The sequence below is a fragment of the Chryseobacterium sp. 14P4.3.2 genome (assembly GCF_057799275.1).
The window spans coordinates 115344-230686 of the sequence record NZ_JBYOKO010000007.1 but is presented as its reverse complement, the minus strand read 5'-3'; the positions used below and the strand labels follow the sequence as shown (position 1 = coordinate 230686).

Genomic DNA, 115343 nt, shown 5'->3' with positions numbered 1-115343 from the left:
CCAATAAACAAGATACATTGATATCCCTGACTCAATTGAACAGACAGTTTTCGAATGACAAACTGAAAGCTGTTCCGCCAATCAGGTTTACAAGCACTTCCAACGGTTACTTTACTACGGCAGGTAAAATGTCATGGATAGAAAAATCAGGAAACGGCTGGAAAGTAAAAAATTCGGCAAACGTAGATCAGGATGCTGCCAATGTAAAAATGTTCGGGGACGGACAGACGTTTGCTTTTACGGCAAAGAATAATTTATTTGTGAATAAAAATGGTAAAACCATTGCTGTAACAAATGAAGCCAATGAAAATATCATCAGCGGGCAGGCTGTTCACAGAAACGAATTTGGTATTGACACAGGAATCTTCCCTGCTCCTAATTCTGAAAGTGTAGCTTTCTATAGAATGGATCAGAGTATGGTAGCAGATTACCCGATCATTGACTGGTCTGTGACTCCTGCCGTTAATCATAATATTAAATACCCGATGGCAGGCCAGGCTTCTCATCAGGTAACTTTAGGTGTTTTCAATATTAAAACACAATCTATTACTTTCCTGAAAACTGAAGGGGAAAAAGACCAATACCTAACAGCAGTTACCTGGAGTCCGGATTCAAAATATATCTTTGTAGGAGTTTTGAACAGAGGGCAGAATCATATGAAAATGAATCAGTATGATGCAGCCACCGGAGAATTGGTGAAAACTTTATTTGAAGAAACAGACAGTAAATATGTTGAGCCTCAGCATCCGCTTACTTTCTTCCCGAATTCCAATACAGATTTTATCTGGCAGAGCCAGAGAACAGGATACAACCATTTGTTTCACTATAGCCTTGAAAAAGGGCTGATTGCACAGATTACAAAAGGAGATTGGTTGGTAACCGATATTTTAGGATTTAATGAAAAGAAAAAGGAAATCTATTTCACGTCTACAAAGGAAACTCCTTTGGAAAGGCATTTATATAGAATCAACTGGACTAATTTCAAAATGCAGAGACTGGACAGTGCTGAAGGGATGCATATCGGAACTTTAAGCAGTGACGGAAATTATCTGTATGATGCTTATAGCAATGCAAGCTCTCCAAGAGTTGGCAATATCATTAATACTGCTAATTTAAAATCTACCAATATCCTTACTTCTGAAAATCCTTTAAAGAATTATCAGAGACCGGAAATTAAAAATATAGAATTAAAAGCTGATGACGGAACGCCTTTATATGGGAAAATCATTCTTCCAACAAATTTTGATCCTAATAAAAAGTATCCTACAATTGTTTATCTGTATAACGGACCACACTTACAGCTGATTACAAACAGTTTCCCTGCTTCAGGAAATCTGTGGTATGAATACATGGCTCAAAACGGATATATCATTTTCACAATGGATGGAAGAGGTTCTTCTAACCGCGGATTAAAATTCGAGCAGGCAGTATTCAGAAATCTGGGAACTACAGAAATGAACGACCAGATGAAAGGAGTAGATTACTTAAAATCTCTTCCATATGTAGATGCTGAAAAAATGGGAATCCATGGATGGAGCTTTGGAGGATTTATGACAACAAGTTTTATGCTTCGTAAGCCAGATGTATTCAAAGTTGGAGTTGCAGGAGGACCGGTAATCGACTGGAGTATGTATGAAATCATGTATGGAGAAAGATATATGGATACTCCACAGGAAAATCCACAAGGATATGCAGCAGCCAATCTTTTGGATAAAGTTCAGAACCTGAAAGGAAAACTACTGATGATTCATGGGGCGCAGGATGACGTAGTGGTTTGGCAGCATTCTATAAAATTCATCAAATCTGCAGTTGATAATGGTGTTCAGTTGGATTACTTTACTTATCCGGGGCACCCGCATAATGTAATTGGTAAAGACAGAGTTCACTTAATGCAAAAGATTACAGATTATTTTGATCTTTATCTGAAGAAATAATAATAAAAAACCAGTCTAAAATTTTAGACTGGTTTTTTTTAATAATGCTATTGGGAAAATACAAAGGCGTAAATTTATTGAATACTTCATGTTGTAAGACAGAAAGATTTTTTCTGTGATAAAATTGTATACCTCTAATACCATATGAATGAAGTATTGCTGAAAATCTTCGGCATCTTACTGCGGTATGAAAATGAAGAATTCTTATACTTGTGCGTTTTTCCAACAAGAACCCCATTAGTTTCCGTGGGTACTTCCGTTCTTAACAAACATCAATGCTTTTGATTTTTCATAGTGGTATCTTTGTATATCTAAAATCAACAATATGGAATTAGGAATAGGAATGTTCGGAGATCTGGCTTTTGACCAGTCAACCGGTAAATATAGAGAGGCAGGAACTAAAATCCGTGAAATACTGGATCAGGTGAAGCTGATGGATGAGGTGGGAATTGATGTATTTGCGATGGGAGAACACCACCGCCCGGATTACGCAGTTTCCTCTCCGGAAATGGTTCTGGCAGCAGCAGCAAGTATTACTAAAAATATAAAACTGGCGAGCGGAGTAACTGTTTTAAGTTCTTCAGAGCCTGTAAAAGTATATGAAGACTTTTCTACACTGGACTTGATTTCAGACGGAAGAGCAGAAATATTTGTAGGGCGTGGAAGCTTCATAGAATCGTTTCCTTTATATGGTTATTCATTGAATGATTATGAAGAACTTTTTGATGAAAAGCTTGAATTATTATTAAAAATCAACTCTGAAGAAAATGTAACCTGGTCTGGAAAACTTCGCGCTCCGATGCAGAACCAAACAGTTTACCCAAGAGCAAAAAATGATGGGAAACTTTCCATCTGGAGAGCTGTGGGAGGAACTCCTCAGTCCGTTTTAAGTGCTGCCCAGTTAGGAATGCCTTTAGTAGTCGCTATTATTGGCGGAATGCCTGCCCAATTCAGAAATCTGATTGAATTTTATAAGCAGGAATATCAAAAAGCAGGGTATGATGTCTCCAAAATGCAGATTGCCGTTCATTCGCATACTTTTGTAAGTGATGATCAGAATGTTGTAGATGGGTATTTCCATAATTATAAATCACAGATGGATAGGATAGGAGCTTCCAGAGGCTGGGCTCCTTATACCAAAGCGCAGTATGAAGGCGGAAGAAGTAAAGACGGAGCTTTATTTATAGGAAGCCCCGCAGAAGTTGCTGATAAAATTGCTTACATGAAAGAACTTTTCGGGATTACAAGGTTTATCGGGCATATGGATGTAGGAGATCCTGCTCATGATGTGATGATGAAATCTATTGAGTTATTTGGAAAAGAAGTAAAACCCGTTGTCGGGAGTTTATAAAAATGAAACCGCTGTTGATATATTCAACAGCGGTTTTTTATAAGTGGTCACAAAAATTTATAGGGTCTGATAAAAGACAATCGCAATCTGAGGATGAAATGGAAACATAAAGGTCTCAAAACCATTTTCCTGATCTGTTTCATTACTCAAGAGGTATTTATTGTCAATAATATCAATAAGCAGAAGTTCCGGAGTAAAAAAAGTAAGACCCACTTTATGTTTGGAAGCATCTTCCATATGGGAAGAAACCAAATCTAATGTGAAACTGTCAACCGGAAAGAATGTATTTCCCAAAACATCCGGAAGACTTCTGATAACACCTCCTAATTGGGTAACATAATTACCTGCAGCACTGCTTAATAGAAAAGGAATTTGTTTCGCATTCGGATTATTTTGCAGTAACTCCCAATAGTTCTTCACCGGATTTTCTTTATCATCAAAAACCTGATGCTGAATTTTATATTCAAAATAGGTATCCTCAAAAATATACCGGTCCCAAGACATTTCAGAAGACTGATCAATCACAATACGAAAGGCAAGTTTTACTTTTTTCATAGCTTAAAAAGATAAAGGTGTTCTTCAACCGATCTCGGCTCTTTCCAATCAGTTTAGATTTCCATAAAAATGACAAGAGCATCTTCACTCAAAGCCTCAAATTCCAGCTCCTGAATTTGCCAGAGTAAAATGGCATCCCGGTTTTCCAGCAATCTGTTTTGAAATTCGAAAGCTCCATTCACTACAATTCCGAAAATAGATTTTTCTGAATCTTTCAAAGCATAGAATCCTTCAGCACGACCGTTGTAAAGACCAATGAAATTAGGAAATGGTAAGGTTGCTGAAATTCTGAAAAAATTGTTTTCTAAGGCAAAATCAAGCTCCTTTTTGGAAAAGGATAGAATATTTTCCTGCTTTTCAAACTCAAAGATCAAAAGATCCGTTTTGTCATGATAAACCAGGTTTTTAATAAGAAAACAACAAAAAAAGTACACTTAAGTCTTTACATTCCCTTAAGTGTACTTTATAGATGTTAATTATTAACTTTATGTTAGATAATCTCAATCAGGCTGCCTCTTTCCTCATCTTTTACAATATTGAGGGCCGTAGGAATTTTCTCTTTAAGTTCTTCTACATGAGAAATAATTCCTACAATTCTGTTTTCCTTCATCAGATTGGTCAGCGTTTCAAATACGATATTGACTGACTCTGTATCCTGAGTTCCGAAACCTTCATCAATAAAAAAGAAATTCTTATCAGCCTGTGCATTGGCCTGAACACTTTCTGCTAATGCCAGAGCAAGGCTCAGTGATACCTGGAAGGCCTGGCCGCCGGAAAGTGTTTTTACACTTCTGCTTTTACCTTCGTTGAGGTAATCAACAATCTCAAAGTCATTATTTTCATTAAGCTGGAGGCTCAGCTGGTTTCTCGTCATTCTGTGAAAGCGCACATTGGCGTGATCACAAAGCTGCCTTAAGTAAATAGAAGAAACATATTGTACAAAACCGGCTCCTTTAAAAAGATTTATCATCAGTTTTAAATTTTCCGAACGTTTCTGAAGCTTTACAAGATCTTTAAGAAGCTGTTCTTTTTTTATATATTCCTTTTCCAGCCGGTCTATTTCTGCATTTTTTGTGACCACAGAATCACTGATCTGTTTGTGTTCTGCCTGAGCTTCGCCAAACTGCTTCTCAGTCTGGGAAAACTGTTCATTATCAAATGAAAGATCTTTCAGCTTTGATTTCAGTTCTTCAATAAATTTCTTTAAAGTTTCAAATTCAATTCTGAAATTTTGAATTTCAGTTCTGGCCGTCTGAACATTGATCTCTTGGAGTAAAATGTTTTCAACTTCTTTAAAATCAGTGAAACTCTGTTCCGAAAGCGTTTTTAACAAGCTGTTTTCATTATCTGAAATTTCTTTTTCAAGAGCTGCAATTTGTTTTTCAGATTGGCTGACGATACCTTTTTGTTCTGCCAGTTGTGGAGAAAGTATTTTTTCCTGCTGTAATGCCTTTTGGTAATTTTCTTCCGTTTCTTTGTTGGATAGCAAGAGCTTTTGATAAGCTTCTTCAACCTCTGCCACCGTTTTTTGACTATATAGATTCCAGTCCAGTATTTTTAAACTGGATTTACTGATATTGATCTGCTCCTGCTTAGAAATTTCTTTTTGTCTGAAATCGTCCAGTGCTGTTTTATATTTTTCCAGGAGCTGAGTTTCTTTTTCAAGAGTTTCACGTTCCAAAGCTATATTTCGGTCAATTTCTTCTATTTTTTTCTCTAAAGCAAAAGAGTCAGAACGTTTTTTTTCAAATTCATCTTCCTCCTCGGGAGAAAACTGTTTCCAGCTAAAATGTTGAATATGATTTTCAAGATCTTTTTCAATCTGAAGTAAAGTTTTCTGCTCTGAAAGAAGCTGTTCTTCAAATATTTTTTTGCGATCCAGAATTTTTTCAATGTCAGATTCCTGTTTTTGAATCTTGACAATCTCCTGATCAATGGTGGTTATTTTCTCCTGAGTTTCCTGCAGTTCAGCATTCACATCATGAAATTCCACAATATGCGGATGTTCTCTGGAACCACAAAGAGGGCAATCCTCACCATGATGAAGTTCACTGGCAAAACGGGAGAGTTCTTTTTGAATTTTGAGATGATCCAGTTTCTGAGAAAATTCTTTTTTTCTGTTTTCTAACGTTTCTTTTTGTGTGTTGAAAGCTTCTTTAAAGTTTTCATGATAAAAATAAAGCTTTAATTCCTCAGTTATTCCTTCAATATGTTTCTGATGTTTTCCAATTTTTTCCAGCTGTTCTTCCTTCGCCTTTTTGATATTCTTTTTCTGAATAAACCAATTTCCAACCTCAGAAAGTAATGCCGAATCCAGCTTTTGTTCCTTTAAACTTTTAACGCCAGTAGAAAATTCGTCAATCTTTTTTTGAATCTCCTCTCTGTTGAGGTCCACCTCTTTTACCTTTTCAGAACCCTTTTGAGTTCTTTCATTCAGAACTTTTATTTCACCGGAAAATGTAAGAATCTGAATGATAATATGAAGATCATTTTCCTGTATTTTGCTTTGCTCAAGAGCTTTAAACTGTGGTTCAAGAACAGACAGCTTTTCTCTTACAACACTGAAGAGTCTTTCGGTTTCCTGCAGTATTTTTATCTGCTGTTCCCGCTCATTCCGTTGATCTGCAATTTCTTTTGACAGCTTATTTTTCTCAACAATTAAAGGATTGAAAAGTCTGAAGACACGATCATATAATTCAGTTTTGGCTTCCAGATCATCTATTTTAGATTTCTGCTCAGACAGCTTTCCGAATTTTTCCTTGTTCTGCTGTAAACTTTCAAAATCATTTTTTAAGCTTTTCAGGTGCTGATAGATATCGGACATTTTTTCAAGCTTTTCATGAGCTTCAGCAAGTCTTTTTTGTTCCTCTGCTGCAACTTCTTTCTGGGCCTGAATTTTTTCTTCATTGATTTCTTCAAAACCTTTTAACTGGCCTTCTAGCTGATCCAGCTCAGACCTGTTTTTTATATGGAGGGTGGAAACATTAGACTGAAGATCATAACGCTGCAGACTGAAGATTTCCTTCATCATGTTCGTTCTCTCTGCGGCACCCAATTCCAGAAACTCTTTGAACTGTCCCTGTGGAATAATAATGGTTCGTTTAAAATTGGAATAACTTAAACCTATAATAGATTCTGCATTAGAATGATCCAAAGGAATCCATTTACCCTCAATATGCTGATAAAACGTAACCGCATTAGGCTTTACCTCTTCGAATTTTTTTAAATTTCTCCTGAAATCCCTGGTAGCACGGAAGAGTTTATTTTCATAATTGATAAAATCAAACTCTATATAAGAACTGTTCGATTTTAAATTCATCATGTTGTAAGCCCTCTTATCACGCATGTTCAGACGTTCCGTTTCACCATATAAAGCAAATGAAATGGCTTCCAGAACTGATGATTTTCCAGATCCCACCGCACCGAAAATACCAAATAATCCGGCGTCCGTAAGATTTTTAAAATCAATAGTCTGACGTTCCTGGTAGGAGTATAATCCTTCGATAGTTAATTGAACAGGAATCATAACTTAAGCATTTAAAATTTCATTAAACAAACTCATCAGCTCCTCATTGGCTTCCTGGCCACTATTTTTAGATTTAAAATAATCTTTGAACAATATTTCTATATTCTGATTTAAATTAATTTCCTGGCTCTGCTGTTCTGTAATTTCCTGATTTTTGACTTTTGGGATAAGATGAACGATACCATTATGAGACTGATAAATCTCTCTTCTTTCATCAGCCGTTAGAAAAGTTTCACTTTCAAGAGTCAGCTCTATAAAAGTATATGGGTTTTCAGCCAGCCAATGAACAGTATCTGCAACGGAAGTAAATGTTTTTCGGACTAAAGCTTTTCCGCTTTTCAAAGCTCTTTTTTCGTAAGTGACAGCTTTTCCAGGTTCTGCATCAATAATAGAAACATATTTAGTCTGTCCGGCTTCACTAAAGCTGTAGCATAAAGGTGAAGAAGAATAGACCACAGGTTTTTCCTTTGTTCCGATATTCTGAAAACCATGTAAATGTCCTAACGCTGTATATTGAATCTGCTCCGGAATACTGTCTGAAAATATCAGATCTGCATTTCCGATTTTGATAGGTTTTTCCCCTTCCGGTTCCTCTAGTATTTCCGCTCCTCTTTTATTCATGTATAAATGAGCGGTCAGAAAGTTAATCCCTGAAGAGTCGCAAAATTCATCCGCAAGTTCTTTCCAGGTTTGTGAAAGTACTTTGTTGATTTCTTCTTCTTTATTTTCTCCAAAATATTCTTTTAAACGGATTTCGTTCGCAAAAGGAGTGTGCAGTATCCTTACAGGAAAATTTATGTTTTCAATAGCCAATTCTATAAAACCGGCTTTTGATTTTGTTAGTTTAAAATAATCAGTACTGAAAGGAATGATTTCAGCTTTTGGATGGCCTATGAGAATAATTCCGCATTCTCTGGCTAAAGGATCTGGAGCATTAATCAGATTCGGAGAATCATGATTTCCGGAAATAGCAATTACAGGACGTTTACCATTCTGTGATAAACGTTTTAATGTTTTATAAAAAAGTTCAACGGCTTCTACGCCCGGATTAAAATTATCAAAAAGATCTCCGGCAACCAGAACAAGATCAATGTTTTCTTTATCAGCAATTTCCGTAATCTCTTCCATCACCAGAATTTGCTCTTCCAGACGGGAAAAACGATCCAGCCGTTTTCCCAGATGCCAGTCGGCTGTGTGGAGGATTTTCATAAAAAGTTTATCATTATTTAATACCCAAAGTTAAATGAAGTTTTAATTTTAAAAATGCGGTTTACCTCAATGGATCAAGAAATATATTGAGGTAAAAATTCTCCTGTTTGAGGCCGCAAAATTTTCATAGTGTATTGTCGGCTTCTTTTGCTTTGAAATCTTCGCGAATTTGTTTTAAACGTGCTTTCCTTTCTGCTTCTGCATTTTGTATTTTACGTTTTTTCTGATCAATTTTCTTTTTATTTTTTTTCCTGTTCGCTTCGTTATTTTTGCTCATATTTTTCTGTAACGAATAATTTTTGTTGGTAAGAAATAGCTTCATCAAAAATACTAAAGATTAAGAGTTTAAACAATTTTAGTTGTTAAGTCTGATAAAATATTTTAATTTTACTGCTTTATGGAAGAGAAATCAAAAGATCCCTTACACGGAAAAAGGCTTGATGCGATTCTTGAAGAGCTGGTAGAGTACTACAAAGGCTTCGAGAAATTAGGAGAGCAGATCAATATAAAATGTTTTACAGACAATCCTAGTATCAATTCTTCACTGAAATTTTTAAGGAAAACGCCCTGGGCAAGAACAAAAGTTGAAAGTCTGTATCTTTTTGTGCTGAGACAGAAAAAGAGAGACGAATCAAAAAAAGGAAACTAGAAAGCTGGATGTTGCTTTGAAATTCTTCTTTTAGCCCTTTTCTCTAAACAATCAAAAAACAGTATATTTGTGCTGTTAATCGTGAAAGGATTCGCGAAAAAAAATAGAAAATATGACAATTGAAAACAATCATGTTGTAGCTGTAAGTTACATACTTCATACAATTGAAGAGGATGGAAGCAAGGTTCTTGTAGAAGAAACAACAACAGAAAATCCACTAACATTTTTGTACGGTGTAGGAATGATGATTCCAAAGTTTGAACAAAATATCCTTGGTTTGAAAGCTGGTGATAAAGCTGCTTTTACAATTCAGCCGGAAGAAGCTTATGGTGAGAAACAACCTGATGCTATCGCAGAATTGCCAATTGATATGTTTAAAGAATCTGGGATTCCTCCTGTAGGAGCTATTTTACCTTTATCTGATAACCAGGGAAATAATTTCCAGGCATTTGTGGTAGAAGTAACTCCGGAAGCTGTAGTGGCAGACCTTAACCACCCAATGGCTGGTAAAGTTTTAGATTTCCAGGTGGAAATTTTAAATACTCGTCCCGCAACAGAGGAAGAATTGGCACACGGTCATGCTCATGGAGTTGACGGAACAGATGCACACTAAAAAATAATATAAATGTCCGGTTTTTTCGGGCATTTTTTTTACAATACCAGTAAAGAAAAAATAAACCACAGAAGTCCTGTGGTTTATTTTTATTTATAGGCTATAACAACTATTTGCCTGTTATTGTCATAAAGTACTAAAGGGAACCATAGTTTTAGGATCATAATTGATTTTAAAACCATTCTGATCTTTCACGGAATACTGAGCCGGAAATTGATTAGCATATACAATGACTATATTGAAGCAGCTGAACCAGCAACACAAAATCAGTGAAGTCTAAATAATCTTTTTCTTCACTTCATTAATCCAAAAATTCACCTGAAACATAATACCAGCGGTTATGCATTTTCTGGAAAAAAGAGAATTCATGGTGGAGCTGTGGATGCCCGTCCTGATCTGTATAATAGGCTTTAAACTCTACCTGATTTAAAGCAGGAGTTCTTATGATTTCCAGTTTTGTCCATTGATTGATTTCTCCCCATTCCTGAAGATCTGCTTTATTGTGGTATTTTCGTTTTCCAGGAAGAGTAGTCTCCATTAAATATTCTCCATTAGGAATAGCAAAAGCTGAAAATCTTGAGCGCATCAATGCTTCAGCGGTAGGAGCTTGCTTTTCTCCCGTATGATAAGGCTTGCAGCATTCTTCGTAAGATTTTCCTGAACAGCAGGGACAATTCATATAATGTATTTAAAATTGTAAACGGCAAAAATAACAAATATCAGCAGACCCGGGCTTTGGCCCGTTAAAAAAAGTAAATAAATAGTTCCAACGGCTTTAGCCGAAACATAAAAAAAGAAGCACTCTTTTAAAGAATGCTTCTGATGTATTTATTTAATAAACCCTCTGTTTCTTAATAAAGGTTTAATATCCGGATCATGTCCTGTGAAATCTCTGAATGCTTGATTAAGGTCTACAGAATTCCCTACAGAAAGAATATATTTTCTGAAACGGTCACCATTTTCTCTCGTTAGTCCACCATTCTTACTGATCCATTCCCATGCATCATTATCCAATGTTTCAGACCATAGATAAGCATAGTATCCAGCAGAATATCCACCACCCCAAATATGGGCAAAATAAGGAGTATGGTATCTTGGCGGAACTGTTGCTAAAGTAAATCCGTGGCTTGCCAGAGATTGCTTTTCAAAATCTAGAACAGGAATAAACTGACTTTCGTTAGTTACTGTGTGCCAATCCATATCCAGTTCAGCAGCAGAAACCAATTCAGTGGTCATATACCCCTGATTGAAAGTCGCTGCCTTTTTAATTTTTTCTACTAAAGCCTGAGGAATAGGTTGTTTTGTTTCGTAATGTACCGCATAGTTTTTAAGAACTACAGGGTCTAAAGCCCAATGCTCATTAATCTGTGAAGGGAATTCCACAAAATCTCTCGGTACGTTTGTCCCAGAAAGAGAAGGGTATTTCTGGCTTGCAAACATTCCGTGAATAGAGTGGCCAAATTCATGGAAGATTGTTGAAACATCATCATAGCTTATTAATGACGGCTTTCCAGGAGCCGGTTTCTGGTAATTGTAGCAGTTTACAATGACAGGTTTTGTTCCCAATAAATAAGACTGTTCAACAAAATTACTCATCCAGGCACCTCCGTTTTTAGAATCTCTTGTGTAGAAATCCAGATAATAGATAGCAATAGATTTTCCGTCATGATCGAAAACTTCATATGTAACTACGTCAGGATGATAAACAGGAAGATCTGTTCTTTTTTTGAAGGTCAGGCCATAGAATTTTTCTGCAGCGAAGAAAACTCCTTTTTCAAGAACAGTAGTGATTTCAAAATAAGGTTTTATCTGGCTTTCATCAAGATCAAATTTAGCTTTTCTTACCTGCTCAGCATAGAAATTCCAGTCCCAGGGCTCTACCTGGAAACCTCCTTTTTGCTGGTCGATAAGATCCTGAATATCTTTTGCTTCGCGTCTTGCCGTTTCCACCGCAGGAGTAGCAATCTGATTCATCAGTTTAGTGGCAGCTTCCGGAGTTTTTGCCATCTGATCCTGAAGTTTCCATGCTGCAAAGTTTTTCTTACCCAGAGTCTGAGCTTTTTTCAGTCTCAGTTTAGCCAGTTTTTCAATCGTTTCTCTGGTATCATTAGCATCTCCTTTTTCAGCTCTTGTCCACGAAGCTTTAAACAGCTTTTCTCTGGTGGCTCTGTTTTTTAAGTTTTGTAAAAGAGGCTGCTGTGTTGTATTTTGTAGAGCCAGAAGGTATTTTCCAGGCTGTCCTGCAGTTTTGGCATCAGCTGCTGCCGCTTCAATTTCATCAGAAGAAAGTCCGTCCAGTTCTTTTGCATCAGCAAAGAATACTCCACCTTGCTTTCTTGCTTCCAACAGTTTATTGGCATATTGCGTGGAAAGAGAGGCCAGGTCCTGGTTAATCTGCTTCAGCTTTTCTTTATCTGTTTCAGAGAGATTAGCTCCTGCAATTTCAAAGTTTTGCTTATAAAATTGTACAAGTCTTTTACTTTCGGGGTCAAGACCATCTTCTTTGATGGATTTTATTCTTTTATAAAGATTTTCATTCAGGTACATTTTATCAGAATGTGCTGCAAAAATAGGGGCATATTCTTCATCTAAAGCCTGCAGAGTAGGGTTGGTATTTGCACTGGTAAGATTAGAGAATACAATTTGTGCTCTTCTTAATACTTCACCGCTTTTTTCCAGAGCAACGATTGTATTTTCAAAAGTAGGTGCAGCTGGATTGTTGGCAATTTTTACAATTTCAGCTTCGTGCTGTTTTAAACCAAAATCAAAAGCAGGTTTGAAATGCTCATTTTTGATTTTGTCAAATTCCGGAGCTTCGTATTGAAGCTTGCTCTTCTTCATGAAAGGATTTGAAGATAAAGACGGGTCAGGTGCAGGAAGCTCCTGTTGTGTATCGGTCTGTTTCATTGTAGTACAAGATTGATTGAACGCCAAGGCAGAAATTAATAATACCGATGAAATATTCTTCATAAATATAGTTGTTATTAAAGCATAAAGATATTAAAAACTTGTATCATAGAATCTATTTTGGCAGATGTATTTGCTGAAATAGCGTAATGGGTGTTTTTCAGGAGAATAAACCAAGCGTTATAAAGTTCACTATTTTTATTCTTACCATATGCATTATGGAAAATGACACTATTTTCAATTGTAATGTAATATTTTTTATAAATTAGTTGTCTTTTAAATAAGAAATTAATTAAATAATCTAAAAAATAAATAAACATGAAAAAAGGAACTCTTTTTATTTTTTCGGCCTTAGTGGTTTTAGCCTCTTGTAATGAAAAACACGAGAGAAGAAACAACGAAAAAAGCAGCTGGGTAGAGAAGGTGGTTACTACAGAAAGTGGCCCGATACAGCATAAGGAATTTACAGGAAATTTTGATGAAATTCAGGTTTCCCAGGCTATTGAAGCTGAAGTCATAAAATCAGAAACAGAGAAGGTGGAAATTTCAGCTCCACAAAGCATCATCAATGAAATTTTGGTGGAAAATGAAGGAGGGAAGCTTCATATTCATTATAAACCTGGAATCAGAGTTATGAATATCAATAAGGTGACTGCAAAGATTTATACTAAAGATTTTAGTAAAATTTTTGCTGACTCAGCAGCAAGAATTGATGTGAAAGATAAATTTACTCAGGAAAAAACAAATATTGAAGTATCTAGTGCCGGCAGCATCTCAGGAAACCTGGAAGCTAATGATATGGATATTAATATCAGCAGCAGCAGTAGTTTCAGCGGGAAGATATGGGCTGTAAATCTTGATATTGAATCATCCTCAGGTTCAAGTCTTGATATTTCCGGAAAAGCAAAACATGCAGATATCAGTGCTTCTTCAGGCAGCAGTATTTCAGCAAAAGATGTCATTGCAGAAAATGTGGAAGCTGATGCATCCAGTGGGGCAAGCATTGAAATAGGAGCCGCTTCCAGCGTGAAAGCAAGTGCATCTTCAGGAGGCAGTGTGAATATTGCTAAGAAAGGAGAGCTCAAAAATGTCAGCAAAGAAGAAAGCAGTGGAGGAAGTGTAAACATCCAGTAAATCATTCCTGAGATTCTTCTTCATCTTCTTCAGCCGATGAGGAAGAGTCCCAGTTTCTATGATCAAAATTAAGATTATCATAAGCTAATAATTCCTCCTCACGCTGGAGGATTTCTTTTGTACTGAATAAAGTAACATCCTGGTCTTCTGCCATTTTTGCCAGTTTTCTTACAGAGGCCTTATCAATAGCCATAAATCTTTGTCCAAGACGTCTGGCAGCATACTTTCTCATTCCTGTTTCATGAAGTACATCTACGGCCATATCCACGGCTGTTCCTAATGTTTCACGGTAAATATGATTGATTCCGTTATTAAGATATTCATAGGCATCAATTCTGTTTTTTGCCCTTACAAAAATTTTCACATCGGGATAATGCTCACGTACCAATTCTGCAATAAACATATTGTCATCAGGATCATCCAGGCACAACACCAGAATCTCGGCATCTTCAATTCCTGCAGCTCTTAAAATAGGAATTCTGGTAGCATCACCATAATAAACCTTAAAGCCATAGCTTCTCAGCAGCTTCACACGGTCCGAATCTCTGTCCAGAACAGTGGCCGAAATTTTATTCGCTTTTAAAAGACGTCCCACGGTACTTCCAAAATGCCCGAATCCTACGATGATGATCTTTTTTTGAGCTACATCACTGTCGAGAATATTGAAATCATGATCTTCTTCAGGTATTTCTTTAATGAATTTCGGGGTTATAAAACGTTCATTAATGATCAGAAGGATAGGAGTGATGCACATCGTAATAGCTGTAACAGCCATTAATTGTGCATTAAGTTCCGGACTTAGAAGATAGAGGTCCGAAGCATAGTTGATCAGGACAAAAGCAAATTCTCCTACCTGCGAAAGGGCAAAAGCATAGAAAAAACTCTGTGGAGTATCTATTTTGAAAAATTTTCCGATAGCATACAAAACGACGAACTTCACACTTAGTACCGCAAAAACAGTACTGAAAATAAATAAAGGATCTTTTTGAATGATATTGAAATTGATCGTTGAGCCAACACTGACAAAAAAAACAGCTAAAAGCAGTCCTTTAAACGGATTGATCTGTGCTTCCAGTTCATGCCTGAACTCACTGTTGGCAAGCATTACCCCTGCAAGGAAAGCTCCTAATGCAGGAGAAAGCCCAATAACAATCATCAGTTCAGAGACACCAATAACAAGAAATAAAGACGAAGCGGTCAACAGTTCCGTCATCCCGGATTTTGAAACATAGCGTAGAAAAGGTACGAATACATACCTGCCTAATAAAATCAATAAAACAACCCCGAAAATTACAGTGCCTGCCTGAAGCCATTCCGGAAGTCTCTGTATCAGGATCTGGATTTCGTTATCATGATGTTTTGCTTTATAATTGGCAATAATGGGAAGAATTGCCAAAATAGGAATGACAGAAATATCCTGAAATAAAAGGGTAGAGAATGAGGCTTCTCCTGCTGTGGTTTTAAGATTGTTTTTTTCCTGTAATGTCTGCAGAACAATAGCTGTAGAAGATAAGGCAAAACACATAGCAACAGCTATCGCTTTATCTACCCTCCATCCGACAGTGATAAATACTATGAAGAGTAATGAAATGGTGAGAAGCATCTGAGAGAGACCCAATCCCATTATTTTCTTCCGCATTTCCCAGAATTTCCGGGGTTCCAGTTCCAGACCTACAATAAAAAGGAGCATAATTACACCAAATTCACTGGCATGCATGATATCATTTACATTATTTCCCGTGAGTCTGAGTACATAGGGTCCTATAATGATTCCTCCTAAAATATATCCGATAACAGAACTCAATCCGAATTTTCTGGCTAATGGAACCATAATAATGGCTACACCCAGAAAAATTAATGTGTTCATCGCTAAGCTGGATTCCATATGCTATTGATTGAGTAGTTCTGTAAATTCTTTTTTGTGTAAAATAATGTCTTTTTTTGAAAGCTTATTGGCTTCGTATACGATCTTAATATGTTTGATATTAGCCTTGAAAACCTTTAGTGAAACAATCAGCCCGCTGATGAGTTCATCAATGGTATATCCATAAGTTCCGTTTTTACTGAAAGATCTTTCTTTACCGCCTGTTGTAATCAGGATATAGACCTCTTTTCCTTCTAATGGATTGTACTCGCCTTCTTTGAGCCAGTCTCTATCGAAAACCTCATCTATCCACAAGCGGAGGAGGGGAGGCATTCCAAACCATATTAATGGAAACTGGAATACGAAACGGTCATAGTTCTTAAGGCGTTTTCTTTCTCTGAAAGCGGCAATATGGAAGTCAGGATATTCTTCGTAAAGATCTCTCAAGGTATAATGCTGGTGGCGGACGTAGAAATTGATAAGCTCTACATTCGAATTGGAGTGCTCCAGATAAGGGTGTGCAAATACTACCAGCGTCTTCTTCATAATCCTGTTTTCAGTAAATATAGTGAAAAAATATTGAATAAAAGGTGGTTTTTATGTGTTTTTGTTAACTTTTTAACACATAAAGATCAATTTAACGTTAATAAAAACTAAAAAATAGACGTTATTTTAGTTTTTTAAATAAAAAAAATCAGGCCGTTAAGACCTGATGTGTTTTGTATTATAAATAAAATTATTTATTAGCTTACCATCCTCCGGAAGCACCACCGCCTCCGAAACTTCCTCCACCGCCAAAGCCTCCAAAACCGCCACCGGAACTGCCACCACCGAATCCACCGCCTCCAAAACCACCAGGGAATGGGAAAAAGCCTCCGGGATAGTTTCTGCGTCCTCTGCGGGTAATGATCACATCATCGTCGTCGTCATTATTTCCACCGCCACCACCGCCGCCTTTGTTGCCAAAGAGGATCGCAATGATGATAAAAATAACAAAAGCAATCAGGAGCACTTTCAATGCGCTTCCATTACCGGAAGGTGCTGTAGTAGCTACAGGCTTGAATTTCCCCTGAACAGCTTCCATAATGGCTGAGGTTCCGCCATTGATTCCCTCGTACCAAAGTCCCTTCTTAAAATTTGGGGTAACAATATAATCAAGGATCTGTCCTGCTACTGAAGCTGTCAGATATTGTTCTACAGCCCGTCCCTGTTGGATAGACATTGTATGGTCTTCTGTCGCAATCAGGAATACCACTCCGTTATCTATTCCTTTTTTTCCGATTTTCCATTTTTCGCCAAACATGGTTGCCAGAAAGTTGACATCTTCTCCTTTGGTGGAGCGGATGATCACTACTTCAATTTCTGTTGAGGTAGAATCGGCAAACTTGATCAGTTTATTATTCAGTTCATCTTTTTGCTGCTGAGAAAGAAGACCGGCTTCATCAAAAACAGGATAGAGTATTGCTGGTTTTTCGGGAACGGTGTACTGTGCTGATACAAATGTGTAAAAGCAAAGCAATAGAAATGAAAATACTATTTTAAGAGAACGTAATTTCATTTGGGAGTTGGTTTGGGTTTTCTCCTTTTACAGGAAAATGTTTTTTGAGTTCAATTCCTGTTTCCAGGATAGCACTTTTCAGTGCTTTGTAATAATTTCCTTTAGCAAATTCTGCAGTAATGTAATCATGCAGGTGATCCCAGTAAGATTGGTTTACCTTTTCATGAATCCCGATATCACCAATGATAGTCAGGTACTTTTTTTCAAAATTAACATGAAAAAGCACTGCGTTTCTATCGGCTGTCTTATCCATACAGAGTTCCCTGAAGACTTCAAAAGCTGTTTTTGCCATCTGGTCTTCTGTATTGGAATCAATATGCACCCTGATCTCTCCCGTAGAATGATCTTCCGCAGACTGAATCGCTTCCACAAGGGAAGCGATCTGTTGATTTGTAAGGTAATTACCCATTATTATTTGAATACTTCAGGTGCTTTCTGAGCTCCTGCATCAGCTTTGAAATAAGGTTTTTCTTTAAAATTGGTGAAATTCGCCAAAATATTATTCGGGAAAGTCTTTATAGAAGTGTTGTAATCCTGTGCAGCGTCATTGTAATAAACAGTTTCTGTTCTGATACTGTTTTCAATAGCGGTATATTCTCTTTGGAAATTGATATACTGCTGGTCTGCTTTTAAATTAGGATAAGATTCTACTACTGCCATTAATCTGCTTAATGCTCCTGATAGTTCTCCCTGAGCAGCCTGGAATTTAGCAATATCAGCATCAGTCATGTTAGTGGGATCGATGTTGATAGAAGTTGCTTTAGAACGCGCTTCAACAACCTGCGTTAAAGTTTCCTGTTCAAATTTTGAATACGATTTTACCGTTCTTTCAAGGTTGGGAATAAGGTTGGCCCTTTTCTGATATACAGTTTCTACGTTCGACCATTTTGCGTTGACAGTCTGTTCTTTATTAACAAAATTGTTATATCCGCTTTTTCCCCAGAAGAATAAAACGGCAACAATAATAAGGAGGGCGATACCAATGGTTCCTGCACCCAGACATCCTTTATTTTTCATAGTTTATTTTTTTAATTTTTTGTGCTAATCAAATATACAAATTATGTGCTAATTTTGTAAAAAATTATATTTGCATGACAACAATAGTGGTGGCAATGGGAGAGAAAAATGAAATTGGTTTTGAAAACCAGTTGCTTTGGCATCTTCCTACAGATTTAAAACATTTTAAAGATATTACTTCAGGACATCCGGTGATCATGGGGCGAAAAACCTATGAAAGTATTGGGAAAGCCCTTCCGAACCGCACCAACATTGTTGTGTCAAGAAAGAAAAACTGGTTTGAAGAAGGGATTCTTATTGTAGGCAGCATCAAGGAAGCAATGAAGTTTGCAAAAAAAATTGATGAAGAAGTCTTTATTATCGGTGGAGGTAATATCTATGAACAGACTATGGATATCGCAGATAGATTAGAGGTTACTTTAGTAAAAGCTGATCTGAAAGCAGATACTTTTTTCCCGAAAATAAATGAGAAGATCTGGAAAAAAACAAACGAAGTCTGCCATGAGAAAGATGAGAAAAACGCTTATGATTTCTGTTTCCAGACATTTGAAAAAATTAAAAGCGAGTAAGGGGATAGAAATCTAACTTTTAACTCTGGCTTCTAACCTCTAAATTTTTTATCTTTGCACTTCTAAAATTTAATAATGAATAAATACATAAAAATTGCAATAGCAGCACTTCTTATCCTTGCAGGACTTTATCTTATGATTTTCACAAGAAATCTTGGCTGGGGTATTGTTGTTTTTCTTCTTGCCGCATTTCCGATTTTACTTTTCTTTAAAAATGAATATATCCTTTTGGCATTCTGGCAACTGAGAAAACAGAATATGGAAAAAGCTGGAGAATGGTTAACGAAAATAACAGATTATCAGGGACAGCTTTATAAATCTCAATATGGTTATTTCCACTATTTGTTGGGATTGACCCAAGCTCAGGACCACCCTACAAAAGTGGAGCCTTTAATGAAGAAAGCACTGGAGTATGGTCTGAATATGAAACACGACAGAGCTATGGCTACTTTAAATCTTGCTGCAGCGGCTATTTCCAAAGGAAGAAGACAGGAAGGACAGAAGCTTTTGGAAGAAGCAAAAAGACTAGATAGCGCAGGGATGATGACGGATCAGATCAAAATGATGAAAGATCAGTTGAAAATGCCATCTATGCAAAAGCATATGCACAATCCGAATATGAGACAGAGAGGGAAATTCTAATCCATTCTGATATACAATATAAAAGTCCTGATTTTTTCAGGACTTTTTGTTTTTTACCATGCAAGGTGGGGGGGGAGTTTGAAGAGATTATCTTTTGGATTGAAGATGTTTCCTGAAGCGAGCAGGATATTCTGTTTCTGAAAGAGGTTCTGAAAACTATTTGTATAGAATTTCTGTCATCATCTTTATCACTCTACATTTCTGAATTATGGTCATAACCATAAAATTTAGGCATCTGCCAATGGTATTTTACTGCAAAAGTCCGGATAGCAACAATCAGCAAAATGGTGAAAATCTGTATGAATGTATAAGAAAGTGCAGTGTATTTGGTCATCAGGAAAAAGGCTCCTCCTCCCATAATACAAGCTGTAGCATAGATTTCCTTCCTGAAGATTAACGGAATTCTGTTGAGCAGTATATCCCTGATAATTCCTCCGAAACAGCCGGTAATTGTACCCAGTGCAATACAGATCATAGGGTGGATATCTGCATTCAGTCCTTTTTGAATTCCGATAATGGTAAATAGTCCCAAACCAAAACTGTCAAAAATAAACAGCGTTACTTTGAAGTTTTTTTCCATAGATTTAAAAATCATTGAAAAAATACTGGTAATCAGGATCAGGGAGCACATCAGAAGATCATGCATCCAGAATACGGGGATATCAAGAAGAAGATCTCTTACAGTTCCTCCTCCCACAGAGGTTACAAAGGCAATAATAAGCACTCCGAACGGATCAAGCCGTTTCTGCATCGCTGCAAAACTTCCCGACATGGAAAAGGCAATGGTCCCAAGGACTTCTATTGCGAAATTGAACTGTTCGTGCATATATTATGGGTATGAATGATAAGTAATGAGCAATCAGTAATAATAAAAATTATGCCATTTAAATTTGAGAAAGTTTAAACTTATATCGAGCCATAACTTTTACAAGTTCTTCAGATTCTGTTTTTAAATGTAAATTTTTTTTTCGGATTTAAATCTTCTAATTTATCAATAATTTCAGAACAAAACTGCGTTTGGTCAATCTTAAAATTGGGTGACAATCTATCCTGTCAGAATTGCTCATTACTTATATATTTATTTCTCTACTCTCACAGAATCCGGAACCATCAGCTCATATTCTCCGCCGTGAGTAATGATTTCTCTTACAATACTGCTGCTGATGAATGATTTTCCGGAAGAAGTAAGCAGGAAAACCGTTTCCAGTTTTTTATGGGCTAAAGTTCTGTTGGTATGGGCAATTGCTTTTTCAAACTCAAAATCTGCAGGGTTTCTTAATCCTCTGATGATGTACTGAGCGTTTTTCTCAAAGCAGTAATCTACCGTTAAGCCTTCAAAAGAGTCTACTTCTACATTGGGGAATTCGGCAACAGAATTTTGAATGAATTCCTTTCTCTTTTCGAGGGGAAACATATATTTCTTCTGAGAATTCTGCCCGATGGCAATAATTAACTTATCAAATAGCGGTGCCGCTCTTTCTATAATATCGTAATGTCCTAATGTAATGGGGTCAAATGACCCTGGAAAAACAGCAATTTTCATGTTGTATGAATTATGAATTTTAAGTGATAAATTGTCAGTTATCAGTTCATTCTTATACTCACTTCAAACTTCTAATTTTAAACTTCTGTTATCTATTGATTTTATTTAAGGCTTTTTCAACTTCATTTCCGCAAAGATCCATAAGGGAAATTCCATAATGCCTTGCCTGCTGAGGAAGGATACTTGCAGGGGAGAATCCCGGATTGGTATTCATTTCAAGCATATAAGGAATTCCATCCATTAAGATATATTCGCTTCTTGAAAAACCGCTCATTCCTAATGAATTGTATGCTCTTTTAGAGATTTCCTCCACTCTTTTTGTGGTTTCTTCATCTATTCTTGCAGGGGTAATTTCTTCAGAAGCTCCTTCATACTTGGCTTCATAATCAAAAAATTCATTGGTAGGAACAATTTCCGTGATCCCTAAAACAATAGTTTCTCCTTTGAAATCGATAACCCCTACGGAAACTTCCATGCCGTCTAAGAAACTTTCAATAAGGATTTCATCATCTTCTTTAAAGGCTATTTCTGTAGCGGCAATCAATTCAGATTTATCTTTCACCTTGGAAATTCCCAGTGAAGATCCGGATTGGTTTGGTTTTACAAAAACAGGAAGGTTTAGTTCTGCTACAATCTCATCTACATTGATGGTTTCTCCTTTTCTTAAATAGATACTTTTGGCAGAAGGGATTCCATATTTTGATAATACAGCAAGAGTGTCTTTTTTATTAAAGGTAAGCGCGCTCTGATAAAAATCACAACCGGTATATTTCTGACCTATTGCATCCCAGTAAGCCTGTAGAATGCCATTTTCGCCCGGAGTTCCATGGATGGTATTGAAACATACATCAAACTTCAATGTTTCCCCATTATCTAGAATAACAGAAAAATCACCTTTATTGATTTCATGTTTTTTATCATTTTCACCTAAAAAATACCACTCATCTTTAAGGACTACTACTTTATATACATCATAGAGATTTCTATCTAAAGAATCATAGATCAACTGCCCGCTTTTTAAGGAAACTACATATTCATCAGAATAGCCTCCCATTACTACGGCAACACTTTTTTTATTCATAACCATATAGTATCAATTAAGGCAAATTTAATCATTTTATGGAATGCAATAATGGAAATAGGTAAATTTTAAAATCAAAAATGAAATGTGTTAAATAAAAACCCCATTCTAAAATTATTAGCTATATTTGCCGTTATAATTAAAGTATTTTTAAGTATGCTTAAATCACTTTTCAATTGGAAAGTTTTACTGAATTTAGTAGTAGCCATCGGCGTTTTTGTAGCGCTGGTATGGTTCACATTTCGCTGGTTGGAGTACCATACTAACCATGGTCAGGAAATTCCTGTTCCCAATGTTGTAAATAAATCGATACATGATGCTGTTAAAATATTGGATGATACAGGATTGGAGTATGAAGTAGACAGTGCCAATTATGACCCTAAATACAGACCCTTTCAGGTTCTTCAGATCTATCCTGCACCTGGATCCCGTGTAAAAGACGGAAGAACAGTGCGTCTTAGAGTAAATCCTAGAACATGGGCACAGATTGCTGTTCCTGATGTTATCAATAAATATTCAGGTCTGGCATTCCAGAGATTGGATCAGGTAGGTCTTAAAATCGGGGATACCATCTATGAACCAAGTATTCAGAAAGATGCTCTTTTAAGAATTTTGTATAAAGGAAATGTTGTAAATCCGGGTGCCCGTTTACCTAGATTCTCTGTTATTGATGTAGTAGTGGGATCAGGACCGATGAGAAATATCTCAATTCCGAATGTGGTAGGACTTTCTGTAAAAGAAGCAAGAGCAGTTATTGCAAAAAGTATGTTTGAAGTAGGACTTGTAGAGCATGAAGACGGAAGTAAGGATGAATCTGATATTATTTATTATCAGGATCCTGCATCGGGAGATGTTCGTGATCAGGGAATGCAGATTGACCTTTGGGCAAGTAAGCGAACACCTGCGGAACTTAGAGCTAAAGTAGAACAGCTGAACTCCATCTACCGTATGAAAGTAGATACTTCTCTGCCTCCGGTACGATATGAAGAAGTTCATAATGAACCAAGCTATGAAGCGCCTGTAGTACCTGTTCCTGTACCCAGGAAAGAAACTCCAAAGCCAGAGACCCCAAAGGTAGAGACTCCTAAGCCTCAGACTACAACTCCAAAACCAGCTGTTTCAGGGACTGAAAAACCTAAAACGTCTGCAAATACCTCTGCTGCAGGAAATACAGCAAAACCAGCTGCTTCAACTGCTGCACAGCAACCTGCTCAAAAGCCGAAAGCTAAGAAAGTAGTCGTAGAATAAGATCAAATTAATATAAAAAATACTGGCTTCAACTGCAAAATGTTGAAGCCTTTTGTGTAAAAAATATAAAACAATGTCAGAAGATAACGAAGATTTTTTAGATGAAGAATTATTAGACTCCAACAGTATTGAGAATATCGATATTGATGAAGAAAATAAGGGACTGTATGAACATCTTAATATCACTGTTGATAACAAACAGGAACTATTAAGGATTGATAAATTCCTATTAATATACAGACAGAATTCTTCAAGAAATAAAATTTCACAGACCTGCAGGGCTGGAAACGTTATAGTGAACGGAATCGCGGTAAAACAGAATTATCGCGTGAAACCCGGAGATCAGATCTCAGTACTTCTTACGCACCCTCCAAGAGAGAATGTCATCGTTCCTCAGGATATTCCTATCAATATCATTTATGAAGATGATGATCTGGTGGTTGTAGACAAGGAGCCCGGAATGGTAGTACACCCCGGATTTGGAAACTGGGATGGAACCTTGGTGAATGCATTAGCTTATCATTTCGAAAAGAACGGACAAAAGTCTGATCTTGACAGAGTGGGGCTTGTTCACAGGATTGATAAAGATACTTCCGGACTGCTGGTTATTGCAAAGAATGAATATGCATTGAGCTTTCTGGCAAAGCAGTTTTTTAACAGGACTACCAAAAGACTGTATTGGGCTTTTGTATGGGGAAATCTTCAGGAAGAAGAAGGTTCCATCAGAGGACATATTGGAAGACATCCTAAAAACAGAATGCAGATGTCTGTCTATGAAGACGGAAGTCACGGGAAACACGCTGTTACGCACTATAAAGTGCTGGAAAGATTCAGATATATGACTTGGGTTGAATGTAAGCTTGAAACAGGAAGAACGCACCAGATCAGGGCTCATTTCAAACATATTGGCCATACTTTGTTTAATGATGAAAGATATGAGGGGCATACTCCTTTGAGAGGAGTGAATCTTCCCAAATATAAGCAGTTTATTAAAAATGTTTTTGAAATTTTACCAAGACATGCTCTTCATGCGCATACCCTCGGATTTATACACCCAACAACTAAAAAGGAATTGTATTTTGAGAGCCCAATGCCCAAAGATATGACGGATGCCGTAAAAAAATGGAGAAATTATTTAGAAAACTAAAAATATATTGAGAATTTTTTTATATTTGTTGAATTGAAATCAAGATTTGTTATGAGAAAACTATATGCTATCGTATGTTTAGCTCTTTTGTCAAATGCATACAAAGCACAAGAATCACTACCATACTATCAGCAATATCTTTTGGATGGTGAGTTCCTGTTCAACCCAGCTCAATACGGAAAAACAGATTACGTACAGCTCAACGCCAATTATCAACAACAATTTTCAAAATTCAGTAATTCTCCGAATGTTCAGTCTATTGGGATTAATGCGAATATCTTTGATAGAGTAGGTGCTGGTATTTCCGTGTTTAGAGACAGTAATGGTCCTATTTCTGCGGGAGGTATTACAGCTGGTGCTTCATATTTTATTCCTCTAAGTAGTGAAGGAGACAGAAAAGACCAGTTCTCTTTCGGTACAAGTGTTAACTTCTATAACATGAATTTTGATTATTCAAAAATCAATACTGAAGAAGGTGGAGACCCATTATTGAGAGGTGAAGAGAGTAACATCTTTATGGTGTATGCAAACTTTGGTTTGGCTGCTACCTATAGAGGTTTATTCGGGGGTGTTTCCGTGAATGATATTGCATTAAGTAATGATGCTTCCATCGTTAACAACTACGAGCCTTCTCCAATTAAATTCTTCTTAAATTTAGGATATAACTGGAATATCGCTGATAACATTACCTTAGCGCCATCAGCATTGATCAACCTAAATACAAACTCAACGAGAATGATTGACTGGAACCTTATGGCGACATTCTCTAATGATATCAACGCTTTCTCTTTTGGGGTAAGCTACAGAACTGTTCAAAACCGATTTGATAACCAGAACCTGAGTATCTCTCCAATTGTAAAAGTGAGATTCAACAAATTCATGATCGGAGCAACCTATAACCTTGGAATCTCTGATATCCAGAGCTATGGAGGAAACAGCTTCATGATTGGTCTGGGTTATAACTTTGACAACTTTATTAATGTTAGAGGATTTAGATATTAATCAATTTAATTTAAATAAATTTGAGCTCTGATTTTTCAGAGCTTTTTTTATGATATATATTCACATCCCGTTCTGCAAACAAAAGTGCAGCTATTGCAACTTCCATTTTTCAACATCTTTGAATTTTAAGGATGAAATGATTCGTGCAATGAAGACTGAAATAGCGCTTCGAAAAGATGAACTGCAGAACAAGACATTGAAGTCTTTATACTTTGGAGGTGGTACTCCTTCTATACTTTCCGTAGACGAAATCAATTCTTTAATTGATGAAGCACTGCGGTATTTCAGTTTTGACAAAGACATTGAGGTTACTTTGGAAGCCAACCCTGATGATCTGGACAAAAATTTCCTGAAACAACTGTCCGGAACCCCTGTTAACCGTCTGTCAATTGGTACACAAAGCTTTTTCGAAGAAGACTTAAAGCTGATGAACCGTGCTCACAGTGCCTCTGAAGCAGAAGGCTCTATCAAAAGGGCTCAGGATTTCGGATTTGAAAATCTGAGTATTGACCTGATCTACGGTTCTCCTACTTCCAATCTTGAGATCTGGAAAGAAAACTTAAATAAAACAATAGCATTAGAGGTTCCTCATATTTCGTCTTACGCGTTGACGGTAGAACCGAAAACCGCTTTGGAAAACTGGATATCAAAAGGAAAAGTAAAAAGTCCTAAGGAAGAAGAACAGAACAGGGAATTTTATTATCTGTCAGATTTCTTGAAAGATAACGGTTTTGAGCATTATGAAGTTTCGAACTTTGCAAAACCAGAGTTTTATTCCAGACACAACTCTGCCTATTGGAAATATCAGGAATACCTGGGAATAGGACCCTCTGCACATTCATATAACGGTTTTGATGTGAGAAGCTGGAATGTAGCTAATAATCAGCAGTACATTAAAAAACTTAATGATAAAACCCTTGCAAAAGAAGAAGAAATCCTTTCCAAAGAAGATCAGTTTAACGAAATGATTATGATTGGCCTGCGTACCATTTGGGGAGTAGACATTCAAAGCTTGAAAAATAAATTTGATGACCGATTCCTTGATCATTTTCAACGAGAAATAAAGCTGAAAATAGAAGATGGTATTTTAATAATTGAAAATGACCATTTAAAAATTCCTGAGAAGCATTGGTTTATGGCAGATGGTATTGCTTCAGATTTGTTTCTTGTATAATACTTGCATATATATATATGTGCCATAAAATTCACTATTTTTGTATAAAATTTCAGCTCATTTGAAAACTAAGAGACAAGATTATTCGCACCTTTCACCAAGCCAGCCTATCGGAATTTTCGACAGTGGAGTAGGAGGTCTTACCGTTGCCAAAGAAATTAAGAGACTCCTTCCGCATGAAGACCTTATTTATTTTGGGGATACCAAACACCTTCCTTATGGAGAAAAATCTAAAGAGGCGATTATTGAATATTCTACAAAGATCACCAATTTTCTGCTGCAGCAGAATTGTAAAGCAATTGTGATTGCCTGTAATACCGCTACAGCAAACGCTTTGAACGAAGTTATGCAGTCTGTGGCAGGAAGAGTTCCTGTAATAGACGTTATCAATCCTGTTGCAGAAAAAGTATCTTACGAAATTCATAATAATGTAGGGGTTATTGCTACAAAGGCAACTGTAAATTCCGGACTGTATAAGAAGAGCATCCGAAAACATAATAAATGGATCAAGGTGGATGAACTGGCAACCCCATTACTTGTTCCTGCCATTGAAGAAGGATTCAAAAACCATCCGATTACCCATGCTATTATCTATAATTATTTAAGTAATAGTAAACTAAAGAATATAGAAACGCTGATTCTGGGCTGTACTCATTATCCTCTTTTAATTGATGAGATCAAGCAGTATTATGGAAACAGGGTTCGTGTCATAGATTCCCCGAATATTGTAGCCAATCATCTGAAGATTATTCTTGATAAGTATAATCTTATGAATGATAATAATCCAAAACCGAATTATCATTTCTACCTTTCTGACCTTACCAAGAACTTTGAGAAAATCTCTAAGAAATTTTTTGGAAAGACTATTGATTTAGAATTGAAAGTATTATAAGTAAAAAGCTGTTTCATCTGAAACAGCTTTTTTTATTTTCGCAGACTTGTCCACAAGTATTTGCTTAATCAGTGGGAAGCCTTAGGCCTCTACGATCACTTTTTCAGCGTTCAGCCTTGTCTTTGGAGTGAATTTTGGCTGATTGGCATCTGTTTCGTCTCTTTTACCAATGGTTACCGCAAAAAGAGTCTCATATTTCTCATTATTCAGAATAGCATCGTATTTTTCAGGTTCTATTCCTTCCATAGGAGTAGAATCTATTCCCATGTCAGCACAGGCAGAAAGAAAGACACCTAATGATAAATAAACCTGATGCTTCAACCATGCTTTGATTCCGGCTTCCCCTTTAGGTTTTACAAAATTTTTGTAATAATTTACAGACCCTTCAGGCAGTTTTTCTTCAATTTGTTTTTCGAAATCTTCAGGATTTTTAAGGACCTGAAAAACAATCAGGTGGCTGCTTTCAATAACTTTTTCCTTATTCCAGTAAGAAGCCTCCGCCAATTGCTCTTTTACTTTAGAATGGTCATTTACAAAAACAAAATTCCATGGCTGGCTGTTGATCGAAGAGGGACTGAGATTCAAAATTTCTTTCAGTACTGCTACTTGTTCGTCACTTATTTTTCCCTGTGGGTTATACTTTTTTACCGTATACCTCGTTTTCATTTTGTCTAAAAAGTTCATAATTTTATACTATCATTTTTATAGTTACAAAATTAATTTAAGTTTAGTAACTTTGCAATAACGGTAAAAAATGATAGTATAAATGTATACAGTAGATAATAAATCCTATCCTTGCTGTACCAGCGTAACAATGAGGTTTATAGGTGGTAAATGGAAAGCAGTAATTTTACACCATTTAATTGGTGGTGCAAGAAGATACAGCGAATTGAGAAAATCAATCCCCACTATTACAGAAAGAACACTGAGCCTTCAGCTAAAGCAGTTAGAAGATGATAATATTGTCAGCAGAACAGTTTTTACAGAGAAACCTCCTTTAGTTGTTGAATATGAATTAACGGATTTTGGAAGAACTCTGCTGCCTGTTTTGGAGGCGATAACAAGATGGGGCGAGGAATCTCCGGATATGTCAAAAAAAATAATCAGGAATTAAATTTCCTGATTATCTTCTTTATTAGGTTCAAAAAAACTGAAACTCACGTTTCCGTATTTTCGGGTATCTATCAAATTAGGATGTTCCAGTTTCATACGGCTTTGGTGCTCTACAATAAGAACTCCGTTCTGCTTTAAATATTTATTTTTTAAAACCAGAGAAAGCAGTTCGTAATATTTTTTCTCTTCCATTTCAAAAGGAGCATCAGAAAAAACGATTTCGAAAGATTTTTTATTTCTGAATTTTTTAAGCCAGTCAAAAACATCACCTCTCTGTACATTGATCTGGTTTCCCATACCAAGATCTGAAGCCGTGGAATTGATAAATGCAGTATGCTTTGGGTTCATTTCTACAGACGTTACATCCTGACATCCTCTGGAAGCAAATTCGAATGTAATAGAACCGATGCCTGCAAAAAGATCAAGTACGGATATTGACTGCGTATCGTATTTGTTTTCCAGAATACTGAATAAAGCCTCTTTAGCAAAATCAGTTGTGGGCCTTACTTCAAAGTTTTTAGGAGCGGCAATTTTTTTGGCTTTCCATTTGCCTGATATTATTCTGAACATATTTTTGTTAGGGGTTTTAGGAATAGATTACAGACAGCTATTTTTTGGGTTTGGCCCTTTTGATAGATCGTAATCTGTAATCTAATTTAATATAAAATTCTTATTGGGGATATTGTCAAATACAATTTTCAGGTTTTTGACAAATTTCTGAAGTTCGGAAATAAATGTTTCATTTTCCGTAGTCTCTCCGTAAGCATAAAAGCTGGTTTCATTGATTCCAAAACCTATTTTGCTCAAAGTAAACATAATGAAATACAGGAAATCAACCTCTGAGTTGACATCCAGATTATTATAAAGAATGATCTTTTTATTATCAATCGCAAAAAACTCACATTGATTATGATAAAGGTTAATGTGAATTTCCTTACTGTTTTTATTATGAACTGAACTTAGAAACTTTTCTCCGGAGAAATTGAAATGCACCGGTATGGCAAGCTCTTTTATTTTTTTATAATAATTTTTCGGAAAAGTATAGTAAAACTGAATACCGAATTTTTTGTTGATGGAAAGCATCAGTTCCTCTTTTTCCCTGTCGCTGGGAGCATTGAAGGCAATCAGATCAAATCCGGCATCATGCTCAGAAAAACCTTCTGGCATCAGCGTAAAGTGATTAAAGGCAGAAATCACCTGAATTTCATCAAACCTTTGTCTGATAAGAATTTCATCAAGTTTTGCTTCAATAAGATTGGGTGGGGTCTCTTCAGTCACAAAATAAGATTTCTCCTCCAGAATGTTTTTGTTTTTCACAATCTGGTAAATCAATCCGTCTTTGGTAAAAAGTAAATTAAGTACGTTCATATTTCAATTCCTGCAAATTTAGTGAAATTCTACCATTACCGCACCCGATTGATGGTGAAGTATTTCCTTATTATAAAAATCAATATTGACCTGGCTTTCTAATACATCCCTAACCATCCTCTGCAATACCCCATCACCAATACCATGAACGATTTCCAGCCGTTTGAGATTATTCTTTCTGCAAAAGGCCAATACCTCAATCAGTTTTTCCTTTTGAATAAACAATCTTTCAAAACTGTCATAGTCACTTGGATTTTTTACCAAATTATGAAAATGAAGGTCTAAAACCAAATGATTTTTCTGATGTTTTTTAGAAATTACTTTTTTGGGTTCAGCTTTTTTTATTACTCTTATATTTTCATAAAGATCGGGGTCTTTAGGTACAAGCTTCTCTTTAGCGTATTGGTGGGTAAAGCCATACCCATCTTTGAAAACCACAATATTTCCCTTAACGGAAGTCACAACTCCGCTTAAATCTTCATCTACTACCGAAACTTTATCGCCAATTTTCATAATTTTTTAAACTGTTTCTCTTTTCTCAAACTCTGGAACCCAATTCAATAACTTCCAGGTCTTTGATTTCCTCACCATCCACTACAAAACGCATCATGGTTCTCACTTTGTGCCAGCCTTGTTTTCCACATGCTCCGGGATTCAGGTGCAGAAGACTATTTTTTTCATCATACATCGCCTTCAGAATATGAGAGTGTCCCGAAATAAATAATTTGGGAGCCTTTTTTTCAATTTCTGCTTTAGTTAAAGGCGTATACTTTCCAGGATAACCACCAATATGAATCATTAGAACTTCTAATTTTTCACAGAAAAACCGGCTAACTTCCGGAAATTCTGCACGTATTTTAGGATTGTCAATATTTCCATAAACACCTTTCAGAGGTTTTATTTTTTCCAGCTGTTCAATAACGTCTATGCTTCCGAAATCTCCACAGTGCCATACTTCGTCTGCCTGGGCAGCGTATTCTAAAATCCGGTCATCTATATAAGAGTGGGAGTCTGAAAGGAGAAGGATTTTTGTCATTATCTAAGGGTTCTTGCAGTAATATTTTCGTCGTATTTTTCTTTAAATACTATAACACGGTCAGGATTTAGTTCACCATTCTGATTAAGAACTCTTTCCTTTAGCAGCCATTTTATTATTTTTTCCATTCCTTTTTTGGAATTCATAAAATTGGCAACTTTTCCCAGATCTGTGGACTCTACCTTCACTTTTTCACTTAAGAAATTAAGAATGAAGTAATCATCACTTACATAACTTGGTGTTTCGTTATCCATGTATTTATAAAGTAAAATTTCTTCATCATCCTTCATAGAAAAAAATGAATACTGAGCAAGGCTGATTTTTTCAGCCTTTAGGATCTGTTTACCATCCAGAAGAACTTTATCATTTTTAATAACAACTTCCTGAGAAAAATATAAATTACTGCTTATCATCAATATGAAGAAAGCCAATAATCGGTTTGCGGTCATTTTTAGTACTATTTATACTGCAAATATAAAGAAGCTTTACTAAACTTATCAAGTAAGCGTATTCCCCGGATACATTTCATGAAGATCAGTCAGCAATATTTTTGGTTCTGCGTATAGAATCAAGTTTCTTCTCTACATCAGCGCTGAATAATCTTTTCAATTTTAATTCATTTTCTGTCAGCTTTGAAATTATGAAAGTACCGTTCATACTGAAATTAGAAGGAAATACTACAGTAAGTGTTGTATCTGATACTTTTTTCCAATCTCCGATATAACGTTCGAATTTTAAATTTTTAGGAGTAATTTCTTCTAATGTATCGTATTTGCGTTGAGAGTTTCCCAGGTTTCCTGTTATCTTTCCATTTTTCTGAAATCTGAGACCCTGTCTCTTTTTATCAAAAGCATTTTGCTTTTCATAGGTATAAATATAGGTGTCTGAGTTTCTTAAATTCCAGGTTTGTAAAAGGAGAGGATTAGAAACTTTATCCTGGCTTTTCATAAAACTGAACGCAAAAAAAGAGAGAAGAAAAATACAAATTGACTTTTTCATTGATATTAAAAACTGATTTGCCGGAAAAATAGGTAAACTTTTAACACGAACAAAATGGGGGTCATCTAATATTTGCTAAATTTGGGAAAATTAAAATAATAATGAAACAGAAATTTTCTTTTTTCATTTTTCTTTTGACCGTGGGATTAGCGAATGCGCAGGTTGAAGAGAAAAAACTGGATGAACTGGTCCAGAATACCCTGAAAACTTTCGACGTTCCCGGAATGTCAGTAGGAATTGTAAAAGATGGCAAAGTAATCTATTCTAAAGGCTTCGGAGTCCGTTCTCTTACGACTAAACAACCTATGGATGACAATACATTGGTAGGGATCGCTTCCAATTCCAAAGGGTTCACCTGTGTAGCATTAGCCATCCTGGCTGATGAAGGAAAATTGAACTGGGATGATAGTGTTTCAAAATATATTCCCGAATTTCAAATGTATGATCCATACGTTTCCAAGAATATAACCATAAAGGATCTGATTACTCACAGAGCAGGGCTGGGGTTGGGACAGGGAGATTTAATGTTTTTTCCGGAAGGAGGAAATTTAACCGTTAATGATATTGTACGCAATGTAAAATATTTGAAACCGGAAAATCCTTTCAGAACGAAATTAGATTATAATAATATCATGTTTATTGTTGCGGGAGAAGTCATCCACAGAATTTCCGGGTTAAGCTGGGCAGAATTTATTGAGCAGAGAATCATGAAACCTGTAGGGATGAATTCCAGCTTTGGAAGTTACAACAGAGCTAAAGCAGCCTCCAATAAAATTGATGCTCACGCACCTGTAGACGGGAAAGCAATTGCCGTTCCTCATGATTGGAATGAAACAGCAAATGCAGCAGGCGGAATTATGAGTAACATCAAAGATATGACGACCTGGGCAGAATGCCTCTTAAATAACTTTACCACTAAAGACGGTAAAAAATTGGTGTCTGATAAAAATGCCCAGCAGCTTTGGAGTCTGCAGATTCCTGATAGAGTGGCAGCTAAAAACCCATATGATACAAGTTTTTACGGATATGGACTAGGATGGTTCCTTAGTGATGTTAAAGGGCATAAACAAGTTCAGCATACAGGGGGACTGATCGGGACGGTAACACAGTTCACTTTAATCCCGGATTTAAAACTGGGAATCGTTGTATTAACGAATCAACAGTCAGGAGCAGCATTTAATACGATCACAAATACGGTAAAAGATTCATATCTGGGAGTAGCAGACAGAAACTGGCTGAAAACATATGGAGAGAGAATGTCTAGAGCAGAGGCTGAATATGACAAACAGAAGAAAGAATCTTTTGCGAGATCTGATGCCTTTAAAAAGGAAAAAGCTCTTCAGCCAAAAGCAGAACAGTTTATCGGGATGTATAATGATGTGTGGTTTGGTGATGTTGAAATTGCCCGGCAGGGAAGTACTTACAGAATTTCATGTAAAAATTCTCCAAGGTTAAAAGGAGAATTACTCCCTTATTCTAATAATTCTTTCATCATCAAATGGGATGACAGAAGCTATGATGCAGATGCCTATATTATTTTCAACTATGATGAGAATGGCAAAGCAGAATCAGCAAGGCTAAAAGCTATTTCTGATGTAACGGATTTCAGTTTTGATTTTGATGATCTCGATCTGAAGAAGAAGTAAGCTGCGAAAAATAAGAAAGGCAAAATCGCGAAATATATTCAATAGGGACGGGCTTTAGCCCGTCTTTTTTATATGCAGTCGATAATGGCTTTATCCAAAAAATAACCAGTCTGGTAATTTTTTTGCATTCCTCCAGAAGGGGAAATATGTTACGTATAAAAGAAATATTGGGCTAATGAAGCCGATTCAGATCCTGTTGTGCAAAGGATAATTCTGTATTAAGATGCTGCCTTTCAAAGAATTTTTTTAATTCCAGAAGCCTTTTTTGATTGTCAAAATGTAAACTTGAATTTAATTTTCTCTGGCAAAGTGAACAGGCTCTTGCAAGATGATAATCCGTTTCTGTGAGGGAATTGGTTCCATTCATAACGCAGTTGGCATTCAGGCAATGGTTGATTCCAAACATATGTCCGATCTCATGAGAACTGATTTTGATTAGCCGCAGAAAGCTTCTATTGAAATTGGATGCTGTAAGATTACCGTTGGCAAATCTATACATAGAAGTTACTCCCACACCGTCATCATAAGATGCAAGTCCGAAAACATAATTCCATTCTGGTGTCGGAAAAAGATCTTTTTCTGTAATTCCCATCAGGATAACAGCATCTTTAGGTTTTCTTTTTATTAGAATACTGTCCAGTACATATCCTGCCAATATCTGTTCCTGTCCTTCTTTAGATATTCTCTTTACTTTTTTTTGGAAAATGCTATTAGGTAAAGCGGGAAGCACTTTAGTTTCCAGCTGGAAATATATTTTCAGATATGCTTTTGTAAGTTCTATTTCTTTTTTCTGAAGCTCATTAAATATTCCGATAGGTTGAAGATAAATTATATTTCTTCCGGGTTCAGGTTTAATTTTTCTTGTTTTCTGAAAATCCTCAAACTGCTGGAATTTTTCATCATGGTTATATCTCCAGGTTCCAGGCTTAGGTTTTGGAAGCGGTATATCATTGATGGCTATTGTTTCGAAATAGGTCTTTTCTTTTTTCTGGCATGAAAAAAGAATCATCAATAGTACGGAACAAAAAAATGTAGAGATAAAGCTATATCTTCCCGGGTTCATAAAAGAACAGAAGTTTCTTTTTGGCACCATCAAATTCCGACCACGAGCTGCAGTCTACTTCAAAGCCGGCTACACCACACGTCGGAAAGTGAAAAATATCTTCGGAAATAGAATTTGCAAAATTAGAAATTCCATTATTATGGGAAAAAAGAGCTACCGAGCTTAAGTTATCATCCAGATCATAGATTACAGATTCAAAATTTGTTTCCGAAGGGTTATATAATTTTTGATCAGTAGAAAAGCCCAACTGATAAGTTTGATTGAAAATTTTGCAGGTATTCAGCGCACGTACTGCCGGGCTGGATACAAAATAATCGATAGAAATATTATTATGTTTTAAGAATCGGGACATGTTCATAGCATCCTCCAAACCTTTGTCTGCCAAGGGTCTGTCAAAGTCCTCCGTTTCTTCCGGCCAGTCGCTTTTTGCATGTCTTACGAGGATGAGTCTCTTCATATATATGTTTTTGGAAGATTAAAATTATAAAAAAAATAATGGAATAAAACATGATTTATATAAAAAAACTGCGTTATGAATAAAATCAGTAAATTTTACTAAATTTGCAAACTTATGGGACAAATCCTTGCAATAGACTATGGAAAGGCCCGTTGTGGCATTGCTGTGACGGATGATATGCAGATTATAGCCAGTGGGCTGGAGACTGTAGAGAACCGCTCATTACTGGATTTTTTGAGAAAATATTTCAAAGAAAATAAGGTAGATGGTTTAGTAATTGGGCTTCCCACAGATTTGAAAGGAAATATTTCAGAAGTCGAAACAGATATTTTAAAATTCATTGAAGAATTTAAAAAAGAATTTTCGGATATTGCGGTTCACCGTTTGGATGAAAGATTTACTTCCAAAATGGCTTCTTTTTTTATTTCCCAAAGTGGAAAGAGTAAGAAGAAAAGACAGGAAAAAGGATTAATAGATAAAGTAAGTGCAACGATCATATTGCAGAATTTTTTAGAACAAAGATTAAGATGATACTACCGATAAGAGCTTTTGGGGATCCTGTTTTGAGAAAAGTAGGAAAAGATATAGAAAAAGACTACCCCGGATTACAGGAACTGATAGATAATATGTTCGAAACGATGTACAGTGCAAACGGAATTGGTCTTGCTGCACCTCAGATCGGTTTGGATATACGTGTATTTATAATAGATGTAACGCCTCTTGCAGAAGATGAAGATTACGAGGATATTAAAGATGAGCTGGCAGACTTCAAGAAAGTATTTATCAATGCTACAATTCTTGAAGAATCCGGTGAAGAATGGAAGTTCAATGAAGGCTGCCTGTCTATTCCGGATGTGCGTGAAGACGTGAAAAGAAAAGGTACAATCGTTATTGAATATTATGACGAAAATTTTGTGAAACATACAGAAACTTTTTCCGATATTAGAGCCCGCGTAATTCAGCATGAATATGACCATATTGAAGGGATTCTGTTTACCGACCATCTAAGTGCTTTGAAAAAGAAGCTGGTAAAAGGAAAACTGTCAAAAATCTCTCAGGGTGATGTAAGCATCGGTTATAAAATGAGATTTCCAAAATAATTAAAACAAGGATAAAAAAATAATAAAAAGCAAAAGGCTTAGTGCTGATTGCAGAATTTACAAAAAATAAAATTATGCTGTTAGAAAAAATAATTTCAATTTCTGGAAAGCCAGGACTTTACAAATTAGTTTCTCAATTAAGAAACGGATTCATCATTGAAGATGTTACCAACAAGAAAAAAGTTAGCATTGGAAATTCAAGCCAGGTAAGTTTATTGGATAATATTGCAATGTTTACATTTGATAAAGAAGTTCCTTTGTTCGAAGTTTTTGAAAATGTTGCAAAAAACAACGACTATAAGGAGACTATTTCTCACAAATCTTCTGATTCGGAATTGAAGGACTTTATGTTGAGCTCTCTTCCTAACTATGATACAGAAAGAGTATATGCTTCTGATATTAAGAAATTGGCGCAATGGTACAACATTCTTCACAAAGCTGGATATATTACTCCGGATAGCTTTGTAAAAGCAGAACCTGAAACTCTGGAAGGTGAACCTGCCGAAGAAATAAGCATTGAAAAAGAAACAAAAAAAGCGGCTCCAAAAGCTGAAAAGGCTGCTGCTCCAAAAGTAAAAGCTACTTCAGCAGCAAAATCAGCTCCTAAAAGTACACATACTAAAAAAGGATAATTCATTTATTGAATTTTATAAATAAAGCCTTGTTAAGAATTTTCTTAACAAGGCTTTTTGTTTAGAAGATAGTAGTCGGAGGTCTATTTCTCTTCATTACCAATTTTTGTTCCCAACATTCATTCTTAAACCTCGGAAAACTAAAAAAAACGCTAACTCTACACTCTCAATTTCTCATTCTTAACTTTCAATTTCCAATTTTTTACTTTTCCCAAAATAACCCTTACATTTGTATAAGATTGAATGGCCAATTACTTATGAATACGAAACAGGAAAAATTAGAAGCTTTCGGAAGGCTTCTTGATATTATGGATGATTTGCGTGAAAAATGTCCATGGGATCAGAAGCAGACGTTAGAGTCCCTTCGCCACCTTACTCTTGAAGAAACCTATGAGCTTTCAGATGCTATTTTACAGGACGATTTACAGGAAATAAAGAAAGAACTGGGTGATGTTCTGCTTCATTTGGTTTTTTACTCTAAAATAGGCTCTGAAAAGGGAAGTTTTGATATTGCTGATGTTATTAACTCACTTAATGAAAAGCTGATCTTCCGTCATCCTCATATTTATGGTGATACCAAGGTGAAAGATGAAGAAGAAGTGAAACAGAACTGGGAAAAACTAAAATTGAAAGAAGGCAATACATCTATTTTAGGAGGGGTTCCGAAAAGTCTGCCTAGTTTGGTAAAAGCTTTTAGAATCCAGGATAAAGTAAAAGGTATTGGTTTTGAATTTCATGATGCAGAAGATGCCTGGAAAAAAGTGGATGAAGAGATTCGGGAGTTTCATGAAGAAACAGATCCTGATAAGAAAGAACTGGAGCTGGGAGACGTTTTTTTCTCATTGATTAACTATGCAAGAATTTCGGGAATCAATCCGGATTCAGCATTGGAAAGAACCAATCTGAAGTTTATTTCAAGATTCCAGCAAATGGAAAAACTTGCCAGTGAGAAGAATTTGAATCTTGCAGATATGTCTCTGGAAGAAATGGATGTTTTTTGGGAAAAAGCCAAACAGCTTTCATAAATCTTACTTGGAATGATTAATGCTTTTTATTCTCAGTTTAAAAAAATAAAATATGTTACGTTTTCTTATTTTACCCGCTTTGTTTTTGTTGAGTTGTAATCCAAAAGCCCAAAAGTCATCCGCTGAAAACGATGAACTTAAAGTACAGTATTCTTTGCCTAAAAAGCTAAAGGAAGTTTCCGGAATGACTTTATCCAAAGATAAAAAGACAACCTGGGTAATTGAAGACAGAGGGAATAAAAATGCGGTATACGGGCTTAATGAGAAAGGAGAAATGATTGCTAAAGTACCCGTTATAAACGCTGAAAATACAGATTGGGAAGATATTATATCAGATACCGAGGGAAATATTTATATTGGAGATTTTGGGAATAATGATAATGACAGACAAGACCTTGCTATTTTAAAAACAGATCTTAAAAATAGTGACCAGACAAGTACAAAAGTGGTTCAGACTACAAAATTTCATTATCAGGGGCAGACAGAGTTTCCGCCAAAGAAATCTAATTTATTATATGACTGTGAAGCCTTTGTAGAAATGAACGGAAATTTCTATCTCTTTACCAAAAACAGGAGTAAAGGATTTGACGGAACTTTTCTGGTATTCAAAGTTCCCAATAAAGAAGGAAATTTTGAAGCTAAATTAATAGGAAGGTTAAAACTTCAGGGTGGCTATAATGATGCAGCTATTACATCAGCAACAATCAACAGTACAAAAGATAAAATAGTATTGCTGACGCACAAAAATGTACATGTTCTTACCGGATTTACGGTTGATAATTTCAGTGCTGCAAAGATTCAGAAAATTCCATTACATCATAATTCTCAGAAGGAAGCTATTGTTTTTTTTGATGATAAAACATTAATGATTGCTGATGAGAAAGGTAAAAATGAAGGTGGGAATGTATATACATTTCCTTTTTAACAGAGATATCACTATTTTTGTAGTCAATTAAATGACTATGAAAAAAATATTTTACATTTTATTTGCACTAAGCTTATTCTCTTGCAGTACTAATGAGGATACAACAAGTGAAGATCAATCAGGAGATATACAACCAGATAAAGCATATGTTTTTCTAATGGATTATCCGACAAGTATGCCTAGTCATGAAAGATATTACCAATTTACTTATGAGAATGGTCGTTTAAAAAATATGATAGGTAAATTTTATCCTTTCTCAACTCCAATTAGTTACTTCAATCCTAATGTACTTACACAGTTCATCTATAGTAATAATAAAGTACACATAAACTATTTTGAAGCACCACAAAATGTAGTTGGATATAAATCCGTGTCCTACACCATGGAAAATGGCAGACCAACTAAGGCTGAACACTATTATAATTATAATAATAGCGCATATCCTGCAGAGTTAGAATTTACTATGACCTATACCTATAGTCAGAATACAATAAAAATATATAGAAAATCAGGGGCTTGGGAATTTTTCACAACCTACTATTTTGATGCACAAAATAACCTTACTAAAAGTGAAATCTTAGAAAGAGCGGGTAATATTGATAATAAAATAACCACCACTACTTATTCTGATTTTGATAATGCGAAAAACGCATTTAAAAAGTTTTATCTTGTTAATGATGAGCTTTTTGAAAAAAGTTTATCTACTAATAATTTCAGAGCAAAAGAATCTGTTAGTCAATATTTTCCAACTGAAGCCAACGGCGGGATAGTAGTAGCTCCGGGGCATTCAAGCAGTCAATGGACTTATAACTATGATAGCAACGGGCAGGTATTACTATACTTTCCTCTTCAAAAAATACAATAAAGCAAAATCCACAGAGAACTTTCTGTGGATTTTTTAATATAGTATATAATTAAAGTGATTAAAGTTAAAGTTTTAAGGCGTAAGATATGATATGTGAATATTACCACTTGATAACCTAAAGTTTTGGGTATACCGGCAGCGTATTCTGAAAGTTTCACCAGTATTAAAGAAATTGATAGAGGATAGATTATGATTTAGTCCTGTAGTACGCTCCCCATGTCCTGTAGATATACCTGCAAGGGTTGTTACTGCCGGAGCCACTTTTTGTATATAGGAATTGGCAGTTCCCGCTGTCTGTCCGTTTCCATTCAGGTTGAGGTCATAGGTATCATAAGGGACAATATTATAAAACCCTGGCTTTACTACTGTGAAAAGTCCTGTGCTTGAATTATAAGTAAGATAAGCTGTGTCAATCTTATTGGTTACATTAAAGATATAAGTTTGTGAGTAATTTTCATGGGTATTAACCGGGGTGTTGTGTGTACCGGTGTAGCTTCCGTTAGCAGGGCTTATATTTGTTTTATTTCCTACATAAACCACCTTTAAGAAGTTCTCAGACTCAATAGTTTTCCATACAGGTGTATTTCCGGTTCCGTTTGACATTAAAAATTCTCCTTTATTCCCGGAATTTCCTGCTGTTCTGGCATCGCCGCCTACATTCAGGTCTTTCACTATCTGAAGCGAGCCGTTAACGTGTAAAGTGTTTTGGGGAGTAGGAGTTTTTATCCCTACTTGGGCGTTCGAATTTACAAACATAACAAATAATGCCATGTATAATAGCTTGTTTTTCATTCAATTGTTGGTTTTTTGTTTTGTGGGAACAAATATAAACTGTTTTTAAAATGTGCTTTTTTTAAAGAATTGATAAGAATATTAAGCTATGGGTAGATTTGGGCTATATTGCTGAAAATATGGCCTTTAAATAAAAGCCATATTTATATTATTGATAAGAAATGTGAGTTGAAAATTAGAATTATTAAATTTTATTTATATTGACTTTTTTTATAAAAATCAATTTTTATTGTTTTAATAATTTGATTTACAGTTGTTTATTTTTCGTTTTATGTAATAAATCTGATTGAAAAAGTTAGAGTTAATTTCATTTGTGTTGCATCAGCAAATTTTAGAACTTCATTCCTACTCCTGCAGAGATTCTTCCTCCATCTGAACCATAGAAATAATTCAGCCTTGCCGATATCATTTCTACAATACTTAGCCAGAATCCTCCTCCTACAGACTGATGCCATTTTCTGGAATCTTCGCCATCATCCCAAACTCTGCCGACATCATAGCCTATAAGGATTCCCATATTCGCAGGAGCAATATTGTTCCTGATTCTTCCAAAATCCCATCGGACCTCAGAATTATTGATAAAATAGGACCTTCCGGAGAATCTCTCATTTCTGAATGCTCTCATTCCGTTATTGCCACCAATAGCGGCAGCCTGATAGAATTCAAAGTTGTTATTATTGATCCACATGACATTGCTGGAATTGGCGAATACAAAAATTCCTTTTTTGTCAATTCTGTGATCAATTGCTAATTTCCCTTTCAATGTCAGAAAGTTCTTGTTAAAGTCGGAAAGGGTAGCTTTCCAGTCAGCATTCAGCATGAATTCCATTCCCAGCGTAGGGAAGGCTGTGTTATCTGCATTTTTATAACCGAATGTATAATTGGCTCCTGCAAATTGCTGGCTGTTGAATACCTCAGGTCTTACATCGGGAGACTGATTGATGAAGCGTCCGTCTTTTCTCTGTACTTTATTGTCTTCAAAAGTAAGCTGAATCTGATGACTAAGATTCATCCAGCTTTTTTTCGTGATCGAAGGTGAAAAATTGAACTTGGAAATTCTTGCTCTGTTGTATTCTCTTTCCGTATTTTCTTTATCATACTCGCTCTCATTGGAAAGACCGAAGAAATTTTGTGAAAATCTTGGAGTGGTATAAAAGGCATCCAGATTGATATCCCAACCTGAAATTGCTTTTTTGAAAACACCTTTATAGGTAAGACTGAATCCTGCAGTAGCGGTATAAAAATTAGCTTTTAAGCTGTGTTTTTGGGTATAAGGATCACGAATGAAATTATTGACTGTATAATTGGCCAGAACCCCTACGATAACGCCATCATCCGGGTTGTAATCCAGATTTGGATAGCCTGCCACAGAATTATACTTTGGATGTTTGTAATTGTAGCTGTTGATATCATAGTCATTGGTAATATTTTTGGTGGCATTGCCCGATTTATAGGTGTTTTTCTGAGATTCAAAATCGTAAATTTTTACTTTTCTTCCATCTGCAACATTGTATACATCGTGATTGTATCCGCCAATCAGTCTGATGTTCATTTTAGGTCTTCCGGTTCCTATGACTTCGTAAATATCATCATCTTCCAAGCCGTAGATCCATAATTCTTTTGTTTTTGAATCATGATAGGTTTTTTCAAAGACAAGTTCATTTTTATCTTTATTCTTTCCCAGATTATATTGCTGTACCAATACAGAATGACCATTTTTAGTGATGACAAATCTATCAGGATTTACCGTTCCTGCCAGAGGAACTTTTTTCTGAAGAACATCATAATATTGAGAGGCATACCCTTGTAGTTTGGTTTTTCGTATTTTAAGCTTTCTCTGGATATCTGCAATGGTTTCATCCTGTACTTCTTTCGGAAGATTATGAAAAGCATCATCAATATCCATATCTGTAAGATGTTCCTGAATATATTTAGCCTGTGCTTCCCATTCTTCCTGAGTAGAATTTTTCAGAAAAACAAGGTCCATAGGATAAGGTTCCATAGCCAGCCATTTGACACTGCTGATATCTTCGGTAAAGGTTTTCATATGACGGATTGCCGGAACATTCATAATGAGTTTAAAGGCAGCACCGTCATACTTACTGAAAGCCTGATCCCTGTCTTTCGGGATAGGTTTATAGACGATCTTATCCCCAACTTCATATTCTGCCCATTTCCACTGATCAGAATGTCTGTCCCAATCACCAATAAGCATATCAAATAAGCGGGCCCTGATGTAAGATTCTTTATCTACAGAATATTTATAGTTTTTGGTAAGGTTTTTTAAAACGTCATCAGTTGAAACAATATCTTTAGCATTGTCAAGTGAAGCCAATGTTGTAGGATCTGATGAAAAACGTTCTTCAATCATGTACATTTCATCACCATAGTTTTCATTATACCTGCCTAAGGCCTGTTGCCTCGGGATATAATAGAGTTTCGGATTACTGTGGAAAATATTCAGCTTTTCTGCCATATTTCCAATGGTAAAAGGTGTAAACGGATGATTGGTGGTATAGAAGTCCAATAAAAATTTTTCAGGGAAAGTATCCGAAAGTTCTTCTCCTAAGGTACTTTTTGTAAAAGCCATATTATTGAGAAAACGGATTGCACTTTTCTTTACCCCGCGCATTACAAACTCTTGTCCGTTGGTTGCTTTTAATCTTAAACTGTTGGATTGATTTCCCCCTCCTTCTCTGAATGGTTTATAACCACCGTTCAGCTCAGAGAGATTGGCCGTAGGTGCTTCTATAGGGATCCCGTAGTATTTTCTGTAATGTTCACCCCAAAGCCATCTGTAAAACCCTCTCTTTTCAGTAAGAGCCACAGGATAAATGGTTGAAGAGAATGTTGGCGGAAAAGTATTGGGAAAGTTATTCACAAATACATCCGGTTTTGAAATTACAGAAATTTGGGTGAGTTTTTGTGCATGAGCATTTTTTGTAGAAAAATATTCAATATCCGTACTCTGGTCTTTTCTGATATTTAAAATGGCAAAACCACTGCCTCCGTAAGAAAAGTCTGTGTTTTCCACAATAGTAGAGGGATCAACTTTAGAGCCGGCTCCGCTGATGATCTGTCTGATATTTCCATCTTCGTGGTACTGAAGATTATGATCATGCCCGGAAACGAAAATAATATTGTCCTTATCCTGAACAATACTTTTCAGTCTGTTAGCCAGATCTGCATAGTGCTGATTGTTGAGATCTGCAGGGCTTGCTCCCGAAGAACTTCTTAAGATATTGATCAGACTAGCAACACCGGGAACAGGGATTTTACTGTTGAGTGGATAAAGATGTGATTTTGCAGAGGTGAATCCCGCATGGGTTCCGCTGCTGATAACAGGATGGTGTAATGCTACAATAATTCTCTTCCCCTGGTTTTTAATGATGAGATCTTTAAACTCAGTGAAAAAATCTTCACGGGTTTTGATATTACAGTTCTTATTGATTCCGGGATAATTATCCCAGTTGGCAATAACCCATTCTGTATCAATGGCAATTAATTTTATATCTTTAGTGATGTTAATATCATCAATGGGGCATCCGTTTTTAGGAAGAAAAGCTTTCTTATCGTCGAAATATTTTTTGACAATACCTTCCTGAGTATTGAGTCCTTCCAGTCCATTATACCAGTCATGATTTCCTGGGATCACTAATGTTTTCCCTTTGAAATTTTTGGTTATATCAAGCTGATTTTCCAGTTTCTGTTTTGCAGAGGCATAGTCTTTATCACCTTTTTCAGGCATTCCGTTAGGGTAAATATTATCACCCAGAAAGATCAGCATAGAATTACTGTCGGCGGAATCCAGTTTGTTTTTTAATAAATTTAAAGTCTTCTGTGCCTGAGGTTCATCTGCATTACCGGCATCTCCGATCAGAAAAAGTTTAAAATCAGTTTCAGATTTTATGTCGGAATCTTTTACTTCATATAAGTTTTTGCCCTTTTGTACGTTATATGTAGCGCAGGAGTAAAGTGCTCCGGCAGATAATACTGTTCTAAGAACAATAGAAGTATTTTTTAGATGAGTTTTAAAGGATAAATTCATAAATTTACATTAACAAAAATTCAGGAATGAGCATTCTACACAAAGCTAAAAATTATGTTGAAATCTTATTCAAAGATAAGTTATCTTCGGTATATTTTTATCATAATTTTATCCATACTGCCTATACTGTTAATAAGGCAGAGGAAATCATGAAAAATACTCCTGTTTCGGAAGAGGATCAGGAGAAGGTACTTGTAGCATTATGGTTTCATGATACAGGTTATATAGAATGTGCTCAGAATCACGAAGAGAGGAGTGTAGAGGTGATGAGGGACTTTTTGCAGAGTGAAAACTATCCTGAAAGCTATATTGCAGATGTTGAAAAGCTGATTCTGGCAACAAAAATTACGTATGTACCTCAGACTTTACTTGAAAAAATTGTAAAGGATGCAGATTTCAGTCATTTTGCCGGACACGATTATAATGATATTTCCGATGCTTTAAGAAAAGAGTGGGAATTGACCAATTTCCGATGCTTTTCTAATGATGAGTGGAATGCCGGTAATCTTGATATGCTGAAAAATAAGCATACCTTTTATACCGACTATGCCAAGGAAAACTGGGAGCCTTTAAAAAAGAAAAATATCAAGAAGATTGAAAAGAAACTTGGTAAAGAAAAGGAAGAAGAGAAAAAAGATAATTCTGAAGGAAAAAAAGATAAAGAAAAATCAGATAGAAGTGTAGATACGCTTTTCAGAGTAACCCTTAATAATCATACAAGGCTTAGTGATATTGCGGACAGCAAAGCAAATATCCTGTTATCAGTAAATGCGATTATTATTTCGGTTTGTCTTTCTGTACTGGTTCCCAAATTAGATGCCCCGAAAAACTCACATCTTATCCTCCCAAGTTTTATACTTTTACTTTCAAGTGTACTTACAATTATATTTGCAATCCTGTCTACAAAGCCGAATGTGACTAAAACAACGTTTACCGCACAGGATATTGTGAACAGAAAAGTAAACTTATTATTCTTTGGAAATTTTCAGCAGATGCTGTTTGAAGATTATCACAATGCCATGAAGGATCTGATCAAAGACAGAGATTATATTTACGATTCTATGGTGAAGGACTTATACTATCTTGGAAAGGTTCTTGAGAGAAAATACAAGCTTTTATCAATTACGTATAAGATCTTTATGGCAGGAATTATTATTTCTGTACTGTCTTTCGGGGTTGCGTTTCTGAGTCTTTAAATAGACAGGCTCAGATTAATTAGCCATGGTATTTTGGCTGATTGAAACTCTCAGTGCCAGCAATCCTGTAATTCCCTGTAGGTCTTCGACCTTTAAGAACTCAACATTATGCTGCAGAATATCTTTTTTCTGCAGTTTGGAAATATAATCCAGGTATTCTTTCTGGTTCTCCATTCCGAAATAGACAATGGTAATTTTTCCAGGAGCGGTGATCCGTTCTGAGGAATCCTTGATATGTGCTTTGTCGAGACGTTTTTTTATGATTTCATAATAAGAATTATAAGCGCCGTCTACATCGAAGCGCTTTTCATCCATTCTGAAGCGGATATCTATTTTTTCATTGTATACAAAGATCAGCGAGGCAATCTCCATCTGAACCGGCAGATCAAGTTTGAAAGACTGAAATTCCTGTTCCATTTTGCAGATGGTTTTCAGCTGCCAGTATCTCAATTTGTGCACTACTTTTGAAGTGTAATGCATATCCGGAGCAATGGACTGCCCAATGTAAAGGTTATGCTCAACACCATCAGACTTAAACCGTTCGTAATAATGAGGAAAAATCTCCTGGGCCTTGATCTGGCTTTCATCAAGCATATCAGCAAACTTCCTGTTAAGAAGGGTGATAGAATCGTCCAGATTTTTTCTGTGGCTGTAAAACAGAGCAGTCTGAGGCAGAATCTGTGAGAAATAGTCTTTAATTTTTGCTTTTATTTCTCTGGAGGTTCTTACTTCCAGTTTTCCCTGTAAGAAGGGATGAACTTCCTCCCGCAGTAATCTTTGAAAACGCTGTTCTGTATCAGCCTTAATCTCATTGTTCAGCTCATTTTGAAAAATATCCAGTGCCAGCTGAAATTTTTCAGAATCAGAGTTGGTAAGCTTTAAAATAGCACTAAGTGAATCAATCTGCTGATTGAGATCTTTAAGCATAAGATTAAAACGCTTCTCTGATGAGGAACGGATATCTGAAACTCCAAATAACGGAGTAAGGTTTTTAAAGGTTATCTGCTTTAAAGTATGTATTTTTCTTGCAAGAGATGCTGTGAAATATTTCTCAGCTTCATTTCTGAATTTCCATACAACACTGTCATGGATGGTGGTATATTCCCGCTGTATAATGGCTTCAATCTGGTAATTTTTCTCAAAGTAAAATCTACTGAGAGAGAAAAGAATCATATCGGTGAAGAACTCCATTTTTTTGAGTTTTAACCCATTGAAACTGCCTACAATAGGAGATGTAAACTCCATAATGGCAAGCAGCTCATTATCCTTCATGATGGGAATCACCATAAAGCTATTGATGTTGTTATCCTTTAAAATACTGAAGGAAGGAAGATTTCTTACATTCTCATCCAGATTATTGACATTGGAAACGACAATTGATTTTGAATTGTGGCTTAAATTATTGAAAGTCGTTTTACGGGTCTCTTCATCAAAAGTATTGATCCAGAAATCAAGAATATGATTGGTAAGAAGGCTTTCATAAATTGGAAGTTTGTCAAGTTTCTGCTCTTTCTTATTGAAAGTCATAAGCCCAAAGTTGAGCTGCGAAACATCAAAGTAAGATTTGAAAATTTCGGTCAGGTCTTCATTGGGATTTAAATTTTCAGGATCGATCTCTATCATACTTGATTTAAGATCAGACAATGCCACTTCAGAAGTACAGTCTACCAGTGAAATAATTGTAAACCCTTTCAGAATCCAGGATTGAGAAGGAAAATATTTTTTCCAGAGTTTAAAATCATCCAGATTTTCCAAAAGCATATCCAGAATTTCATCTGATGGAATTTTTGCATCTTCGGTGGGGAAAATTTCAGTAAAATCTGAGTTTACCGTAATTTTATAATGCTTCATGATCCCCAGTTTATTTGGGATATCATAATAAAAGGGTATCGTACTTTTGATATCTTTCTTGAAGTAGCTCTGAAGAATCAGACAGCAGCAGAAAACATAAAATTCATTGTCTGTAATATTTCTAAGCTCTATTTCAAAGTCTTTTCCTGCATCTTTAAGAATATCTTTAAATCTTTCGGTATAGTTGAACGTAATATTGGAAAGGGGAATACTTGCCGCTTTTATTTCATTTTTGGTGAGTCCTGTAGGAAATAGATCAGCAAGAAGTACTCTGATGAGGTCTTCATTTTTTTCCAGAAGCTTGATATCCTGAAATCCTTCTTTAAGCTCTTTGAAGTTTCGGGTACTGTCAATCAGAGACTCGGCGTAGTTCACCCTATATTCCAGGCGGTCATTATATCGGATATGCTCCAGCACATCCAAATATTTGTTGAACGATATATAAACCTGAAAAGGAGAGTCTTTTTTATAAAGATTGGCCAAGAGCTGAAATTTATAGTAAAGTTATGAAAAAAGGAGAATATTGATAAGGCGGAAATTTGATTTTATTGTATATTATTTAGATATCTCTTGAATTATAATATGGCTTATATTGAAATTTGTTGTTGTTTTTCGGAAAGAGTGATGCCAGTATTAGCGATTAATAAATTCTATGGCTTTTTGGATAAGAGGATCTTCTCCATTTCTTATGGATTGTAGAGTCTGTTTAGCTTGAAGATCAATAGCAATACCCGTTCTTTGGGTTCCTTTTCCATTAGGATAATAGACTCCCAATCCACTTATATAAGTACCCATGCCACCCGGAAGTTGTATATATGACAAATCTCCGTCCGCACCTGCTGTCTGAGAGCCGATAACTGCAGATTTCGGAGCGGTACGCAATGCCATAACGATAAATTCTGATGCACTTTGTGTAGTTTCATCCACTAAAATAGCCAACTTACCTTTGTAATAATTGCTATTTCTTTTGCCAATTTTTGAGTTTTCGCTTATCTGAAATTTTCCCGGATGCTGTAAGGATGTGGCCTTAAACTGTGCAAATTCTTTGGAATCGGGAAAGAAATAATCAGAAATAATAAAGGTCGAAAATTCTTTGGGGTAACATCGTAGATCTATAATAATTCCTTTTTTATTCATAAATTTTTTCATGACAGTATGAATTTCGTCTTTCCTGATAACTTCAGGGTAAATATAGCCGATATTATGATCTATCTCTTTGTGAGCAGGGATGTTCTTTCTTACAGTAAATGTTTCATATGGAACTGTTTCTACAGTGGTGGTTTCAACTTTCCCGTTAGTTTTTTTAATCGTAAGAGTAATCTTGTTGTCGTTGGTGCGTACTATTTTGGCGCTCATATTCCGGAGCAGGGCAGGTCTGTTGGATGCCGCTTCATATTTGGATTTTTCTGTCAGAAGGTCGCCGACTTTTTTGTGATCAACTTCTGTAATGATATCTCCAACCATAAGAGCAGAAGTCTTTTTTGGGTTATCAATGTAAGTGACAACAAGCTGGTCATCAATGAATCTAGCCCCCAAAGGTGCCGTATTGGTTCCATAAAATTCCTCAAGAGTACTCCTGAAATCGGAATTAAAAGCGTGCGAATCATTAATCTCTTTTATAAGTTGTAATAAGGCCAGTTTATAGGTTAGTTCATCTTTGGTCTGAACCAATTTTGGGATATATTCTTTTAAAACACTGTCCCAATCTTTTCCTATAATGTCCTTATATGGAAAAAAATAATTGATACTGTTCCAGTAACGGAAAAGAGCAAGCAGCTTCATCCCATCATCATCCCATTGCATACGGTTGTAAGATTCTTCATTTTTAAAGATCGGGTTCCCTGCATCTGGAACAAAATCTATATAATAATTTTCTTTACTGCCTGCATTGACACCTCCGCTGAAGGATCTGCTCCAACTATATAAAAGGCTGTCAAAATTTTTTGAATGGATATTGGGAAGAAAACGGAATAGCTCATAATCCCAGTTAATATTTCCTTTTGCAGCTTCCGGACTGTGATATTTCAGATAGCCCCAGATTTTCCCTAACTGATAAAGATTATCAATCTGCCGGTTATTCAGACGATCTATCCTGAATCGGGAATCAAGGAAAAATTCATCAGGAGATTGATAAAGTTCCTGAGCGGTTTGAAAGATCTTTTCAATGTTTTTTCCGTCAATGTAAATTTTAAAAGTATCAAGCAATACTTTTCCTTTTCCCTTGAGGAAGCCTCCAATCAAAATTTTACCTGATTTTTTTGTTAGTGGCAGGGTGATGGTGTATTTTTTCCAGTCTGTAGTTCCGCGGATATATTCAGTTTTTACATCTTTCGATTCAAGGTGAACTTCTTCATTTTCTTGAAGGCTGATAAAAAGTCCTGCGTTATTTTTTACTCCTTCTGTTTTAACATATCCTTCCAGAGTTACATTTTCTCCCTGAAATGTATTAATCATAATATAAGCAATACCACCCAAGTGATCTGCTGTATCAGATTCAATCACCGCAGATTTTTCCCCGGAATGAAATAGTCGCGAATCTGTTTTTACAATATTATTTCCCCAGGCAAACCATCCGTCTGGCAATTTATGATTATTTGTTTTTGATTCAAATCCTAAGTTATAATCTTTACTGTGCTGAGAATTGCAGCTGACCGATATTAAAGCAAATGTAATGATGAGAAAAAGCTTTTTCATGGTAATATAAAAAAGAGGATGGATGTATAAATTTAACATCAATTAGAATGTCCAATTTATACAGGGGTTATTTGGTTTGTTTTTTTCAAATATAGGTTTTTGTTTTTTTATATTATCCAGAGGTACATGAATACATCAATTTTATAATAAAAAAGACACAACTGGAAAGTTGTGTCTTTTTATATATTGGAATTCAGATTTTATAGTCCGAACATTCTTGCAAACAGATCCGGGAAGATCCCCAGGATGATAATCAAAGCAATTACAATTACTGCAACGATATTGTAAGTAAGAGTAACTTTCTCTGATGATTTGAATGTTGATTCTTTAAAGAAGAACATTGCAATAATTAATCTTAAATAGTAAGCTATTGATAAGGCAGAACCTAAAACGGCTACCAATACTAAGAAAGCTGCACCGTTCATGGCTTGGGAGAATAAAGCAAATTTCCCCATGAAACCAGCTGTCAGCGGAACTCCTGCCATTGAAAGCATAGAGATTGCTGCTACTGTTGCCAATAAAGGTTCAGTTTTTGCCAATCCTTTGAAAGCTCCAAAAGAAGTTTCTCTCTTTAATTTTTCTACCCAGATAAGGCACATGAAAACTCCTACTGTAGATAAAGAATAAGCAAATAAATAAAATGCTAAGTTATAAGTAGAAAGGCTTGTCATTCCGAAGAATACCAATCCGATATATCCAGCGTGAGAAACTGAAGAGTAAGCCAACATTCTTTTTGCATTGGTCTGAGCAAGTCCCATAACGTTTGCCAAAAGCAATGTAATGATTAAGAATACTCCTAAAACATTAATCCATTCATGAGTAACTCCTGCAAAACCAATTGTCATTAATCTGAACAGTGCAAAGAATCCGGAGATTTTTACTACACTCGCCATAAAAGCAGTGATCAATGAAGGAGAACCTGCATATACATCAGGGCTCCACATATGGAACGGTGCTAAAGCTACCTTGAAAGCTAATGCACAAAGGATCAATAATACTCCTAAGATAAACATTACATTAGAAGCATTTGCAACTCCAAAGTCATGAATTTTATAGAGATCAAAGCTTCCGGTACTTCCATAGATGAACGCAATACCAAACAATAAGAAACCTGTTGCGAATGCACCCATTAAGAAATATTTGATCGAAGCTTCGTTTGATCTTAAATCAGTTTTGTTGGCACCTGCCATTACATATAATGGGATAGAAAGGATTTCAACTCCCAGGAATAATGTTACCAGGTTCTGATATCCGAAAAGGGTGATCCCACCACATAATGCAAATAGCATCAATGCATATAATTCTGACTGGTGGCTTCTGTGATTGCTGAATGCGAAACCTCCCAGAAAGAATAACAATAATGTTGTTACAATTGATATTTTAGTGAATAATGCAGCATTGGCACTGTATTCATACATATGCTTGTAATGATCAAAGAATGAACACTCAGGCATAAAACTTACGTACAATGCGATGATTAATCCTAAAATTCCAATGTATCTTGCGAATTTTCCCTGTTCAAAAACTCCTGAAAATAACGCAATAACTGCCGTTAGGAAAACAATAATTAAAACACTCATAATATAGATTTGAGATGTGAGATTTTAAAATTGAAAGTTTTAAAGTTGAAAACTGAAAGCTTGCGATGATGGTAAACCATTTCCTTAAAGTCTTTGTTTTTTCTCTTTATTCTTTTTCTCTTCTAATCTCTTAAATTTTTAATTTTTAAATCTTTTAATTCTTAATTAGCCATTGCTGTGTAGATAAACTTCACTGAACTACCCACCATGTCGATTACCGGTTGTGGGTAAATACCCAATAAGATCACAAATACCGCTAAACTTGCCAATACAGAAAATTCTACACCCGATAAGTCTTTTGCTGTACTTAGAACGGCTGCATCTCCTTCTCCAAACATTGCTTTTCCGTAGAATCTCAGTAAGTACACTGCACAAAGAATTACCGTAAGACCAGCAATTACTGCTGCTGTTCCGTTAAAATCATACACTGATTTCAATAGAATGAATTCTCCGATGAATCCATTGGTTAATGGAACTCCCATTGAACCTAATATGATGATCAAGAAAAATACTGCAAATTTAGGGGCCACCTTTGCTAACCCACCCATTTGTCTGATATCTCTTGATTTAAATCTCTTGTATAAAATATCACAACAGTAGAATAATCCCACTACGTTGATACCGTGAGCGAAAGTCTGTACTAATGCTCCTTCAGCACCTTCCACATTGAATGTTCCTCTTAGAGTAACTACTGCTGAAGCAAAGATCCCTGCCACCATCAATCCTACGTGAGAGAATGAAGAATAAGCAATAATTCTTTTCATATCCGTCTGGATGATCGCAATCAGTGCTCCGTGGACAATTCCAACAATAGCAAGGATGATCACAATCTGTCCGGAAATTCCTGCAATAGGAAGTGGAGTGATTGGAAGTAAGTAACGCATTACACCATATACAGCCATCTTAAGCATGATCCCTGATAACAACATCGATCCCTGAGTAGGAGAGTAGGTATAGGTATCAGGCTGCCAGGTATGGAAAGGGAATACCGGTAATTTCACTGCAAATGCAAAGAAAATAAACCAAAATACCACAGTCTGCTGTACTTCATTCAGTTGTGCATTATATAGATCTGTTAAAGCGAATGATGCAGAGTGGTTGTACACATAGATCAATCCGGCTAACATAAATAAAGATCCAACGAATGTATATACGAAGAATTTCGTAGTGAATTCAAACCTTTTATTTTCTTGTCCCCAAAGTCCGGCGATAAACCAAATTGGAATCAATGTTACTTCCCAGAAAATGTAGAACAACAATCCGTCTAAAGACGTGAATACTCCTACAAGACCGAACTGCATGAGCAGAATCAAACCGTAGAATGTATTTCTGTAGTTTACACTTTCATTGAAAGAAGATAAAATGATGATTGGCACCAAAATGTTGGTCAGCAATAAAAGAAGCATACTCATCCCATCGATACCGAAGTGAAGAGAGCTCTTCATAAATTGTGACCAGGGATAATTGATTTCATGCTGCAATACACTATCTACGGTCGGAGTAAAATCGAAATCCGAAAGTATATAAAATGTAAGAAGCATTTGGACCAATGCAATTCCCAGTGCCAAATATTTGCTGGAATTACTCTTCCATGCAAAAACTAATCCCGAACCTACTAGAGGTAAAAGTAATAATGTTAATAATAAACAAGACATTATTATTGTAATAAAAAGTTAACAATTAATATAATTCCCACAGCTAAAGACATGATAAGAATATACGTCTCTACATTTCCGTTTTGAACACGCTTCATAGCTTTTCCGCTGTCTTCAGCACCATCCCCTACAAAGGTTACAAAACGGTCTAAGATTCCCTTATCAAACATCTTTCCTCCGCGTCCTAATCCTTCAACAGTTTTTACAATCAATGCGTTGTAAAGTTCGTCAACGTATAATTTCTTAGCAGAAAGCTTTTCCCATCCGGTATAGTTTTCTTCTGCAACAGCCATCTTTTTCTTTTTCACATAGGTATTTCTAACGATAAACCATACGGAGAAGAACATAAGTACTGTAGCTGCTAATAAGATCATTTCAGTATTGAAAGGCACTCCTGAAAGTGTCGCTTCCATCTGGCTGTAGCTTTGTTCCGTAAGAACAGGCTTTAACCATTCCATCAGCTTAGCATAGTGCCCGTGCCCGATGAAGTGCGGCAGGTTGATAAAACCTCCGATTACAGAAAGGACAGCCAATACGATCAATGGTATTGTCATATTTGACGGACTTTCATGTAAATGATGTTTTTGTTCTTCTGTACCTCTGAATTCCCCGTGGAAAGTCAGATAGTATAGTCTGAACATATACGTAGCAGTGATTGCTGCTAATACGAATAAGATAACCCAGTAAATAGGATTCTTAGCGAAAGCTGCCACTAAAATTTCGTCTTTAGAAATCATCCCTGATAGCAAAGGGAAACCTGATATTGCTAATGTTCCGATAAGGAATGTCGCATGGGTAAGAGGAATATATTTTTTTAGACCTCCCATGAAACGCATATCCTGCTCGTTGCTCATGGCATGGATTACAGAACCTGCACCTAAGAATAATAAAGCCTTAAAGAATGCATGTGTCATTACGTGGAACATTGCTGTTGTATACGCTCCAAGACCTAAAGCGATAAACATAAATCCAAGTTGTGAAACGGTAGAGTAGGCCAACACTTTTTTGATATCGTTCTGACGTAGCGCATAGAATCCTGCTAAAGCTGCCGTTAGGAATCCGATAAATAAAATCCCTCCCTGTACTGTAGGGGCCAAAGTAAATAAGAAATTTGATCTTACTACCAAATAGATCCCTGCAGTTACCATGGTTGCTGCGTGGATCAATGCTGATACCGGAGTTGGCCCCGCCATCGCATCAGGTAACCATGTATATAGTGGAACCTGAGCAGATTTACCGGTAGCACCGATGAATAAACTCGCTGTGATAAAGATGATCACTGTTCCGTCTAATTCAAATTTTGAAGCATTTTCTGCTACTGAAAGGTAATCTACAGCATTTGTCTGAGAGGCGATCATAAAGATACCAATCAACAATGCAAGGTCACCAATTCTGTTCATAATGAAAGCTTTTCTTGCTGCTTTACCGTATTCTTCGTTGGTATACCAGAATCCGATCAACAGGTAAGAACAAAGACCTACACCTTCCCATCCAATGAATAAGATAAGGTAGTTGCTTCCCATCACTAAAAGTAACATCGAGAAGATGAAAAGATTCAGGTAAGTAAAAAACTTATAGAATCCTTTGTCATGACTCATATATCCGATAGAGTATAGGTGGATCAATGATCCAATACCCGTGATGATCATTACCATCATTAATGAAAGCTGATCAATCTGGAATCCAAAATTAATTTGTACTCCATTTACTCTAAACCATTCAAAAGCTTTTACGATTACAGGCTGGCTTTCAGAATTGAAATTCATGAAAAGACTTACAGCGATACAGAAAGATCCGAATACTGCTGCAGTGGCCAAAGAACCAACCAGTATTTTTGGAAGATTTTTTCCAAATAAACCGTTAATAAGAAACCCTAAAAGTGGTAAAAGTACTATTGCATATACTAGATTCTCCATTCTTATCCTCTTAATTTATTAAATATACTTACATCTACAGAACGGGTATTTCTATATAGCATAGCAATAATTGCCAGACCTACTGCTACTTCAGCAGCAGCCACCACCATAATGAAGAAAACTAAAAGTTGTCCGTCGCCGTTGCCTTTATATGCTGAGAAAGCTGCCAACAAAAGGTTTACAGAATTCAGCATAAGCTCTACACAGCCCAGAATCACAATAGCATTTTTTCTAAGCAATACTCCCATCACTCCCAAACAGAACAAAACTGATGAAAGAATGATGAAGTAGTCCAAAGGGATGCTTTGTATAAATGTATTTACTTCTCCCATAATTTTATAAATCTTTTTTACCGATTAATACCGCGCCTACGATACCTGCCAAAATTAGGATGGAAGCAAGCTCAAACGGTAAAACATATTCATTGAATAAAAGTCTACCCAGATTTTTAGTAAGACCAACCCCTCTGTCTACATTTTCAACAACAATGTGGTTGTCTCTTACGCCTCTGAATACACCTAGCACACCTACTAGAAGAATACCTGCTGTAAAAACCCCAACAAACTTTAAAGTATTGTTCTTCTTACTTTCGTCTCCTTTATTAAGGTTAAGCATCATTAAGATGTAAAGGAAAAGTACCATAATGGCACCTGCGTACACTATAATCTGGATAATTGCTAAGAACTGTGCATTCAGAAGGATGTACATTCCGGCAATTGAAAACATCGTAACAATCAATGACAAAATAGCATATAAGGGATTTTTTGCAAATACAAAATAAACAGCACTTGCAACTGCTAAAAACGCCACCAAGAAAAATAAAAACTGATCCATTATTTTACCGCATTTTTTTGTTTCTCGGATTGTCTTGTCGTAATGTCAATCCTTTCATTTATTTTTTCAACTAATTTATCTTTTCCATAGATAAAAGAACCTCTGTTGGTTTCTACATCCACCAATCTGTCTGTAAGATAGATGGCAGATTTAGGACAAGCTTCCTCACACATTCCACAGAAGATACATCTCAGCATATTAATTTCATATACTGAAGCATATTTTTCTTCTCTGTAAAGACCTTTTTCCTCTTTGGTTCTTTCAGCAGCAGTCATCGTGATGGCTTCTGCAGGACAAGCTACCGCACAAAGTCCACAAGCTGTACATCTTTCTCTGCCTTCTTCGTCTCTTTTTAAAACGTGCTGGCCTCTCCAGATAGTAGCTCTAGGTTTCTGTACTTCCGGATACGAATATACTGCGGGAGCACCCTTTATCACGGTTCTTACAGCATGCTTAAAGGTAATCCCCATCCCTGTAAAAATGGCAGGAAGGTAGATTTTTTCAGCAAGGGTCATCTCTTTATTGGAAACAACTTTTGATCTGTTTGTAAGTTTCATTTAATTATAGATATTAGATGTTAGACATTAGATCTTAGACTAATCTTGTCTGTTATCTTAATTATTTAATATTGATGATTGAATATGATACGCTAAAGATAAAGCTTTGATTTCATTATCAAATTTTCAAATCAGCTCATTTTCAAATTTTCCTAGTTTGCAAATGCTAAAATTACAGCTCCTGTAACTAATAGATTTACTAATGCCATTGGAATCAACGTTTTCCATCCCAAATGCATTAATTGATCATATCTGAATCTGGGAAGTGTCCATCGGATCCACATGAAGATCAAAATTCCAATTACTGTCTTGGTAAGGAATGCTACAATACTCAAAATTCCTGCAGTGTTTTCACCCCAGTGCTGAGTTACCCATTCTATACCAGGATAGTTGTACCCTCCGAAGAAAAGAACCACCATGAATGCATTAGAGATAAACATGTTCACATATTCTCCGAACATATATAATCCTAACTTCATAGAAGAGTATTCTGTAGAATATCCTGTTACCAATTCAGATTCACATTCAGGTAAATCGAAAGGGTGTCTGTTGGTTTCTGCTAAGGCTGCTACAAAGAAAACAAGGAAGGCGATTGGCTGGTAGAAAATGTTCCAGTTCATACCATCAATGTGAATTAATCCCCAAAGTTTTCCTGAAGTCTGACTTTCAGTAATTACTTTTAGATCCAGACTTCCCGACATCATGATGATTGAAAGAAGTGCCAATCCCATTGCCAGTTCGTAAGAAATCATCTGAGAAGAAGCACGGATAGCACCTAATAATGAATATTTGTTGTTGGAAGCCCAACCTCCGATCATGATTCCGTAAACACCAATTGAAGCCATTCCGATGATGAAAAGTACTCCAACGTCAATGTTGGCAACCTGAAGATCAAAAGAAGTACCTGCAATATTTAAACTTTTACCCCAAGGAATAACCGCCCCTGTGATTAATGAAATAAACATTACTAAAGCTGGTCCCAATACGAAAAGGAATTTTTCAGCATTGGCAGGGGTAAAGTCTTCTTTAAAGAAAAACTTTCCACCATCAGCAAGAGGTTGCAATAATCCGAAAGGTCCGGCTCTGTTAGGACCAATTCTATCCTGCATGATTGAGGCAACTTTTCTTTCTGCCCAGGTAGAGTAGGCTGCGATCGTTAACGATAGCAAGAAAAGTGCTAATACAAGTATAAGTTTAAATGTAAGTAAATCCATTTTTTATTGTAAAGATTTTTAGATGTGAGATGTCAGAGACTAGAGAGAAGATAAGGTCTGTTGTCTAGTGTCTGAAATCTAATTGTCTTTAATTAAAATTATTTTTCGTCTTTTTCACTGATTTCCTTAGCCATTGGGTTGTCTAAAACTCTTAGCTCATCCTTAGGCTTTTCGTAGTGATTCAATGAAATTACAGAGTGTCTGTCGATATGTCTAGGACCTTCAATATTCCAGTCTGATAATGCTTTTCTTTCGAAACGGCAGGTATCACAGATGAATTCTTCTACTTCACCCCATTGATCTTTTCTTGCTGTTACTCTTACAATTTCATCACCTTTCATCCAAACAACCGCTTTTCCGGAACACTTATCACACTTACAAGAAGCGTTCATTGGTTTTGTAAACCAAACTCTGCTTGCAAAACGAGCTGTTCTGTCTGTTAATGCTCCTACAGGACACACATCGATAATATTTCCGATGTAATCATTGTCTAAAGCTTTATTTAAATAGGTTGAAATTTCAGCATGATCTCCTCTGAAAAGAATACCGTGTTCTCTTGTTTCTGTAAGCTGATTAGCTGTAAGCACACATCTTGCACAAAGAATACAACGGTTCATGTTTAATTTGATGTTCGGTCCAAGATCATCAGCTTCGTAAGTATTTCTTTCGAATTCTGTTCTTGTACTTTCCACCCCATGCTCATAGCCTAAGTCCTGAAGGTGGCATTCTCCTGCCTGATCACAGATAGGGCAGTCTAGCGGGTGATTGACCAATAAGAATTCAGTAACCGCTTTTCTTCCATCCTGAGCTTTCTCAGACGTAAGGTTTTTTACCTCCATGCCATCCATTACATTAGTTCTGCAGCTTGCTACTAATTTTGGCATAGGACGTGGATCAGCTTCAGATCCTTTAGAAACTTCAACTAAACAAGTTCTACATCTCCCTCCACTGGTCTCTAATTTGCTGTAGTAGCACATAGCGGGAGGTACAGATTTACCCCCGATCTGTCTTGCAGCTTCCAAAATAGAAGTACCAGGCAAAACTTCAGTAGTCTGTCCGTCTATAGTTATTTTGAATTTTTTAACTTCTTCGCTCATATTGTATGCTTTAAGCTTTATGCGTTCAGCAATAGGCTTTGTTATTTATATTTCTTTGTATTAAATGTATATCCAATTCCTGCTAGAACTTGTCCGAAGACAAAATCCTGACGTGCTTTATCAGGTTTGTTATTTAATGTGGTTTTAATATCCCACATATTGATATACCCGGCTTTTCCTTCTACTCTAAGCATCCAGTTTTTCCAGAAAACTAAGTTAAGACTGGATCTGATATCGGTTCCCATACCCGCAACGTGAAAACGGTCACTTCTTTCATTACCAAAAAGTTTTACATTACTTTTCGGAAACATAAATCCGATCCCGGCTCCGTAAGACCATACTAAATCTATATTTTTCTTATGAATAAGGTTTTTGTATTTTTCAAGACCTAAATTTTCATAATTCAATCCGTCTGTATGTTCAAAAGTAAGGAACTTCTCGTCTGCCAGGTTTACCTGTCCGTTTTGTACCATTGCTGCGTATTCAGGATCTGAGATATGTCCTTTAAAGTTAACGGTCTGGTTCTGATCCATCACATATTTCATGTGGTCAATCCCTAAAACAAGTGCTAAATTATCTTTAATAAAATATCCTATTCTGAAATTATACTGCGTTACAGTAAACCAACTTGGATCAAAATAAACGATTCCAAATTTTGTAGGTCTGTCTTGTGCTGTTACATTATTCAATTGAAAGTCATATCCGTTTCCACTAAAATGGATGTCAGAATTACTATAAGCAGCTCTGTTCCAGCCATAAAAAACGAACATCTGACCTTTCTTGCTTAACGGTGCTGGCTTCTGTTTACGAACAGGGCCAGTAGAACCATCAAACTCTCTTACTACTAATGTATCTTTAGCCTTTTGGGCAAATACAAAATTCGACATCATTAAGCCGACAACCAATAACTTTTTCATCTATGCATTGTTTTCAACAGCAGGAATAGGATCAGCATAATGTGCCAGTCCATAATTTTGTGTCTGAGATAACTCAGGGTTTTTTATATGCCACTCAAACTCATCTCTGAAGTGACGAATGGCTGCTGCAACAGGCCAGGCTGCTGCATCACCTAATGGACAGATCGTATTTCCTTCGATTTTTCTCTGGATATCCCAAAGTAGATCGATATCTTCCATTTTACCTTCTCCTTTATCAATTTTCTTTAAAATCTTGTACATCCATCCTGTACCTTCACGGCAAGGCGTACACTGCCCACAGCTTTCGTGATTATAGAATCTTGCTAAAGTCATTGTATGTTCTACAATGCACTGGTCTTCATCTAAAACGATGAATCCTCCTGAACCCATCATTGTTCCGGTAGCAAAACCACCATCTGCCAATGATTCATAGTTCATATATCTTGGCTCTCCGTTTACCGTTCTCAGCAATAAGTTAGCAGGAACAATAGGAACAGAACTTCCTCCAGGAATACAAGCCTTTAATTTTTTTCCGTCTTTAATACCACCGCAATATTCATCAGAATAAATAAATTCTTCTACAGTGATGGTCATATCTATTTCATATACACCTGGTTTATTGATATTTCCACAAGCAGAAATTAATTTCGTTCCTGTAGATCTTCCAACGCCAATTTTAGCATATTCAGCACCTGTAATATCAATGATTGGGACAATGGCTGCAATAGACTCAACATTGTTTACCACCGTTGGTCTCTCCCAAAGACCTTTTACAGCCGGGAATGGTGGTTTTAATCTTGGGTTACCTCTTTTTCCTTCAAGAGATTCAAGCAATGCGGTTTCTTCACCACAGATATAGGCTCCACCTCCTCTTTGAACATAAATTTCGCAATCGAAACCTGTTCCCATGATGTTTTTACCTAAAAATCCTGCAGCTTTTGCTTCTTCAATAGCTTCTTCCAAGATATCAGGAATCCATGAATATTCTCCACGAATGTAGATGTAAGAAACATTTGAACCTAAGCAGTAAGATGAGATCAGCATTCCTTCAATCAGTACATGAGGAAGAAACTCCATCAAATATCTGTCTTTGAATGTTCCAGGCTCAGATTCATCGGCATTCACAACAAGGTGTCTTGGAACGCCTTCAGGTTTTGCCAAAAAGCTCCATTTCATTCCGGTTGGGAATCCAGCTCCACCACGTCCTCTTAATCCTGAAGCTTTTACTTCTTCAAGAATTTCGTCGGGGGTCATCTTCAAGGCTTTCTCAGCTGCAGTGTAACCTCCCTGTTTACGGTAAGTTTCAAAGTAACGGATACCTTCTATATGTGCGTCTTTAAGTAAAAGTTTTTTACTCATTGTTTATTATGCTTTTAGCTATTGGCTTATCGCTTTTAGCTTTTTTGTATTTATTTTAAAAATTAACTGATTTGAAATCCAAAAATCCAGGATTCTAAACCATTATTAGTCTAAAGCAAGTTGTCCCTGTCTGCAAAGTTCAAGGATTTCGTCTACTTTTTCTATCGTTAAATTTTCATGGAAGAATTTACCTAGCTGCAACATTGGTGCATATCCACACGCTCCAAGACACTCAGCCGGCTTTAATGTGAACATCCCGTCTTCAGTAGTTTCTCCATCCTTAATGTTCAGTTTGGTTCTGATATGGTCTAGGATTTTTTCGCTTCCACAAACCATACAAGGTCCTGTTCTGCAAACTTCCAAAACATATTTACCCACCGGCTTCATATTAAACATCGTATAGAAAGTAGCCACTTCATATACCTCAATCGGTTGGATACTTAATAGTTCTGCAACATAATCCATTACAGGAACATCTAACCATCCTCCGAATTCTTTCTGTGCTAAGTGAAGTACAGGAAGAAGGGCAGACTTTTGTCTTCCTTCAGGGTATCTTGCGATAATTTTGTGTACCTGTGCTAAACTTTCCGGTTTAAAAGCTATTGTTTCGCTCATTTTATTTTGTTGTAAAATGTACATTGTACAAAGTACAAAGTATTTATTAACTATTTATATTTTCAAGTACATTGTACATCCTACATTGTACTTTTTACAATTGTTATGCGTCTAATTCTCCCGCAATAATATTCATACTACACATCGTTACAATGGCATCTGAAATTACAGAACCTGTAATCATTTCAGGGTATGCCTGATAGTAGATGAAACATGGTCTTCTGAAGTGAAGTCTGTAAGGGCTTCTTCCTCCGTCACTGACAAGATAGAAACCTAATTCTCCGTTTCCACCTTCTACAGCGTGGTACACTTCTCCTTTCGGTACATCAGTTTCTCCCATTACAATTTTGAAATGGTAGATTAGTGCTTCCATCTTCTGATATACATCCGCCTTTTCAGGAAGATAAAAATCAGGAACATCCGCGTGGAATGGTCCTTCAGGAAGGTTTTCGTAGGCTTGTTTGATAATTTTAAGAGATTCCCAGATTTCTTGTTGACGAACCATGAAACGGTCGTACGTATCTCCTGAAGTTCCTACAGGAATAATAAAGTCGAAATCTTCGTATGATGAATAGGGCTCTGCCACTCTTACATCGTAATCTACACCTGCTGCACGTAGGTTGGGACCTGTAAAGCCATAGCTTAGTGCTCTTTCGGCAGAAATAGCTCCTGTACCGATGGTTCTGTCCATAAAGATTCTGTTTCTTTCTAATAAAGTACCGAATTCTTTAAATCTTGCAGGGAATGTTTTTAAGAAATCTTGTAATAACTCATGGAATTTTGGAGTGAAGTCTCTTTCAAATCCTCCAATTCTTCCCATATTGGTGGTCATCCTTGCTCCGCAGATCTGCTCATACATATCATAAATACGCTCTCTTTCGATAAACATATAAGTAAGACCTGTAATTGCTCCTGAGTCCATTCCGGTTACCCCGTTACAGATCAGGTGGTCACCAATTCTTGCTAATTCCATTAGGATAACACGCATATAGTCTACACGCTTTGGAACTTTAACGCCAATCAGCTTCTCTACTGTCATATGCCAACCTAAGTTATTGATTGGTGCAGAACAGTAGTTCATACGGTCAGTAAGTGTAGTAATCTGAGAATAGTTTCTTCTTTCAGAAATTTTCTCAAATGCTCTGTGGATATATCCCACCGTTTGTTCAGCGTGAAGGATTCTTTCTCCGTCCATCGTTAAGATATTCTGGAAAATCCCGTGAGTAGCAGGGTGGGTAGGTCCTAAATTCAGGGTATATAGCTGCCCGTCAATCTGTTCCTTACTTTCGTACTGGTTTAGTATATTAGATAATGAGTTATCTTTCATAATTTAAATGCTTTAGGCTATAGGCTCTAGGCTTTAAGCTTACTGCTTACTGCTTATTGCTTATTGCATTATTTTTTATCTTCCGAACATGTTATCGTCTTTGTCGGTTCTGGTACCATCTTCAAGGCGATATTCTTTCAACATTGGGTGGTATCCAAGATCTTCCATATTCAAAATAGGTCTCAGATCCGGGTGTCCTTTAAATTTAATCCCATAGAAATCATACGTTTCTCTTTCCATCCAGTTAGCACCAGCATATAGCTCAACAAGAGAATCTACTTCAATGTTTTCTCTGGACATAAAGATTTTCAGACGTAATCTGAAATTGGTCATCATATTATGCAAGTGATAGACAATACCTATTTCCTTTTCCGGAAATTCAGGATAATGAATTCCACAGATATCAGTAAGGAAATTGATTTCCAATGATGAATCTTTAAGATAGTGAATGATTTTCTTAATATCTTCTTTTTTCACTTCAATGGTCAGCATTCCATAAGGTTCTGAGCTTGAAATAACAGATTCCGGAAATTCTCTGGTAATTGCTTCTAATACAAATTCGTTTGTCATTTCCGTTTAGTTGCTTATGTTGTAAGAATCTAGTAATTTCTGATATTCAGGCATATCTCTTCTTCTGATGCTTTCGCTTTCCGCAAGAGCCTGTACCTGCATTACCCCTTCAATAATTTGTTCTGGTCTTGGAGGACATCCTGGAACATATACATCTACAGGAATAATTTTATCTATTCCCTGAAGAACAGAGTAGGTATCAAAAATACCACCACTTGAAGCACAAGCCCCAACTGCTACTACCCATTTTGGCTCAGCCATCTGAGTGTACACTTCTTTCAGGACTGGTCCTAATTTCTTTGATATAGTTCCACAAACCATCAGCATGTCTGCTTGTCTTGGAGAGAAAGAGTTTCTTTCCATACCAAATCTTGAAGCATCATAGGTCGGGTTCAGGGTAGCCATAAACTCGATACCACAACAAGAGGTTGCAAATGGTAATGGCCAAAGTGAAAACTTTCTTGCCATCCCGATCACACTGCTCAGTTTTGTTGCGAAAAACCCTTCTCCTTCATAGCCTTCGGGAGCAGGTGCATCTGTTCTTATTACTGGTTTTTTATCTGACATTTTCTTTGATTTTAGATTTTGAATTATAAATTCTGAATTATTATCATTCAAAATCTATCATTCACAATTCATAATTTTACTTTATTTATCCCAATCTAACGCGCCACGTTTCCAAACATAGAAAAACGCTACGAAGAAGATCGCAACGAATGTAAGTACAGCCAGGAATCCCTCCATACCGAATTCTCTGAAGTTTACCGCATATGGATAAAAAAATACGATTTCAATATCGAATAGTACGAACAATACCGCAGTCAGGAAATATTTAATAGAAAATGGTGTTCTTGCATTTCCCTCACTAGGAACCCCACATTCCCAACTCTGGTTTTTCACAGAATCTCCTTTCTTCTGTTGTGGACCTAAGAAATGTGCACCAAGCAAAGAAACAGCGACAAATCCCACTGCTACCCCTGCCTGGATAAGGATTGGAATATAACTTTCAGGTAAATTCATTTTTGCATTATTATCTCAATTTGCAAATTTAGCGAATAAACAAGAAAGCATGAAATTTATCAGCTTAAAAGTCGGATGAAAATGGAGAAAACCGATAATTTAGAATCAATAAAAATAACATTTATTTCTTCATTTTCTTAAGCAGAGAATAGGCCATAAATGAGATATATCCAAAAAGAATACTGGCTAAAGCAATATTGATAATGGTATTCATTCTGTCATCCTGTAACTGAAAAAACAGGTTGTAAATAATAAACCCGGCAATTAAAACGGCAAAGATGATAAGTTGTGGTTTCATAGGGATAGGTAAGGGGATAGTTAGGTACGAGTGACCGTTAAATGGAGTAGCTGACAGTAAGGCAGCCACTGGGCTATTCATTATTGATCATCATAGAATATGTTCTTCTTCTTTTATGATTCACTGGATTATAATCTTGCCAAAGAAGCTGAACACTTTTGTTTTCTTCTAATTCAGGATTAGTTTCAGCGAAATTAATTCCCATACTTGTAAACCGTACAAAAATTTCCTTGAAAATAATGGCAGTTACACCACGTCTCTGATATTCAGGATGAATTCCGATAAGATAAAAGTTGGCACGGTCATTTTTCTTTCCGGCTTGTAAAAAGTGCCACCATCCAAATGGAAATAATTTTCCTTTCGATTTTTGTAAAGCTTTGGAATAAGAGGGCATTGTAATGGCAAAAGAAACCAATTGCTCATTTTCATCTACCACACAGATTACATAATTTTTGTCAATGAAAGGGAAGTATTTTTCTTTATATGTTTTTATCTGTTCTTCTGAGATTGGGGTGTAAGTAGAAAGATGCTTATAGGTTTCATCCAATAGTTTAAACATAGGTTCTACATAAGGAAGGATTTCTTCTTTTGACTTGAATCGGAGAACTTTAAGTTTGTATTTCTGAGCGATCAAGCCACTGAATTTTTCTACTTTTTCAGGAAGTATTTTAGGGAAGTTCATCTCATATTCTACCCATTCTTTTTCTTTGGTCATGCCAAGGTTTTCAAGATGTTTAGGATAATATGGATGGTTGTAGATTCCAATCATGGTCGCCAGTTTATCGAAGCCCATGGTAAGCATTCCTGCTTTATCAAGATTGGTGAATCCCATTGGTCCTTCTATCGTATTAATGCGGTGTTCTTTAGCGTAATCAATGGCTGTTTGTATTAATGCCTTGGAAACTTCAGTATCATCAATAAAGTCTATCCAGCCAAAGCGTACTTTTTTAATACCTAATTCTTTTTCTTCTTTATGATTAATAATCACAGCAATTCTTCCGGCCACCTTACTGTTTTTTACAGCTAGAAACTGTTTGGATTCTGAGTATTGCAGGGCAGGATTTTCTTTTGGGTCCCAAATTTTAATTTCGTCTTTTATAAAGGATGGGACATAGTACGGATTATTTTTGTATAAATCCATAGGAAATCTTACAAATTGCTTTAGCTGGCTGGGAGTTTTCACTTCAATAATTGAAACTGTAGACATGATTTTTGTGCGAATTAGAGAACAAATATAAATAATAATATCTTATACTTTGGCACAGTTTTTACATCATTATGGATAAAAAATGAACACAAAATCTATATAAAAATGGCGGTCTATTATATCATTATTGTTATTTCGATGCTGGTTAGCTGGTGGGTTTCATCCAGATTAAAATCAAAATTTGAATATTACTCTAAAGTGCATCTTCGAAATGGACTTTCGGGTAAAGAGGTAGCAGAGAAAATGTTGAGAGATAACGGGATTAATGATGTTCAGGTAATATCGGTTCCCGGACAGCTGACGGACCATTATAATCCGGCAGACAAAACAGTAAACCTGTCTGAAGGGGTTTATATGCAGAGAAATGCAGCAGCAGCAGCTGTAGCAGCACACGAATGCGGACACGCTGTACAACATGCGGTAGGATATTCTATGTTGAATTTGCGTTCAAAATTGGTTCCTATTGTTAATATAAGTTCTAATTTGATGCAGTTTGTCCTTATAGCGGGTATCGCAGTAATGGCAGCATCAAGAACGATTGAAAATCCTCACGGAAATACAACTGTTCTGGCGATTGGAGTGGCAATGTTTGCGATGACAACTCTCTTTGCATTTGTAACATTACCGGTAGAATATGATGCGAGTAACAGAGCGATGAAGTGGCTAAAGGATACAGGGACTGTAACTGCCGAAGAATTTGTTGGAGTTAAAGACAGTTTGACATGGGCTGCAAGAACTTATGTAGTCGCTGCATTGGGGTCTTTGGCACAGCTTCTTTACTGGGGCTCTTTGCTTCTAGGTGGAAGAAGAGATTAATCTATAAATTCAAATGAAACATATTGCATCTCGGAGAGTTTTTCCGAGATGTTTTCTTTTTGTGCAAGTTTCAGAGAAGCTGTAAGAATACAGTTTTCATTGGCGTCAAAGTTTAAAACTTTGGCATCCAATTTTGAAAGCAGTGTAAAGATTGTATTTTGCTGATTAAAGCTGAATTGAATCTCAATTTCTATTTCCAGTTCCCTTGTGATAATATGGGCATCTTCCAGAGTCATCTTTGCAGATTCCTTGTAGGCTTTTACCAATCCTGAAACCCCAAGTTTTGTTCCTCCATAATAGCGGACTACAATCACTAGAACGTTAGTGATTTCATGAGCTAATAGTTGATTATAAATTGGTAAACCAGCACTTCCGGATGGCTCTCCATCATCATTTGCACGATAATTTTCACCACTCATTCCTATTCTGAAGGCATAGCAGTGATGGGTAGCTTTTGGGTGTTCTTCTCTTACTTTTTCTAGCGAATTTTTTAATTCCCTTTCATTATTTACGGGGTACGCAAATCCTATGAATTTGCTGCCTTTTTCTTTTAAAAGAGTATTTTCTACTGGCTTTTCTATCGTTTTGTATTCGAACTGCATTTCTATATCCTTCTTTGAATGTTACAAAAATATTAATTGCATTGTAAATTCCAGCAATTTTAAAAAAATAAGCCATCTAAGTTGATGGCTTAATAATGTATTTTATTTTTTAATGATCTTTTGAGTCAACCATTTTCCATTGGATTCAAATTTCACAAAGTAAACTCCTTGTGGTAAATGTGATATATTGATGCTATTATTTTCTTTGGTAAATAGAACTATTTTTCCATTTGTATCATAAATCTGAACTTTATCTAAAATAACGTTTGTTTTAAAAAAAATGGACGAAGTTGTTGGGTTAGGATATAATAATAGTTTTGAGTCAGTGTTGTTTACAATATCATTTTCATTGGTTGCTAAAGATGCATTTGAAAAGTCAACTATATAGATATCCGAATAATTTCCTACCGCTATAATTTTGTTATTGAAATATTTGAAGGCATTAATATTGGCAAGGCTTAAATCATCGTGACTTATACCAGGAACAACAAGTTGTGAGGTAGCGCCTCCATCCGTAGTTCTGTAAAGATCATAATTAGAATCATAGTAATAGCCAAGATTTTCATTAATGAAATAAAATTTTGCGAGATTAGAATTTGTAGTTTCTACCCATGTTGCTCCAGAATTATCAGTCGTATATGTTTTTCCATAATTTGCTGATATACTAATTTTAGCAGCGCTAATTACATTTACATTATCTAAATAACCTGTTGCTTCGAAAATAGAATTCCAGGTGATTCCTCCGTCCGTAGTCTTATACAATTTTTTCGAGCCACCTGCATATCCAATCATATCGTTATAGAACTGAATGGTTTCTATTTTTCCTAGTTCAGTAAATTGAGAAGCTGTAGAAGTTGGTGATATAAAATGTATTCCATTGGGAGGGCTTACATACGGTGATGCAGTACCTAATAAAATATCTCCATTATCTTTAATCCAAAATGCAGAAGGATATATTGTTGGATTGGTCGAACCGGAACTACTCCATGTTTGACCAAAATTTGACGTTAAAGAATAACTTCCATTTCCAACAAGAATACCTTTTCCATTTTCTTTTAATTGTACACCTTTAAAAGCATTTAATGTAAATGTTGCTGCTTGATTGATCCAATTGTGACCACCGTCAGTTGTGCGGTAAACAACACTGTAGAATCCGGTAGATCCGCTTCCTATGACAGTTCCCTGATTGTCATTGGCAAAAGAAATGCTTTTTAATTCGGAAGGATAAACTCCGGGAACTAAAAAGCTCCAGTTCGTTGTATCAGTGGATTTATAAATATTTGATTCTCCTCCAACGATCATATTACCATTTAAAATACCAATCGAATTAAGACCGGAGTAAGGATAAGTATTAATTAATCTCTGATTCGTCCAGTTTTGTCCCAAATCTGAAGACTTATAAATTCTATTGTCGCCCCCCACAATATAAAGTTGGCTGGAGTAAAATTTTATATCATTTAAATTATAAGTTGCTTCGATGCTTACAGGAGACCAGTTTGCACCTTGATCATTTGTTTTAAAGAGTTTACCGTTATTTCCGACAATAAAAGCATCAGTATTATTAATAAAAAGAATTTTATTGATGCTGGTTGAACTTAGATTTGTCGCCGTCCAGTTTGCTCCCTGGTTTGTTGTTTTATAGATCTTTCCATTGGCAGCACACACAAACCCGATATTTTCATCTATAAAAAAGATATCATTGATGTTACTTTGTTCCGGTAATGAAACAAAAGAGAATGAATTTCCTGAATTTAATGTTTTGTATATGACACCTGAATTACCTCCAAGGAAACCTATAGATTCATTTACAAAATAAAAACTTCTTAAAAAAGCAGCATTTGCTGATTTGTAAACAGAAGTATTAAATCCATCTGTGGTTTTATAAATTCCGGTTTGGGTTAATACAAATCCGACATTATTATTGAGCATTTGAATATCTCTGTAAATTTCATTTCTAAAGAGTTTTTTCCAGGTTTTTCCACCATCCTTTGAAGAGGCTACAACTCCATTTTCAGACTGATCGAGCATGTACAATGTCTGATCAGGTGTAATCTCCAAATTAGTGATGGTGGAAAAAGATTTTACCGGCGTTAAAAATTTCCATTGCTGAGCTTCTAAAACTGATATAAATCCCAGTAGTAAAAGTGTAAAGTATTTATTCATATAAGGGTTAATAGTTTTTACAAATATATGAATAAGGGAAAATTGTTATGCTTTCTAAATGTTAAAAATAATTGCTGAAAAATTTAATGTCATTATTTCTAAAACTTTCAATTTTGTAAGGATTAAAATCAAACTTGGGTGCTTTTGTTCCATTTTCCAATTTTAAATTTTCATTTTTAATAACAATAGTTTCATCCCAAAGACTGCTATCTATGAATTGCTTCAACGTAAACCTACCTCCTTCAATAATAACAGACTGTATCTGTTCTTTGTATAGTACCTGCATTAATGCCGGTAGAAAATTTTCTTTTTCGATTTTAATGAATTGAATGTTTCCTTCATGTCCTTCTTTAATTGAATTTAAAACGAATGTCCGTGCTTCATTATTGTAAATATTGAAATTTTTAGGAACTTTTAAATCAAAATCAATTAAAATTCTGACAGGGTTGATACCCTCTAAATTTCTAACTGTTAAGCTTGGGTTGTCATTTAAGGCTGTTTGAGTTCCTACAAGGATTGCGTGCTCATCTGCTCTCAATTGATGCACAAATTGATTGGCCAATGTGTTAGAAATGGCTGTAGGTTTAAAATTTTTATCTAGAAACCCGTCTCCTGACTCTGCCCATTTTAAAATAATATAAGGCCTTTTCTTTTCATGATAGGTGAAAAACCGCTTATTCAGCCTGATGGATTCATCTTCTAAAATACCTGAAATAACTTCAATTCCCGCATCCTGGATAATCTTTTTTCCTTTACCATTCACCTTGTCATGAGAGTCCATTGCCCCAATTACCACTTTTTTGAATCCCAATTCTTTAATTTTTAAAGCGCATGGAGGTGTTTTTCCGTAATGGGCACATGGCTCCAGCGATACATAAATAGTAGATTCCGGGATGAGTTCTTTATTTTTAACAGAGTTGATGGCATTGATTTCTGCATGGTTTTCTCCTGCTTTGTGGTGATAACCTTCCCCAATGATCTCTCCATTGTGAACGATTACACTTCCAACAAGAGGGTTGGGGTAGGTGTTGCCCAATGCTTTCTGAGCCAGTTCAATACATCTTTTGATATATAATTCGTCGTTGTTCATATCTGTAAAAAGAAAAAGCGAAGACAAATTGCTTTGCTCCGCCTTTATTTATTTTGTTAAGATTTATTCTCCGGCAATAATGTTGTGGAGATTTTGTTTTAATGTTTCCAGATGAGCTTTTTTCTCATCAATGGTGTTGTAAGTATCCTTTAATAAAGGATTTTCTCTTGACGGTTTGGTAAAGAAGGCAAGGTTGTTTTCCAGCTTTACAATTTCGCCTTCAAGATCAGAGATTTGATTTTTGATCTTTCTTGCTTTGTCAGTAAGTTGGTTTTCAGATAAACCTTCTTCTTTCAGTTCAAGCTCATTGATCTTATTGATTTTTAATTTCTCTCTTAAAGTCTTGTTGAATTCAGTATTGATAGAGATTTTATCTCTAGGAACTTTACCAATGTTGTTCCATGCTGTTTTGATCTGCTCAATTTTTTCGATGCTTCCTTCTTCATTGGAAACAGTTTTCAGTTCATCAAGAAGGACTTTTTTATTTTTATAATTCTCTTTCCAGTTGTCTGTAGAGGTGTTGCTCTTTTCTCTGTAATTATTGAAGAATGCATTACACGCATCACGAAACTCATCCCAGATTTTATTGGTCATGCTCTTTGGAACGTGGCCAATTTTTTTCCAGTCTTCCTGCAGCTTTTTGAATAATGGAACGGAAATATCCCATTCTTCATTATTTTGGTTGTCCTGTGCGGTCTGGATCAGTTGTAATTTTTCTTCCAGGTTGGCCTGCTGAGAACCTTTCAGGGATTTATAGTAATTGTTTTTTGTGGTATTAAAAGCTCTGAGTGTTATTTTAAAATCATTCCAGTTTTGGTTTGATAATTTTCTTGGTACACTTCCGGTTTTTAAGAATTCAGAACGAAGATCTTCCACTCTTTTGATGGCATTTTGCCAATAGTTGTGGTTAGGAGTTTCTGATGGCTCAGAAAGTTTCTTAATCTCCGTGATAATCTGATTTTTCTTTTCAAGATTTGTATTCTGCTCTTTTTCTATTGAAGCGGAAAGTTCAGATTTCCTTTCGTGGATTTTATTGGAAATTTCTTTGAATTCTTCCCATGTTTTTTCACGGAACTCTTCTGCTACTGGTTCTGCCTCTTCTTTCCAAAGCTTGTGAAGATACTGAAGCTCATTTAAAGCTTTTTGAATTACCGGCTCATTTTCCAGTTCCTGAGCACGAGCAATAATGTGTTGTCTCTTCTCTAAATTGTGGCTGTATTCCTGTTCCAAAAATTCTTTATTCAGATCCAGCATCTGATAAAACTGATTCAGGTGGTGGAAATAATTGTTGTTAAGAATTTTAAATTCAGATTTGGCTACCTGTCCTGCTTTTGCCCATTCTTCTTTTATCTCACGGATGGATTTGAAAAGATTAATTCCCGGTTCAGAGTTAGTATAGAGATTTTTAAGTCTTTCAATAATGTTTTGGCGGTGTTCCAGGTTTTTTTTCTGTTCTTCCTCCTGACCTTTCTGGAAATCATCATGCTTTTCTCTGAAGATGTTGACTAGAGCGGAATATTTAGTTTGCAAAGGATGTTCATAACTGAAATTTTCAGGAGTATTTCCTCCTTCAGCATATTCATGCTTTTTATCTTCCACTTCATCATGGATGTAATGATTTGCTTTTTCCTTCAATTGGCTGAATCTTTTAAAATTCTCACCAGCGTTGGGAGTGTTGATGATTTTTTCCATTTCCTTTAAAGCATCAGCCAGAGAAATTTCCACCTCTTCATGTTCTTCCACGTGTTCTGTGTCATCATCATGAGGGGCTGCATCATGAGAAACTGTGTTTTCTGATGTCTCCTGAGATACTTCGTTAGGATTTTTATTTTCTTCGTTTTCAGAAAGATTGTTTTCTGTAATCATAGCAAATCTTTTATGTGAGTGGCGTTAATATCCTTTGTATATAGCTGTAAGGCCAATTAAAGTACTAATTTATGTTATTTTTTTTGAAAATTCCAAATTTCCCAAGCTTTTTCTGCTTGCTGTTCAAGCATATAATACCCATTGACGGTTTTTGCTCCTTTTTCCGAGGCATTGATGATAAATCGGGTATAATTGGGGTTGTATATTAAATCTATAACCAGGTGTTCCGGAGACAGTGCCTCAAAAGGAAAATCCAAACAATCATTTATATTTGGAAATGTCCCTACAGGAGTGCATTGGATAATTATTTTATGTTCCTGAACGGTCTCTACATCAAGGTTGTTAAAGTTTATTTCAGAATTTCTCGATACAATCATAGAAGGAATGTTATGTTTTTCTAAAACATATTGTACTGCTTTTGCAGCACCTCCGTTTCCTAGGATTAAAGCTTTATCATGGGAAGGTTTTTTGTGCAGAAACAACGTCTTTTCAAAACCAAAAGCATCCGTATTATAGCCCGTTTTTTTACCATCCTGAATCAGTACACAGTTGACAGCTCCTATTTTTTCGGCTTCATCACTTAATTCATCGAGATAATGAATGATTTTTTCTTTGTAGGGAATGGTTACATTGAAGCCTAACAGTTCCGGAGAAGAGAAAAGGTCTTCCACTTCATTGATTTCGTTCAGGTCAAAAATATCGTAGGAGAAGTTCTTCAGCATGAGCTTTTGAAACTTATTTTCGAAGAATTTTTTAGAAAAAGAGTAGGAAATATTGCGTCCTATCAACCCTAATTTTTTATTGGAATTCATATGATCAAAAATAAAAAAAAGACCGGATAAAACCGGTCTTTGATTTGAAATATTTTTTAATAATTAATCTACGATAAATTTAGTAGAGAAATTATCTGCTTTAAGGATATAAGTTCCTTTTACCATCCCTTTAAGGTTGATCTTGTTTGAGTTTTTGAAAGGATTTACAATTGTCTCAATTAATTTTCCTGAAAGATCATAGATATCAGCTTTCGAAATTTTGTTAAGATTTTCTCCTTTTACAAAAAGTTCGTTGTTTCTTACCGGGTTAGGGTATACTGTAAAACTTGATTTGTCTTTTTTGGCTTCAGAAGTGGCTAATGTAGCACATGTCCAGGTAAGATCATCCATAGCTACTCTGTCATTGTTCGGATTTACAATTTTAATGACTGCATCACCGCTTACTCCTACATTGATTGTTTTTGTATTTACTGTAGCGCTATAAGGAATAGTTCCTACTAAGACATCGTTTACTAAGACATTTAAGTTTGCGTTGTTTCCACCAAACTTAAGTTGAGTCGTTAATGTTAAAGTCTGAACACCTCCGGAAATCACAGAGCTTGTTAAGGTGCCTTTTTGAGTACAAACTGCCTTACCGTTGATTGTTTGGTCAGTTCTGGCTAATGTAGCAGTCCATGTTATATTATTGTTGGTCCATGTTCTGGTAGAGTATGAAGTATTTTGGCCTGAACCATCCAGCATTGTGCTAAAGTCTTCCGTTCCACAACTTCCGCTTCCAGCAGGTCCGTCAAGTGTTGTTTCTGTAGCTGTTGTACTTTGTGGAGAATAGTTTCCGTAAGCATCTTTAGCAATTACATAGAATGTATATTGTGTAAGTGGTGATAATCCGGTTACAATAGTAGAAGTTCCTGTAACAGTAGCTCTTAATGTACCATTTGCATAAATATCATAACCTGCTACTCCGGTATTGTCTGTTGAAGCAGTCCAGCTCAATGCAATAGAATTTGATGTAGGATTATTGGCAATTAAATTAGTAGGAATTGTAGGTACTTCTGTATCTACAACTGGTGTTCCCCAGATTTGAGTAACATATTCCGGGTGGTCAATAAATGGATTTCTGTTTCCCTGTACAGTATAGCTGGCGTTATTTCTGGCAATTTCAGTAGGTGATACAGGGTCTTGTAAATGCCAAGCTAATAATTGGTCTTTTTCCCATATCTGTAATCCTGGAAATGTTGTGTTTCCAAGCATACCACCTGATTGAAATGTTGAAAGTTTATCCTCATATCTTGTTACAAAGTAAAAAATCATTCTGGCGATATCCCCTTTAAATTCGTCAATAGGTTCAAATACTGTAGAGGTGTAACCCGGAGATGCACTTGCTCCTAGTTTAGAACCATTAGATGAGGTATATGTTGCAGATGCTACTTTCCCGAAAGGAAAAGCTCCTCTCATACCATTTACTTTACTATCTGTAGGTCTGATGAAATGAACGTCAGAATACATAGGATTCTGTGAACCAAACAAACTTTGAGGAACAATATGTTCTCTGTTATAGCAGGTTCCTTCAGGACCATTTTGTCCACATTGATTGGTTCCCATGTTAAAAGTATAAAAGTCGGGACCATTAGGAACTTCAGTATAAATATCAAGGACGGTGTTGTCTCCTTCGTAATAAGTGTCTCTATCTGTTGTATAATAGGCAGTCCATAAGGCTGAATAGCCAATATAGACGTTAGGAGCAAGATAAATTATTTGGCTTAATTTGGTTTTTAGTGCAGGACCAGTTAAACCAGCTGTCCCGTTATAATAATTGGCAGGAGCCTGTGCTAAAGCGTTTATTAATGCCACGTTTAGCAGGAAAAAAGATAAAATTCGTTTCATTGTTTTAAATTGGGGCGTAAAGGTACAAAAAAATGAAACTGAAGTGTATTAATTTAATGTAATATAGGATCTTAATATATTAGTTTTTAGTAATATATTCTTTGCTTATTTTTGAAAAAAACCATGAGATAGTAATTCCAAATAAGCCTGCAGTAAGAGCTACGATGAAGTAATTTTTCCCGACAATTTTTACAGGGAATGGAAGTGTTTCATTTGCTCTGAAGAACTCTGTATAAAGTTGGAAATAGCATAGTGCTGTACCAAAGATTAATCCGGTAATTACTCCGGAAACCACAATAAGAATTCCGGTGTAGAAATAGGTCATTCTCAAATGGATCAAAGGGAAGCCTAGTGAAATAAGGGATTTTGCCTGTTCTTTTTTATCAAGCTGGAGGATAATAATAGCCCCGGCAAGATTAAAGGTTGTAATAAAAATTACCAATGCAAAAATCAGATAAATAAATAGCTTTTCTGTATTAATCATTTTCCAGAAAGCAGCATTTTCTTCTTCTTTGGTTTTTATTTCAATACTTTTCCCTAAAGACGACTGTAAGTTTTGCTTTACTGAATCTGCATTTTCAGGATTTTTTAATTTAATAACAATCTGATAAGCTGATTTTTTAGGTAAACTCAGTAATTCCTCGGTAAGTTCAATAGGAGAGATAATATAATTGTCAAGTTGGTCTTTTCCGGGGAAAACTCCTGTTACGAGAATGTCTCTTTTGTTATAAATATCTTCATCCTTATTGATAATCCCGGTACCTGGTTTAGGCATAAAGATCGTTGCGTAATGATTGGAAGAATCTATAGGAATGGAAAGTCTGTTGTTCAGGCTGTTTTCCATCAATACCTCATTAGAATATCTGAAACTAGGGTAGGTGCCGTAGAATACATCCTTATTGATTGGGTTGACTTTGATATAAGCTGAATCAACACCTCTCAGGTAGGCAATATCTCCTTTTCCATTGAAATTGATATAGACCTTCTCTTCAATTACCCTTGAAAAGCTGCTGATCTCTTTATTGCCGGTCAGAACTTTATTTACTGCATCCAGATTTTTAATGGTTTTCCCGGAAGCACTATTTAAAGTCAGATCAGCATGAAGGTTAGAAATAAGGTCTTTATTCAGGTCTTCAAGCCCTGAAAATACTGAAATAATAACGAACATTGCAGCCACAGCAACCGTCATGGCACCTACCGCAAGCCACGTAATGAACGTAACTGCAGTACTGCCTTTTTTAGCCAGAAGATACCTGGATGCTATGTAAAATGCAATATTCTTCAAGATCTATAAAACAGGATTGTCGCCTTCGCCTCTTAATTCTCTTTCCAGTTTTTCAACATCATCAAGAGCGGTGTCCAGGTAAAAGTTAAGTTGTGGAATAATACGTACCTGTTTTGCCATTTTCTGGCCAAGGAAGTTTCTGTACTGAGGTTTATTTTCTTCGATTTCCTTCATTACAGCGGAACGGAATTCCTGAGGAAAAATGCTTAAATAAATTTTAGCAATCCCTAAGTCAGCCGTTACTTTTACATCTGAAACGGATACCAATACACTTTGTTTGCTGTCTGCAGCCTGTTTGCGGAAAAGTTCTGCGAAGTCTTCCTGAATGATCTGTGCTACTTTTCTTTGTCTGTTACTTTCCATAATTTATGCAAATTTAGTACTTTTGTTTGAATTGGTACTTTGAAATTCAACTACAGTATCAAATTTAAGATTTAATTATATTTATTACTACTTATGAAACTAGAACATATTGGTATTGCCGTAAAGTCTTTGGGGTTCTCAGACGAACTTTTTTCTAAATTATTGGGAAAAGAATCTTACAAAAAAGAAACTGTGGAAAGAGAAGGAGTAGTTACTTCTTTCTATGAAACTGGAGAAAGCAAAATAGAACTTTTGGAAGCCAGTAACGCAGAAAGTCCGATCTCAAAATTTATAGATAAAAAGGGTGAAGGCATCCATCATTTGGCATTTGGGGTTGAAAATATAGTGGAAGAAGTAAAAAGATTAAAAAAAGAAGGGTTTCAATTTATCTCTGAAGAACCCAAAGAAGGCGCTGATAATAAATTAGTTGTATTCCTTCATCCCAAGTCTACAAATGGAGTGCTGGTAGAACTTTGCGAAGAAAAGCGATAAAAAGTTTTGTAGTGAAAGAAATTTTACTATTTTTGCAAACACAAAATTTAACCAAGTTTTGAGGTCCTATAGCTCAGTTGGTTAGAGCACCTGACTCATAATCAGGTGGTCCCTGGTTCGAGCCCAGGTGGGACCACTTTTTAAATCAAGCACTTACAGAAATGTAGGTGCTTTTGTTTTGTAATGGGTAAAGGTACTGGTCAAATTTAAGAGTAAAGTTTTTAACATGAAAGGGATCGATCACCTGAGCAGCACAAGGAAAGCATGTTTTGGCAATATACTTCATGAACCTGCCATATCCATAATAATCTCATTTACCATCATACGAAGCCTTCTGCTGATTTAAAAAAAATGGGCAATGACAAAATCACTCTGAGTCCCGGTTATAATTGCAACAATACTTCCTTTTCTCCCTTTGGCTCTTTTGGAGATAAGAATTTTTGTAATTAAATAGGATTAATTATAAGTGCCTTTCGAGCTTTCAACCGGCTATGGTTGTATCTTTTAGGAACTTTTGAAGGCTTCGGTTTTATAATACCTTCGTAAATAATCATAAATTACCATTTCAAATAAGCGTTGATCAGATATAAAAAGTCTATTGATATTCATATGGAATATGCTTTGGAAGAAGCTTTGTAAAGGTATTTCTAAAGATTGATTTTCATGATGATGGATAATATTTTGAAATGCAGTGTTGCTTGCTTCTATATTGGCAATAATAAGATTTCTTTCTTCCAAGAACTCTTCTGATCGTATAAAATTTAAATATTGTGGTTTAAACTCCCTGTATTTTTTATCCAGTTGGCTGTTAAGTCTTTTATCTACATTGAATTCTTTTTTGAAAGCATTATTTAAATTTATGATCCATTCAAGCTTTTTCTCAATGGATGTATTGATCTTATTCAAGAGCTCATCAATATAAAAAAGATTGACCGTTATTTTTTCAACATTATTGTAGTGCAGACATTGAAGCGTAAATTCACTATTTTTATGAAATAATGTTTCTGCATCTTCCATTGTATTAGATCCATATCTTTCAACTTCTTGCTTATATCTATCGATTAGAATAGTTGAAATTTCACCACTTTCTATATACTGTTGTAAGGTTTGATTAATTTCATCAAGGGCTTTAACGTAGTGTTCTGTTTTATTTGTCCTATTTAATTTAAATCGTATTCTCAAATGTGACTTCGGATCATTATAACGAATAAAAAACCATTTTAAAATATGATTATTTTCCTGCAAATATTTAACTAATGGCTCAATGGATTCCTCTAAAATAGTATCTGCTGTTTTTATTCCTGTATAAATTTTGAAATACAGCCATTCATCTGCAATAGTAGATTTTTGTTCAGCCATTATTCTTTTTTTTATTGTAAATTGAAAAAATAAACTGGTGCATGAAATCATTATTTTCGTTGTACAGAAACTCCTCAATAATAATAGATTTTGATTTTTTAACAGTATCAATAAAAACTTTCACTAAATCATAATTTTCAAGATTAATAGTAAGTTTATTATCAGACTGTACCCATTGTATCCATTGTGGAATCAGCCTTTTATTTCTCCATGTTCTTATTTCTGATAATAATTGCTCTTTATTATCCATTTCATCATTTTTAAATACTGAAAATTGAGTAAACTCTTTTTCTGTAATTTTCCACCAGGCTTTTGAAAGAATTATATTTTTATACTCAACTCTTGGTAAAAATTGATAAATTGTTTTGAGATCTCCCCAATTAAAATTAATTGCCGGTCTTATGTTCTGTCGATGAAGATCACATAAGAAGTGATAAATAGGTAGGGGATTGGCGGAATAATTATGTGAATTTGTTAAATAAGGTTTGACTTCTTTGTTTAGCTTTTTAGAACGTAAAACAATTTTATTGTTTTTCAAAGAAATATATAAATCATCAATAGAAATTTGATTTTCTTCCGGTAAAACTGACTGAGCTAAAAAAGGAATTTCATAGGATCGCAATATAGGTCTTCTTATTACATTTCCTATTCTAGCTTCCGGAAGATGGATAATTTCTGCTGAAATATAATCTGTATTCAACTCCTGTTCTTTTTTTGCTATTATCTTGGTTAAATTTCGTACCTCTGATTTCTCTGAACAAAATCTTGCTAAAACATTAGCCGCGCTGTTTCCACCCCCTCCACTCAGAGAAAGTTTTTCCAGGTTTCTATCAGAAATAATCTCTGTTACAAAAGAAATGGTATCTGGAAGATCATCCCAATCTTCCCGAAAATTCTCAAAATCTTTATCAGATACTTCAATTTTGTATTGATGGTTTAGTAAGGCTTCCTGAACTTTTTCATTCAGAATTTGCTGAAAAGGATCTACTTCAATTCGTACATTTGATTTTTCCTGACCATCAGAATATTCAAGGTTTTCAATATAGGGATGTAGTCCTTTTGTTGCAATATCTTGTCTGTAACCAATCCCAATCTCAGTATCCAAAACATAAGCTAATGGCATTTCCTGTTTTTCGAACCTATCATAGAATGCTTGTTTAAAACTATTTAAGTGAATATCCTTGGGAGGAAAGGTGATTTTATTTAAAAAAGAAATTGCCTCTTTTAATTCTTTTTTCCAGTAAGAAGGTAGAATGAACTTCTCTTTGAAATACAGATCAGTCTGAAACAGATATTTTGGATCATATTCTGCATTGAATAATTTGATTAAGTTCTCGATATCAGAATATACCGAAACAGGATTTCCAATTTTGGTGTCTATTTCATCCAGTTTAATCTTTATAGAAGTTAAAATATCTGCTTCTTTTTTTATTCCTAATCTATTGAGTGAATCGATGATAACATCTAAGAAATCTTTTCCGGAGACTGTAGGTTCGAGCTCACTTACTAATACCTGATTGTCAATGAGTTCGTTGATGAATTCAGTAGCTTCTTCTTTTGTGATTTCTTCACTGATCAGGATACCTGAAAGCTGTTCTATTGTTTTGCCCTTACGTGTAGATTCTAATACATCCTGTAGTTCATCAGAATGGAGGACTGATGAGATAATATAATCTCTTTTTCCATGAGTATATTCATATTCAAAATACCGGATTCTATTCCTTATTTTGTAAATACTATTGTTAGGATAGAATAGTAAACGACTTTTTATCTCTGGTATTTTTACAAGATGATTTGACAGACCAACCAGGAAATGCATGTCCAGTTTAGTTTCTCGAAAAAGATGATTGCTTGAGAGATGGTCTTTTCTAGTAAAGAGATTTATGGATGAGCTAAACTTTCCGAGACCGACCTCGGTAAATAAGCCAAATGGAATGGAGCGGGTACTCATCCGACTATAATACTTTAAAAAACTATTTTTAAGCTTTTGGTTTTCTTTATTGGGAAGATCCTGATCTGACCTGATCCACTCATTTAGTTTTCTATGAAGGTAAGGAGATGCAAGATAAATAGCCTCCTGAAAAACAGGATCTGCATATATTGATTTCAGTTCATCGATAGGAATTTCATCTTTACCTGTTATTTTCTGAAATTTCTTCCGCGAAAATAATGGGGTACGAAAAACATAGTCTTCAAAAAATTGATAAGGAAAATGAGACATTTATTTTTTTGTTGCTTTTAGGGGCTGATAATCCGGGTGTCCCAATTGCCAGAGAGCAAATGCAAAGATATCAGACAGATTGGAATATCTTTGGGCTACCGGAATACTTCCGCCATGACCTCCTTCATAATCAATATTTAATAGAATAGTTTTTTTTGAATCGCTATTTGCTAATAATTTAGCTGCAAATTTGGTTGATTGCCAAGGTGCTATTCTAGGATCATTAATTCCTGCAGAGAGTAAAGTAGCAGGATATTTTTTCCCTTTTTTAATATGTTCATAAGAATCCATTTCTAGCAATCCCTTGAATTCTATCGAATCATTTGGATTACCATATTCCTTAATACTGGTTGCCTGAATACCATTATTCTCGAATCTGATAGTATTCAACACTCCTGATTCTATTATTGCTGCCTTAAATAATTCGGGTCTCTCAGTCATGGCCCTACCGATGGCTATTCCTCCCGCACTGGCCCCCCAAATCGCAATTTTTTCAGATGATGTAAATTTTTGACTGATCAGATATTCAGTACAAGCAATTAAATCTTTCCAGGTATTAGGCTTTTTATTTTTCTGTCCGTCAACATGCCATTGTGCTCCTTTTTCTCCTCCTCCTCTTACATGTGGAATGGCAACTATACCTCCCTGATTCACCCACAACAGATAACTTTTTGCAAAAAAAGGTACCGAAGATTCACCAAAAGCTCCATAGCAGTCTATAAGAGTGGGATTTTTACCATTTCTCTTACTATTTTTATTATAGATTATAGACAGTGGAACTTCTGTTCCATCATAAGATTTTATGGAAAGCTCTTCAACAATAATATTTTTGAATTCCGGAAAATCTATAAGAGGAACAAGATTTTCTTGGGTAAAAGTATTGGTTGATAAATTATATTTAAAACGTTGCTCATCATTGGCCCATCCTGAACAGTTAATCCATATATCTGAAAAACTCTCTCCCTTTGACTGCAGATCTACACTGCCGGCAACGTATGGTAATTTGATGGAGATGTCTTTTCCATCCTGATACAAGTATAATTTGGCTTCAACTCCATTTTTGGTAGTAACATAATAAATGCCATCTTTTGTAATGTTGTATTGCTTTATTACTTCATCTTTTTTTTCAGGAATTAGGACCTCGGGGTTTTTAAAATCTCTTGCTGTAATACTGGTTTTGCATAATTTATAATTGGATGAATTATATCCTGATAAAAAGTAAATATCATTTCCTGATAATCTTATTGAAAATGCCTTACTGTCTTTATCATACAATGGCTTCCAGTCTTTTTTACCCTCTAATAAATCCTTTTTTTTAATAAAAAATGTTTTTCTAAAATTTTCTGCATCTACCAATATCCCTATGTAATACTGATCTTCCGGATTGAAAGACAATATAGCAGGATATTCGGTACTGCTGATTTTTAGATCAGGATTATGAGTATTTGAAAAAACATCATTAAGCTCTTTTGGGTTTTCGCCTATTTTATACAATATAGCCTGTGTGTTTTTTCTGAAGTCTTTTGACTGCAAATCGACCACGGGATAGTAGGTATAAAAAAAGCCGTTATTGTCATCCAACCATTTAATCCCTCCAACGGTGGAAGGATTTGTATTTATAATGGTTTGATGATAAATATTTTTTTTATCCACATCCATTACAATGACCTCAGACAGTTCTTTACCTCCCTGTGTTAATGAAATTGCCACTTTGCTTGCATCCCAACTGGGACTTATAAGATTGATAATAAAGTTTGCTGCTTTGGCGTTGGCTGTAGTTTTCTTTGAGGAAATGAACTCTGATGGATCATAGAGCAAGTTTTCTTTTCCATTAAAACCATTTCTGTAATAAACTTTCGCAGTCTTTTCTCCAACATTTCTTTTTAAGTAAAAATATTTATCATTTCTTGTTACTTTTAAATCGGATATAGAATATCCTTCTCTTTTATCAAATTCTAACCTTTTATTTGAATAGTAATCCCTATTAGGTATAGAGCTGAGTACAGAAGTTGTAAAATCTGATTGAGACTTCATCCAATTGGTTACTGCAGGATCTTTTAAATTTTCTAAATTCCTGTATTCATCAATTATTTTTAATCCAAAATAGCTATCTGTAGCTGGAATGGATGGAGCATGATTATTAAATTGAGCTTTTAAGGATGTTGTTAAAAGAATAGAAATGAGAAATATTTTATACTGCATGCGAAAATTATTTAGTAATAGGTATCTTAGGTCCTCCTAATCCGTCATCAAGTGAGCTTCCATCATCACCATTTGCACAACCATCAATATTTTGTACAACATGTCCAGGACCACCTCCAAATACTTTGTGAAGATTATCAATTTTTGCGATTTGTAATTTTTCTAAAGATAGTTTCTTTTTTGCTTTTTTTTCATTTTTCATTTTAAATTTTTTTTTTAATTGTTCGCAAATAAAGTTATTTTTTCCCTTTACTTGAAAAAAAAGGCTTCATAAATTCATGAATTTATATTTTTTTTTGAGTATTTAATGTTTTGATTGTTAGTGTTTTAATATTGTTTTATTTAATTTTAGTGAGACTTTCATTTTTAAATAATATTTTTGTAAAAAATGAGGAAGATGTTTAAAACAAGGTTGCTTTTGCTGCTGGGAGTTATTTGTAATTTATTTTTTGCACAAAAAAATAATACTGAAAATATTCCAAAGAGTGTTTTAAAAAATTATACATATCAGGAACTGGAAGAAAAATTCTATGAAATTCAACCGGATGATATCAATGGTAAAAGAAATATTGCGAAATCTTATCTTGAAAAAGCCAAAGATGATCATGATGAAACTCAAATTGCCGAGGCCTATGTTATGTTGCATTTTGATGAAACTTTACCAAATGCATTAAAATATCTTGATAGTTTGCAGGTTATCACTAAAAAATCCAAAGAAATTTATTATCCGGCCAGAACCTTTTTATTAAGAGGAAATTTATATTTTAAGTTTGATAACCTCCAGGCAGCATTGAACAATTATGTATTGGGACTAAAATATGCTAAAGAGAAAGGTAATAAAAGACAAATAGCAATGGCAAACATAAGCATTGCTTATTTAAAAAATTATATTGGGAAGCATGCCGAGACAGCTAAAACTCTTAGACATTATTTATACAATGCCGATTATCTCAATGAGGATGAACACAATCTTCTTAAACTAAATTTGGCAGACTCTTATATAGAAATTAATAAAATGGATTCGGCATTTATATTAATACAGGAAGGGTTGAAAACCGCAAAAAAAAATAAAAGTGTTTATAGTTATTATCAAAATTTAGGGTTGTTAGGTTACTATAATTTTACATTAAAAAAATATAATATTGCAATTGAAGATTTGCAACAGTGTAAAAAATATTTTTTTTCAACAAGCTATAAAAGCAAGAGAAATCAAAATTACACTCTTCTAAACTTAGGAAGATCTTATGCCGGGCTACAGGAAAGTACCAAAGCAATAGAAAATTTTGCCAAAATTGATTCCATGGTACTTAAAACAAACTATGTTTTTCCTGAGCTTAGAGAGGTTTATACCTATCTTATTGATTATTATAAAGAAAAGAAAGATAGAGAGAAGCAACTTTATTATGTTGAAAGATTTTTAGAAGTGGATCATGTATTAGATACTCGGTTCAGATATATCTCAAGAGAACTTCCCCGACGTTATGATACACCTAACCTGTTACAGGAAAAGGAAGCCATTATCAAAGAGCTGAAACATCGAAAAATATTCTTTTATATTGCTGTTGGTGTTTTGATAATAGTTCTTTTATTATTAATAAACTTTTACTTTAAATACAAAAATTCTGAAAGAAAGTACAAGAAAATTGCTCAGGATTTGATCCAGTCTGTGAATGAGAATAAGATTGAAAAGGAATCTAAAATAGAGAAAGAAATAATTGCAGATGATGTATTATTACCAAAAACAGAAAATGCAACAGAGAAAACATCTAAAACTGTTTCCGAAGATATAACACAGGCTATTTTAAAAGAACTTAATATTTTTGAAAGTAAAGAGCAGTTTTTAAATAAAGGAATCACCCTTGGAACTCTTGCGAAAATGATTAAAACAAATTCTAAGTACTTATCAGAGGTAATCAATACTGATAAAGGAAAAAATTTTGCGGCCTATCTAAACGATCTTCGTATTGATTATGCGATTGGCAGATTAGCAAGAGATAGAAAGTTTCGTTCATATAAAATTCCTTTTATCGCTGAAGAACTAGGGTATAATAATGAACAAGCTTTCACTTTAGCTTTTAAAAAGAGAACTGGAACTCTTCTCTCGGTTTATTTAAGAGAAATTGAAAAGTCTGTAACATCAAATAATTAAAATTCAAAAGCTTTATATAAAAGTCTTTATTACAATTATTTACGTTCCCTAGATTCATAAATCTATTTTAATAGATTTATGAATCTAGGGAACGTTGTTTTTGTTTTAAAAAAAATCTCCTATATGTTTGTCTCAAGAACATATGAGGAAATCAGCTGTATAATTTTAAGAGATTTAACTTCAAAATGAAGAGTTATCCCAATTACGAAAAGGAAATACTATCTGAGCATAATTTCAAAACAATAACTGTTAGGATTAAGTTTCAAAAATATCTCTTTTACTATTCAGCTTCTTTTTCTAACTAAAACATTTTGTAGTGATCAGTTGATTTCTGATTGTGATTTCAAAAATTAAATCCAAAAGTTAAAAGACTATTTATGTATAATATACCTGCTTTCATTATTGAGGAACACCATGAAGCTTTTTTTGTATGGAACTATGCATACAAAAAGCAAATAATAGGACTTAATAACGACTTATTGCATTTTGATGATCATTCTGATATGTCTCCACCTAGGCTGAATACAGTTCTTACTTTTGATCATTTAAAAACAATTGAGAAGGTAAAAGAATTTACCTATTCAGAACTGGGAATTGCAAGTTTTATGCTTCCTGCTGTATATCTAGAAATTGTTAATAATATATTTTGGTTTAAAATAGACAGAAAGCCAGAAGAAACTTTTGATATGTTTTTAAAATCTTATCAGGATGATGATCGATTTTTAATTACGGGAAAGAAAGAAACTTTGCTTCCTCATCAGATTTCGAAAAGCACACAATATTATCAGTATCATAAGCTATCATTGTCGGATACAGATAAAGTTTTTACCTCAAATAAGGTACTGCTTGATATTGATTTAGATTTTTTCTCATGTATTGATAATCCCTATCATGAAAAGGATGTTGTTATTGAGATTACAGAAGAGGAATACAATAGTTTTCTTTCCAATAAATATCATTATTTAAGATTTATCACAAATAATATTGAAGCTGTAGAAAATAAAGGAAGTTATTTTTATGTGATTAATAATCATAGGTTTATATATCCTAGTCCAAGAGAGGTATCCCAAGAAGAGATTCTCACCAGAATTAATTCTTTCAAAAATTACCTGATCACAAAAAATATTACTCCGGAGCTGATCACTATTTGCAGATCAAGATTTAGTGGATTCACTCCTGAAAATCAATGGGAATTTATTGAAAAATCTCTACTTGAAGCTCTTTCAGATGTTTATAATATTGAAACTATTCATATCAATGAAATATCATAAGTATATAATATTTATTTTTTTTATTGGGTGTTCCCTTTTAAAGTCACAGTATCATCTTAAATATCGTGACGATATGACACTGAATATCATTTATAGCATGAGCAACAGCTTATACTTGAAAATGAAGATGCCTTTTCCCGGCTATAATGTGTATGGCGAAAAGAAAGAGGGGTATGATTTGAAGACAATAACAGGAACAAAGACAGAAAATGATGTTGTTTACCTTCCGATTGAATTACATAATATAAATATTAAGTACCCAACGACATCTTTTATTCTTCAATATAAAACAGCTAATGTTAAAAAGTTTGATATTAATATCATTCGAAAAAGAGATACTATTAAAATTCAGAATGTTAAAAATACCGAGGATGGATATCAGTTTCCTGTGGAAAAAATTTTTTCCTCTTCAGACAATATTCTTGGTATAGAGTATAAGATTTACAAGCAAGAAGATAGTAAACCTTACGAGTTTTTTATTGGGAGAATGGATATAGCTTATTATAACGAATACGAGGATATTTCTCCTTTTAATGCATCCTATGAGAAATTGACAGCAATACCTTCTCCCTCTGCCTTTGGGTTATATACGCTTTATAGTCATTATCCTAAGGAATATTTACAAAATATGGTCTTATCTAATATATCTATAGAATACCCTGATAGTTATAAAAAGGCCTTACTTCAACTTACTGGAGATAATATTAAAAGATATTCTTTTTATGAAGAGAAAAAGATCAAGAAAAAGAATGTTGCCCAAAAATTTGAAAAATTGGCAGCTACTCTGTTAAATACTGAAATAGATGATTGTGAGCTGACCGAAAAGCTAAACAATTTTTTGTTTGAAAATTTTTACGATCCTCATTTTAAAATTAATTCCCGATGTGGGCAGGGTGAAAGAAAATTAAGCCCACTCAGGGTACAGAAGGTGAGCAAAAGGTATATTATTGTAGCCAATTTAGATTCTGGCCTTCAGCAGCAAGTTCCTTTAGGAAGTGAACTGTTATCTGTAGGAAAAAAGAAAATTTCTGATTACAAAAAAGAAAAAGATCATTATCTGAACGATAAAGTCATTGACAAGATAAATTATTTGTTGTCAGGTAAAGTAGGAGAAGAAGTGCTTGTTCAGCTTAAATCAAATGGAGTGGAGAAAACGGTTTCCTTTAAGATAAAAGACGGATATCCGATTCCTGATAATTTTAAGCCGAAACAGGGGCAGTTTAAAGTTACGGATGCCGTCAGCTATTTTAAGATCAATTTATTTTCAAGAGAAATACCAACACTTTTTGTTAATCATCTTAAAGAAATTAATGCCTCAAAAGGATTAGTTATTGATTTGAGGGGAAATGGAGGAGGAGAAGGAAATGAAGGAGCACGATTACTCTCCTACATGATCAATAAAGATTTCAAATATACAGATATCCTTAATAGAGATACTAAGAATTTGGACTCTTTAGTGGTATCAACGAATGCAGCTCTTTTTTCGGTTGATGAAAACAAAAAAATAATAGTACTGGTGGATCACAATACAGCATGTGCGGCAGAATTATTTGTACGTGCGTTAAAGGAGAATAGAAAAAGGGTGACTGTAATAGGAAGAGAACGAAGCGCTGGATCCATCACGCCTACCTATAACATTACTTTTGGTGATAAATATAAAACAACATTATTGACTGGAAGTTATGCTCCCTATAAATATGTCCTAAAAAATCCCAAAAATGTGGGTATTGAACCGGATATAATGGTTGATATAAATGATGTATATGATTTACAACCCTATAATGATAAGGTTTTCACAGAGGCAGTAAAGGTAGTTACAGTACCATGAGAAAAAAAATAAAAATTAGTATAAACTCAATACATAATGAAACAGACAAACTTTAAAAAACAACTTAAAATTTTTCATCCTTTAATTTGATGGAAGTAAGTGAAATTGCATAGTCCTATGTTCTTAGAAAATATGTAAATACAAGAAAGGCTAACGGTGATACTACTAAACGTGGTACAGATATAAAAGTAAATTAACAAAATAATAAGGAAGTAAAAATAAAAACAAAAATTATTATGAAATCAAACATTAGTAAAAAAGAAGAACTTAAAAACAGTTTAGTTAAAAAAGAGCTTGTAAAGCCTTTAAACTATAATTCAGAAAAAAGTAAAGAAGTAGAATCTTTATGTGGAGAACTTAGAAGCTGTGGAGCTTTAAGAAGACAATCCGGAGATTCTACCGGTACAGATACTGATATCTTATTTTAACATTAACCATTAAAATTCAAAAGTTATGAAAACAATTAAAAAAGTAGCACTTACCAAGTCAATCGTTGCTAAGAATCAAAATGTACAAACGTTACTTAATCCTGTAGATCCGGGGACAGGATTAGAGCCAGGATGCAGATCCACAACGTTAAGCCAATTACAACCTTAATATTAATCTTTTACTTCCTTATATAGGAGGATAGCTACATCATGATGTAGCTATCTTTTTCAAAAAAACAACACGATGTTATCACAAAAATATAAAGCCAGCCCCTACAACCTGTTAATTCCTATCGAAGAAACAGAAGAATTCTTATTGTATAATACCTTTTTAGGAGGAATTGAAATCCTAACTCAAAAAGAAGGAATATTACTTTCAGAATTGATGTCTTTACAAAAAATTTATGAAGATCGGATTCCCTCTCTTCATAAAGATTTATTTAAATATCTATTATCCAAAGATTATATTATTAAAGAACAGGATTTTATCAATTTTGCCGAAAATCTGTACCTTAAAAGAAAAAAGCTTGAAAGTGCTAATGGGATCTATTTGACAATAGGAACCACAATCACTTGCAATATGGCTTGTCCATATTGTTTTGAGTTTCACAAGCCGAAAGATATGCTGAAAGATCAAAAAACTTTTGAAAAAATTGTAAGCTATCTTCAGGAGATTTTATCCATGGAAAGAAATATTAAAAAACTTTTTGTAACATGGTATGGAGGAGAGCCTTTACTGAACATGAAAGCAATAAAAAGTTTATCGCCTATGTTTATTGAACTATGTGAAAAAAATAATATTGCTTACGAAACGGACCTTATTACAAACGGAATTTTTCTCACTCCTGAAAATGTAAAAATACTACAGGAAAATGCTGTTAATCAAGCCCAGGTTACTCTGGATGGAGCGCAGGAAACCCATGATAAATATCGGCCTTTAAAAAAGCATGGAGATGAAAACTATACTAAAATTTTAGAAAATCTATCACTTCTTCCTGATAATTTTCAGATCAACTTGAGAATGAATATAGATAAAGAAGTTGCGAAAACAATTCCTGTTTTGTTGTCTGATTTACAAAAATATAATATATGGCCGGCTAAATACCGAAGCTTTTCCTTTTCCCCAGCATGGTTGAGAACGTATGATGGAGAAATTATTTCAGAACAAGAGAAGAAGAAAAGATTAACCGTTGATGAATTTTTTGAAGTAAAACAAAATTTTAGATTTACTCAAATTAAAATTTTTAATGAATGGGCTACAAATAAGAATATTAGGACCGCAAAATTAGCCTGGGAGCTACCTCAATTTCAATCTGACTGCCCCACCTGGGTCTCTCCATACGGACTCGTAATCGATCCTTTGGGTAATATTCATAAATGTTGGGAAACAATACACGAAGCCAAAAAAGCTCCTTCAAATGTTTTTGAAGGATATAAAAAAGAACATTTTAAAGATTATACTGATTTTAACAGGTATAATGTAAATGAAATCTGTAGAAATTGCAAATTCCTTCCGGTATGTGATCAAATTTCATGCTCTCATCAGGCTTTAAAAAATACAATTCCTCAGTGTACCTACTGGAAATATAAGGCAGAAGATTTTATTAAAGAGCAATATTTAAGACTTAGATCAAATCCTGAACAAATATCATCACCAGTAAGCAATCTTGCTATAAATACCGGACACACAAATAAATAATTAACTATGAAAATTGCTATAGTAGATACAGGTGTTGATAGGTTTCATTCCCGTTTGAACAACTGTTTTATTGAAGGAATTACCATTTATGAAGATGAAACAGGAAGTATTCATCTTATCAAAAATGAATTTGACGATAATGACGGTCATGGGACAGGTATTGCTTCTATTATTCATAAACATATTCCTGAAGCTGCACTATATGTGGTTAAATTGAGCTCTTATCATGAAAACAAAAGCGAAAATCTTTTAATCAACGCGATTTCTCATATTGTTGAGCACTACCAGGTGGATATTATTAACATCAGTATGGGAATTAATTCTGATACAATTTCCAACGAATTAGAGAAGGTTTGTAAAGCAGCATTTGATAAAAATATGTTTATTTGCGCGTCTTCATTTTATTTTGCAGAAAAACCTTGTTATCCTGCTCATTTTAATACTGTTATTGGAGTAGGAACGGGGATTATTAAAGATAAAACACATTTTAGGTACCTGAAAAATAATCCGACCAATATACTCGCTAAAGGCGGGTTGCAAAGGGTTGCCAATAAAAACAATAGCTTTAAATTTGGCTCAGGAACAAGTCTTGCAACAGCTCATTTTACAGGAATATTAGCCAACGTATTGAAAAATGGAGAAGTAAATAGTGTAGAAGAATATGTTACCTGGTGTGAGGAAAATTCCAATGATTCCATATTAAGCTTTAATCGAAAAAATTCCGATACTGAAAGAGAAGTACATTCAATATCTAGTCAGCTTATCAAAGAAGACACAATCAATAGCATATTAAAAGCCTATAAGTTGCCTTCCGATGTGAAAAATATAGCCTTGTTCCCTTTTGAAGAAAAGGAAATGCGGAGTATCGTAGAATTCAGAGATATGTTGAGCTGCAACATATCTCTTATTATCGGTTATCCCAGAGCTATAAAAATGGATCATATCTTTTCTGCTTTGAAAAATATCGACATTCCTTTTACCAATAAACACTTGACATCCAATGAACTTAATAGCTTTGATACCCTGGTTATTGGATATTTTCTTGAACAATTATTAGATCATAATTTAATATTCAGTTATAATTTAATAAAATCTTGTGTTGAACTTGATAAAAACTTTATCATATGGGATGAAACGGTATACAGATTCTTAAAAAAATTGATTGAGACCAGCTATCCGGCATATCAGGGACAACTGATATTCAATAACGTAGATAAGCCTTTGGTTGGGAAATTATACAGCTTAGCACCTTTACAGGAATATTATTCACCTACAATCTGTGTTATTGGAACTGGCAGTGTACAGGGGAAATTTACAGTTCAGATGACATTGAAAAGATTGTTGGAAGAGCTTGATTATAAAGTTTCACTTATTTCAACAGAACCTCAGGGGGTTCTTTTCAATAGTGATTTTATTTTCCCATTTGGTTATAACCCCCCCATAGATATCAATATCGGGGAATGGAGTAAAATATTACAAATAGCTTTTCAGACTATTCAGAGAGAAAAAAAACCCGAAATTTTTATAACTGGAATTCAAGGAGGAGTAATTCCTAAGTATCCTGTTAATATTGGTCTTGAAGGTTCTCAACTAAAACAATTAGCTTTTATTTTGGGAGTTTATCCCGATGCAATTATTTGCACAATCAGTCCACATGACGAGATCGATTTTATCAAAAAAACTATTTCAGTAACCACTTCGTATGTAGACGGGCAGCTCCTTTTCTATTCTTTGTCACCCTATACCTATAAAAAGCTTAACAATATTATTGATAAAAGTACGATGTATAGACTTTCTGATGATGAATATGAAGAATGCAGGAAAAGAATGGAAAAAGAATTAGAGAAGCCTGTATTAAACATAAAAGATGAAAATAATTATTCATCAGTACTTGAATTAATCCAAAACAATTTTTCAAATGCAACAGTTAATTGACAAGATTACCAGAAATAATTTAACGCCTATTTCTGAAGACTTTTCTTATAGTATGGATGAAAAGTATTTTAATGAGCAGTACGGCTATCAAAAAATTCCTGTAGTTATTAGGAATGCATATCAACACTGGAAAATTAAGGAGAAATGGACATTGCCATATTTGATCTTAAAATTACCTGGTAAAGAAAGTTTTGACAGTTATGATAAAAAATTAAGCCTGGAAGAATATCTAAAAAATGACTTCATCAATAAATTATATTACAAGACTCAATGTCATTCATCTAATGAATTATCTGATGATTATGATATTCCTGATGAATTAAGATGTTGGTATAAAAACTATCGTAAACCACCCAAATTATTTTTATCGTGGCTATATGTTGGAAAACAAAATACTTTTTCAGATCTCCATCAGGATCTTTGGGATACCAGTGCATGGAATTATCTGATAAAAGGAAGGAAACTTTGGTTTTTTTTCCCAAAATCATTAAATTCCATTATAAAAGCTGATATAGATTCTTATAAAATTCAAAACATAATTGATAATATTCTTAATAATAAAGATCCAAAACTTCAGCCATTATATTGCATTCAAAATGAAGGTGATCTGGTGTATACACCCTCTGGCTATTATCATGCTGTTGTAAATTTAGACCTGACCATCTCATTAACTGAAAACTTTATTAATAAAACAAATTATGATGTAGTATATGATAATTTTAAAAAGAACTTTGATAGTAGTACAAAATCCTTATTAGAAATTATAGAATATCATTTAAAATTAGAAAAAAATGGAAAAGCTAGCCAAGATAGAAAAAACAATTGAAGTGGTAAAAGTTGATAATAAAGAAATAACAATTATTAACAACTTTCTGGATTCAGATGAAATCAATGCTTTTTACGAATATGTTTCAGATCTTTCTTTCGTAAAAAAGGAAAAAGATGATGAATATGATGAGTATCCAATCTTTAGTGTTGATTTTATTCCTGAAGAATTTATTAATGATACTTTTATCGGAATAAAAATCAAAGAATATTTACAAAGTATAAACATGTTTGATCAGTTCTTGTTATATCGTTCCTCTATTAATATGTCTCACTATGGAGATGTTGAATTTCCTCATTATGATTGTCCAATAGATCGAAAAGATATTACTGTACTGTTGTATGTAAATAATAAATGGGATTACAAATGGGGAGGTGAAACCTTATTTTACGAAAGTCATGATTCAAAAGCAGCCGTATTGCCAAAGCCTGGCAGATTAGTTATATTTCCCGGAAATATAGAACATTTGGGAGGTGTTCCCACAAGAATCTGTAAAGCTTCAAGATTTAGTTTAGCCTTAAAATTTGCATATATAAAATGATTATTAAAGAAAAAGTAATAAACGTACTAGAAGAAATTTTCAAAGAAGATAATATCTCGCATATTTTTCCTGAAGACGGAACACTGGACGATAAACTACAAATGTTGATTTCCGAATCACTTATCGCTCTTCAGATAACATGTTCGCTGGAGGATGAATTTGAAATAGAATTTGAAGATGATGAGGTAGATTATGATTTTTTCTCAAGTATTGATTCAATAGTAGAAACGGTTCAAAAGCATATTAAATAATGTATCTATCAAGAATTATATTTTTTCTGATTATTTGCAGTAGTAATATTTTACTGTCTCAAAACTTTTCTCTGGACGGAAAGGTTCTGGATTCTATATCCCGTAATCCTATGCAAAAGTCTGATATTACGTTATCTTTGGCAAAAGATTCCACCAAAATATATAAAACGACGTCCCGCGAAAATGGAAGTTTTTCTTTTGATAACATTCCACAAGGAATTTATTATTTTCAGCTTCATTCCGGAAATGTAAAATCTTTGGATCTGATTAATATCAACCAGTCTATTAAAAAAGATTTTTACATAAGTAATATACAAACAGAAAATATAAAAGAAATTTTACTGATAAAGGAAAAACCTCTTATTGATCAAAAACCTGATAAAACAGTTATTACTATTGATAAAAGTATTTATGATACAGGTAGAAATTCATACGATTTATTGAATAAGCTGCCGGAGGTCTATGCAGATCCCTTGGGAAATATAAACTTTAGAGGTGATCAGGGCGTGAGTATTTATATTGATGGTAGGAAAATTAATATCCCTTCAAGCCAGATTAAAGGATATCTGAAATCAATCCCTTCAGAAAGCATTAATTCTTACGAAATAATATCAACTCCCGGGTCAGAATACGACGCTCAGGGTACTAATGCTATTATTAATATTGTCACAAAAAAGAATATCGAATATGGATTTTCCGGAAGTCTGAATGCAAGTCTTCTGCAAACCAGATATACAACTACCAATCTGGGAGGAACTTTGAACTACAGGAAAAATAAATGGAATTTTTCTACAGTACTCAACTATGATAATAATGTATTTTACAGTAAAACCAAATCTGAAAGACAATATAAACAAGAGAATAGATTCCTGAATCAAGATTATTATTATAAGGAAAAATATGATAATTATGCATTGACAGTGGGGGCTGAATATGATATCAATAAAAACTCTAAGATTGGGGCAAAATATCAATTGAACTATACAGACTGGAATGTTAATTCTAATTCATCATTACAGATGGATTCAGTAACGCTGACTCATAATAATAAAAAAGAGTTTATTAATAATCAAAATGTTAATGTATATTATAAATTGAAATTAGACTCATCCAAATCCAGTTTAACTCTTAATTATGATTTTTTAAACTATAACAATCCCTCAAATTCTTATTATATCAATTCTACTCAGAATTCTACTCCGTTTGAAATGTATTATATTGATAATCCGATAAAAATCAATATAAATACTTTCTCAGCTGATTTTAATAAGCAGTTTGAACATTTCGTATGGCAGTCGGGAGCAAAACTGAGTTTTATAAAAACAGATAATAACAATATTTATTTTCAAAAACAAAATAATCAGGATATCATAGACAACACCAGATCTAATCATTTTAATTATCAGGAGGATATACAGGCTATTTATTCTAATATTATCTATTCTTTTGAAAAGGATTGGACTGCCAAACTTGGTTTAAGAGCAGAGAATACAATATACAAAGGAGTTTCCAATGAAGATGGGTTTAAGCGAAGCAGATTTGATGTTTTTCCTTCTTTCTTTCTTAGAAAAAAATTGAATAATAAACAGGTTTTGAATCTATCTTATGTCTTAAGGATTCAAAGACCAGCATATGAATTTTTGAATCCATTTATTGATTATCAGGATCCTTATTCAATAAAAACAGGAAATACAAACCTAAAACCAGCCTTCTCAAATCTTGTAGAACTAAAATATATCAAAAGTTCAAAATATAGCTTAACGCTCAGTTACAAGAATACAAAAAATTTGATAGGACAAATTTATACCACTCAGGATAATTTGGTGTATGCAACTACTTATGATAATATCAGTACTGAAAACATATATACACTTTCATCGAATATTCCTCTAAAATTTGCGAGCTGGTGGGAGACCAATATTTATTCTTATATCAATTATAAATCTGTAGTTTTTTCTGAGGGGGAAAATAAAGGCAGATATGCTTTAGCTTCCTTTTTTGTCAGAAATTCTAACACATTTAATTTACCCGATGACTATTCGTTGGAATTAAGTGGTTTTTATAAAGGGAACAGCCTGTTCTATATTTATAAATCTAAACCCCAGTATAGTGTAGATTTATCTTTCAAGAAAAGCTGGAAAAACATGTCACTATCAGCCGAGCTTACAGATGTCTTTAATTCATTGGATTCAAGAGTTATTACCGATAATGCTACCATCCATCAATATTCCAGAACGAAATACCCTACAAGAGTCTTTTCTGTAGGCTTCTCTTATAACTTTGCTAAAGGGAAAAAAGAGGCGACAAAATATGATGACGATGAGAAAAATTCAGATGAAAAAGACCGCATAGAACGATGATTGTTTAGCTTTAGATAAATTAATAATGACATATTTTTTCAAGTATATCATCCAGTATTGGAGACTCGGATTAATAATTATATTCCTTTTATTAACGACTAGTATTGCTTCCTTAGCGACTCCATACGCTTTGAAAATTATCATTGACGATATATTTCCTAAAGGCAATTTTTCGGATTTGGTAAAAGTACTGATGGCACTGGTTGGTGTCTATATTATTAGAATATTTTCTTCCCTTTTATCAGAAATTTTTTATACAAAATTAGGAGAAAGCATTTCAAGGGATATTCGGGTAGAAATGTTTAGAAGTTTACTTTTGAAACCAATCTCTTTTTTCAATAATCTGAAAATCGGGGACGTAGTTTTTACCTTGATTGAAGACGTTGATAATGTACAGAGGTCCCTTTCGAATTTAGTGCTGGTCTTGATGAGTAATATTTTTACCTTTATTGGTATTGTGGTAATGCTGTTTTATCTGAATACTGAATTGGCGGTATATAGCATACTTTTTATTCCCGCATTATTGCTTTTATTAAAAAAGTTTACTCCGCTTGTTAAAAAGAGTTTCAAAGAAGCAAGAGATCTGGAAAGTAGTATTCAAAATTATTTTATTGTCATCATCAAAAATATACGAGTAGTGAAGTCTTATAATACCATTCAGTATGAGATTAAAAAATTATCCGGTATTCATGAAAAATTTATTGATAAAGTAATGACCTATAGTCGGTATAAATCTATCAACAGTAACTCTTCTACGTTTATTATTGCACTAGCACCAATATTGGTTCTTATTGTGGGAGGACATAAAGTCTTTGAAAAAGAAATGACATTAGGTGTGCTTATTGCCTTTATTCAATATCTTAACAGGATTTTTGCTCCTAGTACTACAATAGTCAACAGTTATAACCAGCTTGTAAGTTCCTCAATTTCGGCTGAGAAAATTCAGGTTTTCTTTGACGATCTGAAATTAGGGTTAGGGAATATCTCTGAAAACTATCCTGTTAAGGATATAGAGATTCAACATATATACCTTAAAAATATATCATTAGTCATTAATAATAAAGTTATCCTTAAAGACCTTACTTTACAATTTGAAAACGGAAAAACCTACTCAATTCTTGGGCCGAGTGGAAGCGGTAAAAGTTCAATTATTAATCTTCTTACCAGGCTTATAGAGCCTACATCAGGAGAAATACTAGTGAACGGATTAAACTTGAATCAAATCTCAGACTGGAACTCTTACTTTGCTTTGATAGAAAGAGATAACCAGATATTTAATGAGTCTGTATCCGATAACATCAAATATGGAACAAAAGAAGAAAATAAAGATATTGATTTAGCATTATCATTATCTCATTTAAATGATATCATCACTGAAATGTCCCAAGGAAAAGATACAATATTATCACATACCGGAAACTCTCTGTCAGATGGCCAGAAGCAACGTATTTCAATAGCAAGAGCGATATATAGATCTCCCAAGATTTTTATTTTTGATGAAGCAACCTCATCCTTAGATATTGCTTTAGAAAAAAAGATAATTGATAATATTAGGAATCATCATACTGATAGTATCATCATTATTGTTTCCCACAGAAAAGAAACGACCATACTATCTGATTATATTATTCATTTATGAGTTTGAGTAATTTAATGACTTTTATGTATTATATTAAGCGTTTGTTTAAAAAAGCCATAAAAGATAATTAAACCTTAGTTAACAGTCGTCTTTTCCAGATGCCGTTGCAGAATGGAGGTTCGTAGACAATACGACTTTAGAAATTTATAGTATAATTACATAAAAAACACATACAATCTCATAGTTTTAAAGAACATATCTTATTTTCAATTTTGTACAGAGCTGCATGTAACATTGTGTTTTTTTATTATCATTTTTTCCGTATCTTGAACATATGCAAGAGGATCTTAAGAAAGAATTTTCATCAATGGTCTCTAAACCTAGCTGGGTAATCACCTGGCTTATGAATATTTTCGGAGGAGCAGTATTGTTGATTATGTTTATAACACTTGCTGTGTTCCCTTTTTTAGTCTCCGGGAGTATAAAGGTATTTGTTGTAGTTACTATATTGTATTATCCTGCTTGGGCTGTAGGTATGTATCAGTTTTTCCATTATGTAAAAAAGAATATGGCTATAGCAATAAAAAAAATTATAGTAGATGATAAAGGGATTCATTTTTATAAAAAAGATGGAGGCATAGATGAAATTCTTTACAGCCAGTTGGGACTGTCCCGCCTTTCAGATGATTATGAGGTATACATCTCACAACGACGCAAAAGCTGGATGCTTGCTGTAGGAATAGATCGTAGTGAAACTAAGGTGGCGTTTGACGGGACACACCTTGGAAGTATCTATTACATAAAAAATGCAAGAGCTCTTCGGGCCAGATTTGTTGAAGGAATTGCTCATTTCAGACCCGATTTGAGAATAGACCCATTGGTTTTTGAAGAATTTGGTATTCATCCAGAAAAGTTTACATTTGATGGGAAAAGATATATGAAACACATTATAGAGATTGCTGTCACAGTAAGTGTTTTATTATTGATAAGTGTCTTAATACTCATTGTTATAAAGATAGTGTGATAGAAGGAAAACCGTAAAATGTCTCTGTTTTTCCTGAACAAGTATCATAATAACACCGCTCAGAATATTTAATTTTACCCATTATTAAAAGCCTCTGCAATGAGCGTGAAAATATTAAATATTCCAGATGTGGCTAGTTAAAGATTACTCCTCTGAAAAGTGATGATTTTTACATCATAGATTTTGAGACACAGAATAATATTAGACTAAAATCTGAACCCGTAACCATCGATTTTTTTTTCCTCTGCCCATCTTCCGCAAAAAAAGGACTCTCCCCCAAAGTATTCAGAAATCAATGAAACCTTAACCATTTTTAAGTTGAAAATCAGATAAAAGAGTAAATATTTCTCAAAATTTATTTAATTTGGTTTAAAAATTAATTTAATTCAAAAACAGATGGTGGAAGATTTTATTTATTATTTAGGGCTGGTCCTCGTAATTATTGGGGCAATTATGCTTGCCAACCGTTTAAAAGTGGCTTACCCAATCATATTGGTTATTGCAGGCTTGATCATCAGTTTTATTCCTGGCTTGCCAGTCATAAAAATTGATCCGGAGCTTATCTTTATTATATTCCTTCCCCCTCTTCTGTATGAAGGAGCCTTTGCAGTATCGTGGAAGGAAATATGGAAGCTGAGGCGTATCATCACCAGTTTTGCTTTTATTGTAGTGTTCCTTACAGCAATATCTGTGGCTTTTATAGCCAATACATACATTCCAGGATTTTCATTGGCGTTAGGTTTTGTATTGGGAGGCATTGTATCTCCACCTGATGCGGTGAGTGCAGGAGCTATTTTAAAATTTGTAAAAGTTTCCAGAAATGTTTCTACCGTTTTGGAAGGAGAAAGTTTGTTCAATGATGCATCCTCGCTTATCATCTTTAGATTTGCAATGGTTGCTGTGGCAACAGGGCAGTTTATTTGGCAGGATGCAGTTGCCAGTTTTGGATGGATGGTATTTGGAGGTTTAGGAATAGGTTTGCTGTTAGCTTTTGTTTTTTTGAAAATTGGAAAAATATTTCCTACAGATGTTAATATGGACACTATACTCAGTCTGGCAGCTCCCTATGTCATGTATATTGCCGCTGAGGAAGTCCATTCTTCAGGGGTTTTGGCGGTTGTAAGCGGTGGATTATTTCTTTCTGTGAGAAGACATGAGATTTTCAGAACCTCAGAATCCAGACTAAGAGGTTCCAATGTATGGGAAAGCTTTGTGTTTCTTATTAATGGAATTGTGTTTTTGCTGATCGGGCTGGATCTGCCGGAAATTATGATAGGACTGGATAAAGAAGGAATCAGTTTATCAGATGCAGTAAGTTATGGACTATTAATAACAGCTGTACTGATCATTGTACGTTTTCTCGCTTCCTTTGGAGCCGTTTTTACGACTCTGATCATGCGGAATTTTATTAATGTGGCAGACAGAGATCCGGGAATGAAAGCACCGATACTGATGAGCTGGACAGGAATGCGCGGAGTGGTTTCTCTGGCTGCAGCATTGTCTATTCCTGTTGTAATGGAAAATGGACAGCCTTTTCCGCATCGTGACCTTATTCTCTTTATTACTTTTGTAGTGATTTTAGTTACCTTGATTCTCCAGGGACTTACTTTACCGGCATTGATTAAGAAACTTAACTTACCAGATTCAGGAGGAGGATACATGTCTGAAGAGGAATCAGAACATTTCTTACGAAAAGAAATGCGTCGTGTTACCTTTAAGTATCTGGATGAAAATTATAAAGAAAGAAGAAGTGAAAACGAGTATTTCAACAGACTAATGGACCGATGGGAGCAGGAAGATAAAGAGGATTCTGTGCATAAACTCTCAGATGAAGCTAAAGAAATCTATTTTGAAACCCTTGAACAGCAGCGTATCTGGCTTCGCGAAGAAAACAGGCGCAACCCGAATATTGACGAAGAATACATAAGACATTATTTAACAAGGTTGGATCTGGAGGAAGAAAGACTTAGAATGTAAAAAGAAAAACAATGAATTTAGTAAAACAGCTCGGGCAGTTTCCCGATGAAAAAAGAAAAGAATATTTCAATACACTTCCCAATTATCTTAATGGGAAATTTCAGAATATATTGACAACTCCTCCTTTGTTAGAAGGCGAAAGTATGACAAAAGCACTTCTTCACAGTTTGTGTAAAGTGGAAAATACATCTCCCAGATTGCCGCTTCCATTTGTAGTAACGGATCTGAAAAATCTTCAACCCGAAGAAAATATCCTGGTATGGTTTGGGCACAGCTCCTATTTCCTGCAGGTGGATGGCAAGAAATTTCTGATAGATCCTGTTTTCAGTGGAAATGCTTCTCCCATGCCAGGTTCTATCAAGGCTTTTCAGGGAGCAGATTATTATAAACCTGAACATATGCCGGATATAGATTTTCTGCTTATTTCACATGATCACTGGGATCACCTGGATTATAAAACCGTGTTGGCTTTAAAAGATAAAATAGGTAAAGTGATTTGTGGATTGGGAACCGGCCAGCACTTTGAGTATTGGGGCTGGAGTCCTGGTGAAATAATAGAAAAAAACTGGTGGGAAACTATTGATATAGCAGATGGTTTCAGAATTACGCTGACTCCTTCCAGACATTTTTCCGGGAGATTACTGAACAGAAATATCTCCCTCTGGACTTCTTTTGTATTAAAAACACCTACGAAAAATCTGTTTTTAGGTGGTGACAGTGGTTATGGAAATCATTTTAGCAAAATAGGAGAACAATATGGTCCGTTTGACTTAGCTATAATGGAAAACGGGCAGTATAATGAAAAATGGCCATACATTCATACATTGCCGGAACAGCTGATCACGGAAATAAAAGAATTAAAAGCCAGAAATTTTATTCCTGTGCATAACTCAAAATTCAAACTGGCACAACATCCATGGTATGAACCTTTGGAACTGACCTCAAAATATGCAGAAGAAAACAACGTCCCCGTTACTCTTCCAATGATCGGAGAAAAAGTAGACCTCAATCAGTTGGGCGCCATTACCTGGAAAAAATGGTGGCAGGAATATATTTAATCAATACATTGATCCTGAAACCCACTGTTCAAAAAAAACTTTTTAATTAGTTACTCTTATAAAATATAAACCTGCCCAATTTGGGCAGGTTTATATTTTATATCAAACAACAAGTACTACAAAGGCTCATTATGGTTAACCTTTGTGTGGATGATGTCATAAAATGCACCAGGATTATTAACAGCATCAGGAGTAATCCTGTAAGTGAACGTAGTTTCGTTCAGGACCAGAATATCTACAACACGTGTGAATGTAGGTGTGGTAAGCGTTCTCTTTTTGCCATCCGGAGAAATGGACCATGTTCCTTCAGATCTTAAAATATCATTTAATCCAAAAATTTTGAAAGTTCCGTTAGCTTTAAAATAAGAATAGCCTACATATCCGGCTACATTAGCATCACTTAATGCCACATTATTTCCACTTTTATCCTTCGCACCAGTTGTTTCCCAAGGAGTAGACGCTAATGTAAGCTGTCCGTTAGTGGGCTCTGCATGGGACGTCTTTGTATGGATAATGTCATAATAGATAGACGGGTCGGAAGAGTTAGGACGGATTCTGTAGGTGAATTCATTCCTGTTTAAAACAAGAATCTCAACATCACGCGTAAAAATAGTAGTTCCATCCGGATTCAATGAAGCTATAGTTCTTGTTTTTCCCTGAGGATCCACAGACCATGTACCTCTTGATCTAAGTACATCATTCAGCCCGTAAATAACAAAATTTCCATCAGCTTTGAAGTAAGCAAAACCTACATATCCAGCGACGCTGGTATCAGTTAGTGCCACACTATTTCCATTTTTATCTTTAGCTCCTGTAGTTTCCCATGGAGTAGAAGACAGAACCTGTGAGGGAGTCTGCTGCTCAATTACAATCTCGTTGTCATCATTTGAACATGAAGCAAATGATGCTGACAAAAGTATTGCCGCAGACAGATAACATAGTTTTTTCATTGTATTCATAACGGTATTTTTAAGTATTTGCAAACTTATTTCTAATAAACATCAAATACTTGTATGAAATATCTCTTTTGTTGTAGAAAACATAACAGATATCTTATTTTGTTTTTTAACATGATATTTTAATAGTTTAAAATCTTATGAGGAATTAGTTTTTTAGAGGTATATCAGGTATTTAAGGTGAAAAATGCAGTAATAATTATTTCCTGCAATAAAAATTATATTTTTGAGTATGAATAACAGAAACCGAGGGAAAAATACAGGAGATGATACTTTATTTGCTTCAGAAAAGCAGATTAATAAGTTGAAGCTGGCTGTTCAGGATATGTTGTATCTGCTGACAAGAGACTACCCGGAAAAAGCAGCATCTGATCTTGTGGGAAACCGATACAGATTAAAAACAAGACAATTACAAGCTTTAAGAGGAGCCTCGGCCTCAGAGATACAGATCCGGAATCGGAAATTAAAACAGTTAGAACCTTCAGCTTTAAATGGAAAAACAATTTTTCTTGATGGATTCAATGTTCTTATTCTGCTGGAGAGTTTGCTTTCTGGTGCTTATATTTTTGAAGGAATGGATGGCTGTTTCCGTGACCTTTCCGGAGTTCATGGGACCTATAAAAGAGTAAATCAGACTTCAGGGGCCATTATGCTTACAGCTTCCTTTTTTAAAAAAAATAATATTCATAAAATCGTATGGGTTTTTGATCAGCCTGTTTCCAATAGCGGAAGAATAAAACAGATTCTTCTTGAATTTGCAGATCAAAATAAACTTAATTGGGAAGCCGAACTACAGTACAATCCGGATAAATTTCTGGCGGAAAGCCCAGAGGTTGTAGTTTCCTCGGATGCCTGGATTCTGGACCATTGTAAAGAATGGTTTAATCTTATCGGCTACCTTATCAAAGAAGAAAATCTTTCTGTGAACCTGATCAAAACGCAGTAAAATATGAATATGTTTGAACAATATATCCCACTGATTTCAGAAGAGTGGAAAAGTAAATATCGGCCCATTTTAGAAAAACAACATTTGAAAAATCTGGACGAAAACATTCGGAAGTTTAAAGAAAATACCTTAGAATGGGATCTCCCATACTTTAATGAAGAAGTAAAAATCAACAGACAGATAAGCTTTGAGAAATTTATTCAAATCCTTGACAGCTTTGATTCTGATGAGGTAAAAACAGCACAGCTGGAAACAATTCCGTTCGAACATTGGCTGAATATTTTAGGGCAGAGACTTACCTCAGCAAGCATCCGGGATGAAAGTGCGGTTCCTCCTTTGAAAAGTACGTTAATCAATGCCTGCGAAGAATATTTTAACAGTGAGATTACGATTGCACAGAGAGCCTGGGAAAAACATACCGGCAGAATGGATGATGACTTTTGGGGAGAGATCAAAGGAAATAATAAAGAAAAACAGAAAAAAGTAATGGCAAAAATTGATGAAATTTTAGGCAATGCAACCTGGTGGAATGTTTTCTTTCATTACAAACACGAACTGGTTTTTGAAGTCAGGGAAAAAGAAGGCCACGGAATCCGCTGGAGCCATGGCGGAACAAAGCTGATAGGTTTTCTGGAAAAATTCATCAACGAATAAAAACAAATCGTAAAAATCCATAGTTTAGATTATCCCATCCCTTTCCTTTAGAGGGATTCTCGCTCTTCCGGCCTTGAAATTAAAAAGAATCTCATATTTTTCAAATCTAAGTGTGTGTTATCCGTTTCAACTTTCTTATTTAAAGTGACTTAAGTATTGGGTCTTCTTGAGCCGTTGTGGTTACAGAAAGTTTAAAAGCTTCATTTTATACTGCCTATAGATAAACGATTTTTAAAAAATTACCTTTTCTTTTTTCTACGTAAAAAGATTGCGCACTATGCCTGTAATTTTGCTGATATAAAAATGGAAACGTTAGCTCAAAGGAAGAATTCTGGCCCTCAAGTCAGAGGTTGAGGTTCAAATCCCGCTTATCTTCCAATAAAAAACAGTAAAAGAAATAGTTTAATCTGGAAAAACTTATTCATACAGAGTGCATTATCGGTTCGATCCCGGTTTTCTTTTACTTTAAAAAATAATGTTATGCTTAAAAAGTTATTAATTTTTTTCAAAATTATTGATGAAGTTCAGATCCCTGTCCCTATAAAAAGAGGAGCAGCCCGAAAACCGATGCACATGTCGGAGAAAAAGATGCCTGAGGTCATAGTGCCTGCCGGTATTGTGCCTATAAAAAGAGCAATCGTCAGAAAAAGGGAGAAAATTGAAGATTTCAAAGAGTACACAGAAAACTATATGGAATATTGTCTTGAGAAAACCAGCAATCAGCATATGATGAAAGTATCCTCTTACAAAGTGATCAATCGCAATGAGAGTACCGAAACGGTTTTTATTCAGAATGATGCTTTTATCACCCACAACGAGCATAAAATGATTCGTATAGAGAGCCCGTATTTTGTAAAATATATTCAGCAGGAATATAATCCGATAACCCAATTAAATGAAAATGCATACGACTAATTCCATAAAAAGATATAAAATATTCTCCGAAGAAGATGCGCGAGAAATAGTTACCGATGAGTATTCGTCGATAGAGATCTATGCTAAAAACATGACTTTGGGTTTCACAGAAATAGAAGGTAACCTTTTAGTACGTGGAGAGGGCTGCCGCTTTCCGGATCTTGTGAATATTAAAGGGAATCTATCCGTAGATGCTGCAAACTGTTCGCTTCCCAGTCTTAAAAGTGTAGGTGGCAGTTTGGCAATGCATAGTTCGGCAGTTCTGGACAGACTGGAAACAGTAAAAGGAAATTTTAAATGCATTGTCAACTTTAGATTTAAAAATTTAATAAAAATTGGAGGAGGAATTGAATTAAAGAATGCAGAAGTATATTCAGCCAATAAAAAACTGGTCGGGACAAAGAAGGTGTTGACAGTCAACCATCAGTATCAGGCTGATTTTCTGCCCAAAGATGGAGTTTTTAATATAGATGTCTTTGCCGATGATATTACCTTTCCGCATCAGGAAATTCATGGTAAGATTAATATTTATGGTAAAAATGTTTCTTTTCCTAACCTTGAATTTATTCATGGACGGTTTAAAATTGAGTGTCGTGATAAGGCCGGGGCTCATTTCAAATATGATTTTCCGGTCCTGAAAAAAATGATTGGAAATCTGAAGATTGATAATGTCAAAGTTTCCTTTCCTGAGCTGCAGGAAATAGTTGGTAATATTGAAATAAATAAAGGCTCTTATACAGAATTTCCATTGTTGGAGAAATCCGGTAGTGTTTTTATCAGACAAAATTCAGAGGCGAAGTTTCCGGTTTTGAGGATTGTAAATGGTGATCTTCATAACTATGGTTTGGAGACCTGCTCGATGACAAAGCTGGAGATGGTAAAAAGATCATTTTTTACCAGCCGTATCCTTGCAGAAAACATTCTGGAAGTGGGCAATCTGGTGATGAGTAAATACTGTGAATTTAATAAGTTAAAAAGGATTAACAGCAGTGTGGTCTGTAATGAAAGGTTTAATTTCAAATCTTTAGAATATATTGGCTGTCTGACGAATGAGAGTCAAAAAAAATCACAGCTTCCTTCAATAAAAAAGATCGGTCATTATTTGTATGATGAAAAAAATGGTTTTGAGGATTTTGCGGAACAGATTTATTTTAAAGTGAAGGAAAACCTGTACATCACAAAAGATTACTTTTATATTTCACAAATACTTCCTAATATTATTTCCAGTCATTCTCTTCATCCGCTGCACAAGCTGGTTTCTATTTTAAAATTAAGACACAAGAGTTTTCAAAACTTTGTAACCCGTGATTATGAAAGGGAATGGACGAATTATACTTCGCCTAATTTTTTGAAAATCCTAAATATTATTGAGGAAATATGGAATACCGTAACTCCAATTACTTATGAGGAATTTTTCACCCATTATGACAGAAATTTCAGGCTTTTATGCTTCAGTTATTTCGGTGTGGGAGCATTAATGGAAAAACTGGAAGCAAAGAAGATCAACCAGGAGAATATTCTGGTCAATTATTTTGAATATGATAAAAATGGCAATAAAATATCTCTGCGCAGAACCAATCATTACGAAGTATATAAAGTGGAAAATGAGAAATTTAAACTCTTTTTCTGGGGGACAGAAAAGTATTCCTATGCAGTGAAATGCTGGTGTCCTTCTACTTCGGAAGAACATTGGCTATGGATAGAACCACAGTACAAAGATAATGCTTTAACGGCAATAGCATCTACATTCAGAATTCACGAGAACATTATTCCCCATATAACGTGTCTGAAAAGACAGGGCGATCTTATAATTTGTGAGCTGGAAAAAGAAGTTATACCGAAAGGAAATGTAAGACCTTTAACTTCTGAAGAATATTTTGATCTTCTTGAAGCAGAATCATAATGTAAATAACAGAAACAGTAGTTTAATGGGAAAAACGTTCCGCGATAGGAAAAGTTACCGGTTCGATCCCGGTCTGTTTTTGTTTTTTAAAATTTAAAACCATGGAAGAATTAAAATCAATTTTAAATACAATAATTAAATATAAAAAAGGATATATCACTTTCCTTACCGGAGCGGGAATCTCTGCAGAAAGTGGGCTTCCTACCTACCGTTCTATTGATGGAATCTGGATTAAAGGAACAAAGTTCCACCGTCCGGAAGAATTTGGAACTTTCAGATATTTCAGCCAGGAGCCGGAAGAAGTCTGGCAGTACAACCTTTTTTGGAAAAAAATGATTGCCGACGCAGTACCCAATAAAGGACATCTTGCTTTGACCGATATAGAAGAGCTTTTGGGGGATAGATTTAAGCTTATTACTCAGAATGTAGATGGTCTCCACCAAAAGGCTGGTACGAAAACGGTATATGAAATTCACGGTAGTAAACAGAAAGTTCGATGTTCAAAAGAATGCAGCGGGCCGGTTGATTTTCCAGACAATGTTGCATTTAAAGAATATACCGAAGATCTGACTCCAGAAGATATTGATGGATTGAAATGTAAAAAATGTGGAAACTGGCTCCGTCCGAATACCTTATGGTTTGACGAAAGTTATAATGAAAAATATTATTACTTTGATACTGCATATGATATTGCAGATCATACGGATATTCTTTTTGTAATTGGGACTTCAGGATCTACAACATTGCCTGTCAATATTGTAGAAACCGTAAAAATACGAGCAAAACACATTGTGGTCATCAATCCGGAAAATGATACTTATTTCCATTACATTCTTAAAGGATTTAAAACACTGAACTGTATACAGGAGAGCAGCAGTATTGCTCTTCCAGAATTGAAAACAATGATAAAAGAAATTATAAATACATAAATTTACCTTACAGCAGAAGCAGTCAGAACTACTGATGCCTCTGCTTTTTAATTTAAATAAACACATAAAAAAGTAAAACAAATGAATACATACATTGATATTGGCATTAATCTGACCAATAAACAGTTCTATAATGAACACGAAGAAATTATTAACCGGGCTCTGGATAATGGAGTAGAACATATGATTCTTACTGGGACCAGCGTGAAAGGAAGTAGAGAGTCTGCTGAAATAGCAGAGGAATATGCGGAAATTTTGTTTTCAACAGCAGGAATTCATCCCCACGATGCCAAATCCTTTAATCATGAAAGTATCGCTGAGCTTAGAAAGCTATTAAAGCAGGATCATGTGATATCAGTAGGAGAGTGCGGACTGGATTTTGATCGTGATTTTTCTCCCAGACCTGTTCAGGAAAAATGTTATAAAGCTCAGCTGGAACTTTCAATAGAAGTTGATAAGCCTCTTTTTCTTCATGAAAGATCAGCTTTCAAGAGATTTAACGAAATCACAGACGATTATCTTTCCAAATTACCCAAAGCAGTGGTTCACTGTTTTACCGGAACATTGGAGGAAGCGAAAATTTATCTTGATAAAGGATTTTATTTGGGGTTTACCGGAGCAATCAGTGATGAAAAAAGATTTAAACATTTGGAAGATGTGATCAAATATGTTCCCCTCGATCGAATGATGATTGAAACCGACGCTCCATTTATGCTTCCGAAAAATATGCCCCGGATTCAGAACAGGCGGAATGAACCCTCATTTTTACCCTATGTGGCACAAACAATTGCTCACTTGAAAAAAATCGGTATATCCGAAGTCGCAGATGAGACTACAGAAACTGCTAGAAAATTTTTCAGCCTATAAAAAAGAGCTCTACTGATACAGTAAAGCTCTTTTTGTATAGTAAAGCAGAAAAGATATTAGCAAATTTGATGTTTGCCAGTCTGCTTTTAGTTCTTATAAACTTTTGATTGCCGATTCCAAAGCCAGCTCCATCATTGGTTTCAAAGCTGTTTCTCTTTCGTCAGCAGAAATCTTTTCATGAGTTGGGATGATGTCAGTTACTGTAAGGATGGTAGCTGCGTTTTTTCCTAAATGCTGAGCATTCGCAAACAAACCAAAGGCTTCCATTTCTACTGCGGGACAGTTATATTTTGTAGCAATAGCAGGAGTTTCAGGATCTTTTCTGTAGAAAATATCACTGCTGTGGATGTTGATCGCTTTAGCATCTAATGATAATTCCTTAGACGTTTCATTGATGGTACTAAAGATATTCCCCTGGTGAGGAAGAATCTCATCTTCAATTCCCCATGCATATTTAGCGTAAGTACTTTCACTGGCTGCATTTTCAATATTTAAAATATCAAAAAGTTTAAGATCAGTATTATAGGCTCCACAGGTTCCGATTCTGATGATGGTATCTACTTCATACTCTGTATAGAGCTCAAAAGAATAGATTCCGATACTTGGAAAACCCATTCCACTTGCTCCAACAGTAATTTCTTTACCCTTATAAAGACCTGTATAATAAAATATTCCTCTGGTTTTGCTTACCAGTTTCGCATTTTCTAAATAATTTTCAGCGATATACTGTGCACGAAGCGGATCCCCCGGCTGCAATACTACTTTAGCAATTTCTCCTTTTTTTGCACTGATGTGAATACTCATAATGTTATTTTGAATGGGGCAAAGATAATAACTTTTAGATTGACTGAGTCATCAGAAATAGGTATAAACAACTTTTTAACACTTGATTTTTCGTGAAACCTTACAGATTTTTAAGACCTGTAAAGAGGTCACGGAGATTATTTATTCTTAATTATTGGAAGCTATTTTCTACTTTTTACTGCTGCCTGTTGACAAAGAAAAATTGCAGGCTCATTCTTCAACTTGTTTCCTATACTGCGTTGGTGTTGTATTTTTTATCCTTTTAAAAACACGGTTATAATATGGGATATCATTAAAACCTGAGGCAATGCAGATTTCTGCAACAGATAATTTTGTTTTTAGCAGCATTTGGCAGGAAGATTCAACCCTGAATTCGGTAAGATAAGAGAAAAAAGACTGGCCGTTCATTTTTTTGAAAAATACACAAAATGACGATTTCTGCATTCCCATCGATTTTGAAATCTCCTCAAGACTTATATGCCGTTGAAAATTTCCTAATACAAAAAGATGAATTGCCTGAAGTTTCCGTTCTTTGCTGTTTTCAATGACTGGCCGCCCTACAATATGCATTTCCTTGCAGTAAGATATTACCTGTAATAAATGAATAAAAGAAGAAAGTCTTTCAATAGGATTCTGATGAATCATGGAAGCCATTAAGATCTGTAACTTTTCCAGCAGTTCACCCTCAAATGATACTGCATTTTCATTACTTTGAAGCTCAGAAATACTATAATATAATTCAGGAAAAAGACTTTTACAGTGTATTAAAAAATCATTCTCTATAACTATTGTTACATTTTCAATTTTACCTTCATCATCATGTACCGATTTGTCAAAAGACCAGCAATGCGGAATGTTGGGGGGAATAAGAATAATTTCACCTTTTGAAAAATTTTCAATAACATTTCCAATCGTTCTTACTCCGCTTCCTGTCAAAATATAAGACAGCTCCCAGGTTTGCTGTTGATGGAGCGGCACTTGTTGATCCCATGTAATATGCACATGATCAAAATGAAAGGTGCTGGTTTTATTTTTTGGATAATATTTTAAATTTTGTTTCATTGTGATAAAGTGAAATTGCCAGAATGCAAATATGAGACAATAATTAAAAAATATAGAACAATATTGTTGAAGAAGAACATTTTATTTTTGTATTGTATCTTTTTAAGACAATATGAATCAAACTTTAAACATTTCTCAATCGAGACCCCACTACGAAATTCTGGATGGCCTTCGTGGTATAGCGGCAATTATGGTCGTTTTTTTTCACGTTTTTGAAACATTTTCAAATGGAGATCATACCCAACAAATTATTAATCACGGATACCTGGCGGTGGATTTTTTCTTTATGCTTTCCGGATATGTAATCAGTTACGCCTATGACAACCGCTGGAACCAGATGACCTTAAAAGATTTTTTTATGCGCCGTCTGATAAGATTGCAGCCAATGATTATCATCGGATCTTTAGTAGGGGGCATTTTATTCTATTTTCAGCATTCCGAAGGCCTGGGCTGGGGAGGAATTGCTGCCACTCCGGTTTGGAAGCTGCTATTGGTAATGTTTATAGGAATGACAGTGATTCCTGTAGGCAAAAGTTTAGACATACGGGGATGGAACGAAATGCATCCTTTGAACGGACCTGCATGGTCATTGTTTTTTGAATATATAGCCAATATAGTCTACGCACTTTTTTTAAGGAAAGTTTCAAAAATTGTGTTGGGGATTTTAGTATTGATCTCTGCGGGAGTTACCATTCAGTATGCATTCACTAATCCAAATGGAGATATCATTGGTGGCTGGTCTATAGATAATGCCACTCAAATGAGAATAGGCTTTACAAGATTAGCATTTCCTTTCTTGATGGGGATTTTTTTAGCAAGAGCAGTTCAATTAAAATATACAAAAAATGCTTTTTTAACGACCAGTATTCTATTGATTATCCTGTTTGCATTTCCCCGGTTAGGAGGAAATACAGCCCATTGGCAAAACGCTTTTTATGAATGTTTTACATTAATGATCATGTTTCCGGCTGTTATTCTGCTGGGTGCAGGCGGAAAAGTCGTAGGGGAGAGAGCAAACCGCTTATGCAAATTTTTAGGTGACATTTCATATCCAATTTATATTACTCATTTTCCTTTAGTCTATGTTTATATGGCCTGGGTAGTCAACGGCAAACATACACTGGAAGAGCCACAAACATTGATCATGGGAATAATAACGGTTATTATTGCTGTCATTCTTGCCTACCTTTTCATGAGATTCTATGATATTCCGGTTAGAAAGTGGCTGAACACGAAGTTGATTGTAAAAAATAAAATAGGAAAATAAGAAATAGTTTAATTCTCAAAGCACAACCTGGTGTTGGCTTCTCAGTTCACATTTTTCATGTGAACTGTTTTTTATTACGTAGAACCTCTGTTTTATTTACTATTATATTAATTCTTAAAAAAGACTTTATTTTATGCAATTTTATAAGGTTAAATTTCAATAAACAGTCTTTTATTGCCAATCCTTTAGTTAAAAATTGTATTCTCTGCAAAATAATTTTATTTTTGTTAGATGATGGAAACAGGATCCCCATTTTTAGATACAATCTTTTTACTCAGGAAGAATGAATGCATTACCCTTTTTTCAAGTTTACATGAAATTTCCTTAAAAGAAGAATTGGATGCCGCAGATTATTTCGAAACAGAGTTTGAAAAAGAAAGACTTGAATTTTTGTCTGATCAGTTGATCTGTAGTAAAGAAACAGCAGTTTGGGCGGCAAAAGTTTTGTATCATAGTGCTCAGCTGCACCTTATCAGAGAAAATACAGCAAAAGATATGGACAAACTGATTCCGGAATTTAAAGGAGTAAGAAATATTTCATCTATATTATCTGCTGATTTGTCATTAAGGTTTTTACCTCAGATCATTCTTATTTTAAATATTGCAGACTCTGAAGATAAGCTCATTACCATACTTGAGGATATTCTGACACTATTTCATTATTCCGGAATCGGATACGATCTTGATCTTAAAAATATCAACTGGGAAAAAGAACTTGAAGATAAAACATATCGGAAACTGTACCTGGAAAGAATCGTTGAAAAAAGAGATTATAAACTGGCGGAAATTCCGTTCATCAATAAACTGCTCATTGCAGAATTTGGAATGCATAAAGAAACATTCTGGAAAGAATTAAAAATAATAACTCAAGAAAACTAATGACTCAGAATATCAATAAACTCAATACAGTCCTTACCTACGTAAAAGATACTTTTGTAGGTAAAAATGATGTGGTGGATCTACTGGGAATCTGCCTTCTGGCCAGAGAAAATGCGTTTTTGTACGGGCCTCCGGGAACAGCAAAATCAGCGATTGTAAGAACCTTATCAAAAACGGTAAAAGACGGCAAAAACTTTGAATATCTGCTAACCCGCTTTACAGAACCCAATGAGATTTTCGGTCCTTTTGATATCCGGAAACTAAAGGAAGGAGAGCTTTTGACTAACACGGAAGGGATGATGCCTGAAGCTTCTTTGGTTTTTCTGGACGAAATTTTCAATGCTAATTCCGCTATCTTGAACTCGCTTCTGATGGCCCTCAATGAAAAAATATTTAAAAGAGGAAAAGAAACGAAACACTTACCTACACTAATGTTTGTAGGAGCAAGTAACGTACTTCCGGAAGATGAGGCTCTAAATGCATTATTCGACCGTTTCCTTGTGAGAATTAATGTAGATTACGTCAATCCTGAACTACTGTATCAGGTTCTCCTGGCAGGAAGAAAACTTGAAAATAACGAAGAGGAAACAGAAGTTCCGCAAATTCATGCAAATGAGATCAGGGAACTTCAGAATCTGTGCAGAACAGTAGATCTTAAGCCGATCTATGAAGTTTATCTGAATACCATCATGAGTTTACGAAATACAGGAATTGCCATCTCGGACCGTAGAGCAGTGAAGCTTCAAAACCTAATTGCTGCAAGTGCCCTGATCTGTGGAAGAAATGAAGCTGTGCTTTCAGATCTTTGGGTACTCAAACACATCTGGGATACAGAGGAGCAAATTGAAATTCTTGAAGGAATTATTAACAGAACCATAGAGAAAGATGATCATCTGGATTCCCACCCACAAGCTATGCAGAATAAGACCCCCAATCCGGAAGAAGTGATGAAGGATGTTAAAATTCTTGTAGATAAATGGAATGAGGGAGTGTTGAGTTTTGAAGAGCAAAACGTGATCAAGGATAAATTAAGATATCTACAAACTCGTTGTGACTGGATCAGAAATCCGGAGCAGAAGCAGTATATTCAGCAAGAAATAGAAACCTTATGGCAGAAGATTCTTCAAAGCATATAAAAGAATTCTGGGCAGAACTTCCCCGTGCCAATGAAGATTTTCTGGGATCTATCAGAGACTGGAGAAATGTGCAGATCGCCTTGGATGATGACACCATATGGCTGAAAGATTTTACAGAGGAGCAGGCAGTATCTTCGGAAATACACCAGCTTCCTGACTTCGTACTGTATGAGCTGCGCGACGGACTTCTGTTTAGAAAAGGCGCTTTGGTTCCCAGTAAAAAGATGAGAACAGTCTTGCTTTGGATACCTATTGATAAAGCTTTGAAACTTACATTGCCGGTTTCTAATAACAACTATTTCGAAATCAGTGAGAAAGTTCAGATCAGCCTTATACAAAGTGATGAAGAAAAACCGGTAATAGGTTTACTGTGCAACATCGCTGATATTAAA

108 protein-coding genes and 2 tRNA genes (2 of these 110 cut by a window edge) are annotated in these 115343 nt (G+C 35.0%); 50 read left to right on the top strand and 60 right to left on the bottom strand.

The window, feature by feature from the left end; genetic code table 11:
• Together AC27VX_RS12915 and AC27VX_RS12910 are read left to right on the top strand one after the other, a co-directional pair.
• A protein-coding gene (locus tag AC27VX_RS12915) for a S9 family peptidase (protein ID WP_488695921.1) crosses the window boundary here: on the top strand, window positions 1-1934 show its 3' portion. 205 nt of this gene lie to the left of the window's left edge; only the last 1934 of its 2139 coding nucleotides appear in the window; the start codon falls outside the window, past its left edge; it ends in the stop codon at window positions 1932-1934.
• A gap of 325 nt (window positions 1935-2259) precedes the next feature.
• Window positions 2260-3285: an LLM class flavin-dependent oxidoreductase gene (locus AC27VX_RS12910; RefSeq protein WP_488695919.1), complete on the top strand. Its 1026-nt coding sequence runs from the start codon at window positions 2260-2262 to the stop codon at window positions 3283-3285.
• Window positions 3286-3342: 57 nt separating this feature from the next.
• On the opposite strand, the gene AC27VX_RS12905 is transcribed toward AC27VX_RS12910, so the two are convergent.
• The 5 genes from AC27VX_RS12905 to AC27VX_RS12885 all read right to left on the bottom strand — a co-directional run bounded on the left by AC27VX_RS12905 (window position 3343) and on the right by AC27VX_RS12885 (window position 8852).
• Window positions 3343-3840, bottom strand: a complete 498-nt coding sequence (locus AC27VX_RS12905) for a hypothetical protein (protein ID WP_488695917.1) — start codon at window positions 3838-3840, stop codon at window positions 3343-3345.
• Between the two features lie 53 nt (window positions 3841-3893).
• Window positions 3894-4214: a pirin family protein gene (locus AC27VX_RS12900; RefSeq protein WP_488695915.1), complete on the bottom strand. Its 321-nt coding sequence runs from the start codon at window positions 4212-4214 to the stop codon at window positions 3894-3896.
• Between the two features lie 116 nt (window positions 4215-4330).
• The gene (locus AC27VX_RS12895; protein WP_488695913.1) at window positions 4331-7366 is read right to left on the bottom strand and encodes an AAA family ATPase; all 3036 of its coding nucleotides are present in this window, start codon (window positions 7364-7366) and stop codon (window positions 4331-4333) included.
• 3 nt (window positions 7367-7369) lie between these two features.
• Entirely contained in the window at window positions 7370-8575 is a 1206-nt protein-coding gene (locus tag AC27VX_RS12890; protein ID WP_488695911.1) for a metallophosphoesterase family protein, read from the bottom strand.
• A gap of 124 nt (window positions 8576-8699) precedes the next feature.
• Complete coding sequence (locus AC27VX_RS12885; RefSeq protein ID WP_236857357.1) at window positions 8700-8852, bottom strand: hypothetical protein; 153 nt, start codon at window positions 8850-8852, stop codon at window positions 8700-8702.
• Window positions 8853-8972: 120 nt separating this feature from the next.
• Between AC27VX_RS12885 and AC27VX_RS12880 the strand changes: the two genes are divergently transcribed.
• Window positions 8973-9224 (top strand): VF530 family protein, encoded by a 252-nt coding sequence (locus tag AC27VX_RS12880; RefSeq protein ID WP_236857358.1) that lies wholly within the window; start codon window positions 8973-8975, stop codon window positions 9222-9224.
• Between the two features lie 112 nt (window positions 9225-9336).
• Window positions 9337-9837, top strand: coding sequence for an FKBP-type peptidyl-prolyl cis-trans isomerase (locus AC27VX_RS12875; protein ID WP_236857359.1), 501 nt, complete (start codon window positions 9337-9339; stop codon window positions 9835-9837).
• A gap of 301 nt (window positions 9838-10138) precedes the next feature.
• On the opposite strand, the gene AC27VX_RS12870 is transcribed toward AC27VX_RS12875, so the two are convergent.
• Together AC27VX_RS12870 and AC27VX_RS12865 are read right to left on the bottom strand one after the other, a co-directional pair.
• The gene (locus AC27VX_RS12870; RefSeq protein ID WP_236857360.1) at window positions 10139-10516 is read right to left on the bottom strand and encodes a YchJ family protein; all 378 of its coding nucleotides are present in this window, start codon (window positions 10514-10516) and stop codon (window positions 10139-10141) included.
• A gap of 149 nt (window positions 10517-10665) precedes the next feature.
• On the bottom strand, window positions 10666-12807 hold the full coding sequence (locus AC27VX_RS12865) for a M3 family metallopeptidase (RefSeq protein ID WP_236857361.1): 2142 nt from the start codon (window positions 12805-12807) through the stop codon (window positions 10666-10668).
• 255 nt (window positions 12808-13062) lie between these two features.
• Between AC27VX_RS12865 and AC27VX_RS12860 the strand changes: the two genes are divergently transcribed.
• A complete protein-coding gene (locus AC27VX_RS12860) occupies window positions 13063-13878 on the top strand; it encodes a GIN domain-containing protein (protein WP_488695907.1) in 816 nt (271 codons plus the stop codon).
• 1 nt (window position 13879) lies between these two features.
• Here AC27VX_RS12860 and AC27VX_RS12855 read toward each other — a convergent pair whose 3' ends face one another.
• The 5 genes from AC27VX_RS12855 to AC27VX_RS12835 all read right to left on the bottom strand — a co-directional run bounded on the left by AC27VX_RS12855 (window position 13880) and on the right by AC27VX_RS12835 (window position 18317).
• Window positions 13880-15763: a monovalent cation:proton antiporter-2 (CPA2) family protein gene (locus AC27VX_RS12855; protein ID WP_236857363.1), complete on the bottom strand. Its 1884-nt coding sequence runs from the start codon at window positions 15761-15763 to the stop codon at window positions 13880-13882.
• 3 nt (window positions 15764-15766) lie between these two features.
• Window positions 15767-16288, bottom strand: coding sequence for an NAD(P)H-dependent oxidoreductase (locus AC27VX_RS12850; protein ID WP_236857364.1), 522 nt, complete (start codon window positions 16286-16288; stop codon window positions 15767-15769).
• Window positions 16289-16490: 202 nt separating this feature from the next.
• A complete protein-coding gene (locus AC27VX_RS12845; protein WP_236857365.1) occupies window positions 16491-17300 on the bottom strand; it encodes a TPM domain-containing protein in 810 nt (269 codons plus the stop codon).
• A complete protein-coding gene (locus tag AC27VX_RS12840; RefSeq protein WP_236857366.1) occupies window positions 17281-17709 on the bottom strand; it encodes a TPM domain-containing protein in 429 nt (142 codons plus the stop codon). The genes AC27VX_RS12845 and AC27VX_RS12840 overlap by 20 nt, the downstream gene beginning before the upstream one ends.
• A gap of 2 nt (window positions 17710-17711) precedes the next feature.
• On the bottom strand, window positions 17712-18317 hold the full coding sequence (locus tag AC27VX_RS12835) for a LemA family protein (protein WP_488695903.1): 606 nt from the start codon (window positions 18315-18317) through the stop codon (window positions 17712-17714).
• A gap of 74 nt (window positions 18318-18391) precedes the next feature.
• Here AC27VX_RS12835 and AC27VX_RS12830 point away from each other — a divergent pair, with 74 nt between their 5' ends.
• Both AC27VX_RS12830 and AC27VX_RS12825 read left to right on the top strand, forming a co-directional pair.
• Window positions 18392-18886 carry a dihydrofolate reductase gene (locus AC27VX_RS12830; RefSeq protein ID WP_236857368.1) on the top strand — a complete coding sequence of 165 codons (495 nt, stop codon included), beginning with the start codon at window positions 18392-18394 and terminating at the stop codon, window positions 18884-18886.
• A 75-nt stretch (window positions 18887-18961) separates the two neighbouring features.
• Window positions 18962-19528 (top strand): DUF2892 domain-containing protein, encoded by a 567-nt coding sequence (locus AC27VX_RS12825; protein ID WP_236857369.1) that lies wholly within the window; start codon window positions 18962-18964, stop codon window positions 19526-19528.
• Between the two features lie 193 nt (window positions 19529-19721).
• Here AC27VX_RS12825 and AC27VX_RS12820 read toward each other — a convergent pair whose 3' ends face one another.
• The 3 genes from AC27VX_RS12820 to AC27VX_RS12810 form a co-directional block, all read right to left on the bottom strand.
• The gene (locus AC27VX_RS12820) at window positions 19722-20354 is read right to left on the bottom strand and encodes a trimeric intracellular cation channel family protein (RefSeq protein WP_300686102.1); all 633 of its coding nucleotides are present in this window, start codon (window positions 20352-20354) and stop codon (window positions 19722-19724) included.
• Window positions 20355-20606: 252 nt separating this feature from the next.
• Window positions 20607-21071 carry a pantetheine-phosphate adenylyltransferase gene (gene coaD / locus AC27VX_RS12815; protein ID WP_115971715.1) on the bottom strand — a complete coding sequence of 155 codons (465 nt, stop codon included), beginning with the start codon at window positions 21069-21071 and terminating at the stop codon, window positions 20607-20609.
• Window positions 21072-21159: 88 nt separating this feature from the next.
• Window positions 21160-22152 carry a D-alanine--D-alanine ligase gene (locus tag AC27VX_RS12810; RefSeq protein WP_300686099.1) on the bottom strand — a complete coding sequence of 331 codons (993 nt, stop codon included), beginning with the start codon at window positions 22150-22152 and terminating at the stop codon, window positions 21160-21162.
• Window positions 22153-22308: 156 nt separating this feature from the next.
• Between AC27VX_RS12810 and AC27VX_RS12805 the strand changes: the two genes are divergently transcribed.
• The 5 genes from AC27VX_RS12805 (at window position 22309) to murI (ending at window position 27615) form a co-directional block, all read left to right on the top strand.
• A complete protein-coding gene (locus AC27VX_RS12805) occupies window positions 22309-23400 on the top strand; it encodes a PASTA domain-containing protein (protein ID WP_236857372.1) in 1092 nt (363 codons plus the stop codon).
• Between the two features lie 73 nt (window positions 23401-23473).
• Window positions 23474-24547 carry an RluA family pseudouridine synthase gene (locus AC27VX_RS12800; protein ID WP_488695899.1) on the top strand — a complete coding sequence of 358 codons (1074 nt, stop codon included), beginning with the start codon at window positions 23474-23476 and terminating at the stop codon, window positions 24545-24547.
• 51 nt (window positions 24548-24598) lie between these two features.
• The gene (locus AC27VX_RS12795) at window positions 24599-25549 is read left to right on the top strand and encodes a PorP/SprF family type IX secretion system membrane protein (protein WP_236857374.1); all 951 of its coding nucleotides are present in this window, start codon (window positions 24599-24601) and stop codon (window positions 25547-25549) included.
• A 49-nt stretch (window positions 25550-25598) separates the two neighbouring features.
• Window positions 25599-26723: a radical SAM family heme chaperone HemW gene (gene hemW / locus AC27VX_RS12790; protein WP_300688001.1), complete on the top strand. Its 1125-nt coding sequence runs from the start codon at window positions 25599-25601 to the stop codon at window positions 26721-26723.
• Between the two features lie 61 nt (window positions 26724-26784).
• Window positions 26785-27615: a glutamate racemase gene (gene murI, locus AC27VX_RS12785; RefSeq protein ID WP_236857376.1), complete on the top strand. Its 831-nt coding sequence runs from the start codon at window positions 26785-26787 to the stop codon at window positions 27613-27615.
• 81 nt (window positions 27616-27696) lie between these two features.
• On the opposite strand, the gene AC27VX_RS12780 is transcribed toward murI, so the two are convergent.
• The gene (locus AC27VX_RS12780; protein ID WP_300688004.1) at window positions 27697-28299 is read right to left on the bottom strand and encodes a nitroreductase family protein; all 603 of its coding nucleotides are present in this window, start codon (window positions 28297-28299) and stop codon (window positions 27697-27699) included.
• An 82-nt stretch (window positions 28300-28381) separates the two neighbouring features.
• Between AC27VX_RS12780 and AC27VX_RS12775 the strand changes: the two genes are divergently transcribed.
• On the top strand, window positions 28382-28729 hold the full coding sequence (locus AC27VX_RS12775; protein ID WP_236857378.1) for a winged helix-turn-helix transcriptional regulator: 348 nt from the start codon (window positions 28382-28384) through the stop codon (window positions 28727-28729).
• Here the strand turns inward: AC27VX_RS12775 and AC27VX_RS12770 are convergent.
• The 6 genes from AC27VX_RS12770 to AC27VX_RS12745 all read right to left on the bottom strand — a co-directional run bounded on the left by AC27VX_RS12770 (window position 28726) and on the right by AC27VX_RS12745 (window position 32131).
• Window positions 28726-29298, bottom strand: a complete 573-nt coding sequence (locus AC27VX_RS12770) for an RsmD family RNA methyltransferase (protein ID WP_236857379.1) — start codon at window positions 29296-29298, stop codon at window positions 28726-28728. The two genes, AC27VX_RS12775 and AC27VX_RS12770, sit on opposite strands and share 4 nt — an antisense overlap.
• Before the next feature lie 81 nt (window positions 29299-29379).
• Complete coding sequence (locus tag AC27VX_RS12765; protein ID WP_236857380.1) at window positions 29380-30096, bottom strand: DUF3822 family protein; 717 nt, start codon at window positions 30094-30096, stop codon at window positions 29380-29382.
• 18 nt (window positions 30097-30114) lie between these two features.
• Window positions 30115-30609, bottom strand: a complete 495-nt coding sequence (locus AC27VX_RS12760; RefSeq protein ID WP_300686449.1) for a DUF8465 domain-containing protein — start codon at window positions 30607-30609, stop codon at window positions 30115-30117.
• Between the two features lie 25 nt (window positions 30610-30634).
• Entirely contained in the window at window positions 30635-31132 is a 498-nt protein-coding gene (locus AC27VX_RS12755; RefSeq protein WP_300686447.1) for a metallophosphoesterase family protein, read from the bottom strand.
• Window positions 31132-31581 carry a hypothetical protein gene (locus AC27VX_RS12750; RefSeq protein WP_488695893.1) on the bottom strand — a complete coding sequence of 150 codons (450 nt, stop codon included), beginning with the start codon at window positions 31579-31581 and terminating at the stop codon, window positions 31132-31134. Before AC27VX_RS12750 ends, AC27VX_RS12755 begins: the two co-directional genes overlap by 1 nt.
• A gap of 85 nt (window positions 31582-31666) precedes the next feature.
• Window positions 31667-32131 (bottom strand): hypothetical protein, encoded by a 465-nt coding sequence (locus AC27VX_RS12745; protein WP_236857384.1) that lies wholly within the window; start codon window positions 32129-32131, stop codon window positions 31667-31669.
• A 101-nt stretch (window positions 32132-32232) separates the two neighbouring features.
• Between AC27VX_RS12745 and AC27VX_RS12740 the strand changes: the two genes are divergently transcribed.
• On the top strand, window positions 32233-33777 hold the full coding sequence (locus AC27VX_RS12740; protein ID WP_236857385.1) for a serine hydrolase: 1545 nt from the start codon (window positions 32233-32235) through the stop codon (window positions 33775-33777).
• A gap of 172 nt (window positions 33778-33949) precedes the next feature.
• Here AC27VX_RS12740 and AC27VX_RS12735 read toward each other — a convergent pair whose 3' ends face one another.
• Both AC27VX_RS12735 and AC27VX_RS12730 read right to left on the bottom strand, forming a co-directional pair.
• Window positions 33950-34840, bottom strand: coding sequence for an archaemetzincin (locus AC27VX_RS12735; RefSeq protein WP_488695891.1), 891 nt, complete (start codon window positions 34838-34840; stop codon window positions 33950-33952).
• Window positions 34821-35297 (bottom strand): SixA phosphatase family protein, encoded by a 477-nt coding sequence (locus AC27VX_RS12730; RefSeq protein WP_236857387.1) that lies wholly within the window; start codon window positions 35295-35297, stop codon window positions 34821-34823. The genes AC27VX_RS12735 and AC27VX_RS12730 overlap by 20 nt, the downstream gene beginning before the upstream one ends.
• 114 nt (window positions 35298-35411) lie before the next feature.
• Between AC27VX_RS12730 and ruvX the strand changes: the two genes are divergently transcribed.
• The 6 genes from ruvX to AC27VX_RS12700 all read left to right on the top strand — a co-directional run bounded on the left by ruvX (window position 35412) and on the right by AC27VX_RS12700 (window position 39844).
• Window positions 35412-35828 carry a Holliday junction resolvase RuvX gene (ruvX, locus tag AC27VX_RS12725; protein WP_236857388.1) on the top strand — a complete coding sequence of 139 codons (417 nt, stop codon included), beginning with the start codon at window positions 35412-35414 and terminating at the stop codon, window positions 35826-35828.
• Window positions 35825-36397 (top strand): peptide deformylase, encoded by a 573-nt coding sequence (def, locus tag AC27VX_RS12720; protein ID WP_236857389.1) that lies wholly within the window; start codon window positions 35825-35827, stop codon window positions 36395-36397. The genes ruvX and def overlap by 4 nt, the downstream gene beginning before the upstream one ends.
• A gap of 74 nt (window positions 36398-36471) precedes the next feature.
• Window positions 36472-37029, top strand: coding sequence for a DUF5606 family protein (locus AC27VX_RS12715; protein ID WP_488695888.1), 558 nt, complete (start codon window positions 36472-36474; stop codon window positions 37027-37029).
• Between the two features lie 257 nt (window positions 37030-37286).
• Window positions 37287-38054: a nucleoside triphosphate pyrophosphohydrolase gene (mazG, locus tag AC27VX_RS12710; protein ID WP_236857391.1), complete on the top strand. Its 768-nt coding sequence runs from the start codon at window positions 37287-37289 to the stop codon at window positions 38052-38054.
• Window positions 38055-38106: 52 nt separating this feature from the next.
• Window positions 38107-38979 carry a hypothetical protein gene (locus AC27VX_RS12705; RefSeq protein ID WP_488695886.1) on the top strand — a complete coding sequence of 291 codons (873 nt, stop codon included), beginning with the start codon at window positions 38107-38109 and terminating at the stop codon, window positions 38977-38979.
• A 37-nt stretch (window positions 38980-39016) separates the two neighbouring features.
• Window positions 39017-39844, top strand: a complete 828-nt coding sequence (locus tag AC27VX_RS12700; RefSeq protein ID WP_488695884.1) for a hypothetical protein — start codon at window positions 39017-39019, stop codon at window positions 39842-39844.
• Window positions 39845-39916: 72 nt separating this feature from the next.
• Here AC27VX_RS12700 and AC27VX_RS12695 read toward each other — a convergent pair whose 3' ends face one another.
• Both AC27VX_RS12695 and AC27VX_RS12690 read right to left on the bottom strand, forming a co-directional pair.
• Complete coding sequence (locus AC27VX_RS12695) at window positions 39917-40636, bottom strand: hypothetical protein (RefSeq protein ID WP_236857393.1); 720 nt, start codon at window positions 40634-40636, stop codon at window positions 39917-39919.
• 331 nt (window positions 40637-40967) lie between these two features.
• The gene (locus AC27VX_RS12690; RefSeq protein WP_488695882.1) at window positions 40968-44684 is read right to left on the bottom strand and encodes a metallophosphoesterase; all 3717 of its coding nucleotides are present in this window, start codon (window positions 44682-44684) and stop codon (window positions 40968-40970) included.
• A gap of 26 nt (window positions 44685-44710) precedes the next feature.
• On the opposite strand from AC27VX_RS12690, the gene AC27VX_RS12685 reads away from it, so the two are divergent.
• A complete protein-coding gene (locus AC27VX_RS12685) occupies window positions 44711-45880 on the top strand; it encodes a Pycsar system effector family protein (protein ID WP_236857395.1) in 1170 nt (389 codons plus the stop codon).
• 15 nt (window positions 45881-45895) lie between these two features.
• Here the strand turns inward: AC27VX_RS12685 and AC27VX_RS12680 are convergent, their stop codons facing one another.
• The 19 genes from AC27VX_RS12680 to AC27VX_RS12590 form a co-directional block, all read right to left on the bottom strand.
• Window positions 45896-48214 (bottom strand): GAF domain-containing protein, encoded by a 2319-nt coding sequence (locus tag AC27VX_RS12680; protein WP_300685800.1) that lies wholly within the window; start codon window positions 48212-48214, stop codon window positions 45896-45898.
• 150 nt (window positions 48215-48364) lie between these two features.
• Window positions 48365-50425, bottom strand: a complete 2061-nt coding sequence (locus AC27VX_RS12675) for a S41 family peptidase (protein ID WP_488695879.1) — start codon at window positions 50423-50425, stop codon at window positions 48365-48367.
• A gap of 200 nt (window positions 50426-50625) precedes the next feature.
• Window positions 50626-52005 carry an NADH-quinone oxidoreductase subunit N gene (locus tag AC27VX_RS12670; RefSeq protein ID WP_236857398.1) on the bottom strand — a complete coding sequence of 460 codons (1380 nt, stop codon included), beginning with the start codon at window positions 52003-52005 and terminating at the stop codon, window positions 50626-50628.
• A 161-nt stretch (window positions 52006-52166) separates the two neighbouring features.
• Window positions 52167-53660: a complex I subunit 4 family protein gene (locus tag AC27VX_RS12665; protein ID WP_488695876.1), complete on the bottom strand. Its 1494-nt coding sequence runs from the start codon at window positions 53658-53660 to the stop codon at window positions 52167-52169.
• 2 nt (window positions 53661-53662) lie between these two features.
• Window positions 53663-55576 (bottom strand): NADH-quinone oxidoreductase subunit L, encoded by a 1914-nt coding sequence (gene nuoL / locus AC27VX_RS12660; protein ID WP_488695874.1) that lies wholly within the window; start codon window positions 55574-55576, stop codon window positions 53663-53665.
• A 2-nt stretch (window positions 55577-55578) separates the two neighbouring features.
• Window positions 55579-55908 (bottom strand): NADH-quinone oxidoreductase subunit NuoK, encoded by a 330-nt coding sequence (gene nuoK / locus AC27VX_RS12655; protein ID WP_002983557.1) that lies wholly within the window; start codon window positions 55906-55908, stop codon window positions 55579-55581.
• 4 nt (window positions 55909-55912) lie between these two features.
• Window positions 55913-56410: an NADH-quinone oxidoreductase subunit J family protein gene (locus tag AC27VX_RS12650; RefSeq protein WP_236857401.1), complete on the bottom strand. Its 498-nt coding sequence runs from the start codon at window positions 56408-56410 to the stop codon at window positions 55913-55915.
• Window positions 56410-56967 (bottom strand): NuoI/complex I 23 kDa subunit family protein, encoded by a 558-nt coding sequence (locus AC27VX_RS12645; RefSeq protein WP_236857402.1) that lies wholly within the window; start codon window positions 56965-56967, stop codon window positions 56410-56412. Before AC27VX_RS12645 ends, AC27VX_RS12650 begins: the two co-directional genes overlap by 1 nt.
• Before the next feature lie 152 nt (window positions 56968-57119).
• Window positions 57120-58181 carry an NADH-quinone oxidoreductase subunit NuoH gene (gene nuoH, locus AC27VX_RS12640; RefSeq protein WP_236857403.1) on the bottom strand — a complete coding sequence of 354 codons (1062 nt, stop codon included), beginning with the start codon at window positions 58179-58181 and terminating at the stop codon, window positions 57120-57122.
• Between the two features lie 98 nt (window positions 58182-58279).
• Window positions 58280-59278 (bottom strand): NADH-quinone oxidoreductase subunit G, encoded by a 999-nt coding sequence (locus tag AC27VX_RS12635; RefSeq protein WP_236857404.1) that lies wholly within the window; start codon window positions 59276-59278, stop codon window positions 58280-58282.
• Between the two features lie 41 nt (window positions 59279-59319).
• Window positions 59320-60195: a hypothetical protein gene (locus AC27VX_RS12630; RefSeq protein WP_236857405.1), complete on the bottom strand. Its 876-nt coding sequence runs from the start codon at window positions 60193-60195 to the stop codon at window positions 59320-59322.
• A complete protein-coding gene (nuoF, locus tag AC27VX_RS12625; protein ID WP_488695870.1) occupies window positions 60196-61554 on the bottom strand; it encodes an NADH-quinone oxidoreductase subunit NuoF in 1359 nt (452 codons plus the stop codon).
• 105 nt (window positions 61555-61659) lie between these two features.
• Window positions 61660-62169, bottom strand: a complete 510-nt coding sequence (locus AC27VX_RS12620) for an NADH-quinone oxidoreductase subunit NuoE family protein (protein WP_047377758.1) — start codon at window positions 62167-62169, stop codon at window positions 61660-61662.
• Window positions 62170-62272: 103 nt separating this feature from the next.
• Window positions 62273-63496, bottom strand: coding sequence for an NADH dehydrogenase (quinone) subunit D (gene nuoD, locus AC27VX_RS12615; RefSeq protein ID WP_106917368.1), 1224 nt, complete (start codon window positions 63494-63496; stop codon window positions 62273-62275).
• A gap of 75 nt (window positions 63497-63571) precedes the next feature.
• Entirely contained in the window at window positions 63572-64066 is a 495-nt protein-coding gene (locus AC27VX_RS12610) for an NADH-quinone oxidoreductase subunit C (RefSeq protein ID WP_488695867.1), read from the bottom strand.
• Between the two features lie 6 nt (window positions 64067-64072).
• Window positions 64073-64633 (bottom strand): NADH-quinone oxidoreductase subunit B, encoded by a 561-nt coding sequence (locus tag AC27VX_RS12605; RefSeq protein ID WP_002983540.1) that lies wholly within the window; start codon window positions 64631-64633, stop codon window positions 64073-64075.
• 81 nt (window positions 64634-64714) lie between these two features.
• Window positions 64715-65086: an NADH-quinone oxidoreductase subunit A gene (locus AC27VX_RS12600; RefSeq protein WP_236857408.1), complete on the bottom strand. Its 372-nt coding sequence runs from the start codon at window positions 65084-65086 to the stop codon at window positions 64715-64717.
• A gap of 121 nt (window positions 65087-65207) precedes the next feature.
• Window positions 65208-65384: a hypothetical protein gene (locus AC27VX_RS12595; protein WP_300684979.1), complete on the bottom strand. Its 177-nt coding sequence runs from the start codon at window positions 65382-65384 to the stop codon at window positions 65208-65210.
• A 73-nt stretch (window positions 65385-65457) separates the two neighbouring features.
• Entirely contained in the window at window positions 65458-66591 is a 1134-nt protein-coding gene (locus AC27VX_RS12590) for a GTP cyclohydrolase (protein ID WP_236857410.1), read from the bottom strand.
• 105 nt (window positions 66592-66696) lie between these two features.
• Here AC27VX_RS12590 and AC27VX_RS12585 point away from each other — a divergent pair, with 105 nt between their 5' ends.
• Window positions 66697-67407: a zinc metallopeptidase gene (locus AC27VX_RS12585; RefSeq protein ID WP_236857411.1), complete on the top strand. Its 711-nt coding sequence runs from the start codon at window positions 66697-66699 to the stop codon at window positions 67405-67407.
• Here AC27VX_RS12585 and AC27VX_RS12580 read toward each other — a convergent pair.
• The 8 genes from AC27VX_RS12580 to rbfA all read right to left on the bottom strand — a co-directional run bounded on the left by AC27VX_RS12580 (window position 67404) and on the right by rbfA (window position 77433).
• The gene (locus AC27VX_RS12580) at window positions 67404-68009 is read right to left on the bottom strand and encodes an IMPACT family protein (RefSeq protein ID WP_300684974.1); all 606 of its coding nucleotides are present in this window, start codon (window positions 68007-68009) and stop codon (window positions 67404-67406) included. The genes AC27VX_RS12585 and AC27VX_RS12580 overlap by 4 nt on opposite strands.
• A gap of 102 nt (window positions 68010-68111) precedes the next feature.
• A complete protein-coding gene (locus AC27VX_RS12575; RefSeq protein ID WP_236857413.1) occupies window positions 68112-70172 on the bottom strand; it encodes a YCF48-related protein in 2061 nt (686 codons plus the stop codon).
• 61 nt (window positions 70173-70233) lie between these two features.
• Entirely contained in the window at window positions 70234-71262 is a 1029-nt protein-coding gene (ribD, locus tag AC27VX_RS12570; RefSeq protein ID WP_488695861.1) for a bifunctional diaminohydroxyphosphoribosylaminopyrimidine deaminase/5-amino-6-(5-phosphoribosylamino)uracil reductase RibD, read from the bottom strand.
• Window positions 71263-71325: 63 nt separating this feature from the next.
• A complete protein-coding gene (locus AC27VX_RS12565; protein ID WP_488695859.1) occupies window positions 71326-73128 on the bottom strand; it encodes a DUF349 domain-containing protein in 1803 nt (600 codons plus the stop codon).
• Window positions 73129-73202: 74 nt separating this feature from the next.
• A complete protein-coding gene (locus AC27VX_RS12560; protein ID WP_488695857.1) occupies window positions 73203-73940 on the bottom strand; it encodes a shikimate dehydrogenase family protein in 738 nt (245 codons plus the stop codon).
• Between the two features lie 63 nt (window positions 73941-74003).
• Window positions 74004-75785: an endonuclease gene (locus AC27VX_RS12555; protein ID WP_488695855.1), complete on the bottom strand. Its 1782-nt coding sequence runs from the start codon at window positions 75783-75785 to the stop codon at window positions 74004-74006.
• A gap of 79 nt (window positions 75786-75864) precedes the next feature.
• A complete protein-coding gene (locus AC27VX_RS12550) occupies window positions 75865-77070 on the bottom strand; it encodes an ABC transporter permease (RefSeq protein WP_300684967.1) in 1206 nt (401 codons plus the stop codon).
• 3 nt (window positions 77071-77073) lie between these two features.
• Complete coding sequence (gene rbfA, locus AC27VX_RS12545) at window positions 77074-77433, bottom strand: 30S ribosome-binding factor RbfA (RefSeq protein ID WP_236857419.1); 360 nt, start codon at window positions 77431-77433, stop codon at window positions 77074-77076.
• Between the two features lie 93 nt (window positions 77434-77526).
• Between rbfA and mce the strand changes: the two genes are divergently transcribed.
• A complete protein-coding gene (gene mce / locus AC27VX_RS12540; RefSeq protein WP_488695852.1) occupies window positions 77527-77925 on the top strand; it encodes a methylmalonyl-CoA epimerase in 399 nt (132 codons plus the stop codon).
• A 62-nt stretch (window positions 77926-77987) separates the two neighbouring features.
• Window positions 77988-78061: transfer RNA gene (locus AC27VX_RS12535), tRNA-Ile, on the top strand.
• A 368-nt stretch (window positions 78062-78429) separates the two neighbouring features.
• Here AC27VX_RS12535 and AC27VX_RS12530 read toward each other — a convergent pair.
• Genes AC27VX_RS12530 through AC27VX_RS12515 form a run of 4 tightly spaced genes read right to left on the bottom strand, consistent with a single transcriptional unit; the run spans window position 78430 to window position 83909 of the window.
• Window positions 78430-79284, bottom strand: coding sequence for a thiopeptide-type bacteriocin biosynthesis protein (locus AC27VX_RS12530; RefSeq protein ID WP_236857421.1), 855 nt, complete (start codon window positions 79282-79284; stop codon window positions 78430-78432).
• A complete protein-coding gene (locus tag AC27VX_RS12525; protein ID WP_236857422.1) occupies window positions 79277-81505 on the bottom strand; it encodes a lantibiotic dehydratase family protein in 2229 nt (742 codons plus the stop codon). Before AC27VX_RS12525 ends, AC27VX_RS12530 begins: the two co-directional genes overlap by 8 nt.
• Entirely contained in the window at window positions 81506-83707 is a 2202-nt protein-coding gene (locus AC27VX_RS12520) for a prolyl oligopeptidase family serine peptidase (RefSeq protein WP_488695849.1), read from the bottom strand.
• Between the two features lie 7 nt (window positions 83708-83714).
• Entirely contained in the window at window positions 83715-83909 is a 195-nt protein-coding gene (locus AC27VX_RS12515; protein ID WP_236857424.1) for a hypothetical protein, read from the bottom strand.
• Window positions 83910-84104: 195 nt separating this feature from the next.
• Here AC27VX_RS12515 and AC27VX_RS12510 point away from each other — a divergent pair, with 195 nt between their 5' ends.
• The 15 genes from AC27VX_RS12510 to AC27VX_RS12440 all read left to right on the top strand — a co-directional run bounded on the left by AC27VX_RS12510 (window position 84105) and on the right by AC27VX_RS12440 (window position 102633).
• Window positions 84105-85856: a helix-turn-helix domain-containing protein gene (locus AC27VX_RS12510; RefSeq protein ID WP_236857425.1), complete on the top strand. Its 1752-nt coding sequence runs from the start codon at window positions 84105-84107 to the stop codon at window positions 85854-85856.
• Between the two features lie 377 nt (window positions 85857-86233).
• Window positions 86234-87127 carry a peptide arginase family protein gene (locus AC27VX_RS12505; protein ID WP_488695846.1) on the top strand — a complete coding sequence of 298 codons (894 nt, stop codon included), beginning with the start codon at window positions 86234-86236 and terminating at the stop codon, window positions 87125-87127.
• A 121-nt stretch (window positions 87128-87248) separates the two neighbouring features.
• The gene (locus tag AC27VX_RS12500) at window positions 87249-88955 is read left to right on the top strand and encodes a S41 family peptidase (protein WP_488695844.1); all 1707 of its coding nucleotides are present in this window, start codon (window positions 87249-87251) and stop codon (window positions 88953-88955) included.
• Window positions 88956-89191: 236 nt separating this feature from the next.
• Window positions 89192-89383, top strand: coding sequence for a FlmA family RiPP peptide (gene flmA, locus AC27VX_RS12495; protein WP_236857428.1), 192 nt, complete (start codon window positions 89192-89194; stop codon window positions 89381-89383).
• Window positions 89384-89408: 25 nt separating this feature from the next.
• Window positions 89409-89552 carry a hypothetical protein gene (locus AC27VX_RS12490; protein ID WP_236857429.1) on the top strand — a complete coding sequence of 48 codons (144 nt, stop codon included), beginning with the start codon at window positions 89409-89411 and terminating at the stop codon, window positions 89550-89552.
• A gap of 75 nt (window positions 89553-89627) precedes the next feature.
• Window positions 89628-91082: a FlmE/OhkG family radical SAM/SPASM peptide maturase gene (locus AC27VX_RS12485; protein WP_236857430.1), complete on the top strand. Its 1455-nt coding sequence runs from the start codon at window positions 89628-89630 to the stop codon at window positions 91080-91082.
• 6 nt (window positions 91083-91088) lie between these two features.
• Window positions 91089-93017 (top strand): S8 family peptidase, encoded by a 1929-nt coding sequence (locus tag AC27VX_RS12480; protein ID WP_488695841.1) that lies wholly within the window; start codon window positions 91089-91091, stop codon window positions 93015-93017.
• On the top strand, window positions 93001-93843 hold the full coding sequence (locus AC27VX_RS12475) for a cupin-like domain-containing protein (protein ID WP_236857434.1): 843 nt from the start codon (window positions 93001-93003) through the stop codon (window positions 93841-93843). The genes AC27VX_RS12480 and AC27VX_RS12475 overlap by 17 nt, the downstream gene beginning before the upstream one ends.
• Window positions 93809-94384, top strand: a complete 576-nt coding sequence (gene flmC, locus AC27VX_RS12470) for a FlmC family 2OG-Fe(II) oxygenase (protein ID WP_236857435.1) — start codon at window positions 93809-93811, stop codon at window positions 94382-94384. The genes AC27VX_RS12475 and flmC overlap by 35 nt, the downstream gene beginning before the upstream one ends.
• Window positions 94381-94635: a hypothetical protein gene (locus tag AC27VX_RS12465; protein WP_236857436.1), complete on the top strand. Its 255-nt coding sequence runs from the start codon at window positions 94381-94383 to the stop codon at window positions 94633-94635. The genes flmC and AC27VX_RS12465 overlap by 4 nt, the downstream gene beginning before the upstream one ends.
• Window positions 94635-96995, top strand: a complete 2361-nt coding sequence (locus AC27VX_RS12460) for an outer membrane beta-barrel family protein (protein WP_236857437.1) — start codon at window positions 94635-94637, stop codon at window positions 96993-96995. Before AC27VX_RS12465 ends, AC27VX_RS12460 begins: the two co-directional genes overlap by 1 nt.
• A gap of 25 nt (window positions 96996-97020) precedes the next feature.
• Window positions 97021-98634, top strand: a complete 1614-nt coding sequence (locus tag AC27VX_RS12455; RefSeq protein ID WP_488695837.1) for an ABC transporter ATP-binding protein — start codon at window positions 97021-97023, stop codon at window positions 98632-98634.
• Window positions 98635-98908: 274 nt separating this feature from the next.
• The gene (locus AC27VX_RS12450; protein ID WP_488695835.1) at window positions 98909-99598 is read left to right on the top strand and encodes a hypothetical protein; all 690 of its coding nucleotides are present in this window, start codon (window positions 98909-98911) and stop codon (window positions 99596-99598) included.
• Between the two features lie 396 nt (window positions 99599-99994).
• Complete coding sequence (locus tag AC27VX_RS12445) at window positions 99995-101575, top strand: Na+/H+ antiporter (protein ID WP_488695833.1); 1581 nt, start codon at window positions 99995-99997, stop codon at window positions 101573-101575.
• 11 nt (window positions 101576-101586) lie between these two features.
• On the top strand, window positions 101587-102633 hold the full coding sequence (locus AC27VX_RS12440) for an MBL fold metallo-hydrolase (RefSeq protein ID WP_300685653.1): 1047 nt from the start codon (window positions 101587-101589) through the stop codon (window positions 102631-102633).
• A gap of 116 nt (window positions 102634-102749) precedes the next feature.
• Here AC27VX_RS12440 and AC27VX_RS12435 read toward each other — a convergent pair whose 3' ends face one another.
• The gene (locus tag AC27VX_RS12435; RefSeq protein WP_488695831.1) at window positions 102750-103592 is read right to left on the bottom strand and encodes a DUF4822 domain-containing protein; all 843 of its coding nucleotides are present in this window, start codon (window positions 103590-103592) and stop codon (window positions 102750-102752) included.
• A 229-nt stretch (window positions 103593-103821) separates the two neighbouring features.
• On the opposite strand from AC27VX_RS12435, the gene AC27VX_RS12430 reads away from it, so the two are divergent.
• The 7 genes from AC27VX_RS12430 to AC27VX_RS12400 all read left to right on the top strand — a co-directional run bounded on the left by AC27VX_RS12430 (window position 103822) and on the right by AC27VX_RS12400 (window position 109803).
• Window positions 103822-104535, top strand: a complete 714-nt coding sequence (locus AC27VX_RS12430) for a DUF434 domain-containing protein (RefSeq protein ID WP_300685657.1) — start codon at window positions 103822-103824, stop codon at window positions 104533-104535.
• 3 nt (window positions 104536-104538) lie between these two features.
• Window positions 104539-105189 carry a hypothetical protein gene (locus AC27VX_RS12425; protein ID WP_488695829.1) on the top strand — a complete coding sequence of 217 codons (651 nt, stop codon included), beginning with the start codon at window positions 104539-104541 and terminating at the stop codon, window positions 105187-105189.
• 480 nt (window positions 105190-105669) lie between these two features.
• Window positions 105670-106104 (top strand): hypothetical protein, encoded by a 435-nt coding sequence (locus AC27VX_RS12420; protein WP_236857445.1) that lies wholly within the window; start codon window positions 105670-105672, stop codon window positions 106102-106104.
• A complete protein-coding gene (locus AC27VX_RS12415; protein WP_488695827.1) occupies window positions 106085-108007 on the top strand; it encodes a hypothetical protein in 1923 nt (640 codons plus the stop codon). The genes AC27VX_RS12420 and AC27VX_RS12415 overlap by 20 nt, the downstream gene beginning before the upstream one ends.
• An 11-nt stretch (window positions 108008-108018) precedes the next feature.
• Window positions 108019-108088, top strand: a tRNA-OTHER gene (locus AC27VX_RS12410).
• A gap of 20 nt (window positions 108089-108108) precedes the next feature.
• Entirely contained in the window at window positions 108109-108936 is an 828-nt protein-coding gene (locus tag AC27VX_RS12405; RefSeq protein ID WP_236857447.1) for an SIR2 family NAD-dependent protein deacylase, read from the top strand.
• Window positions 108937-109017: 81 nt separating this feature from the next.
• Entirely contained in the window at window positions 109018-109803 is a 786-nt protein-coding gene (locus tag AC27VX_RS12400) for a TatD family hydrolase (RefSeq protein ID WP_300685666.1), read from the top strand.
• Window positions 109804-109896: 93 nt separating this feature from the next.
• Here the strand turns inward: AC27VX_RS12400 and deoD are convergent, their stop codons facing one another.
• Both deoD and AC27VX_RS12390 read right to left on the bottom strand, forming a co-directional pair.
• The gene (deoD, locus tag AC27VX_RS12395; protein ID WP_236857448.1) at window positions 109897-110607 is read right to left on the bottom strand and encodes a purine-nucleoside phosphorylase; all 711 of its coding nucleotides are present in this window, start codon (window positions 110605-110607) and stop codon (window positions 109897-109899) included.
• 210 nt (window positions 110608-110817) lie between these two features.
• Window positions 110818-111669, bottom strand: coding sequence for an AraC family transcriptional regulator (locus AC27VX_RS12390; protein WP_236857449.1), 852 nt, complete (start codon window positions 111667-111669; stop codon window positions 110818-110820).
• Between the two features lie 112 nt (window positions 111670-111781).
• On the opposite strand from AC27VX_RS12390, the gene AC27VX_RS12385 reads away from it, so the two are divergent.
• The 4 genes from AC27VX_RS12385 to AC27VX_RS12370 all read left to right on the top strand — a co-directional run.
• Window positions 111782-112936, top strand: coding sequence for an acyltransferase family protein (locus AC27VX_RS12385; RefSeq protein WP_488695823.1), 1155 nt, complete (start codon window positions 111782-111784; stop codon window positions 112934-112936).
• Window positions 112937-113167: 231 nt separating this feature from the next.
• Complete coding sequence (locus AC27VX_RS12380; protein ID WP_488695821.1) at window positions 113168-113815, top strand: hypothetical protein; 648 nt, start codon at window positions 113168-113170, stop codon at window positions 113813-113815.
• Window positions 113815-114951, top strand: a complete 1137-nt coding sequence (locus tag AC27VX_RS12375; RefSeq protein ID WP_488695819.1) for an AAA family ATPase — start codon at window positions 113815-113817, stop codon at window positions 114949-114951. Before AC27VX_RS12380 ends, AC27VX_RS12375 begins: the two co-directional genes overlap by 1 nt.
• On the top strand, window positions 114924-115343 hold the 5' portion of the coding sequence (locus AC27VX_RS12370; RefSeq protein ID WP_488695817.1) for a hypothetical protein. 324 nt of this gene lie beyond the right edge of the window; the window shows 420 of its 744 coding nt (coding positions 1-420); it begins with the start codon at window positions 114924-114926; the stop codon falls past the right edge of the window. Before AC27VX_RS12375 ends, AC27VX_RS12370 begins: the two co-directional genes overlap by 28 nt.

Bases quoted from the DNA above. Each gene is read 5' to 3' on its own strand.
- AC27VX_RS12430 (WP_300685657.1), top strand. From the start codon at position 103,822: ATGAATAACAGAAACCGAGGGAAAAATACAGGAGATGATACTTTATTT.
- AC27VX_RS12875 (WP_236857359.1), top strand. From the start codon at position 9,337: ATGACAATTGAAAACAATCATGTTGTAGCTGTAAGTTACATACTTCAT.
- AC27VX_RS12745 (WP_236857384.1), bottom strand. From the start codon at position 32,131: ATGAAAAAGTCAATTTGTATTTTTCTTCTCTCTTTTTTTGCGTTCAGT.
- AC27VX_RS12650 (WP_236857401.1), bottom strand. From the start codon at position 56,410: ATGGATCAGTTTTTATTTTTCTTGGTGGCGTTTTTAGCAGTTGCAAGT.
- AC27VX_RS12910 (WP_488695919.1), top strand. From the start codon at position 2,260: ATGGAATTAGGAATAGGAATGTTCGGAGATCTGGCTTTTGACCAGTCA.
- mce (WP_488695852.1), top strand. From the start codon at position 77,527: ATGAAACTAGAACATATTGGTATTGCCGTAAAGTCTTTGGGGTTCTCA.
- AC27VX_RS12770 (WP_236857379.1), bottom strand. From the start codon at position 29,298: ATGTTCAGAATAATATCAGGCAAATGGAAAGCCAAAAAAATTGCCGCT.
- AC27VX_RS12765 (WP_236857380.1), bottom strand. From the start codon at position 30,096: ATGAACGTACTTAATTTACTTTTTACCAAAGACGGATTGATTTACCAG.
- AC27VX_RS12755 (WP_300686447.1), bottom strand. From the start codon at position 31,132: ATGACAAAAATCCTTCTCCTTTCAGACTCCCACTCTTATATAGATGAC.
- AC27VX_RS12795 (WP_236857374.1), top strand. From the start codon at position 24,599: ATGAGAAAACTATATGCTATCGTATGTTTAGCTCTTTTGTCAAATGCA.
- AC27VX_RS12665 (WP_488695876.1), bottom strand. From the start codon at position 53,660: ATGTCTTGTTTATTATTAACATTATTACTTTTACCTCTAGTAGGTTCG.
- AC27VX_RS12855 (WP_236857363.1), bottom strand. From the start codon at position 15,763: ATGGAATCCAGCTTAGCGATGAACACATTAATTTTTCTGGGTGTAGCC.
- AC27VX_RS12530 (WP_236857421.1), bottom strand. From the start codon at position 79,284: ATGGCTGAACAAAAATCTACTATTGCAGATGAATGGCTGTATTTCAAA.
- ruvX (WP_236857388.1), top strand. From the start codon at position 35,412: ATGGGACAAATCCTTGCAATAGACTATGGAAAGGCCCGTTGTGGCATT.
- AC27VX_RS12520 (WP_488695849.1), bottom strand. From the start codon at position 83,707: ATGCAGTATAAAATATTTCTCATTTCTATTCTTTTAACAACATCCTTA.
- AC27VX_RS12690 (WP_488695882.1), bottom strand. From the start codon at position 44,684: ATGAATTTATCCTTTAAAACTCATCTAAAAAATACTTCTATTGTTCTT.
- AC27VX_RS12510 (WP_236857425.1), top strand. From the start codon at position 84,105: ATGTTTAAAACAAGGTTGCTTTTGCTGCTGGGAGTTATTTGTAATTTA.
- AC27VX_RS12750 (WP_488695893.1), bottom strand. From the start codon at position 31,581: ATGACCGCAAACCGATTATTGGCTTTCTTCATATTGATGATAAGCAGT.
- AC27VX_RS12840 (WP_236857366.1), bottom strand. From the start codon at position 17,709: ATGGGTAATTACCTTACAAATCAACAGATCGCTTCCCTTGTGGAAGCG.
- AC27VX_RS12565 (WP_488695859.1), bottom strand. From the start codon at position 73,128: ATGATTACAGAAAACAATCTTTCTGAAAACGAAGAAAATAAAAATCCT.
- AC27VX_RS12475 (WP_236857434.1), top strand. From the start codon at position 93,001: ATGCAACAGTTAATTGACAAGATTACCAGAAATAATTTAACGCCTATT.
- AC27VX_RS12730 (WP_236857387.1), bottom strand. From the start codon at position 35,297: ATGAAGAGACTCATCCTCGTAAGACATGCAAAAAGCGACTGGCCGGAA.
- AC27VX_RS12480 (WP_488695841.1), top strand. From the start codon at position 91,089: ATGAAAATTGCTATAGTAGATACAGGTGTTGATAGGTTTCATTCCCGT.
- AC27VX_RS12575 (WP_236857413.1), bottom strand. From the start codon at position 70,172: ATGAATAAATACTTTACACTTTTACTACTGGGATTTATATCAGTTTTA.
- AC27VX_RS12380 (WP_488695821.1), top strand. From the start codon at position 113,168: ATGATGGAAACAGGATCCCCATTTTTAGATACAATCTTTTTACTCAGG.
- nuoD (WP_106917368.1), bottom strand. From the start codon at position 63,496: ATGAAAGATAACTCATTATCTAATATACTAAACCAGTACGAAAGTAAG.
- AC27VX_RS12635 (WP_236857404.1), bottom strand. From the start codon at position 59,278: ATGAGCGAAGAAGTTAAAAAATTCAAAATAACTATAGACGGACAGACT.
- AC27VX_RS12760 (WP_300686449.1), bottom strand. From the start codon at position 30,609: ATGAAAATTGGCGATAAAGTTTCGGTAGTAGATGAAGATTTAAGCGGA.
- AC27VX_RS12780 (WP_300688004.1), bottom strand. From the start codon at position 28,299: ATGAACTTTTTAGACAAAATGAAAACGAGGTATACGGTAAAAAAGTAT.
- AC27VX_RS12905 (WP_488695917.1), bottom strand. From the start codon at position 3,840: ATGAAAAAAGTAAAACTTGCCTTTCGTATTGTGATTGATCAGTCTTCT.
- AC27VX_RS12590 (WP_236857410.1), bottom strand. From the start codon at position 66,591: ATGTCTACAGTTTCAATTATTGAAGTGAAAACTCCCAGCCAGCTAAAG.
- AC27VX_RS12445 (WP_488695833.1), top strand. From the start codon at position 99,995: ATGGTGGAAGATTTTATTTATTATTTAGGGCTGGTCCTCGTAATTATT.
- AC27VX_RS12560 (WP_488695857.1), bottom strand. From the start codon at position 73,940: ATGAATTCCAATAAAAAATTAGGGTTGATAGGACGCAATATTTCCTAC.
- ribD (WP_488695861.1), bottom strand. From the start codon at position 71,262: ATGAACAACGACGAATTATATATCAAAAGATGTATTGAACTGGCTCAG.
- AC27VX_RS12835 (WP_488695903.1), bottom strand. From the start codon at position 18,317: ATGAAAAATAAAGGATGTCTGGGTGCAGGAACCATTGGTATCGCCCTC.
- AC27VX_RS12425 (WP_488695829.1), top strand. From the start codon at position 104,539: ATGAATATGTTTGAACAATATATCCCACTGATTTCAGAAGAGTGGAAA.
- AC27VX_RS12870 (WP_236857360.1), bottom strand. From the start codon at position 10,516: ATGAATTGTCCCTGCTGTTCAGGAAAATCTTACGAAGAATGCTGCAAG.
- nuoL (WP_488695874.1), bottom strand. From the start codon at position 55,576: ATGGAGAATCTAGTATATGCAATAGTACTTTTACCACTTTTAGGGTTT.
- AC27VX_RS12890 (WP_488695911.1), bottom strand. From the start codon at position 8,575: ATGAAAATCCTCCACACAGCCGACTGGCATCTGGGAAAACGGCTGGAT.
- AC27VX_RS12465 (WP_236857436.1), top strand. From the start codon at position 94,381: ATGATTATTAAAGAAAAAGTAATAAACGTACTAGAAGAAATTTTCAAA.
- coaD (WP_115971715.1), bottom strand. From the start codon at position 21,071: ATGAAAATTGCTGTTTTTCCAGGGTCATTTGACCCCATTACATTAGGA.
- hemW (WP_300688001.1), top strand. From the start codon at position 25,599: ATGATATATATTCACATCCCGTTCTGCAAACAAAAGTGCAGCTATTGC.
- AC27VX_RS12715 (WP_488695888.1), top strand. From the start codon at position 36,472: ATGCTGTTAGAAAAAATAATTTCAATTTCTGGAAAGCCAGGACTTTAC.
- AC27VX_RS12860 (WP_488695907.1), top strand. From the start codon at position 13,063: ATGAAAAAAGGAACTCTTTTTATTTTTTCGGCCTTAGTGGTTTTAGCC.
- AC27VX_RS12695 (WP_236857393.1), bottom strand. From the start codon at position 40,636: ATGAAAAACAAGCTATTATACATGGCATTATTTGTTATGTTTGTAAAT.
- AC27VX_RS12645 (WP_236857402.1), bottom strand. From the start codon at position 56,967: ATGAAACTTACAAACAGATCAAAAGTTGTTTCCAATAAAGAGATGACC.
- AC27VX_RS12845 (WP_236857365.1), bottom strand. From the start codon at position 17,300: ATGAAATTACGTTCTCTTAAAATAGTATTTTCATTTCTATTGCTTTGC.
- AC27VX_RS12595 (WP_300684979.1), bottom strand. From the start codon at position 65,384: ATGAAACCACAACTTATCATCTTTGCCGTTTTAATTGCCGGGTTTATT.
- AC27VX_RS12505 (WP_488695846.1), top strand. From the start codon at position 86,234: ATGTATAATATACCTGCTTTCATTATTGAGGAACACCATGAAGCTTTT.
- AC27VX_RS12895 (WP_488695913.1), bottom strand. From the start codon at position 7,366: ATGATTCCTGTTCAATTAACTATCGAAGGATTATACTCCTACCAGGAA.
- AC27VX_RS12810 (WP_300686099.1), bottom strand. From the start codon at position 22,152: ATGAATAAAAAAAGTGTTGCCGTAGTAATGGGAGGCTATTCTGATGAA.
- AC27VX_RS12405 (WP_236857447.1), top strand. From the start codon at position 108,109: ATGGAAGAATTAAAATCAATTTTAAATACAATAATTAAATATAAAAAA.
- AC27VX_RS12850 (WP_236857364.1), bottom strand. From the start codon at position 16,288: ATGAAGAAGACGCTGGTAGTATTTGCACACCCTTATCTGGAGCACTCC.
- AC27VX_RS12390 (WP_236857449.1), bottom strand. From the start codon at position 111,669: ATGAAACAAAATTTAAAATATTATCCAAAAAATAAAACCAGCACCTTT.
- AC27VX_RS12420 (WP_236857445.1), top strand. From the start codon at position 105,670: ATGCTTAAAAAGTTATTAATTTTTTTCAAAATTATTGATGAAGTTCAG.
- AC27VX_RS12485 (WP_236857430.1), top strand. From the start codon at position 89,628: ATGTTATCACAAAAATATAAAGCCAGCCCCTACAACCTGTTAATTCCT.
- nuoK (WP_002983557.1), bottom strand. From the start codon at position 55,908: ATGGGAGAAGTAAATACATTTATACAAAGCATCCCTTTGGACTACTTC.
- AC27VX_RS12515 (WP_236857424.1), bottom strand. From the start codon at position 83,909: ATGAAAAATGAAAAAAAAGCAAAAAAGAAACTATCTTTAGAAAAATTA.
- AC27VX_RS12385 (WP_488695823.1), top strand. From the start codon at position 111,782: ATGAATCAAACTTTAAACATTTCTCAATCGAGACCCCACTACGAAATT.
- mazG (WP_236857391.1), top strand. From the start codon at position 37,287: ATGAATACGAAACAGGAAAAATTAGAAGCTTTCGGAAGGCTTCTTGAT.
- AC27VX_RS12620 (WP_047377758.1), bottom strand. From the start codon at position 62,169: ATGAGCGAAACAATAGCTTTTAAACCGGAAAGTTTAGCACAGGTACAC.
- rbfA (WP_236857419.1), bottom strand. From the start codon at position 77,433: ATGGAAAGTAACAGACAAAGAAAAGTAGCACAGATCATTCAGGAAGAC.
- AC27VX_RS12500 (WP_488695844.1), top strand. From the start codon at position 87,249: ATGAAGATGCCTTTTCCCGGCTATAATGTGTATGGCGAAAAGAAAGAG.
- AC27VX_RS12830 (WP_236857368.1), top strand. From the start codon at position 18,392: ATGACAACAATAGTGGTGGCAATGGGAGAGAAAAATGAAATTGGTTTT.
- AC27VX_RS12435 (WP_488695831.1), bottom strand. From the start codon at position 103,592: ATGAATACAATGAAAAAACTATGTTATCTGTCTGCGGCAATACTTTTG.
- deoD (WP_236857448.1), bottom strand. From the start codon at position 110,607: ATGAGTATTCACATCAGTGCAAAAAAAGGAGAAATTGCTAAAGTAGTA.
- AC27VX_RS12740 (WP_236857385.1), top strand. From the start codon at position 32,233: ATGAAACAGAAATTTTCTTTTTTCATTTTTCTTTTGACCGTGGGATTA.
- AC27VX_RS12400 (WP_300685666.1), top strand. From the start codon at position 109,018: ATGAATACATACATTGATATTGGCATTAATCTGACCAATAAACAGTTC.
- AC27VX_RS12800 (WP_488695899.1), top strand. From the start codon at position 23,474: ATGTCAGAAGATAACGAAGATTTTTTAGATGAAGAATTATTAGACTCC.
- nuoH (WP_236857403.1), bottom strand. From the start codon at position 58,181: ATGGATTTACTTACATTTAAACTTATACTTGTATTAGCACTTTTCTTG.
- AC27VX_RS12775 (WP_236857378.1), top strand. From the start codon at position 28,382: ATGTATACAGTAGATAATAAATCCTATCCTTGCTGTACCAGCGTAACA.
- AC27VX_RS12600 (WP_236857408.1), bottom strand. From the start codon at position 65,086: ATGAATTTACCTGAAAGTTATATTCCAATCCTTATCCAGGCAGGGGTA.
- flmA (WP_236857428.1), top strand. From the start codon at position 89,192: ATGAAATCAAACATTAGTAAAAAAGAAGAACTTAAAAACAGTTTAGTT.
- AC27VX_RS12820 (WP_300686102.1), bottom strand. From the start codon at position 20,354: ATGCACGAACAGTTCAATTTCGCAATAGAAGTCCTTGGGACCATTGCC.
- AC27VX_RS12700 (WP_488695884.1), top strand. From the start codon at position 39,017: ATGAAAAAAATATTTTACATTTTATTTGCACTAAGCTTATTCTCTTGC.
- AC27VX_RS12580 (WP_300684974.1), bottom strand. From the start codon at position 68,009: ATGCAGTTCGAATACAAAACGATAGAAAAGCCAGTAGAAAATACTCTT.
- AC27VX_RS12415 (WP_488695827.1), top strand. From the start codon at position 106,085: ATGAAAATGCATACGACTAATTCCATAAAAAGATATAAAATATTCTCC.
- AC27VX_RS12460 (WP_236857437.1), top strand. From the start codon at position 94,635: ATGTATCTATCAAGAATTATATTTTTTCTGATTATTTGCAGTAGTAAT.
- def (WP_236857389.1), top strand. From the start codon at position 35,825: ATGATACTACCGATAAGAGCTTTTGGGGATCCTGTTTTGAGAAAAGTA.
- AC27VX_RS12450 (WP_488695835.1), top strand. From the start codon at position 98,909: ATGCAAGAGGATCTTAAGAAAGAATTTTCATCAATGGTCTCTAAACCT.
- AC27VX_RS12805 (WP_236857372.1), top strand. From the start codon at position 22,309: ATGCTTAAATCACTTTTCAATTGGAAAGTTTTACTGAATTTAGTAGTA.
- AC27VX_RS12880 (WP_236857358.1), top strand. From the start codon at position 8,973: ATGGAAGAGAAATCAAAAGATCCCTTACACGGAAAAAGGCTTGATGCG.
- AC27VX_RS12885 (WP_236857357.1), bottom strand. From the start codon at position 8,852: ATGAGCAAAAATAACGAAGCGAACAGGAAAAAAAATAAAAAGAAAATT.
- AC27VX_RS12490 (WP_236857429.1), top strand. From the start codon at position 89,409: ATGAAAACAATTAAAAAAGTAGCACTTACCAAGTCAATCGTTGCTAAG.
- AC27VX_RS12675 (WP_488695879.1), bottom strand. From the start codon at position 50,425: ATGAAAAAGCTTTTTCTCATCATTACATTTGCTTTAATATCGGTCAGC.
- flmC (WP_236857435.1), top strand. From the start codon at position 93,809: ATGGAAAAGCTAGCCAAGATAGAAAAAACAATTGAAGTGGTAAAAGTT.
- AC27VX_RS12375 (WP_488695819.1), top strand. From the start codon at position 113,815: ATGACTCAGAATATCAATAAACTCAATACAGTCCTTACCTACGTAAAA.
- AC27VX_RS12670 (WP_236857398.1), bottom strand. From the start codon at position 52,005: ATGAGTGTTTTAATTATTGTTTTCCTAACGGCAGTTATTGCGTTATTT.
- AC27VX_RS12455 (WP_488695837.1), top strand. From the start codon at position 97,021: ATGACATATTTTTTCAAGTATATCATCCAGTATTGGAGACTCGGATTA.
- nuoF (WP_488695870.1), bottom strand. From the start codon at position 61,554: ATGAGTAAAAAACTTTTACTTAAAGACGCACATATAGAAGGTATCCGT.
- AC27VX_RS12605 (WP_002983540.1), bottom strand. From the start codon at position 64,633: ATGTCAGATAAAAAACCAGTAATAAGAACAGATGCACCTGCTCCCGAA.
- AC27VX_RS12630 (WP_236857405.1), bottom strand. From the start codon at position 60,195: ATGAAAAAGTTATTGGTTGTCGGCTTAATGATGTCGAATTTTGTATTT.
- AC27VX_RS12440 (WP_300685653.1), top strand. From the start codon at position 101,587: ATGAATTTAGTAAAACAGCTCGGGCAGTTTCCCGATGAAAAAAGAAAA.
- AC27VX_RS12865 (WP_236857361.1), bottom strand. From the start codon at position 12,807: ATGAAGAATATTTCATCGGTATTATTAATTTCTGCCTTGGCGTTCAAT.
- AC27VX_RS12555 (WP_488695855.1), bottom strand. From the start codon at position 75,785: ATGAAACGAATTTTATCTTTTTTCCTGCTAAACGTGGCATTAATAAAC.
- AC27VX_RS12705 (WP_488695886.1), top strand. From the start codon at position 38,107: ATGTTACGTTTTCTTATTTTACCCGCTTTGTTTTTGTTGAGTTGTAAT.
- AC27VX_RS12685 (WP_236857395.1), top strand. From the start codon at position 44,711: ATGAGCATTCTACACAAAGCTAAAAATTATGTTGAAATCTTATTCAAA.
- AC27VX_RS12735 (WP_488695891.1), bottom strand. From the start codon at position 34,840: ATGAACCCGGGAAGATATAGCTTTATCTCTACATTTTTTTGTTCCGTA.
- AC27VX_RS12585 (WP_236857411.1), top strand. From the start codon at position 66,697: ATGGCGGTCTATTATATCATTATTGTTATTTCGATGCTGGTTAGCTGG.
- AC27VX_RS12825 (WP_236857369.1), top strand. From the start codon at position 18,962: ATGAATAAATACATAAAAATTGCAATAGCAGCACTTCTTATCCTTGCA.
- AC27VX_RS12610 (WP_488695867.1), bottom strand. From the start codon at position 64,066: ATGACAAACGAATTTGTATTAGAAGCAATTACCAGAGAATTTCCGGAA.
- AC27VX_RS12525 (WP_236857422.1), bottom strand. From the start codon at position 81,505: ATGTCTCATTTTCCTTATCAATTTTTTGAAGACTATGTTTTTCGTACC.